Source organism: Rania fehmarnensis (assembly GCF_056494185.1).
In genome coordinates this window covers 6,648,835-6,764,177 of sequence record NZ_CM151398.1, presented here as the reverse complement: position 1 = coordinate 6,764,177, position 115,343 = coordinate 6,648,835, and the positions used below count along the sequence as shown (strand labels likewise).

Sequence of the window (115,343 nt, the reverse complement as noted above, 5' to 3'; positions counted from 1 at the left end):
GGGGCCAGGACCATTGGCATAAGCAACTTCCATCGGCGGTGGGCCGGGCATTGCTATGCTCATGGGGCCATGGTTTCCAAGTCCAGCCATCCCGCCGCCATCCATCGCAGGTGCGCCCCCGTATGCGGCACCCGTGTTGTATGGCGATCCGGTTTGCCCATGCACGTTGCTGGCACCACCGAGCAGTGCCAGCCCTGTGAAGAGCCAATGTTTCCAACCTTTGCGATTTCTCATCGATTCCTCTCCACCGGCACAGAGCGCAAGTCCGTTACACTCCGGAAACTCGTTACAAACGTGCTTATCGGCACGTGCAGGCGGAAAAGTTTGCCCGAAGAGGACGAAACGTCCTATTACTGGCAGAGAATTCCGATTATTCCGCAAAAAGGACTGCCCGGTCCACCCAATTGCAATTGACGACATCACCCACCGATTGATACGGTGCCCCGCCCGAGCCGGCGGATTTCTGAAACAACCGACCTTTGCTAGCAATTGTAGAAATGATGGTGAACTCCAAAATCGTCATGGTGCTAGTCTTGCTTGGTTGTCTGCCAGGTCACTCGCTCGTGACCACTGAAGAGTTGGTAGCCGCACCCCAACCAGCCACTGCAGACGATCTGGCTTCGCCACAAATGATTGCCTGGCTCAAGCAACTCATCCGCGAAAATCTGCCGGACACATACGAAGACGCCAAGAAATGGGATTTGAAGAAAGAAGTATGGGATGGCGTGGACATCTCGCGCGATGGTTTGAAGATCAAGACCAAACGCAAGCACAAAGAAGTCAACCACGGCACTTGGACTCGCTATCGACTGCAAACGGTCGATCCAGATAAGAACTTGTTAATACAGTTTCACCAGTTGGAAGTCGGCGCCGATGGCAAGGTGCATTTCTCCGTGACCATTCAATTGCTGCTGGACGTTTTCGGGCGACTCAGTCAGTGGGTGCGCGACGTACAAATGATCAGCCTCAGCGCCAACGCTGATGCCGTCTGCAAATTGACAGTTCAAGGTGAAGTGGCCTTTCAGTTGAATGCGCTAAAATTCCCACCCGACGTGCGGATTAAACCCCATGTTGATGCGGCTCGAGTCGAGATCGTCCAGTTCCGCGTGCGGCGCATCAGTCAGCTTGGTGGTCCCTTGGCTGAACAACTGGGTAACGGATTGCGCGCTGCCCTAGAAGCCAAGCTGGAAGACAGCAACGAGCGTTTGCCGGAAAAAATGAATCGACAGCTCGAAAAACACAAAGATCGCATGCAGTTCTCTACTCAGGAATGGCTGCAGTCCAAACTGCCTCTGCCCGGTGCAAGTTGAACGCTACGGTCTGGGCTAGAACATAACTGGTAGTGTCTGGGGCCACGAAATAGGCTACGATGTATCTACCTCAGTTATCGCGATCAAGCCCCTCAACTATCCGACAGTGTCGAGATTGCTGGCCGCAGGTCGGTTTGGCAGTCTTTGCAGGTCGGGCCGAACTCTTACCATGCGCAACGAATATGAAGGACTCGTAGACTACATTTCCTTGCATCGCCAGCTTCTAGCTCAGCAGTTCATTGCAGAGAATTTGCCGGATGGTGGCAGCGACATCAACGCCAACGTGCCGGAGGAGGACGTTGCCCGGAGATTCGTCGAGATTGGATTTGTTCGTTGGCGTATCGATCACACTTCGCGGCGGCCGAAGCGTGTATCGGAGATGGAGCAAAAGGGGACATCGCTGACTGCAGGAACTGCTCGGGAAATTTGGCAGTCGCTCGCACCAGATGTACGGGACCAGATAAAAACCATGTGCCAGACAAACTCATCTGACGGAACTGATGACAATGTACAGTTGGCAAGAACTCGTCGGCGTACGAAGCGAAAAAACGCGGGTGAGTCGGCTACCGTTGAGCATAAGCGGGCTGAATCCGAATTCAACGCAGCGATCCTCGACTCGCTTACCGCTCAAGTAGCCGTCATTGACCAGGATGGGTACATTCTATCGGCCAATCGAGCCTGGCTGGAGTTTCGCTTGGCCAGGGCTACGGCCGGAATGCCGCCGCGCGGTATGGTGGGCGAGAATTATCTCAGCGTCTGCGAATCTTATATGCAGGAGGGCTGTCAACAGGGCCATGAGGCAGCGGTCGGAGTACGCACGGTGCTGGCTCGCCAAGCCGATAAATTTCATCTTCAGTATAAGCTGTCCCCAGCCCAACCCAGTAGCAATTCGTCGCGTTGGTTCATGTTGAGCGTGACACCGCTGGCGGGTAGTCCCACTGGTGCAGTCGTAACGCATGTCGACATCACCGCGCAAGTGCAGGCTGAACTGGCGCTGAGAGTCGAACGCGATCGATTCCATCGCATGGTTTCAGTGGCACCCGGAGTCATACACAGTTACTCCACTAGCGAGGATGGATCGCGATCGTTTGTGTATGCCAGTCCGGCTATCAGCGAGATCTATGGATACAGCGCAGAACAACTGCGCCAGCGCGGTGAACTGGCCAATCAGTCGGTACATCCCGACGACCGCGCGCGCGTGGAAGCGGAAGTTGAACATGCCAAGCGAACCATGTCGGAATGGCATAGCGAGTTTCGCGTATGCCATCCAACGAAAGGAGTCATCTGGGTCGAAGGACGTTCAACGCCCGCGCGCGAAAGTGATGGAAGCCTCGTATGGCACGGCTTCCTGACCGATATTACGGCCCGCATGAAGACCCAGGAATCAATGCGCCGCAGCGAAGAACATCTGCGTTTGGCGATGGGCACCGCGCCGATGGGGACTTGGGAACTCGATTTAGATACGTATGAGTTGAGTTGGTCCGACAACCTGTGGGCCATCATGGGACAATCATCGCCAGCCGAACCCATGAAGTTGGAAGTGTTTAGTAACCATTTGCATCCGGATGATCGCCAGCGTGTTTTAGATGAGATAGCCAAAGCGATCGAATCCGGCCGAGCTCTCCGCTGTGAGTATCGTGTGATGCGCCCCGATGGAACCATGCGCTGGTCGCTGTCCCATGGTCGCGTGGTCGAAGATCTGCAAATCAAAGGCAAGCATCGCTTCGTAGGCGTCGATCTGGACATTACGGCTCGCAAGCAACTCGAAGAACAGTTTCATCAATCTCAGAAGATGGAAGCCATCGGCCGCCTGGCTGGTGGGGTCGCACACGATTTCAATAACTTGCTGACTGTTATCAACGGTTACTGCTACGTTCTGCTGGCTGGACTGTCCAGTGACGATGAAAAGCGTCAACATGTCGTGGCCATTCGCGACGCCGGTGAACGCGCCGCCCGCTTGACCGGGCAGCTGCTGGCCTTTAGCCGCAAGACCATTGCTTCGCCTCAGTTGATCGACATCAATTCCTTGCTGACCAACTTCGAAGAGTTGCTCAGTCGACTGGTGGGCGAAGACATTATTTTGGCGCTGGATCTTTCGCCAGATCGTTTACTGCTGCAAGCCGACCCTGCTCAAATTGAACAGGTGATTGTAAACCTGGCGGTCAACGCGCGCGATGCCATGGGCACAGGCGGTCGGCTGATCATCCGCACCAATGTGGTTACGCTGACAACGGCCACCAGCGAACAAGGTTGTCGGCTTGGCCCTGGTAACTACGCAGAATTGAGCGTAACGGATACCGGTTGCGGTATGTCGTCGGAAGTGCAAGCCAAGATCTTCGAGCCGTTCTTTACGACCAAGCCGGTTGGCAAGGGGACCGGACTGGGCCTATCCGTGGTTCATGGCGTCATTACTCAGAGCGGTGGTCATGTATCGGTGCAGAGCCAAGTGCATGTCGGAACCACTTTCCGAATCCTGCTGCCACTGGTCGACAGCGATCGAGCCACAGAACTGGATGGTCCCTGGGCTGGTTCGTCTAAGGGTAGTGAAACAGTTCTCCTGGTCGAAGACGAAGACAGTGTACGGCGCATCGCCCGAGTTTCGCTCGAGAGCCAAGGGTATCGAGTGCTGCCAGCTAGCTCCGCGGCCGAAGGTATCGAACTGTTCATGGCCCATGATAAAGAGATTCACTTACTCGTCTCCGACTTGGTTATGCCAGGCATGAGTGGCGGACAACTGGCACAGGAGCTGCGCAAGCTGCGGCCTGACTTGAAGGTCCTGTTTATCAGTGGTTACACCGAGGAGCTGTTCATTCAGCAGGGTGTCATGACCACCATGGCCGCCTTTCTGGCTAAGCCTTTCAAACCCTCTACACTCGCGCGTAAAGTACGAACCATCCTCGACCAGGTCGAAGTCAAATAAAGATCACCTTTGGAGTGCGGTGCCACCTGGCACCGCTTTGATGTAAGGAAAGTCTTCAGCCGCAGCCTGAGTCACCCTGAAAGCTTGGAGTCACGCAGTGCGAGCAAGCCTTTGGAGTGCGGTGACATCTGGCACCGCTTTGATGTAAGCGAAGTCTTCAGCCGCAGCCTGAGTTACTCTGAAAGTCTGGAGTCACGCAGTGCGAGCAGGCTGCGGTGCAGTCAACGCTTACATCAAAGCTACGGCTGCGCCGCAGCACTCCAAAGAGTGCCATCTGGCACCGCTTTGATGTAAGCGAAGTCTTCAGCCGCAGCCTGAGTTACTCTGAAAGTTTGGAGTCACGCAGTGCGAGCAGGCTATGGGACAGTCAGCGCTTACATCAAAGCTACGGCTGCGCCGCAGCACTCCAAAGAGTGCCATCTGGCACCGCTTTGATGTAAGTAAAGTCTTCAGCCGCAGCCTGAGTTACCCTGGAAGTTTGGAGTCACGCAGTGCGAGCAGGCTGCGGTACAGTCAACGCTGACATCAAAGCTACGGCTGCGCCGTAGCACTCCCAAGAGTCACTTCAATTTAAATCAACTGCCGTGGCGCTGTATTCAAACGGGGTCACTTCTTCAAAGCTCTCCTCGGCGCCGAAGTCGTAATTGGCCGCCAGGCTTTTGAGCTTGGCTAGCGCGTTGTGTTCGATTTGACGAATACGTTCCTTGGAGAGCTTGAGCGTATCGGCCAGTCGCTGCAAAGTCATGACTTCTTTGTCTTCGCCCAGGCAGTAGCGCGAGCGAATGACGATTTGTTCGCGCTTGGTCAGTTGATTGAACAACGCTAGCAACTGACGTCGCCAGGTCAGCCAGTGCGAACGGTCGCCGGTTACTTCCGCCAGACCTTTGACCGTGTTCAAGATCGACAAGGCTGTCGAGTGAGTGAACTGTCGGCGCTGGCTCTTTCGCTCTTGGATGTGCAGAAAACACTCGCGCCGAATTACCGTGGTGGCGTAGGTGCAAAATCGATAGCCACGACTGGGATCAAATCTATCCAACGCTCGCATCATGCCGATGATGCCATCGCTAACCAATTCGTCGTAGTGATATGGCGATACGGGTAACTTGCGGACAATCGAAACCACCAACCGCATGTTGGACTGGATGACCAGTGAGCGATGCCAGAACGCGGCCCGCACCAAACCTTCGGCTCGCGCGACAGCCCATTGATCGACATGACGCGCACTCAAAATCTGGTGCGCCAGAAATTTGAAATAGTGCAGACGCTTTACTGCCGAAGCCTCTTCTCCTTTACGCAACAAACGTCGCGTGCACAACTTGGCGAACAACAAATCTTCCAGGCCCGGTTGCATCTCCTCGTCAAGCTCTCCCACCGGTTCCAAGAGCGTCGATCCGCAAATCAGCGCTTCGGCGTTGGGTAAGTCGAACAGATCCAGGTGGATAAAGTCAGCGCTGGCTTTCAGCAGTTCTTGGCGGCGAACCTCCAGTTTCTGTGGGCTGAGCACCACTGGGGCGGCCATCTGACAATACGATAAGAATTCGTGCTCTAAATCTGGGTCAGCGAAGGTCCTCAAAGGACGTTTGCCGCCGCGCATGTCCAATACCTTGGCAGGGCGACCGGGCTTTCTGGCTTGGACGCTTTGAAGATGATCGAATGCGTCTTCATCTCGCAGCTCAGAATCTTGCAGCTCAGGCAACTCGCAATCCATTAACCACTGCTGATTGTCCAGTACCCTCGGCAGGGTTTGGGCTGTAGACATCGTTGGATCACTATAGCCAGACGTAGCCGAGCACAACCCCTCATTCTCATCGCACGCCACTTCGTTATCCAGCGTTTCAACATCAGCCATGGTCGTGGTCATCATCGTTCCTTCCCAGCTAAAACAGTGTTGCGTGGGAGCCGTTAATAAGCGGGTTTGAAATTCGGTCAACTAGTTCGACAGACAATCTGAAATCGGCCAAATCGCTCAATCCGTCCACTCTTTGTACCGTCTCTTGTGCCCGCAGGCAACTAGGAATTTCACAAAAATGTTTTGGTTATAGGCAAATGGACTGAGTTTTTTCTCGATGCACCTCTACAATAAAACCGTTCAAAGCGTGCAGTGCTTCGCAAGGCCGCTTGAACGAAAAGGTCGATTTGGTGCCGACGATCTTTCCTTTGACCAACGGTGGATGTTGTGGATGAATTGTTGACGACACGTCAGGTGGCTTCGGAATTGCAGGTCAGCGAGTCCTCGATAAAACGCTGGTGCGATTTGGGGCTGATTGCAACTCAACGTACCGCGGGCGGTCATCGCCGGATTGCGCGCGGCGCCCTAAAAAGCTTTGTTTCCACCTCTTATAAGGCTTTGGCTCGAACGGATGTCGATTCGACGCAGGTCGTGGCTGAAGCTGTGGAGACCTATCGCATTAGTTCGCGAGAAGACATCATCGTGCGGTTCCAGCAAGCCTTGGTGGTCGGTGATGAAGCGGCCTGCCGAGAATTGGTCGATCACTGGGTCGCCAGGTTCCCCGGGGCCGCTCAACTGGGTGACCTGCTGATTTCCAGTGCCATGGAGACCGTGGGTCGACTGTGGGAGTGCGGACGAGCAGAAATTTATCAGGAGCGTCGCAGTTGCGAGATCTGTACGCAGCTCCTGGCGGATCTTCGCAACCGCGTCGTCGATGTCCCCACCGGCGCGCCGCGAGCTATCGGCGGTACAATCTCGGGAGACCATTACACGCTGGCCAACTCGTTGGTCGAACTGGTCTTGCGCGAGGCCGGTTGGCATGCGACCAGCTTGGGCAGCGACTTGCCGCTGCAGACCTTGCTGGCGGCTGTGCATCGTGAAAAGCCCCGCATGCTCTGGCTGAGCATTTCGCATATTAGTGATGCCGAGGCCTTTGTGACTGAATACAACAAATTCTATTCGCAGCTACCGACAAAGTTAGTAGTGGCCGTCGGTGGACGCGCCTTGGTCGACGAGTTGCGACGCCGTATCGGCTACACCGTTCACTGCGACAACCTGGAACGACTGTCCGCCTTGGCTCAAGTAGTGGTAAACGTTCCATGAAGCCATCCGCCCACAATCCCAGTGACAGTCAAACCAGTGCGACTGGACGGGAAACAATCTCAAGCTCCGGCGGCGAAGGTTGGACTCTCCACCAAGCTCAAGCGAATGTTGATCAGTGGATCACGTCGATTGGCGTCCGCTACTTCTCGCCACTAACCAACCTGGCTCAGCTAGTGGAAGAAGTTGGAGAGGTCGCCCGCATCCTATCCCGCAGCCATGGCGACCAATCGTCCAAGCCAAATGAAGAACTAAAGCCACTGGCAGATGAATTGGCCGATGTACTATTCGTCGTCATTTGCCTGGCCAATCAGAGCGGCATCGATTTGCAAGCTGCCCTGGAAGCCAACTTGGCAAAGAAAACTCAACGTGACGCCACCCGTCACTTAACTAATTCGAAACTGACACAATAATCAGCTGGGTACTTCAATTTGACCAGCACATTGCACTAGAGAGGCTCTGGAAATTCATGCAGTTAACCATCATGCGTCGCATCAAGTTTTGCGCTGGCCACCGTTTGTACCAGCACGGAGGCAAGTGCGAACATTTCCATGGACATAACTACGTCGCCGACTTCTTCGTCACCGGGGATAAAGTGGATGCGGTCGGCCGAGTGCTGGACTTCGCTGATCTAAAAGCTCGCGTCAAGGGCTGGATCGATGAACATTGGGATCACAGTTTTTTGATTTATGAAAAAGATACCAACGCCCGCGCCGCCCTGGAAATGGTTCAGCCCAAGCGATTGTTCATCCTGCCGTATAACCCAACAGCCGAAAACATGGCCCGTTATCTCCTAGAAGAAATGTGCCCACAAGCCCTCGAGGGCAGTGGAGCTCGAGCCGTTCGCGTGCGCCTCTGGGAGACCGATGAATCGTATGCCGAGTGCGAACTGTAACTACCTTGGCCCCGATGTGGCCCCGATGTCAGTTTTTCCTGCTCCTACTGTTTCGAGTAGGAGTAGGAGTAGGAGTAGGAGCAGGAGTAGGAGTAGGAGTAGGCTTTGCTCCTCAACCCTCAACCCTCAACCCTCAACCCTCAACCCTCAATCCTCAATCCTCAATCCTCAATCCTCAATCCCCAATCCCCAATCCCCAATCCCCAATCATCAATCATCAATCATCAATCATCAATCATCAATCATCAATTCTTACGCTGCGCGACGCTGAGGCTGGATGGCTGGTGTGGTAGAGATCGGTAGCGTAGTTGTGTTGAGGCAGTGCTGCGGCGAAGAAGCCAAGAGCAATTGGCCACTGGGGCCAAAGAACTTGATCTCATCCTCTTCCATGAACCACACGACGTGATAGCCCGTGCATTGGTACTTGCGTCCGCAAAACAAACCATTGCGAATCAACAACGTCTCTCGCATTTCAGCGACGTCGGTGGCACCGAGTTTCTCGAGCTCAATCGCAATGGCGGCGCGAATTCGTTCCAACATAGGCTAGCGTGATCCTTCACGTCGACTAAGGATGCTGGGGCTGTTGGCCAGCAAATCATTGTGCCCCGTTACCGTTTTCCTTCCATCGTCTACCGTCGCCCATTCCATTTACAAGCACTTTTCTAACCGATATAGACTTCCTAGTTTGTCTATGTTAACTATTGCGACTCTTGCGGGGTTCCAAATAGTTTTGCTGAGGCCAGGGCCGATCACCCTTTCGCCCGATCGACCCTGTGGCGCCCCATGGAGCGCGGGGATGGCTAGAGTCTTGCTTGTCGACTTCCACGCGAAGTCGCTCAATCGAAAAGGATTTGATATGGAAGAGATATCCAGTGAAACCCTGCTTCAGCTTAGCAATGACGAGCTGGCTGAAGTCCTAGAAGAGTTAACCGGTGTCGAGCTGAGCGAGCAGCAAGTCAGCGCGTTAAGAACGGTTATCGAGGCGGCCGGTAGCCTGGAAGCTGCTTGGGAATTGCTCAACGATCTCGGTCCATCCGCCGAAGCAGCTTGAGGGGAAAGCTGCCTATCGGAGAAATTTTCCAACGTTTCAGAGTGAAGTATTTAGCTAATCTGCTAGGGCGAGATTGGCCCAGTCTCAGGTTGGAAAGCTCTGTCGCAATAGAAACACGGCTCTTTTGGGACCGCTCGAGAGCCCAAGGGAGCCTTGGCAGACACACTTAGCCGATCAATTGGCTGAGAGCATCCAGCGCACGCTTGGCTTCGTTAACACCGCCCATCTCGTCGGCCAGCTTCTTGATGCGGACGAGCATTTCCACGGAAACACCGCCAGCTTTCGAAGTGCCTTTGCGCGTAACCTTAACAGCCGACTTTGGTGGACGACCACGGCGCGCTGGCTTGCCGCCACGAGAACGGTCTTGCGACAGCACTGTGCTAACCATGGCTGGCGAGACTTTAATGCTGTGGCCGGTCTGTATGATCTTTGCAATTTCTGTCGGTCCAGCGTTGGGATTTTCTGCGCTAGTCGTCCTAATCAAATCCGACTTAGACACACCCTCTGCTTTCTTCTTGGCCATTGAAACCTCCACTTGTTGAAACAAAACTTAAAATCGAGCCCTCATTTAGCTCATACTACACTGTCCCTAATTTGCGACGTATGTCAATGGATTGAAGCATACCTGAGCATGTTTCTAAAGATATTTCTCAAGGGCACATCATCAAGTATTTTCAAATCGTTTCAACGTAGCAATCATTATTCCCGCACAGAGATCAAAGCAGTTAATGAACACTTGTACGGCAGTTGGGTACATTGCATCACCAGCCCACTACCTGTATGGTGGTAATGCCACTTGAAAGCTCGACTCGGTGGTCTTGAAAGAGGCTCGACCGGCTTTTGATATCAACACGGCAGTATTGGTTTGCCCCTTGTTGAGGTTCATCAACACCGTATTGGTTAGGCACAATTGCCCATCGCCTGCAGGTAACTTGAGCTCAAAGTAGCACCACACAGCTGTAGGCTCGACTTCAGTGCCCACCCATATGACCGCAGATTTCTTTGATGGTTCTGGGCGGTGTATCGCATGTGGCTCGCGACTTGGCACCTCACCGCGCGAAAGAAAAAAGTGCTCGGCTACGTAAACGCCTAACAAGCGTTGATCATCTTCAGATATTTCTAGAGCATTCTCCAGCGTGAGGTCGTGCGATTGTGATTCAAGCTGGCTGCCCGTGAGGCTTGAGTTACGATTGTGCAAGTCAGCTAGCAGTTGCTGAAAATCAACGGCGTTGAGCTTCAAGGCCACTTCAAATTTTTCAGATTGGTCATTGAATTCCATTTCAGCGGAGCTGATATGAAAAGAGTGAGCCCACAGAGGCGTTGCACATTGCAATAGGAGTGTACAGCTCAGCAAGAGGCCGAGCTGGCATATTCGAAATGGTCTCATATTACGTTATCCGCCGAGCCTGCAGTTGGTGTTATATCAATCAAGCTGGGCGTTGAGCGCCCAGCTGGGTTGGCAGTACTTCAACGTTAAGCCAACGTTGAGCCCAGCCCGACGCTACGGAGCTGGTTGTGGCTGAGGTGCTGGCTGCGATTCGGTGGCCTTCTTGGCTTCCTCTTCGGCTTTCTTGCGTTCGGCTTCATCACGCTCGCGCTGTTCCTTCATTGGATTGGACGGCGGCGAGTGCCGATCTTTAAAGAGTTTGAAACGGCTGGGTTCAAGCTTTGGCGGAAAATAGTTATTGTCCCGGTTGGCGTCAGCCGTTTCACGTTGAGGGTCCAGTTCAATACCCTGCAACTGTTTGGCGGATATGAAACCTTTCGTGCAAGTCTGCGAGTTTTCTCGCCACATCTCGGCGGGCAATTTGACAATTTCGTTCGTACCATCGGTGAACGTTAAACGCACGATAATCGGCATGACCAAGCCACCGTGGTTACGAAAGTTGACGAGATAAAAATTCTCCTGGGCAGTCAACAGTTTCTTTTCCTCTGCGCTAAGTTCATTTAGAAATCGTTGGTAGGCTTCGCGTGTTTCAGGCCGCACCTTAAATTTCTCGAAGGTGTTGTAGAAGTCTTTCAAGTCGGGGTAGTCATCCAGACGTTTGCGCAGCTCGGCGTTACGCGACTCCGACAGCGTGGGTGTCTTTTGTCTGTCAGCAGCCAGCCTGCGCTCCTCGGCTTCGTCGGGATCGCCTTTGTCCGGTTGCAGCCAACGCACGCTCTCGATGCCGATATCGCAATGGTCAGTCGTATAGAACCAACCGCGCCAGAACCAATCGAGGTCCACACCTGAAGCGTCTTCCATGGTGCGGAAGAAGTCTGCCGGCATCGGACGTTTGAATTGCCACCTGCGCGCGTACTCCTTGAAAGCGAAATCGAACAATTCACGTCCAAGAATCGTCTCGCGCAGAATATTCAAAGCAGTCGCCGGTTTGCCGTAGGCATTATCGCCAAACTGCAAAATGGATTCGCTGTTGGTCATGATCGGCACCTGACCCCCGCTGAGCATATAGGGCACGATGGCCGCGGGTTCACCGCGCATCGACGGGTACTTCTCTTCCCATTCTTGCTCTGCCAGATACTGCAAGAAGGTATTGATACCTTCATCCATCCAGGTCCATTGTCGCTCGTCGCTATTGACGATCATCGGGAAATAGTTGTGGCCGACTTCGTGAATGATGACCGATATCAGCGCGTATTTCGTGTGCTCCCCATACGTCTTGTCATCATTAGGCCGCGGGCCGTTGAAACAGATCATGGGATATTCCATGCCATAGACCGGCCCATTGACGCTAATGGCAACGGGGTACGGGTAGTCGAATGTATAGCGACTATACACGTTCAGGGTGTGAATGATCGCGTGCGTCGAATACTTGCTCCATAGCGGCTCAGCCTCGTTGGGATAGTAGCTCATCGCCAGGACGCGATTTCCATTGACATCGTGACCTTGTGCGTCCCAAATAAATTTGCGACTGGCAGCGAAGGCAAAATCGCGAACGTTTTGCGCATGGAAGACCCACGTCTTGGTACCTTCATCCTGGGTCTTCTCGTTTTCGGCTGCTTCCTCTGGCGTGACAACGAACATGGGCGTGCGCGACATGCGAGCTTGTTCCAGGCGCTGTTGTTGAACAGCACTCAGAACTTCACCTGCATTCTGTAGCGAGCCGGTAGCGGCCACGATATGGTCCGAGGGTGCCGTTATACGCACCAGGTAATCGCCCAGCTCCAGTGTGAATTCGCCTTTGCCTAAAAACTGCTTGTGTTGCCAGCCAGTCGCATCGCAGTAGGCTGCCATCCGGGGGAACCACTGCGCAATTTCATAGATGCAGTTTTTGTCTTTCTCGAAGTATTCAAAACCAGTTCGACCCGGCAACAGTTTGGAATCGTTGATCTTGTAGTTCCAGCCGATGTTGAAACGCATGGCTTGATGCGCTCCCAGCGGTGTAGGCAAATCGATGCGCATCATCGTCTTGACAATCGTATGCGGCAGCGGCTGACCGTGTGCATCTGTGATCTCAGTGATTTTGACGCCACCATCAAACTCGCGTTTGACTTGCAGCACTCGCAATTGGTCCAAGGATAACTGCGAACCGATCGAGAAAGTCTCAACCGCTTCGGCATCCGATGTGGGGCTGAAGATATTGGCGTCCAGCTGCAACCAGAGATATCTCAACGCCTGAGGCGAATTGTTGTGATAGGTGATCTGCTCGCGACCGGTGATCGTGCGCTGCTTGTCATCCAGCGTGACGTCGATTACATAGTCGGCTGATTGTTGCCAATAATCAGGTCCAGGTTCTCCCGCTGCGTTCCGATAACCGTTAGGTGTCGGCAGCGTTTCATCCAGCTGACGAAATTTGTCCTCCTGACCATATTTACGATTGGTAACATGTTGGGCCTCCACCATCGCCTGTAGCGCAACCAACCACATACCTAAACCAACAACAAACCATCTGCAATACTGCGTAGTATTAGCGTTTGACCGAGCTGCAATCACAGGGCGAACCTTTGCAAGAGAACACGAGCGGAATTAGGAATGGGTCTGCAGTCGCTTCGAGAAAGCCAAAGTCTCCTTTCGCTCCGCGAAAGGCAAAATCCTTTTGCGGAGCAAAAGGGGACGCTGGGGAGCTCTTTATTAGAATTACCTGGCCGGATATGTTCAACCTAAGTCGCCCGGGCTACCCAGGGATGGCGTAACGGAAAACGCTACTCAGGTTGTGAAGATTACCTTTAAAGGGCCAATAAGGGGTTAGCTGGATGTCGGATTTTTCTTTTGGTTATTGCACCAACGTTCACGCTGGCATCACCCTGGATCAAGCCAAGCATAATCTTGAATCGATTGCCGCCCGTGTGCGCCGCAGTGTCTCCCCAGAAGGCAGGTTACCCGTCGGTTTGTGGCTGGCCGAAGATGCGTCACTCCAGTTGGAGCCGGCTGATCAGACTGCTCAATTCCGTCAATGGCTGGCTGGCCAAGGCTTGAAAGCCTACACCTTCAATGGATTTCCTCAAGGTGATTTTCACCAACCTGTCGTCAAGCATGCCGTCTATCAGCCCACGTGGTTAGACACCGCACGTCTTCATTACACTCAGCGCTTGGCCAGCATCTTGGTCGGCTTGCTGGACGATGGGCAGACGGGGTCCATATCTACGTTGCCCCTCGGTTGGCCCCATCGACCGTGGAGTGATGAGGATTTTCGATTGGCGGGTAAACATCTGCGTTTGATGGCGGAACATCTCGATCGCCTGGCTCAAACGACTGGTCATGAAATTGTTTTAGCCATCGAACCCGAACCGGGGTGCGTGCTGGATACGGCGCCTAAAATCACGAATTTCTTATCGCGATATGTGTTTGAGGAGGCCCGACCGTTTATTCGCCGCTTCATCGGTGTTTGCCATGACATATGTCACAGCGCCGTCATGTTTGAATCTCAGGCGGACGCTCTGGCTACCTACCTGCAGGCCGGCGTACGCCTGGGCAAGGTGCAAGTTTCTTCGGCGATCGAAGTTCCCTGGGATCGATATGCGGACGAGCGAGCCGGTCAAGTGTTGACACACAAACAATTGAAGGACTTTAACGAGCCCAAGTACCTGCATCAAACGACTCGGCAAGTTGAACACAGCGCTGAATCGCTGCAGATGGTCGAAGATCTGGGATTGGCGCTTGAGGATTGGCTCTCGCCCAGCGCGTGGCCGGATCAGGCTTGGCGCATTCACTTTCATGTGCCCATCTACGTCGAACGTTTCGGAAAGCTATTAGCAACCCAAGGTGATATTCGCGAAGTGGTCAAACTGATCCAACAACACCAATCAGCTACGATTGAAGGGACGCCGTGGTTTACCGGTGACTACGAAGTCGAGACCTACGCTTGGGGCGTCTTGCCCGATGAACTGCGCGTGTCCGATTTGGCGGAAGGTATTTGTAACGAGCTCGTCTACTTTGATTCTGTGCTGCGCGCTGAGCGCTTGCCGGTGTGAAACTGCTAGTATTACGAGCAGCTGCTGGTGAGCGGCCCTGGAGAGCCGCTCTACGAAGAGCTGCTCTACGAAGAGCTGCTCTAAGGCAAAGCCTAGATAATTTTCAACCAAACTTCAGAGGAATACAACTTTGAATTCGCCCAGTGAACGTGATCCGAAGACGCTTCGTTCTTATCGCTGGTTTGGCCCAGATGATCTACGCAGCTTTGGTCATCGTTCGCGCTTGAAGGGTATGGGCTTTGATGATATCGACTACAAAGATCGTCCGATTATTGGTCTTCTGAATACTTGGAGCGATTTGAATACATGTCACTCGCATTTTCGTGAGCGAGCTCAAGAGATCCGGCGCGGCGTACTGCAAGCCGGTGGATTTCCAGTCGAAGTACCGGTGATGAGCTTGGGCGAAATGTTGATGAAGCCCACGACTATGCTCTATCGCAACTTGTTGGCCATGGAAACAGAAGAAGTGCTCCGCTGTCATCCGATCGATGCAGCAGTCTTGATGGGCGGTTGCGACAAGACGGTACCGGCCATGATCATGGGCGCCATCTCGGCGGGTATTCCGGCGATCTTCTTGCCTGCGGGACCTATGTTGAAAGCCCGATGGAAAACGGAAACTCTGGGTAGTGGATCCGACGCATGGAAGTATTGGGCTGAACGCTGCGCGGGCAATCTTTGTGATTCGGATTGGACAGACATCGAGAACTGCATCGCCCGTTCGGCTGGCACTTGCATGACGATGGGAACGGCGTCGACGATGGCTTGCATTGCCGAAACGCTGGGCATGACGTTGCCCGGTGCCAGTACGATTCCCGCAGTCGTAGCCGAACATTCACGCCTGGCAGTGGCTACCGGACGCATGGCCGTGGAGATTGCCTGGCAGCAACGCCGGCCAAGTGAACTCATCAATGCTCAATCCATCGACAACGCGATCACGACGCTGTTGGCCATTGGCGGTTCGACCAATGCGATTGTGCATATCTTGGCCATGGCTCGTCGCGCAGGCGTACCATTGACGTTGGATCGCTTTGACGAGATCTCGCAGCACGTGCCTGTGTTGGCTGATCTCCGACCCAGTGGCCGCTTTCTGATGGAAGACTTTCATCATGCCGGCGGATTGCGCGCTCTGTTGGTTCGACTGAGCGATCGCCTGAACTTGAATGCCCGAACCATAAGTGGCGTTACTTTGGGCGAGCAAATCGCTGGCGCTGAGACGCTCGACGACAATGTGATTCGCACGCGTGACAACCCGCTGTGGCCAACCGGTGGCACATGCGTGCTTCGCGGCAACCTGGCTCCCGATGGCTGTGTGTTGAAAACTGTGGCAGCTGAGAAACGCTTGTTAAAACATCGCGGGGCTGCCCTGGTATTTGACAACTATGCGCAGTTGAAAGCTCAAATCAACTCACCGGAGTTGCCCGTGACGCCCGACAGCGTCTTGATCCTGCGCAGTGCCGGGCCGCTGGGCGCGCCCGGTTTTCCCGAATGGGGCATGTTGCCGATTCCCCAAAAACTATTGGCTGCCGGTGTACGCGACATGGTGCGTATCTCCGATGCGCGCATGAGCGGCACCAGTTACGGCACATGCATCTTGCACGTGTCACCAGAGAGCCATCTGGGCGGCCCGCTGGCACTGGTTCAAACCGGCGACTTGATTGAATTGGATGTCGAAGCCCGAAGCTTGACGTGGTTGGTAAGTGACGAAGAGGCCAACCGCCGCCGCGCTGCCTATCAACCACCCGTCCCACGTTGGACTCGCGGCTACCATCAACTGTTCAGCCAACACGTAACCCAAGCCAACGAAGGTTGCGACTTCGATTTTCTAGAAGGCAAGTCGGAAGAACAAGAGCCCGATATTTTTTAGATTTGGCGCGCATCCCAGTTCTTTTTTTAAACGCAGAGGCCGCAGAGCCCGCGGAGAAGACGCGGAGGATAAGACGGGTATTCTCTGCGATTCTCCGTTTCTCTGCGTTTATAAAATCCTACGTGTCACCGATCGCTTGATGGGGACAGCCGCTCTACTGCTTATGTAAAATCGCGGACCAGGCTGCGGCAGAGGAAGGCGATGTTTTTGGCGTAACGTGGTGCTAGCCGTTTGGGTTCGCATAGTGATCGATATAGCCACTCACAACCAATACGCTGCCATATTCGTGGTGCTCGTCGCGCAGTGCCCGCCAGGAAATCGAACGACGCGCCCAACTGAATGCTCAGCGGCACATTCAACTGTTGATAATGTTGGTGAATCCAACGCTCGCCTTTGGGTTGGCCGAAAGCGACAAGCAATATGTCTGGACGTGCTTCACGAATCGTAGCCATCAGATTGGCTTCTTCTTCGGCACTCAAATCGCGGAACGGTGGAGCGGCACAGCCGGCGATTTGTAACGCGGGGAACATCGTCTGCAGTTTGCTGGCAGCCTTCTGCGCAACACCTGGAGCAGCGCCAAGAAAGTAAATGCGATAGCCGCGCTGAGCAGAAAGTCTGGCTAATTCGATGATCATATCCGAACCCGCTACGCGCTCCGGCAGTCGCTGTAGGGAGAGAGCGCTGCGCCAGACGATCGGATTGCCATCGGCGATAACTAAGTCGGCTTCGTTGTTGATCGCGGCCAGATCAGGATTCTCCGCGGTCAACATCAAATAGTTGACATTGGCCGTGATGAAATACTGCGGCGTGCGCGCGGTGATGATGCGATGGGCGCGATCGATAACTTGTGGCATGTCGACCAATGCAAAGTCGACGCCCCAGACGTGAGTCCTCTCAACATCCGGCAGCGGTTGTGCGACTACGAAGGCGGCGGGCACGCTTGGGGCGACCGGCACGCTCGGGATGACTGGCAAGAAGACCGGACTGGTTGGCGGCGCAACTGGAATGGGACCGGTGGTCGGTCCCACTACAAATGTGCTAGCCGTGCCATCCATGGTTCCCAGCGGCGTGATCGAAATGTTCGGCAAGGGGGAGGTGTTGGTGTCTGAGGCGTTCACGTGCGCAAACTTTCGCGTAAAGACCGAGCGGGGCATATACGCAAATCTAGGTCACTACTACACTCGGTGAGCCCAATAGGGTTGGCGGTGGGGCCAATGTTGACTAGCCTGTAACGAGTGAAGCGGTTGTAAGGATTGGTTTTGACTGTGAAATCCCCAAAAGCAGTAGTCATCGTGACCGAAGGTGTCGGAGCAGGCATGCTCGGTTGCTACGGTTCAGCCACTTCCACAACTCCGGCGCTGAATAATTTGGCGGCCGGCTCACTGGTACTGGATCAGTGCTTTATCGATTCATTCGAACTGCCCGAGCAAATACGGAGCTTGTGGTCCGGACGCCACAGCCGACAAGAACACAGCCAACAAGAATACAGCCAGTCCGAAGCCCCGCCGCAGTGGAACATCTGGAGTCATTGGGCAGCCGCCGGCCTCACCTGCCAGCTACTGACCGATTCGCCCGCAGTGGCCGAACTGGCCCAAGCCTGGGGCTGCGCGAAAGTTACATTGGTCGAAGTGCTTGAGCCTGAAGAACCTGCGCAGCTGACCGAAGACTGCGCCCTGGTGCAGGTGTTTGCCGCGGCCATTGAACTACTGTCGGGCGAAGATGCGGCACCCGATGTATTGTGGATTCATTCACGAGCGCTACGCTTGCCATGGGATGCACCGCTAGAGCTGCGCGAAGTGATGACCGATCCCGAAGATCCTCTGCCACCATCGGAAGTCCAAGTGCCTCATATTCAAATCGATGAAGATGTCGATCCGGATCTCATCGTGGGTTGGGGACAAGTGGCAGCCGCTCAACTAGCTGTGCTCGACGAAGCCATCGATGGTCTGGAGCAAGCGATCCTGGATCGAGATGATGCCGATGACTGGTCATGGATGTTCTGTTCGCTGGGAGGTATTCCATTGGGTGAACACCAGGCACTAGGTTACGCCCAGCAGTTAGGCTTCGGCGAAGAGATTGCCGCAGCGGCGATGGTGCGACCAGCACATGCGATTCCGATTGGTTCACGGCGCAGTGAGCTTTGTCAATTGCCCGATCTGCCCATGACTCTGCTAGCTGCGATGGAACTGGCACCGGTTGATGTGAACGTATGGGGACGCAGCCTGCTCAGTTCGTCTCCGCCTGGAGTGACGACCAACTGGCCACCGGCGCTCAGTTGGGCTTGGGGCGCAGCAAGTGACACGCTTTGGTTGCGAACGCCGGCCTGGTGCCTCATTCACCGTCACCGCGAGGCCATCGAGCTGTATGTCAAACCCGACGATCGCTGTGAAGTAAACGACGTAGCCGGTCGCAGCGTCGACATTGTTGAGCAGTTGCTGGGCCTGCTACCACAAGTCCAAGCTGCCACGCAAGCCGGTAGTCGCGATACTCTACCCGATGTACCCGAAGAGTTAGCCAGCCTGTTTCGGTGAACATAAGCTATAAGCTATAAGCTATAAGGTGTAAGCCTGGAGCCTGAAGCCTGAAGCCTGAAGCCTGACATCAGTCTAGCCAATCTTGGTCGGCCAGTCTTTCGGGCACGTACACTTCAGTGACGTACGAAATATCCTTGCTCAGCAGGGCTTCGACTTCTAGTTTGAAGTTATTCTTGAGCATGATTTCGATTTCGCGCTGCCAGCTCTTCTTGTTTTCGAACCAAGGATATCGCGCGATTTGCTTGGCCCGTTTGCGATCGTTGTCGCTCAGTTCGATACTGACACCCATATCCAGTTCGCAGCGTTCCAGGTCGATGCTGCGGAGGCCGATAAACTTGGCATCGGGCACAGCCATGCGTTGTGATTCAAAGGCCAGGTTGATCGAGCCTTGTTTGATAACGCTATAGATGTAGTATCCCCAGGGGTCATTATCCATCAAGCAATACACGGGCAGTTTCAGTTCATTGTTCAAGCGATAGAGCAAGCGACGTACGCCGCGGGGCGGCTGGCCACCACCGTGGGTGAGCACGCAATTGTGCTTTTCCCAGAAGCGGTCTTCGTTGAAGCGTTGCCAGACAGTATTCTTTTCGACATGCAGTACGAAATCGGCTTTACACTTCTTGGGATCGAGCGAAACTCGGTCGGGTTCGACGATCGAGGGGATACTGTAACCACCGCTGCCCATGCGGGCGCAATCGATATCGAAGCCCATATCGTTGACGATGATATTGCCGACCATCTCGCCTTTCTTGTCGGCGTATAGATGTAGCTCTTCGCGCAAACTATTCAGATAGACTTCGAAGTCTTCGATGATCGGGTCGCTTTCGGACTGATCATTAAAGGTATTCTCTTTGGTGCCGGCGATGGTGTGTTTGAGTTTGTAGTAGAGACCGCGGATGCTGGTGGTCTTGCCTTGCTGTATCAAATCATGACAACCGCTGGCAACGAGCAGCGTTTGCATATACGCCTTAGCTTGCGACAGATTGAACAGTTGCCGTCGATTGGTATTCTTGCCCATCTCCAGAAAGCGTTTGGTCTTGTTGAATTTGACGTTTGACAGAGCTTTAGTGGGGATGTCCAGCGGCACATCTTTTTTCTTCTCGGCCGAGACGGCAATGTTGGTGGCCAGATCGTTCAGGCGGCGCACCGTCTCAATGTCTTTACCTTCCAATTTGACACGGGGGGCTTTCTCGGGAGCGGGACGTTTCTTGGCCATTGGCTGTATCCGTTATTGAATAAGTTTAACGCAGAGGTTGCCCAGAATCGCTCGAGGGTCACGTTACCGGGCGACACTCGAGCGTCTGCGATTTCGGGTTAAACAACTTACTTGCTGGGTGGTGCTTTGGGCGGCGGTTGAGGTGGTTCGATGATCAACACATCTTCGCCCAGGTCGAGTGGTTCATCTTCAACTGGCTTGCCATGCTTGTCGAGTTTGACGTCGGCTTCACGCGTGCGCACGACAGCCAGTTCCTGCAAATTCTTCAGTACCTGGTTTTGATCGACGCCGTTAATTTCACTGACCGATTTGGCGACCTCGTGTAGATAACGCATGAAGGTATTGCGACGCTCGCCTTCATCGCGCACTTTTTGTCGCCGCCGCAAGTACATGGCCAGTTTACGACCGACCGCTTGCAGACCGAGTCGCAGTTCTTTTTCAATCTCGGGATAATTAGCCACCGCTTCTTTGGATTCGCTGGTGAAGGGCACCCAGACGCTGGCGACGTGGACCATGATCGACACTGGTCCTGAGGGCATATTGCCGCGTGATTGGCTCAAGCCATACGATCGCCAATTGGTACCCAGCACCGCTTGTGTAATTGCGCAGGCACCTTGTTGGAACTGTAGCGGTACGCGATTGGCGAAGCGCATGATCTGCATGCTCTGACCTTCCGAGATGCTGATTTCATGCAAGGCCGAATGCAAGGCCTCGCGTTCGCTCTTGCTCAACTTACTGGGCGAGCGGCGGGTGGGCATCTTGGTCTCTTTGAGAATCTTGTCAGCCGTTTCTCCGCCGATGCCGGGGAACGAGTCGATCAAGAATTTGCGAACTGTTCGAGCGTCGCTGCCGGCCAACAGTTCATCCAGCGCTTCCTTCGAAACCTTTTGTGTTTGCGGTGCGCCACCGTAGGCCAAGGCGACTTCGATTACAAACGGATTGCCCCGGTAAACCGCTGGAGGTCGCGACGCCGAGGCATAGAACTCACCGGGCACAACGTGGCTGATGCCCTTGAGCAGTAGCTGCGTGCCGATGGGCACGATGCAATCGGTGCTGGGTGGGCGAATGCGAGTTTCTTGGATGGCTTTGTACAGACGATCGGCTTCGGCGTGTCCAACTTTGCCAGCCTTGGCGCGCGGACTGAGCTTGGCGGTTTGACAAATCTTGCGAGCTACTGCGGGGGTTACGCAGGAGAACTCACTAGACATAAATCCGCTGAGGGTCGCGGTGCGATTCTCGGTCAGCATCGTCACCAGCCGCCCGAGTTCAACGCCGTACGGATGCGGCTTGATCTCTTTGGCTTCCTTGGGCAGGTCATACGTACTGCGTTCGTAGGTGCTGGCGTTGCCTTCGGGATCTTTGTAGTGGAAGGTCACGTGCGGATTGGCGATCGCCGTTTGTTCCAGATACTCATCGACGCTACCGCGACCGCGTTTGTAGATCGCGCCCAGTTCGATCGTCACCCGCGTGCCGCTGGTCAGCTCTTCGGCCACGTGGCCTTCCGGGGCTGGGTATTCAAAGTGCCAGCTGATCTCTTGTTGGCGAATGTAGTCAAAGCCTTTTTTGCCCGAAGGGATATCGATTCCCTCACCCTTGCCATTGACGATCTCGGGGCGATTCTTCTTGGTATCGACCTGCAGTTCGAAATAGTGCAGTGGCTTATTGGGACCGGTTTTGGAGATGATCTTCATCGGCTTGCCGGTGGTGAGCATGCCGTTCATGCCGGCCGCGCTGATGCCGATGCCTTGCTGGCCGCGGCTCATGCGGAGGCGGTGGAATTTACTGCCGTACAGCAGTTTGCCGAAGATCAGCGGGATCTGTTTCTTGACGATTCCCGGGCCGTTGTCCTGGACCGAAACGCGGAAGCGTCCGGCCTCGGTGCATTCCAGTTCGACCCAGATCTCGGGCACGATGCCGGCTTCTTCGCAGGCATCCAGCGAGTTGTCGACGGCCTCTTTGACCGTCGTCAGCAGGGCTTTGCGCGGGTTATCGAAGCCGAGCAAATGCTTGTTCTTGGCGAAGAATTCGCTGACGGAGATGTCGCGCTGCTTGGTCGCCATGCTTTCGGCAGTGGAGCGACGAGCACCTTCGCGTTTGCGTTGGACGGGTTCTAGCTCTGGAGCGTCCGATGCAATGTCCATAACCAACCTTCTCTCAATCCGTTCGTTACCGTTGCCTGTAGGCAGGACGTTGGGCCACCCTGCCGCATGCGCAATATATCCGCTCCGCATATCTTTCCCAGACTGGTCCAGGGGGAATCTGGGTTGTTTGGGAGAACTTTTCCCAATGAACCCAAAAGACCTGTTGAGCCTGCGAAGTTACTTTTTACGATGTGGGAAGCTCTGTTGTCCACTGCAGTGTTTGTAGTGCGGCGTTATGCAAAGCTCCGAAGATTGGACGACAGTGGCATAGGCTTGCGAGCCTACAATGCCTCGGAAGGTAGAGGGCCGCGCCGAACCAGTCGCACAAGGATGCGTGGCTGGCCAGCAGGCGTCACCTCTGACCCGACTGTGTGATAGCGACTTGACGTTGAAATTTTGCTTATGTGGCCCGCGGTGCACCAATCGCCCGCGGGTTGCCCAGCTCAGATCCAAGGAAGGAAGGGAGTAGTGCCCATGCGCACAAGAACGATTCTCAACACGATTGCAATGGGAGTACTGGTGGGCTGTGCCCTGGCCGGTGCGACCAGCGCGCAAGAACCGGGCGTGCCATACAACAGCTATGGTGGCCACGACTTGTTTTACAACTATTACACCCAAGGTTATGCCAACGGTGCCAATGCCGCGGCTTACGTAGCACCCGTGCCCGTGCCGCCCAACGTGGGACATACCTACCACACCTATCAACCACTGTACCCTGATGAGATGCTGTATTGGCACAAGCATCGCTACCACAACTACTATGACCAAGGTGCCGGTCTGAACCGCACCAAGGCCTTGTATTATGCACCTCCGGTACGTACCGGAGTCAACTATGTGTGGCGCAAGATTCAGCTGCCACGCTAGTTGCCAATTTTAACAATACGGCTTGCCAGTCAAGTCGGCATTAAGTTTAGAGGATTGACTCATGCTGAAGCATTTGCTTGGTATCACCGCCCTATGTTTCGTTGGACTGTTCAGTCAAGTTGCTCAAGCGCAAGTTCCGTATGCGATCGGTGATTCCTGGGCTCACAACAATTCGATGAGTCGTCCCTGGCACGGAAATTATTATTACTTGCCGTACGGCCAACCCACCGCGCTGGTTGTACCGCCGACTTCGACCATGCAGCAGACGTACTCCTGGGGCGTCTCGCGGAACACGATGATGCCGATTTATCATCAATTTGGCCGTTCCGCACCCTTAAGTGCACCTGGTGGTCGATTCTTCGCCACTCCACGCTGGCCGAGCCACACCGACCAGTTCGGAGTCTATCCTGTGCGCGGGCCTTGGTAACTTTGCACAAGTAAAACAGCATCGCTCTAGAGACGAAGCTCGGTGAGAAATCACCGGGCTTTTTTTGTTGACAGAATGCCTCCGCTTGATCTCACTGTTTAATGTGTGAATCATCTATTCATGGCAATCGTTACGACCTGTCCATTTTAAACGTTGGCACACTCTTCGCGAAAACCGCAATCGTGCAAACTGGAGGAATGGAATGATCATGCAGAATAGCAACCTCAGGTATTTCAGGGTTATATCGCGGGTCGACGGCTTTGAACTGGGCAAGTGTTTTGGCCAGTACTATGTCCGACATCCGCGGGGACTAATCGATTGGCTGGACAACAGTTCCGATGAGTCGCTGTTGCCATTGCTAGATGAGATTCCCCAAGACGTTGTATGCAGAATTCGCGAAGTCTTGGTCAGTCAACGTCATCGCAGCCATCACACATAACTGTTCGGCAAACATGGAGCGGCAAGTATGAGCAACTTTGAACAACACGCCTGGTTGTTTCCGGGGCAAGGCGCGCAAGAAATTGGTATGGGCCGCGCATTGCTCGACAAATTCGCTCCCGCACGCCAAGTCTTACAAGCGGCGGAAGATTACTGCGGTCACTCGCTGGGAACCATTATCCAACGTGGACCTGAATCCACTCTGACTCAAACCGATGTATTGCAACCGGCGCTGGTGGCCATCTCGATTGGCTATGTTGAACTATTGAAACATAGCGGCGTTGAACCGGTGGCTGTGGCTGGCCACAGCTTGGGTGAGATCAGCGCGTTATACGCAGCTGATGTGATCTCGCTACCAGACGCACTGCGTTTAGGTGCTGAACGCGGGCGTTTGATGAGCCAGTCGGCCGAAGGCGGTATGCTAGCTGTTAAAGATCTGCCACCTGAGAAGATTGAACAGTTGTTGCCGCAAGTCCATGGCACTCTGGTGTTGGCTAACTTCAATGCCGCCTCGCAGACCGTCGTCTCAGGCGAACACGCGGCCCTGGATGCTCTGATACCGCTAGTCAGTGCTGCAGGCGGTAGCAGCGTGCGACTAAACGTCAGCGGCGCGTGGCACAGTCCACTGGTGAAAGAAGCGGCTGACAAGTTTCAAGCGGTCCTGGAAACGGTTGACTTTCAAGCTCCCAGCGTTCCATTCATCCTGGGCGCGACCGGACAAGTCGCGGAGTCAGCCGATGAAATTCGCGACACGATGATGCGGCAAATCGTTTCGCCTGTGCGCTGGACCACTGTTACTCAAACTCTCTTGTCCCTAGGCTGCAATCGCTTCCTGGAAGTCGGGCCCGGGAAAGTGTTGCGTGGTTTACTGCGCAAGAATGTTGACTCCAAGCTCTCCTACTCAGTAGCAGGCGTCGACAATTCGAAATCGGTTAACGAACTGCTGGCCACTGTCGCGCAGGAGTCGTAAATCGATGCAAGCCTGGATATTTCCTGGACAAGGTTCGCAGAGCTTCGGCATGGCCAGAGGCCTGCTGAAAGACTTCGCCACTGCCCGCGAAATTCTCGAGATGGCCGAGCAACTCAGTGGCTTGCCACTGAATCGCATCCGCCAGTTTGGGCCAGTAACCGAGATGCGCCGGCCCGAAGTGTTGGAACCTCTGTTGGCCAGCATTAACATCGGCTACGCCCGGTACTTGCTGGACAACGGCGTGACGCCGGACGCCGTGGCCGGTTACAGTGCGGGCGAAGTTGCCGCCATGTACATCGCTGGTGCCCTTTCGCTGGAAGACGCCATGCAAGCGGCTGTCATCCGTGGCCGCCTGTTGTCCTTGGGTGTCAGCGAACATTGCAAGATGGTGGCCGTGACGCATTTGACAGGCGAGCAAATCATGGATGCGATCGCCAAGTCTGACATGAGTGGCCACGTCGATATCGCTGGCTGGAACTCCGATGATCAGTTGACGATCGTAGGCGATGCCGATAGCGTACGCTACATGGAACGCGTGCTCATTCGACTGGGCGGCGACATCTCCAGTTTAGAAGTCTCCGGTCCCTGGCATTCACCCAGCATTCAGTGGCTGGCCGACCGCGTCTTTGCGGAACTGGGTTCCATCGAATTTCAAACGCCTCAGTATCCAATTTTCACCAGTCTCTCTGGTTGCAAACAGACCGAGCCGGGCATCCTGCGTCGCCATCTGGCACAACAGATCGCCGCGCCGGTTTTATGGAAACACGCGCTGCAAGAGCTCAAGAGTCTTGGCATTACACGTTTTTGTGAGCTAGGCTCCGGCAGGGTACTTTTTGGTTTGGTGCGGCGCAACTTTGCGGGGCATGACGATTATGAGGTGGCATCTGCGGAAAGCCACTCGGCCGGAATTGCTCCCTGGGTGAAACGTCTGCAGTCGGAGCGAATCGTCTAACAGTCGTCTCACTTTCGAGCTTAGCACTGCTCATCAATACATATCTCTTCGCTACATCAATAATCACCAGCTCACTAGGAGCCGACCTGTGAGGGACTTGGAAAATCGCGTTGCCGTTGTCACCGGTTCGTCGCGTGGCCTGGGCAAGGTCATGGCCGAAGAACTAGCCGCGCGCGGGGCAACCGTTGTTATCAATCACGTTTCCAATAAAAGCGCACAGCTAGCCGAAGAAACGTTGGCTCGCGTGCGCGAACTCGGTAGCGATGGGCAAATCATTCAAGCAGATGTAAGCGACGCCATCGCTGTCCAGAAGATGTTCATGAAAGTCTTCAAGGACTATAAACGCGTTGACATTCTCATCAACAATGCTGGCCTGACGCGTGATGATTACTTCTTGATGATGCGACAAGATGCCTGGGACAAGTTGATGGATGTGCACTTGGACGGCGTTTATCATTGCACCAAGGCTTGTATCCGTCAGATGTGCGCAGCCAAACATGGAGTGATTGTCAACATCGGCTCTGGCTCGGCGCTAGTGGCTATGCCAGGTCAGGTCAATTACAGCGCGACCAAAGCGGGCCTGCTGGGCTTCACGCGCTCGCTGGCTCGCGAAGTGGCCGACAAAGGCGTGCGCGTGTTGCACGTGGCTCCCGGCTTTTTCAAATCCTATATGACCGACACCCTTTCGCCAGAATTTGTGAGCGAGACGTTTCGCATGACGCCGCTCCAACGTTGGGGCCACGCCGAAGAACTGGCTCGCACCGTCGCTTACCTGGTCTCGGATGACGCCGCTTACATGACCGGCCAATCCATCGTGATCGATGGCGGTCGCGGGGCTGTAGAAGCCGACCTCGGCTTCGTACTGAACTAGTCACACACGCAACTCACCCGTAGCGGAAGCCGTCAAGGCTTTCGATGCAGCACCAACACATCGAAACTCTTGACGAGTTCCGCTACTAATACACGACGTCAATCAAACGAAACTCTTGACGAGTTCCGCTACCAGTAAAACGAGATTTTTTGGAGCCGATGCATGTCCAGCCTATTCACTACGGAAAAAAAGATTATTGCCATCGATGGATTAACTCTGCGCAAGATCATGCCGCACGGTTATCCCTTCCAAATGTTTGACAAAGTGAAGTCGTTCGATACGGAAACCGGTCGTATTATCGGCTTGAAGAACGTGGCCCAGAACGATCCATTTATTCAAGGGCACTTCCCGGGTAATCCCATTTTTCCTGGCGTCCTGATCATCGAAGCTTTGGCTCAAACGGCCGGTTGTGGTTGGATGATTTGGGAATTGCTCGAAAAAGGCATTGCACCCGAGGACTTTGGTAGCCACGTTCACGAAGTAACGAGCATGGCTACGATTCTGGCTGAGAGCAAGATCAAACACACCAGCCCAGTTTTTCCTGGTGATCAAATCGAGCTGGAATCGACGTTTGAAATCAGGCGGGGCGATATGGCCCGTTGCAAAGTATGTGCAACGGTCGAAGGTCGCGAAGTGTCCAAGGGGCAGTTGACGATGGCCAAGATTCCATGGCAAACACCTGGTCAAGCTGCACCGGAGTTGCCAGCATGAGCGGAGCTCAGCCGACTGACAAACCCAAAGTCGCTCTGGTCACCGGTGGCTCGCGTGGCATCGGTCGCGCCACCTCGGTCGAAATGGCTCGTCGCGGTTACTTCGTCGTCGTCAATTACGTCTCGCACGCTGAGTCGGCTGAAGCTACGTTAGCTGAGATCAGGCAGCAAGGTGGCGACGGTGCCCTGATGCAATGTGATGTTAGCGACTATGCGGCCGTGCAAAGTAGTGTGCTGAAAATTCAAAAAGAGCATGGCCCCATCGAAGCCCTGATCAACAATGCAGGTATCACGCGCGATGGCATGTTCATGATGATGACCGAAAAAGGCTGGTCACGCGTCATGGAGATCAATCTGGATGCGGTCTTCAATTGCTGCAAAGCTGTCAGCCGTTCGATGGTTTCCAAACGCAAAGGCGTCATCATCAATATCGGCTCAGGCTCGGGTATCTCGCCGCGTGCCGGACAGGTTAACTACAGCACATCCAAAGCGGCAGTCATTGGCATGACCCGGTCGCTCGCCCGCGAACTAGCTCCCTACAACGTGCGGGCACTGGTGGTTGCACCTGGGTTTACACGCACCGAAATGGCCGATGCGATTTCGCCCTCGGCCGCGGCCGAATCCTTGAGACTTATTCCGATGGCTCGATGGGGTCAGCCCGAAGAGATAGCCAAAGTTGTCGGCTATATGTGCTCCGACGACGCCGCGTATATCACTGGCGTAACCATCGTAGTTGATGGTGGTCGCGCTGGTGCTGAACAAGACTATGGACTGCTCACTAAGTAAACGCTCATGTTTGCAACGAAGACTACAATCGCTCTGGATTCTTACGCCGTCCGCGCTCTGCTGCCACATCGCGATGTGATGGCGCTGATTGATGGCGTTCGAGAATACAACTTCGCGGCGCGTTCGATATGCGCTTTCAAACGTATCGCCCAGAATGAGTTCGCTGTACAGGGATGTTTTCCCGGCCATCCGATGTTCCCTGGCTCATTGGTTATCGAAGCTTTGGCTCAGACCAGTGGTTTGATGATGAACATCGAACGCCTGGAAAAAGAAGGGGTTGTAGTCGATCGCTTAGAAGAACGCGACTACCTGGCCTCCCTGCCGGAAATACCGTTAAGCGTGTTAGCCGAGAGTACGATTCGTCAACGATCTGTCACCTTACCTGGCGATACGCTGTATCTGGAATCTAAGATTGCCATGCAGCGAGCCGAGTTCCGCTATTTCAAAGTTGAAGCTCGAACCGATGATCGATTGATCGCCACGGGTACCATCTTGCTGTCTTATCCAAATTACATGTGATGTTGGCCGTCCATTCTCGCCCGTGCGAACAGGAGTTGGTCAACATTTGGCCGATTCTCGTATAGCGCACAGAGAACGAAAATGGTACGCACCTGGTTAGGATCGCTGGCGGCAGTTGGTTGTGCACTCTGCTCATTAGCCGCTATTGCTCAAACGCCTGAACTGACCGTAGTGGCCCGCAGTCCCAAGGACTTGCAGGTCGTGCTGAGCAGTTTAGGGCAGCGCGGTGAAGGCCTGGGTCTATCGGGACCAGTCGCCTTCCTGAAGGGCTACGAACAACATCTCGACAGTACCAAACCACTGACCGCTGCCTGCGCGTTCAGTACGCAAGTGCCCATGTTTGCCGTTGAGCTGACCAGCATCGACGCGAGCCAACTCTGGTCCGCTTTGGCCGAAGACGGCATGACACTTAACTCGCAGACTGGCGAACTAGTTAACGCCAGTGGCAGCTTGCGATTCTTCGTCGAGCAATCAGGAAACAAACTGCGCATCGCCGACAATGCCGAATACTTGAAGAGCATTCGCTTGCCCGCTGCACCGACTTTCACCGGTGCACCAACGGAGAGCTCGGTAATAATGCATGTTGATTGGCGCAATCTGCGTCCGGAACTGCGCAAGTCGCTCAGCAGTCAAGTGCTTGGTCTGTTGTTGCCTCAATCGCAAACTTTCAGTGCAGGCTTCTCACTGGCCAACCTACCGGAACTGCTCAGCGTGGCTGCTTCGGAACGCATCGCATCCTGGTTTACTCGTTCGGAGAGCATGGACCTGCGCTTCCAGATAGACAATCAAAGCCGAGTTCAATTGGCGGTCGATGTGCTCAATCGCTCCTTCAGTGGAATTCGGCCTGTCCAAACTCCATTCGCTGATGCGAACATCGATAGGTCACTGGCACAAGGTCAATGGAATCTGCCGATCGAATTTGAATTTCGTAACTTCGTTCAAGCGTGGGCTGCACCCTTTAGCGGCGATGTGAAGAATCTCTTCAGTGGCGATTTGATCGACGGTACTCAAGGCCGCGGAGTGCTGCAGGACGGCTCCCGAGTTTTGGCTCGTCATGCTTTGGAATTGACTTCCCTGCAGAACCTCCAAGGCACCTTTGCGGCTCAGGAGCGTGATGGCCGCCCTGTGCTGGCTGCCGGATTGCGCATCGCCAATCCTGTGAAGTTGGATACTGACTTGCAGAAACTGCTGAAGGCCGCCATCGATGACGGCGCGCCGGCCAAGATCCAGCTCAATCAACCGACCAGCTACGACGCCAACCTGCATCGCATCGAACTGCCGATTGCTGCCGAGCTGAAGGAAGTTCGTGACCTGTTTGGAGAAGTTGCCATCATCAACATCGCCACCACCCAGCACGTTGTACTGGTCGGAGTTGGCGCGGGCAGCGACGAGTTAATGGCTCAGTTGATTGCTCCTGGCACCACGCCCACTGGCAATTTATTATCCGCTGCAGTAGCCAGTCAGAGTCCGCTAGGGACACAATTGGGATTAACGCCCGCTACGATCAGCGTGGCCCCGATTGCGCAAGGCTTCCGACTCTTCGCTACCTTGCCAGAGGTTCCCTCGCAGTCCGGACGCTTGACCCGCACGGCTCAGTAACTGAAAAAGAGACCTGACCCAGACCTGACCCCGTTTCACGCTGTCACCTCCCCCGGCGAAGCTGGGGGAGGTCGCAGACGAGGCGATAGCCGAAGTCTGCGGGAGGGGGCACCGCGCTAGTCAAGACTCCTGTGGTACTAACCAACTGCACTGCCCAGACCCCTCCCGAATCTCGCTACGGCTCGATTCGACCTCCCCAAGGCGAAGCCTTGGAGAGGTGACTGGTCACCTCCCCCGGCGAAGCTGGGGGAGGTCGCAGACGAGGCGATAGCCGAAGTCTGCGGGAGGGGGCACCGCGCTAGTCAAGACTCCTGTGGTACTAACCAACTGCACTACCAAGACCCCTCCCGAATCTCGCTACGGCTCGATTCGACCTCCCCAAGGCGAAGCCTTGGAGAGGTGACTGGTCACCTCCCCCGGCGAAGCTGGGGGAGGTCGCAGACGAGGCGATAGCCGAAGTCTGCGGGAGGGGGCACCGCGCTAGGCAAGACTCCTGTGGTACTAACCAACTGCACAGCCCAGACCCCTCCCGAATCTCGCTACGGCTCGATTCGACCTCCCCAAGGCAGAGCCTTGGAGAGGTGACCGTCACTGCTTCAGCTTCAGAGTTTTGTTCGCTTCGATGGGGCCTTCGACGACTTGAACGACGTTGCCGGGCCAGGTGATCGTTAGCTTGTCGACACTCTTGGCATCGCCCAGTCCGAAGTACAGCGGCAGACTGCTTTGCGACAAATAGCCCGACTGTCCATCGAGCACTTGAGTCAGATGCCGCTGGCCAATGGTCAGTTCGACTTTGGAGCCCAAAGCATCGCGATTGCAAGCGGTACCTTCGAGTTCGATTTGCAAATAGTTCAACTGATTGGGCTGTTCACTCAAGTTGCTGATCAGAATCATGGGTGACGAATTGAAGTCGTTGGTAACGATATCCAAGTCGCCATCGGCATCTAAGTCGAAGATGGCCGAGGAACGCGAACCAAGCGCGCCCCACACCTCGATGTTGCCAGTATGGCCTTGAGCCAGTTTGTGCTCGCGATCTTCGCCTTGGCAATCGAGTTGGAACCAGGGGCCCGCTGGACCGCCGCGGCGTGGTTCGACGCCCAGAATAAATTCGGCATCGCGAAATTTCTGCCCAGCTTCATTCAGGCGTAGCGAGTTGACATGGTATCGAAAGGGATAGTTCATACTTGAGGTAATGAACACGTCTTGAAAGCCGTCGGCGTTGAGGTCGGCAACGCTCAGTCCCCACGGCCAATAGTTCTCGGCATTAAACGCGTCGGCAACTTCATCAAAACCAGGGCTGGACTTTGCTAGGAATAGTGCACTACCCAAGACGTTCTGGCCGGTTTCGCGACTGCGCAGATAGGAAATAGGCACTGCATCCTCGGCTGCGCGGCGACGTTCGCGGTCCGGTCCCAAGATGCCATTGCCCAGTTCCCACATGTCGGCATGCATGCTGGTTACCATCAAGTCCATGCGACCGTCCCCGTTGGCATCGAACGACTTCAAACCCATGCCACCCCACACGGGTACAGGAAACCAGGTCCGACTGACGTCTTCGAACTTCTTGCCTTCGACGTTGCGATAGAGCGTATCGTTGCCTTGCATATTGGCGACGTAAATGTCTAGCCAGCCGTCGTTGTCAATGTCGATCGGTGTGGCATCGCCCGTCCAACCGAATTCCTTAAATTCCAAATCATCGGTCACGTTGCGAAACGTACCATTTCCCTCGTTGTGATAGATCAGGCTGCGCTCGCGCAGCGGCGGGAAGAGATGCCCGGCAAAAGCTTCCTTTTCACCAATGTAATAGGGATATTCTTTCTTGGCTTTGTCGCCCGAATATCCGATGACTGCCGTGGTGAACTTGCCAACGTTCGTTAGCAGCAAATCGAGCTTTCCATCGCGGTCGTAATCAAAGAAGTCGGCTCCCGATGAATGACCGTCATACTTGAGTCCCGATTGTTCCGTGAAGTCCTGAAAGTTGCCTTGGCCATCGTTCAGCAAGAGGGCATTGCCATGCCGAGTGGCGGTGATAAACAAATCGGGATCGCCATCGTTGTCAATGTCAGCAAACGAAGCAGTCACATTGGCACGTCCATCAAAGGCCACTCCAGCTCTTTCCGTGATGTTCTCAAAGCGACCACCACCTAAGTTACGCCACAATTCGTTTGGGCCACGCTGATTGATAAAGTATATATCCGTTAAATCATCGCCATCGACATCTGCCACCGCTAGCCCGTTGCCGTGATCGTAATGATTGCTGCGAAAGTCCTTACACGAATCGGCGACCGGATGATGCTTGAAGGTAATGCCACTGTCTGGTTGGCGATCTTCAAACTGAAAATCATGAAAGGTCTTGAGGGTATCGGCCTGGGCTAATTGTTCATCGCGACGACCTTTGAGCCATTGAGGATCAAACACGTCCGCTGGTGCTCCGACAATCATGGGATCGGGAGGATTCATAACCGGTTCGGAGAGCAATGTCAGTAGATCGCCGGTCAGTTTTTCCATCTCGGCTGGTTCAAGGCTCTCGTACAGCCCGCGCACTTGCCGCGTGGCATCAATCAATACGAAACGCGAACTGTGTGTGATCAAGCCAGCTTCGTTCTGCGCACTCTGAACTGGAAACATGAAGCCTTCCTTGCTCAGCGTCCACAGTTTTTCGCGCGAGCCGGTCAAGAATTTCCAACGCTCAGGGTTGGCGGCATGCTGAGTGGCGTATTCGAGCATGCGCTCGGGTGAATCGCGAGCGGGATCCACCGTGATCGATACGAAGCGCACTCGTTGACTATGTGGCCAGGCCTCGATGTGTGTTTGCAGTTTGGCTAACTCCGCGGTTTGTCGCGGACATGTTGCCTGGCAATGCGTGAACATAAAGTTGGCGATCCACACGCGACCGGTCAGCTCTTCGCTGGCAAAGGGCTGACCCGCTTGATCGGTCAAATCGAAGTGCGGAGCAGAAAACAGGACAGGCAGTTTCTGTGGCACTCCGGTCTCGGTGGGAGAATCCGTCTTGGCTGGAGTTGATTCCGCGAGTTTTGGAGGTGCTTTTTTTGCATCTGCATTTGCATCCACAGGTGCAGCTGGACGGCAACCAAATAACGCGCACAGTGCGAGAGGAATCAGGAGTTTATTCATGATTAGAGAGGGGCTCACTGCAGTTTCTGGATCCAGGCTTGAAAGCTCTGTTGGTCTTCGACAATTAGATGAATGGGCGGCTGAGTATTGGGCTCGTTACACATTTGCTCGCCGGTAAACACATAGCTCCCGCGAGGTGTCGGACCAACGTGCAGAGTGAACTCCAAGTTGGGTACCGCAATTTCTTTCAGCTTCAGCTGTGGCAGCGCCACTGTGTAGATGTAATCACTGCTCTTTAAAACCAGATCCACCGACAAGTGTTCGGGAATGTGGATATCGCCGCTGGGCTGAATCACGACCTGAGCCGTACCGAGCGATTCTTTGGCGTAAACGATTTTCCACTGATGCTCGTGTGCGGTTAGCTCTATGGACAACGGCTGGCTGAGCTTAAGGGGTGGCACTGCCGGCGCGCACGCAGTTAGCCCGGCCAGAAAGGCCAGCAGCAGAAGCGACAAGCGACGTGTCATCCAACACATTGAGGAGCACAATATGGACATGGGAGCCGTTTAGTGGAATGCATGCCAGCCTGGCCCACCGCCAATTCTACCCGCAGGCATGCATGCCAACTGAAACGCGATGTCACCTTACGAAAGACAAATGAACACGCAGCCTAAGATTAAGAAAAGTTCAGTTTGCGAATGGGTTGTTCAATAGGAGACATCGTCCCAGCGCGCTAAATGCTGATCGGCCCCTACAACTTTTAGAGCCAAGAGGCAGGCACGTTCAGCTGCGCGCATTTCACGTTGGTCCTCTGGTTCCCGATCATCGAGACCCGCCAGATGCAGGAGACCATGCACGATGTATAGGAGTAGCTCGTCTTGTGGCTGCCATCCGGCCGCCGGGGCGAGTCGAGTGGCCGTATCCAAGCTGGCAATGATCTCGCCTTCAACGCTGCTGGACTCCTCATCGACTTCGAAGACAAAGCTGATGACATCGGTCGGCCAGTCATGCTGGAGATGTTCGCGATTGAGCTGATGGATCGTAGCATCGTCGACGATGGCGATACTGACCTCTAACTTTGCCAACTCAAATTCTTGGGCCACCCACAGCGCCGCTTGCTGGTAGCGACGACTGTCGTCTCGGCAGTCAACCTGACAATTGATCTCGAGTGTGATCGATGGCTTCATGGTTTGGCGAATTTGTCGACCGTTGTCAACATGGTTGGGGTGCTCGGATTAACCAGGTCAATATATTGGCTGAAAAGGCATAGCAAATTCGCAGCCGGAGTTGGCAGGATGTTACCTGTTCTTAGCGGTTCGCCACTTGCAAAACTTTCGCAAATCAAACCGCCCATTGCTTGAATGTGCTACTGCGATTCGTTATACCAAAGCGACGAAAGTTCTCTTTTGCGATCTCGCGGGCAGCCGGCGTGTCCTTTTCAGTTGCCGACCGACGAGGTCAGTCTATCGCAATTCTTTATTTAGGGAATCGAGCGTATGAGTCGTAGGAACCGCGACCGGGGTTTTACGCTGGTTGAGCTGTTAGTGGTGATTGCCATCATCGGCATCTTGGTTGGTTTGTTGTTGCCAGCTGTCCAAGCCGCTCGCGAAGCCGCTCGACGCATGCAGTGCTCCAACAACCTCAAGCAGTTTGGCTTGGCTGTCCAAAATTATCACGATACTCACAAGTCCTTTCCATCGGGCTACATCGCCGACATCATTCCCCCAGCCGTACCCAATACGGCTTCGATGATGTCGCTGACCAATCAATCGCACTGGTCTTGGGGAGCATTGATTCTGCCGTTTATCGAACAAACGGCCCTGCACAATACGCTCGGTGTCGGCCAGCGCACGCTGTGGCAGAACTTGCAAACGCCGGTCGGTTTGGCGGCCCTGAGAACATCGCTGCCAACCTATGTTTGTCCCTCGTGCCCAGGTCCGCTGTTGAATAACTTCGATCAAAACCTGGCCGATAATCCAGCCGATCCTAACGCATCCTGGTACAACCGCCACGTAACCAGCGACGGTTCGGATCGCATCGCCATTGCCAAATCGAACTACGTCATGGTCGCGTGCACTAGCGTTAGCACCACGCCACCGGTGTGGCCTCAATATGGTCCCGCCACCGGCATGGGCTGGCTCAATTCCAAATGCCGCATGGCCGACGTGACCGATGGTACTAGCAACACCGCCATCATCGGTGAACGATCTTTCCGCTTCCACAACTTGAATGTAGGTGCGGGCAATGCGCTGGGTTTCAGTTCAGTCACTTGCACGCCCGGCACCAGTGCGGGTATCAAAGCCGCCGGCATGTGCGTGTTGGGCTTGGCCTACAACGGCATCAACTTCAGCTCGACCAATCGCGTCCATCAACCCCGCGGTTTTCACAGCAACCATGTCGGCGGCGCTCAGTTTGTCTTCACCGATGGCTCAGTGCACTTCATTAGCCAGAACATCGATTACAACTTCAGCACGATTCCCGGCGCACTAACCAACGGTGCTTGGATCGATAGCACCTACGAACGCCTCTTAGGCAAGGCCGATGGTCAACCGCTGGGTGACCTCGGTTTCTAAGAATTGTACGTAGCCGAACAGCCGTAGCCGAACAGTCGTAGCCGAACTCGCCAGAGTTTGGAAAGCGAATGGAATATCATCCAAACTCTGGCGAGTTCGGCTACGGAATATGGAATATCATCCAAACTCTGGCGAGTTCGGCTACGGAATATGGAATATCATCCAAACTCTGGCGAGTTCGGCTACGGAATATGGAATATCATCCAAACTCTGGCGAGTTCGGCTACGGAATACACAAGTAGATTTCTAAATAAACGGGATGAGTATGACTGGATTGAGAATGCTGGGTGTGTTGGCAGGTTTGTTGGCTCTAGCGTCGGGTTGCACACCGAGTGACCAACCGCCCTTGGGTCGTGTATACGGCAAAGTGACGTTGGATGGTCAACCGTTGGCTGGCGTGATCGTCAACTATCAACCCGAAAGCGGACGCGTCGCGACGGCCGAAACCGATCCTCAAGGCAACTACGACTTGATCTACATCTATGGCACGATGGGCTCCAAGGTGGGACCCAATACGGTCACATTCCGGTGGCCTGATGGCGTCGAAGGCAAGCAGCCGTTACCCAAGAAGTACACCGGCAACGCTGGCGAAAAAGTCGAAGTCAAAAGCGGCAAGAATAAAATGGATTGGGAGTTGAAGTCCAAATAAGCCGAGGGCGTTAGAAAAAATCAGCACGCTGGCCAGGCAACTGATATAGTACTGAGCAACTGATTGCCGACGGAGTGGCGCTGGAATGTCGCCTACCACCCCGATATATGTAGTAGCCATGCCCATCGATCCAACGCAGCCACGGGTTAGACTTCGCGCTCGACAACTCACTTACGAACATTGCGAGCCGCGGCGGTTGTTGGCGGCGATCGAGATATCCCCTCGCGAACAACTGCTCCTGGAACTGGTCAATCGAGCTCGAGCCAATCCGACAGCCGAGGTGGCGTTGTATGGCATCGATCTGAATAAAGACTTGGCACCCAATACGATCAGCGGCACGCCCAAGCAACCGCTGGCCCTTAATGCGTTACTCTCTAGCGCGGCCAGGGCATATTCAGACGACATGGCTGCGCGCAACTTCACCGATCACGTTAATCCCGAGGGGCAGGGCTTTGACCAGCGATTTGCCGCACTGGGTTATGGCGGCCCAGGCTATGAGAATGTGGGCTGGGCAGGTTCGACTGGACCTATCGATGCAAATGCTTACGTCTATGAGAATCACAAGAACCTGATACTTAGCACCACTCATCGTGTAAACATCATGCGTGACAATGTGGATGAAGCGGGAACTGGCGCAGCTACGGGAGTCCACACACATCAAGGCGTCAATTACAACGCGAGTAAAGTTGCCCAACTATTCGGCGTGTCGCAGAACCAGGTCTTCATCACAGGTGTCGCGTTCAGCGATGCGGTCACTGCAGATGCTTTCTACACGATCAATGAAGGCTTGGGTGGTATCACCGTCACGGCTCGCGCCAGCAACGGCACCAGCTTTGAAACTCAGACCGGCAGCAGCGGCGGATATTCGTTGGCAGTACCCTCCGGCACATACGATGTAACATTCTCCGGTGGTTCGCTCAGCCAGCCTATCACCTATTACCAGGTGCCAGTTGGTTCCAGCAACGTCAAAGTGGACTTGAATACATCGCGCGTGGCGACGTTGGAATGGTCGACGTCGATTACCAACGTTAGTGAGAACCTAGGAGTCTTGAATGTAACTTTGGGCCGCTCGGGATACACGGCAGGTTTATTGTCGATGTTGCTCACCAGCAGTAACACGTCTGCAGCCACAGTTCCCTCAGTGGTTGGATTCGGACCCGGCCAAACGTCGGTTACTGTACCCATCACGATTCAAAGCAACGCGGTGATCAACGGAGACCAGACCGTCACGCTTACGGCTCAAGGCACCGGTGCCAGTACTGCGGTGCTGCAACTCGTAGTGACCGATGATGACCAGGTGCAATTAACGCTCGAGCCCAGCAGTACCACGCAGAGTGAGAGTGGCAGTGGAGTAACGGTCAGCGTCAGGCGTAGCGGTGCTACCACTGCGCCGCTGGTAGTGACGCTCAGCAGTGGTGATGCGACCGCGGCGACAGTGCCCTCCAGCGTCACCATTCCCGCCAACGCAGCCGCCGTTGACTTCTTGGTATCGGCGGTTGACGACAACGTTTTGGATGGCAGTCAGCTGGTGCGCGTCTCAGCGGCCAGTGGCTCGAGTTCGGCTGCCAGTTTCTTGATGACGATCCTGGACAACGAAGTTGGATCGGAGTGGACTAACGATTTGAACTCGGTCGATGTCAACAACGACGGCAACGTAACTGCGCTGGATGCATTGCTGATCATCAACCAAATCAACGCCGGATCCGCGGGCCCTTTGCGTGATAGAGTTCTCTCTGCCCCCGGCTTCTACGACGTCAACGGCGATGAAGACTTAACCGCTCTGGATGTGCTGCTGGTTATTAACAAGGTCAATCGCAATTTGCAAATTACCGGCGGCGGTTGATTGCGCTTGATAGCCAGGTATGTTTCTTTGATCGAAGCGTTTGATTGTAGCAAACTCAGAGTCCAGGCCTGAAGGGCCGGTAGAACGTTAGCCGGTCGCCGTAAGGCACCGGCGTGCTGAGGCGCCAAGATGGCATCGGCTTGCTTGTGTCAATCAAACACATGTTCAGGGTCATATTCAACCTCATGATTCTGTAGAAGCATGAGATACTCTTGTTCAAAAGTTCCCTTAGTGTGATGCTCCTGCTGAGTGGCAATGTAGTTGTAGACTGTATCCTTGCAAGACACACTGACTGAGAAGGCACCATAGCCATCTTGCCAGTGAAATTTACCTAAAACCCACTGTTGCTCATTCATGTGCTTGCTGACATTGGCTTTCATTCGTCCAATAAAATCGCTCACGACCAACTTGGCAGGAATTCGCGAGAGTATATGCAGATGATCGAGGTAGCCGTTAACAATGATCGGGTAGCCTCCCAAGTTTTTGCATACCACGCTGGTGTATGCATGCACATCGGGTGCAATTTCATTAGTCAAGAGTTTGAAGCGGCACTTGGTGCTAAAGACGACATGATAAAGCAACTGTTGATGAGTGCTCATCTATCTGTATCCTAGAATCGCATTGGACCACTGACCACCATGCAACTGCCGGTGCCTTACGGCGACCGGCAGAGGTTCTGTCGGCCCTTCAGGCCTGGACTCCTAGTAGTGAGAGTTTACCCGCTTCGATCCGAGGCTGCCGTATTGCACTTGATAGTCAGCTAAGTTTCTTTGATCGGAGCGTTTGATTGTAGCAAACTCAGAGACCAGGCCTGAAGGGCCGGCAGAACGTTAGCCGGTCGCCGTCAGGCACCGGCGTGGGCTCGACGTCTTCTCCATACCTGACGGGTGCCTATGGCAGCGAGCAGGATCAGGCCGAGTGACGATGGCTCTGGGACAGGCGTTACAGAGAGGCTGAATCGGCCACTTAGCTTCCCGCCGCTATACCCATATTGAAAACCGGAAACCGTGATCTTTTTGTCGGCAATGATGAACGCCTGGTTGCCGATTGTAGCTGGTTTCAAATTGGTATTGGGATCGCCATAATCCTGCACCAATTTGCCAGGGCCGACGTAATTAAAGGACGTCACCGGTGCGTCTTGGGCATTGTATACAGTCAGATCTCCCGCATACCCACCGACGGATGGATTAAATGTGGATACCGAATCGCTGAAGAAGAGATTCATTCCCGCAGTTCCCCCGGGGCCGAAGATCGTCGTCGTCTCAAAACTGTAGTCAGTGGTATTTGTCAACACAGTAAAGGAGATCGCACGGTCAAGTGCCGTGTCAGGTCGGACGCCGAGGCCTTCCCACACATAGAGATGGTCGCCAAAGTCACCATCATTCGTCGAATAGCGTGAGTTAGAGCCCGAATCGATAGAGCCATCACTTTCAGAAGTGTATATTTGCACACCCGTCATATACACCGTAAAGTCGCCCAGCAACATGGGGCTGAGCGCGCCGCCGGTAAGGCTTAGCCACAGCAATACTGCCAGTCCAAATGTCGTTCTCATGGGATTCAGTAATCCTTCACTAACGGTTCGTTCACCAGTAAACCACCGGTCAAAGCGGAAGCTGCTTTCGAAATGCTTGACGCATTCCGCTACGGTTTTGAAATGCTTGTTCAGCCGGCCATTCGCTTGTCTGTCTCAACTTCCTGCTGGTCGGTGTATTCTTCATGAACGCGATCGCCATAGCTTCGAGCGTAGTATTTATAAGCGCCATATCGATATTCGTAGCTGCCGTAGTCGTAGTAGTGTGACAAGCGTTCAACTTGATTGACCACCACACCGACAATGTTGGCACTAACGCTGTTCAAAGCTTCGACGGCTTTTTGCGAGGACAAGATGACACCTTTGCGGATCTTCATCACTAACAACACTCCGTCACACAACCCGGCTAACGCCAAGGCGTCGGCCACGGGCAGAATGGGTGGCGAGTCGATGAGGACCATGTCGTAGTCATCTTTCAAGCTTTTCAAGAACTCGGCGAAACCTAGCGATTCCAGAAACTCGCTGGGATTGGTCATCGCTTTGCCGGCGCTGACCACACTTAAATTGGTTTGTAGTTCGGTAGTACGAATCAACGCGTTGGTGTCGATATCTGCACGAGTCAGATCTTTCAGACCCGGCTGAATGGTCAGGTCAAGATACGCATGGCAACGCGGGCGGCGCAGGTCGGCGTCGACCACAACTGTGCGAGCACCGGCTTGTGCAAAGCAGGCGGCCAGGTTCAGGACCGTCGTCGACTTGCCATCACCAGCTGAGGGGCTGGTGATCAGAAAGCAGTTCCCACCTTCTTTGGACGCGTAATGCGCCAGGGCTGCTTTGCAGGTGCGATACGCTTCGGTCGTTTGCGAACGCGGATTGCTGATGGCCACAATACGGCCGGAGCTACCGGCATAAAATTGCGATGTGGAGTGTTTGGCGATCCGACCAATAACCGTCAAACCCAGGATTTCTCGAATCTCTTGCGGGCTGCGGTAAGATAAGTCCGAGGCATCCAGTAGCAACACAATCCCCACGCCAATGATCAATCCCAAGGCGATAAACGGTCCCATCGCTTTGGTGAGTACCGGCGCAATCTGTTCGCCGGGCAAGGCGCTGTCGATGACTCGAACTTTCGTCGGTGTGTGATGACTGGCTAACAAGGTCAAGCTGGATAGGCCGTTGAGTATTTCCTTGATGTGTGAATCTTTTTCTTTGATCTGCGTGGCTAGATGATTCAGCTCCTGAATGTCGCGTTCGACTTCCTTGACTTTCTTGTCGCCGACCGCAATATCCCTGTTGTAGACATCGAGCAAACTCTTAAGCCGCTGGGCTTCCCGTTGCAGGGTGGCCATGTATATGGTGACGACCTCCTGTTGAAACGCGGTCATCGCAGATTTTGACGCGTTGGGCAGGGGCCGAGCCTGGCTGGTGCTGGCGTCATTCAAACGTTTGCGTTGGTCCCTCAAGCTAGCCAGCAAACTGGTTTGGGAAGCAACTTCATTCAGTGCACTGGCCAGCGTGGGGTGCTTTTCGCCAACCGTTTTGCGGATGCGTTGAGTCCGCAGCTGCAATTCGTGCAACGATGTTTCAATACTGACGATGCGATGCGTTAGCTCGCTGATAAGTTGAGTATTCGTCTGTGGCTGTGGCTGTTCAAAATTGGGAGGGCTGATCGACAAGCTGCGCATGGCTTCGGCCGCCAGGGCTCGCAGCAGTCCAGCCGCTTCGGCTCCAGTACCGTTTTGTATGTCGCGAATGCCCGCGATTTTGTCAGCGACTTGTCGATACTCTCGGTCACGCAAAATACGTTGATTCTTGAGCTCTGCCAACCTTTGCGAATACGGATTAATGAAGCGGCCAGTGACCGCGTCGGGTGAAATGGCTAGTCGATTGACGATCGACGCATAGCGGTCTTCGGCTTGCGTTTTTTCACTGGAAAGTTGTTGTTGTAGCAGGCCCACTAGTTCGGTCGAGGACTTGCCGATCGCCTGCGAATCTTCGCTGAGTATATCTTGGTAAGCGGTCACCACGCTTTCTAGAATGTGCGGGAGATCCATGGGCACAGGACCTTGAGCGACTAGTTCAATGGTGTCCACAGATTTGTCAACAGACATAGCTGATACCATGTCTTTCAGGACAAGAACCGGCTCCGACTCACCTTGAAACGTTGTAAGTTTTGCCAGCCCGCCATCTTCAACAGCTTTGGTCAAGACAACTTCGCTTTGAAGCAAGTTGATGTGCTTGTGCGCAGTGAGCGGTTGCTCTTTAAGATCACCGCCAACAATGTGGGGTGCCGCCTGATTCCAAATCATGAGCGTGAGTTTGGAGGCATAGAGCCTGGGCTGCTTGACGTACTTGAGATACCCCAAGGCGCAGGCGGCCGTGAGGATAAAAAGCAGAAATAGTTTGCGGCGCAGAATCGCGCCCAGCCAATCGAATCCGGGTTGTTTGACGACTGTGCATAGGGCGCTATGCGAGGGGACAGTCTGGTTATCCATGTCGGCTCCATTGCCTGTGTTGGTACTTAGTCCATTAAGTTACCGAGCGGGGGAATCGCTCGCCTGTTACGATGGTTGTCAGTTTGGCGTGATCAGCCCATTGCACGCCCGCGGAGGCCGCAAAGTCATCCCAACTTCGCCCATTTACTTAGAAATCGCATTGTGAGTCAACGTCAATTTGCCACATGGCACTCTGTGGAATAGGCTTCCAGCCTGTGACTTCTGTGGCATAGGCTTCCAGCCTGTGTGATGGGAGGGGCAAGCGGTCACCTCTCCATGCGCAGCATGGGGAGGTCGGAGCCAGCGTTAGCTAGGCTCCGGGAGGGGTGAGTGCATGAACAGTAGCCGAAGTCGCCAGACTTTGGACGCCTCACCGATCAATTTCCAATCTCTGCCGTGATCGGCTACGTAAAGACCCCTCCCGAATCTTGCTAAAGCTCGATTCGACCTCCCCAGGGCGAAGCCCTGGAGAGGTGACATGCGCGGCGCATCTGCCTGTGCGTTCTTGCCGCAGTTTCTGGTAATGGACCACCGTGAGCCCTAAGTCGCTACTTACGCCCAAGCGTCAACCACAAAGAAAGCGAAAATTTCTTAAGCATTTATTCAGTTTTATAATATTTAAAATGTCCTTGAATATCGTCCAACGAGAGTATAATCTCTGCGCATCAACGTGAATTGCACCTCTGGTAGCGGAATGTGTCCAGCATTTCGATATCGCCCTGTCGCCCCTGGTTAAGCTGAACGACGAAAGCCTTGACGGCTTCCGCTACGGATGGCGAGTAGAGATTGGGCTCACACAGAGCTCGAAAGAGATTGCAAATGTTGATGGTGTTGATCCAAGTCGTAGCCGCATTGCTGCTGATGGAGTTCATGGCGGTCGGTCTCGCTTGGCCTTGGCAGAAAGTCGCGCATGACAACTGCATTCGGCTCGATGGAACTCGTTCGACCAATCGCAGCATCTTAGAAAAGCAAGCCTACAACCAACTCCGCCGCGAACTGCTCTTCGTTTTGGCGTTGATATCAACATCGGGCACGATTCTGTACTACGCCTCCGATCAAACGTTGGAGCCTTCGCGTGCCTACGCGATTTGGGCAGGCGTATGCTTGGCCACCCTCGTGTGGCGATTGCAACAGAGCTATCGCAACTGCGCCAAGGGCATCATCACTCGTCGCAATGAACACACCCGTTACGATATGGGTCGCTGTGAAGTAGATGTCGTTTCTAATGACCAAAACGCACAGCGACTACCTCGGGCCGCGCGAGCATAAGTGACATAGGCGTCACCTCTCCATGCGCAGCATGGGGAGGTCGGAGCCAGCGCTAGCTAGGCTCCGGGAGGGGTGAGTCCTTCAGCCCTTAAGTCAAACGTAACGCCGGCCCCCTCCCGCAGACTTCGGCTGAACGCCTCGTCTGCGACCTCCCCCAGCTTCGCCGGGAGAGGTGACATGCATAGGCTTCCAGCCTGTGTCTTTTGTGGCATAGGCTTCCAGCCTGTGTGCCCTGGTGGCATTTGCTGAACACAGGCTGGAAGCCTATGCCACAGGTGACTACCGCCGGCTGGCGGCGGATTCGATGTCTTGCATAAGCTTGGCAACTTGAGGGCGGTTGCCGTGGAGATTGTTTAAGATGCGGACCTCGTTGCGAGCTTCGTTGTAACGCTCGGCGCCTAGCAATAACAGCGCGAACTCATATCGCACTTGAAAGTCGTCGGGCTTGTAACGCAGAGCTGTACGGAAAGCTTTGATGCTGGCATCGAGCTGACCAAGCGCAGTGTAGATGCGAGCCGCCGAGGCGTGACCATTGAAGACCTGCTTCGATGGTCGCGTCGGCAACCAATCATCCAAGCCTTGGGCTGCCCGCTGCAATACTTCGTTCTTAATAACGGTATTGGTTATCGACCGCGAAGCTTGCCACTGTACTTGGGGATCATCGGGCAAGATCGCCGCCAGGGTAGCGCGCAGGCTAGATTCGTCAGCCGCCGCCTGGTCACCAAGGGCAGTTTTCAGAATGTCCGTTAGCTTATCCGAAGCGAAGACCAACGAGTCATGCCAAATCTTGTAGGCTTCGGGCACCTCGCCTTGTTCGAAGTGCAGCTCGCCTAGTGCAAAAGCAATCTGCGGTTGAGTTGGGTGCAAGCGATGGGCGCGCACCAAGTATTCAGAACGCGTCAGCCCGCTGGTCACCAGATCGTGATACTCGTACAGCCAAATCGGCGTCTCGTAAACTAGCGGACACAATTGACGAGCACCAATGGCTAGCTCCAGAGCCCGGCATCTCCAAGCCTGTTGATCAGCCTCCACATTGGTGCGCCGAGCAGCGGCGATGCACATGCGGGCTAATTCCAAACGCAACTCGACACTCGAAGGATTGAACCGCACGCTATTGATGATCGCAGTCCGCGCCAGGTCGTATTGATCATCGGCAATCGCTTGCCGCCCTTGCGCCCGGAAAAAATCTCCTTGAGCCTTGGCGCTGGCTACTTTGACGGCATTGGCACTCAGGACACATAAGCCTGCGGCCAAGGCAAAGCCGAGGGTCAAACGGACCCAACCGACCGATGACCGCGACTCTCTTGCGCCAGCGCTCAAAGCCAGTCCTAACAGCATCGCTGCCAGCGCACCATTGGCAGGTATGCGCAAACCAAAGTCTCCCAAGCTGTGCAGGAGCACGGCCAACAATCCCACCACTGCCCCGGCCACAATCGGATTACGCCGGGCGGTTCGCAAGCTCGCTGGCAACCAAGTAGCGATGAAGACGATCATCATGGCTACGACCAGTCCGCCATACTCGCTGGCCACATCCAGAAACTCGTTGTCGGCGCGGGCAGCTTGACTTCGAATGCTGTTCCAGTCTCGACCGCCGCCGGTGAACATCGTTTCCCAATAACGAAACGTCTCTCCACCGCTACCCCACCAGGGAAACTGCAGCCAGGTATCGCGCGCGGCCTGCCAAAAGTACCAACGACCATCTTCGGTATAAGCATCGGCTTCGGAGAGCGTAGCCAAACGTGACTCGAGCAGGTCAAAGCCGACCCAGTAGAACAGCCCAACGATCAGCAGAGCAATTCCGAAGTAGGCGATGAACGATGCCAGGTTGGTGGTGCCAGGGCGATAGCGGATAGCCAACACGACTAAGATGCTAATGGCACCAGCAACTAAACCGCCCCGCGAAAGGCTGAGGAACACGCCGGTTATCTGCAATGCTAAACAAGCCAAGATGCCCAGCGTTATTGGATCATGCTGCACGCGCGACCAGGCGAAATACGGCCGCTCGCGCCTTTCAAGGAATAAGCCGAGCGTCAAGCCCAACAGACCATTGGCATAAAACGGGTAATGATTCTTGTTGATGAACGGACCATAGCCCGAGGCATTTTCGAAGTACCAGTACATGCGTTTGAATGCACCCGCTGGTCCTTGGCCAATGGCAAACACCGCCAACATGGCCCCCGTGATGGCCGCCACAATCGAGAGCCGGTAGAGCACAGCCCGTGGATCCTCAAAGCTGCTGGCCACTGCGATCAGCCCAGCCAGCAAGGCGATGTGCATCAAGAACCGATGGCTGCCATCGGGATTGAGGGAACTGGCCGTAGCCAGCCAGGCGGCCGGTGGCGTTATGGCTTGATCCACAGCGCAGACCAACGTCTCTGGTGGCGCAGTATTGAGCGAGCTAATCAGCGAGACTTTAGTTTCATCTTGCGTGAGCGGCGTATCGTAGAGCGGCAGCGCCACCAAGGCCACGATACCCAGTAGCGACAGCACGGGCCAGAGCGTTGAAGCTAAGAGTCGCCCGGCCAGCTCAGGACTCATCGCCAGCCGCGCAGCCCAGAGCACAACCGAGAGGAAAATGGCCACCGAGATCCACATCTCGAAGTATGGATGAATACATCCGAAAGGCCACACAGCCAAAGCCACCATGGCCGCCAAGAGAGCTTCTTGCGCGTATGCTAATCCAGTTTCAATTTTCATGGCTGTAGTATCGTTGAAGAGGGGGCGCCCGTCACCTCCCCAGGGCCTGTCACCTCTCCAAGGCTTTGCCTTGGGGAGGTCGAATCGAGGCTTGGCGAGATTCGGGAGGGGTCTTGGAAGTATAGGTGGTTAGTACCGCAGGAGTCTTGCCTAGCGCAGTGCCCCCTCCCGCCGACGACGGCTGAACGCCGCGTCGGCGACCTCCCCCAGCTGCGCCGGGGGAGGTGACAGACACCTCTCCAAGGCTTTGCCTTGGGGAGGTCGAATCCCCCAAGATCTATGTCCGTTGTTCATGGCGATGCCGGGCACGTAGCCGATCTCGACAGATTAGATGCACATTCTCACAGGCTGGAAGCCTATGCCACATTTCACAAGGGAATTCACCTCCCCCCAAAACGAAAAAAGGCAAGTCACAAGTGACTTGCCTTCTTCGTGTTTTTGTTGAAGCGACTAACGGCTAATAAACTTAGCCACCAGTGCGGCACTTCAGAGGACGAGCACGAGCGGTGAATTCCCACTCCTTAACGTCTTGAGCATCAGCAACCACAACCGCAGTTGCAGCAGGCTGAGCATCGCTGAAGTAGTTAGCTTGCATATCAACTGCACCGGCTGGGGTAACAGTAGCAGCGGTCAGCAAGCCAGCGCCGAGCACAACGGCTGCGGCCATAAATTTCAAAGTTTGCTTCATGTCGTACTCCATGAATAATCTCGGACTTTTCAGAATCTAGCCTAGTTTAACGATTCGGCGGAAGAAAGCAAGGCCTCCAGCCATTTTTTCACGTTTGCGGAAGAAACCCAATCCCGATGCTGCGGCCAAAGCCAACAGACCAGTGCTTGGTTCAGGTACAGCCGATACATTGGCGGCCAGTGCGTAACCGATTGGGTCGGTGAAGCGGGTCAGAGCCAAATCGCCGAAGTCTTGTACCGACGAGCCATTGCCCAGGTTGGTGTAAGCAACACCCCAACCATTGGTGCCGTAATCCAGATCCGCAGCCACCGACAACCAGTATTTGGTTCCCGAGGTAACAGCAAAATTAGGAATGGCCGCAGTGTACGAGAAGTAAGCTGCATTGGCACCACCCAGGCTGGTTTCGCTGGCCGAACCCACGTTGTAGGTCGCAATCACAGCCCCAGGCGCGTTGGCGTTGTCCGCATAGAACGATACCTTGAAGTTCGGTGCTAGCGGTGTAGTGCTCAAATCTTCGTAAGCACCAATCCACTGGACGTTGTTGGCTACGCCAGTCGTCGAGAAGGTGAAGTCATCATAAATGATGGCAAATGACGTCAAGTTAGGAGCCGTGGCTCCCAAGTCATTTTGCGAGATACCGATCGTACCATCATTAGGCGGCGTACCGTACGTGACTGGTGTGAACGCACCCGGAATCTGCGTGATAAACTCGGCCTGGGCCGAGAGGCCACAAAACAGCACTGCGAGGGACACAAGTGTTCGAATGACCATCTACTACTCTCCTATCGACGACTCAAGAAAATTTGATCGAGATCTATGGCTAGATACACACATACCCGTGACAGACTAAACGGATCGCCCGGCTTACGCAAGCATCCCAAACCAATTATTCCCGAAATAGTTTGCATTCCGCAAAGTCGAGTTCGTCATACAAAATACTGTACAAAACGCGCGCTGGGTGTTTCATCCACCCCCTATGTAGACCGCTCTCGTGAGCGACTAAGTAGAGCGGCCCGCAGGGCGGGTCGTAGGGCGGGTCTCCAGGCCCGCCCACCATCGTCCACCCCACTCCCAGTAACAGCCCCTAAGGGCCCCAACTAAGCCGTAGGCGTTACCCTCGGTTCTTGGACTAATGTGGCATAGGCTTCCAGCCTGTGGGCGTTGGAGTGCGGTGCCAACTGGCACTCTCTTTGGAGTGCGGTGCCACCTGGCACCGCTTTGATGTAAGCGTTGACTATGCCGCAGCCTGAGTCACTCTGAACGCCCGTATCACTTAGTTGGAGCAGGCTGCGCTTGGGAGTTTTGGTAAAACACAGGCTGGAAGCCTATGCCACAGAGTCACTCTGAACGCCCGTATCACTTAGTTCGAGCAGGCTGCGCTTTGGAGTGTGGTAAAACACAGGCTGGAAGCCTATGCCACATCACTCAAAGCGCAGACCAATGGTTTGCAGATACTTGGTTAGAGGGTGCTGAGCGGCTGGGGACAGCCGCTCTACACAAGTCGCTCAGCGTTCCAGCAATTTGGCGATCTGTTCAGCGGGAACATAATACGCTTCGCCGCTACTGTTGCCGCTGGCAATGCCGATGACGCTGCCGTCGGCTTTTAGGAGTGGGCCGCCGGACATGCCGGGATCTGAGGCCGGCGAGCAGATCCAATATTTGACCTTGGGACTCTGCGGTTCACGCGCAGCCACCTGTTCCCGCAACACCGAAGCCACCCGCAACACAGGAGTCTCTTGAGCAGTCCAGCGAATTTGCCAGGCATCAAACGGTGCCGCTGAGACTGCATCGGCTTCGGTAGCAGCATCAACCAGCTGTAATGGTCGGACAGGTAATTCTTTACTGATCACGCGCAGCACGGCCACATCATGCACCTTGTCCTGCGCGGCCAACCAGACCATGCGATGCACGCGGCCCTGTGTTATCGCTTTGGAACCGGAGGTTGGCTTGACAGGTAGCGTCGCCTGGTCGGTCGAGCTGAGTTGCTGGAAGAAGCTGGTTACTTCAATGGTCTGCCCTACACTGGACACGCGATCGCCATTGATCACGTGGGCAGCAGTCACCACATCGAAGCCATCTTCGCGTACGCGAGCAATAAAACCCGTGCCCCCAACCTCCGCGTTCGGCAGGGCAACTTGGACCACGGTCTCATTGATCAATGAGACCAAATCGGTTGGTATCTGCTGGGTTGGCGGCTGTTCGATTGGTTTGGCCGGATCAGGAACCGGGGCTAGCGCCCTCGGCTTAGGAACCGGGGCTAACGGCCTCGGCTTAGTGGCAACTTCTTCCGCGCAGCGAAAATCATCTTGCGAAGTCGGCACATGAGTCTGGACCGTGGGCGCCGCAGCTTTAGATCGCGACTCGCGCAGATCGCGCAAGGCCAACCAAGCGATCTGCCCTACGATCAAAGTCGCAATCAGAATTGAGCCTACGAGTTTAGCCATTAAATTCCATCCTAGATATCACAACAAGTGTATCGCCCGAGCGGCTCACCGTCACCTCCCCCCCACGTAGCAGCGGCTGTCCCCAGCCGCTGAGCACCCTCTAACCCAATCCTCTACCGACCGTTAGTCCCGGGAGGGCGAACGTCCTCGTGAGCCCAACACCGCTCAGAACAACGGACAACGTCCCGGGACTCTTCGTGTCCTTCGTGGTGCCTATTCCTTACCTGGCCTGTCGCTTTACGCGATATTCAATCTCCGGCGCCAACCACGCGAGCGCCCTGTCTTCCCCTTCACCGCTAACCGAACGATTAAGTCGATTAATCACCAACAGCGCATCGCGGGCGCTCAAGAACGCATCGCCGCTGACATCGAAGAACGCATCGCGAGCATTCTGCATATCCGACATGCGACCGATATGACCCAAATTAATTTGATTGATAATTAATAAAGCATCGATGGCACTAACCGCGCGGTCGTTATTAACATCCAAGGCATCACTGGGGTTGGTCCACTCCGAGCCGGTCTCGTCATCCATAACGGTTACAACCAAGGTCGCATTAATCGCTGCTGTGGCCGCAGCGGTGATGGTGGCCACCTGGCTACCATCCAGCACCGAATCATTGATCACCGTCACATTAAATTGCATGGAGGTATTGCCGGCCGGAATAACCACCGAGGCAGGCACAGTGATGGCCGTCGTATCGCTGCTGGTTAGATGAACGGTCATCGGAAAGCGCGTAGCAAGTTCGCGTGAGAGCGTCACACTGATCGTCGAACTATTCTCTGAAACAATCTGAGTGGTCGTCGCCAGGCTCAGCTTCATCAGATCGTCATCGGTCACATTCAGCTGCACGGCAGCGACCGACGCGGCGGGCGCTGAGGCGGTGATGCTGGTCGTGGCATCGCCATCGGCGCGGGTGTTATTCAGGATGGCAATGTCAAAGCTCACGCTGGTTGCCCCGGCCGGAAAGGTGACCGTGGCCGGCACCGTAGCTACCGTGGTAGATGAACTTTGTAGTGAAACAGTCAAGGCCTCGGCAGTAAAGCCCGAGCGCGAGAGCGTCGCCGTGATCGAACCTGAGTTTTCTGGCACCGTCGCATTGGGCACGGTGATACTCAGCACAGCGGTGCGTGAGGTATTCAGATCGACTTTTTGATTCAGCTCTTGCACCGTCACGCTCGGGTAAGCGATCGGCTGAGCCAGTCCGCCACCGGAGAAGGTCACGGTGTAAATGCCTGCGGATACCGGCAGAGCGTAGCCTCCGCTGGAGCCGGTTTGCGTTTGATAGCTCGTGCCATCGCTGGCCTTGGCGGTGACGGTGATACCGCCCAAGCCTTCGCCGACTGAGTAGAAGCGGTCGGCTTGCACGTTATCGTTATACGCCACGCCGGTGATGAAGACGGAGTTTTGGGAGATACCAAAATCTTCGGTCACCATGCTGGCGTTATAGTTTGTGCCGCGTGAAGTGAAGACGCCCACGACGACGCCGGTCCCCAGTTCGTCGAAGGACTCTTTGAGAATATTGGTGCGATGGCCGGCGCTCTTGAACAAACCTTCGTTGTTCTGGAGTAAGTAATCCACGGCGTTGATTGGAACGGTTGAACCTTTCCACGCGATATTCTCGCCCCAGCCGCGGCCCGTATAGCCAGCCGCATCCAGCCGCGCTTCAGTGCCGATACCACCGGGATCCGTATGTGAGAAGAAGTCGCGCGTAATCATATCGGCCGAGTAGAGCCGCGCCGCATTGGCCAGTGCTTGGTTAGGGGCCAGCGGTTGTTTGGCTGAGGTGGTGATTGTACCAGGCGGCAGATCTTTATTCAGATCGATCCCAAACCGCGCCGCTTCAGCCGCCGGGTTAGCCCGCGCGCGGTTAACCAACTCGAGCAGCAATTGTTCTTGCGCGGAGATCTCGATCCCCGCGAGCAATCGACGCGTCTCAAAACATTCGATCGCTAAGATGCGACGTGCCAACCGGGCCAGCGGCTTCATCAACGGATCCTCCGAAGGTTCATCTCATGTAGAGCGGCTGTCCCCAGCCGCTCAGCACCCTCTAACCCAATCCTCGACCGACCAACTGACCCGGGAGGGCAAAGGTCCTCCGGAGCCAGCAGCGGGGGCCCGAAGCGGCTACCACGAAGGACACGAAGAGCACGAAGGACTTCCATCTTCGTGCTCTTCGTGTCCTTCGTGGTGTGAATCTGCTTTTGGACTGTAGTATTGGGCTCGTCTGAGCATTCGTCCCCCACCACACTAGACGCAATCCGCACCTCGCTCGTAACCCAATGGCCGCCCAAAGCTCAAAATATCACTCAAAAATTCTCCTCCGCATCCTCAGCGTTTCAACCACCCACCATAAGCCAGCGCGCAGCCTTCGGCCACCACTGCCCCCAACACCGTAAACCCCACATCTTCCCATTCGAAGAAACGCCTTGGAAGCCAAAACTGCAGCACTTCAGCACCCAACAAGACCGGGCGAATTGGACGTGTCCACGCACTTAGCAATCTTTGGCGTTGAGGCTGAAACTCAGAGTTGCCGGTTTGTTGCAAGGGCGGCAGGCAAACAAGCAGAGTCAGTAAAGAAGGTGCAAAAGTTGCCAACCTTATCAAACAACACCAAGCGAGTTGTAGGAATGGCAGTTCGTCTGCTCGAGGTCAACGGTTTAGCAAGAATTAGAGAGCAACTGTGTGCTCACGGTCGGGCATTGACCAGGAATCCTCGCTGAATCGTTCTGGCTCGAAAACTTGCTGCATAGAAGCGCACAAGTGAAGAGATCAGTCATCTGGCGAATATGCGGTCAATACGCTCCCTCTTGGAGAACAGCAGTTTTGATAGTTCTCCAGAGAATATACAAGTCCAGCGTACATGACCAGTTCTGGATATAAAAGCGAGTAAAACGCACGCGTTCTTCATACTCAAGGTCATTTCGCCCTGAGATTTGCCACAGGCCGGTGATCCCCGGCCGAACAGTAACGTATAAGTCGTAAACAGGGCCATACTTTTGATGTTCATCTTCCAATATGGGTCGAGGCCCGACTAAGCTCATCTCGCCCATAAGCACATTAAATAGTTGCGGTAGCTCATCTAAGCTGGTCTTCCGTAGGAACCTACCGACCATAGTGATTCGAGGATCGTGCTTGAGTTTATGGTCACGTTCATAAGCGACTTTCTCTTCAGGGTGCAGCTTAAAATGCCGATCCAGCACATCTTGGCCATTGATAAGCATGCTTCGAAACTTCCATGCATGAAAACGCTCGCCTCCGAGACCGACTCGCCGTGATCCAAAGAAGATTGGTCCGCTGGAAGTCATTCTTACAACGACAGCCAACACTGCAAAGACGGGAAGCAAGATGGGCATCGCAATTAGGACGAGCGACACATCCATCAGGCGTTTTGCTAACTTAGCCCCGGGAGCAGTAACCGCGTTGTAGCAATGAAGTTCGAGATGCCCATGCTGCTCACTGAGTCGACTTCTTTCGGTAGGATGGCACCGGAGTTCTGTAGGAAAAACCACGTGAGGAATGCCATGGTACGCTTGGAAGTTCAACTTATTTCCCGAGCATGGGTTCGTTAAGAGGAGACGACAAGCTCGCGTCTGCTTCAATAAAAACTCTATCTGAGAAACGTGGCCAAGGTAAAGCCCGTCACCCTCATCAAGCCACTGAACGGGTCCCTCGTGAGCAATGCCTACTGGTCTTAATCCTTCATGGCGACTCTTTTGAAGCCGCTGATATGCTTGAATCGCCAGTTCTCCATCGCCGACGATCACAACAGGTTGGGTCCACCAATCACAACCTGCCAGAACTGCCCTGGCAAGCGAGCGGCCGAGAACGAGTGTTAGTGGGAGTGCTATCCCAAAGTAGAGGATTCCGAACATCGACCAAACCGCAGTGCTTGTAGCACTCATGGCAAAACCAAGGGCGACTGCAGACACGACTATCAAACTTGTGCGTAAAATCCTTCGGAATTCAAGCGAATACGGCAGGCCGCAAGCGGGATAAAGACCGTGCACATGTTGTATTAATAGGGTAAAGCCAATTAACCCAACGACGGAGCTCATGTGTAATGAGACGCTATCCCAATCAAGAAATGCGCCGAGCAAATAAAGCATGAACACGCTGGTAAAAACGGCAGCTGCATCCATCACAACTAGAGGAGCCCCTGTAACCCAGTCATGGGACGACTGGATCCTACCCAGCTGAACAGCAGTTGACGCACTGACAAATGGCTGCGACGCGTCTAACGTAGAATCAGTAAATGCCGAAGTCGAGCTTGGCGATACTTTAGGTGAAACAACCATTTTTGCTTCCTTGTGTTACGAAAGAACAAACGCCGCGCACGTTGTACGCTATCTTGTGTATAGCCAAAGCGATATTGGCTATGGAACAGTGTGCTCTACGCTTAATACGCTGAAGCGGCTTTAAATAACGCGCAGCGTGCCCAATCCAGATTTATCGACATCACCTAGCGAGGCTAACGACTACTCTGGTAACTGGGCAATTGCAACCAAATTGTTTCCCCAAGGCTTTTTTGGGAAAAGTCGAGCTAAGCACCTAACACCCAACATTTCGACAAACTCTATTGGAATGCGGATGGCATCTTTCATCTTCCCAACCTTCCAATTTAGTTCATTAAACTGATACGATTGCTTGTGGTTATACTCTGCGAAGACGCGTATGCAATTCAATCCATGGTGCGACACGAGTTTCGCAATGCTCTCGCCATTGAACGCATGAAGGTGTCGAGGAGGGTCGCAGCAAATCCAGGGAGTTCGTAAGAATGTACCTATGGATGAAAAAGTCTGGGTTAAACTCTTTGTCGTCTTTCGAATGTAGGTAAGCGCCCAGGGGATTCTAATATAGAACTCCTTACAACCTTGATTCGGAGTCGCCAGAATCAGGATTCCGCCAGGCTTTAATGCCCGTTTGTACGCAGCAAACAGTTCATCGAGGTTCGGGCAGTGCTCGATAACGTGAGTGCAAAAAATCATATCAAATTTTTTCCCGAAATCATGGGATACTGGGTCTGATGGAATTATCTCGAATGCATTTTCGAAATTCCTCCGAGCGTAGTCACAGGCTTGATGATCAATATCTACTAACGTCGTGCGGCATCCAAGCACCGAGAACCCGTTCGCATAATATCCGAGTCCGCCCCCCCAGTCCAACACGTCGTAGGGCGGAGCAAGCCCGGTGAGATTAAGACAATCTGACACGACTTTTTGCACGCATTTGTTGACCTTTTCAACGCGAGTGGAATGCCTCTCGTTCGGCATGGCGAACAAAAAACCGTCGTAAAAGTCCATTAACTCTTGATTGGTAGGAATTGGGAGACTGCAAACGTGCGTGCAGGCGCGACAGCGGTATATCGAGTAATTATCGTTTCTTTCGATAACAAGGCTCAGTTCCCCTTTACACACTGGACATACAGTAGCTTTAGAGCGAGCATCTCCTAAACTATTAAAAACTAATTGCGTCATTCTAGCACTTTCTGCGGATCACAACTCACAATCGCGAGCCGTGGACAAAGGTTTTGGCTTAAACCATTTAATTCATAAATTCCGAACCGAGGCTGCGGATGTTCGCTTTTCACGGTCCACGGAAACAGTGCAACAAACAAAGGCTTGAGCCACGCTTGAGCTACCCGACTTCTTTGAGTCCGATGGTCAATTCTTTGGAAATCTCTTCGCAAGTGACCAGTTCTACGCCAACGGACTTGAGAAATCCAACCGCACTTGTATCTCCGCCATATGCGTGCTGCGTATAAAAATCAGAACCAAAATCAATGCAACGAATATCTGGGCGCATTATCTTCAGTGTGGCGAGTGCCGTACAACAGGTCCCGACAACTATTCCCGCTGGTATTTCCGCTGCAAGCATTTCAACACTCTTTCCTTCGCCCCAGAGTTCGAATTTAGGCAAAGCCGCGCGTTGTTGTGGCAAAGGAGGGTAGTTTGGATGCTGCTTAATAAACAATTTAGAATGAGGTATCTGCGATAGCCACTGTGCAAACGAATGGCCAAACTCTTCCGCGTACGCAAGGGGCATCCACTGCCATAACGCGGTTTCGACGTAAAGAATAGTATCAGCCGACGCCGGAACGCGTGGCTCAACCCGTGGAAGGCTAATGAAAACGATAGGTTTCCCACTGGCCACCAGGTATTTCTCAGTAAAGGAAATTACTGTGCAAACTGATTTGTCGTCCACACCGCTTAAGTGTCCCTTTGGACGCCCCCATTTTAGTCCTAGAATTCTCGAGAATAACCACTTGGACTGATTTCTCCACCAGGCCCGATTTTCAAGTGTAATGTTCTGAAAATTCATCAACCCCTCGACTACCACCGATAACGAGTAGTGTGTATTTAAGGGTTTTGGTTGAAAAAAGTGATTGCAGAGAACGTTGTCATTATTTACTAATAGTACATTTTGCAGCAACCCGAGCGCAAGACACTTCCTAATCACCTTTGCAGCTTTAAAGTAGAACGGAACGAACCTTAGTTGCCCAAGTGGTGTTAGCGACGCCTTTGCGGGATATTTCAACAACACTCCACAGTTATCTAACCACGACTGCGAAATCGGACGAAGGGTTATAACGCAGACGTCGGATAGCGGTATGCCATGCTGCAGGAAATATTCGCAGGCAAGTGTGGCAGACAAATTGTTGTTAAGAATCGCAACATGTCTTATTCTGTCCATTGAGCGCCTTTCAGATGTTCTTCCATTACTCATTCGGCGCTAGTAATCCATTCACAACAGCCCGAATCCTTCCCGTTTTTAAATACGGCAGATATTGGATTAAGACTCTTCACGGCTGCATAGAGGACGGAGGAACTAATGCCGCGATCTCAGTGCGATTCGCATTCGAAAGGCGAAGGCTATCCATATCGCCATTGCTACAAAAGCAATAACAAACTTGGGGGAGTACACTTCATTGAAATTGCCCCTCGCGTAAATAGACCCTACCCAAAGCCACAGGTAACTGGCCAAAAGCCCCAGCCCTAGGCTATTCTCGACTACGGACGCGCGTAACAACGCACAGCAGAATGCCATCATGAGGCCAAATAGGATACATGGAAATACTGCATATACTCTTCCCAACGCTAGTACAGATGTGCTCGGAAGACCTGCGGCTAAATTGACATCATTGTCATTGTAGTCGTCGACAAGATTTGTATCACATATTTCACTTATTAATAAATCCATCTCGCCGATCAGCAAGCCTGGTTTAAGTGAATGCATGTTTGAGTAATAATCACATGTCCAGTAAGCGCCCCCTTGGAGGTGCAGAAAACGTATCTTCAAAGCTTCCAGGGGCCCTTGGGCATTTCGAGCGATGCCTCTCCCAGCGACACTCGAAACTCCTAAGCATAGAATTAGAACAAATGCTGATATAATGGCATAGATCTCTCGTGATGACGCTAATGGCAATGCGTTCTCTTTTCGAAAGCATATGTTAATTCCGATTACAAGCGAAACTGGCACAAGAAAGCCGTGAAACTTCTGACCTGCGACTGCAAGCAAAAGTAAATAAAGCGACAAGATGGGCCAAAAGAACAACCACGAGCGCTTCGCGCGAGAGTGGATGTACCAAATTGTGAAGACTACTGGCAGTGCGACAAACAACTTCCCAAAGACAGTGGACAACTGCGGAATTTTTGCATAATCTTCCCAGTAATTGTATCTATTAACGGCTTCACTCCAAATGGCTTGCTGACGCGTGAGCAAAGCGTTGGCGAGAAACCCGAGTAAGCCAGTCGAAACAAAGAGCAGGGTTAATCGGTTTACCAGCGCGTTGAGGGAGTGCGCACACAGCTTGACGTCAACTCGGGCAAACCATTTGCTGAAGAGGATAACGGAAGCGAGGGTGACTGCGTTGTAGAGGATGCAACGATATCCGGCGTTTATATGATAGGACCTCAGCCCTGATTCGCTTACGTATATAGAATTATAGTCTAGGTATACAACAGATGACGTTATCGTTAGCGAGGTGTATGCTAGTAGGATGCAGAATGCGAATTGTGATCTGACAATTCGGAATCCGATCGTGAGCAAGATGGCGTAAGTTAACACCATCGTCAGTCCGCATGCAAAAAGATCCATTATCAATTCAACTTAACGACTGCGTCCAGTGTGGACAAATGTTCCGGCGTCATTTAAGAGACGGGCAACGGACGACGATGAGTTTCAACTCGCCCCAATGATAGGCTGATAACACTCGCCTGGGTCGCCAGAGCCAAACAGGTAGAAATGAGCAGTCCAACACCTCCGAAATACATGCATATCGGGACTACTGAGATCAAATAGGTTGCCACAGAGAATAGACTAGACAGCAATAAGATTTTAGTGTTTTTGACGGAGATCAGAATATTAGAAGCAAATGTTGCCCATATGTCGGAGAGCATGCACAGAAATAGAGCCACCGCATAGGGTAAGTTAAAGTGGTACGCTGCAGGCAGCAATTCCGCAGTGAGTAGACTGGCTGCGCAGAAAACAAGCACGAGAAGAGCTGCTAACGCGATGCAATAGCGCATCGCGCGCTTGAGCGTAGCGGTGCCCTCCTGGAATCGATTTGACGCGAAAAGATGACTTACTTCTGGACGCATTGCCTCGAAGATCGAGCGTACAATCATTCCGTTTATCAATATAACAAATGAGTAGAAGGTGTATCTTGCGACCTCCGTCCGATCAGTAAGGTAAGCGTCGCCAAACCACCTGCCGCACTGGACTAATATCCACGCGGCAACCACATATACAGCGGTCGGCCAAGCATAGTCCAAGCTCGCCTTCGCAAGTTTGAAGCTAAAGTGCCCGGACCAAAACTCAACGTACGTTGCCCATAGCCCGAATATCGCCCCACCAAGAGCACTCGCTAGAAAAGCGAGAGTCGTCGTCTCAACAATCGGCAGGTCGAGGTTTTCGAGCACAGCGATCGAACAAATGAGCACAATCCCCTCAATGAGGGTTTGCCCCAAAAAGGCTCCTGCGCGTCCCATTGTTCTCAGAAGATTAGCTGTAAATTCGGATAAAACCTTGAAGATGACGGTGACTAGGATCAGCGCCTGCAAAGCAGGGCTAGCCAGCGAAAGAGGATCCGTTATCCCCGTAATGCGAAGTACCATACCGAGTAACAATGCGGCACTCCCCGCCATCAGTACTCCAGAGGTCATGCTACTATAAAGGTAACTAGCTCTTTCTTCCCGATCCAAGTAGTCAAAATAAAGTCGACTTGGTGAAGTGTGAGTCCTCATTGAGAAGAGATGCGGAGCTAAGGCTAAGAAACTTGTGAGCAAGCCGAAACGTATAAATTCCTCTTGTGAAGCGGTTATAACTATAAGAGGGAGTAGAAGGTAGGCAGAACCACGTTGAAACGCGAAACCAACCACGTAGATCATTGCGCGAAATAACTGTACGGAAGTACTCACATTAAATTTCCCAGCCGTAAGCGTGAAGGCACTAGATCTAATGAATTGTCCCCTCATGGAAAATCAACCACTCTGAGGCATAGCGTAACAACCCGATGAAAATTGCCTTCAGTGTCTACGACAACCCCACGCTTGCAACACCGGCACTGCGCATCAACTCCCGCATCTGGGGAATCGTTGCATTAGGGCCAGTGTCACCGTTTTGCTTTCTCTGTCTGGCCATGTTGCGCTCTGCAAATTCCACTGTTTTGCTATTGTCCTTTCCAAACGTGAAGAACACCGACAACTTATCCGTACGTCCCATGGCCTTACGCATTAGCATATTTATACGATACTTCAGTTCGTTGCTGCGGATCATCTTTCCCATTAGTCTCTCCAGCAGCGATTTCCTGTCACCATGATGTAGAATTCTCACATCGAAGACGACAATGTCGCCCGCACGTGTTTCCAACTGATTGATTGGACCAGTAAATTGCCCCGTCTTTTGCGAACCTTCGCAAACGGTTAACCCTTGACTGTTTCCCGTATGCGACTGAAGATAGATACCGACTTTGTATACACAGAAGTCATCGGTGAGCACTTCGTTACCGCCAAAATACGCCTCTGTATCTGTGTGCCAATTGCCGAGGACATTCATGTGAATATCACTGTGAAAAGTGTATACAATGTCTTCGAATCCGGCAGCATCTCTAACTGAATTGAGAATGCCGGGGTGGTTACTCACCCAGCGAAGTTCCGGAACTTTTGAAAACGCATCCGACTGAGTCTTGCCAAACTCTGCAAATCGACCTGCTTGCTTAAAATAGTTGGATACCGTAGTGCGTAGTTTGTCAATCTCTTCTTGCGTCAGGATTGATCGATAAAGCACAAACCCTTTGGTCATAAGTTCTGAATGAGCATCGATTGCAGTTGACATGATGTTCAACATCCCAGGTTATTTTCTGCGAAAGAAATTACTGTAAGGAATTCTAGGTACAAAGTCACTATTCAACAGGCACACTCCGTGCGCGAAGAATAAGTTCACACAGCTCCCGCACCGCGCCCCTACCTCCAGCAGTCGAAAGGACTACGTCACAGAAGTCAAGAACTGTGGTCGCCGCGTCGGAGGGACAAGCAGATAATCCAGCAATTCTCATCGCCGGCAAATCGAAGATATCGTCACCCACCACTGCAACCTCGTGTCGCTCAACTCCATACTCCGTGATTAACTCGTCAAGCATTTCTGCTTTGTCTTGGACCGCAATTCTTACGGGAAAGCCCAATTTCTTTGCTCTTGCAAGCGCAATTTGAGAGTCCTCTCGAGTTACTATCACTACGGTCACCCCTGAATCAAGTAGTAGTTTCAGGCCGACTGCATCGCGTGTGTGAAATCGCTTGAGCGATTCTCCTCTGCTGTCATAATACATCGCACCATCTGTTAAGGTTCCGTCGACGTCAACCATTAACAGACGAACTTCATTCAACTTAGTCGCGAGCTGCCTGTCCTTGCGTTTGCGAAGCATGGATTCGACTTCAACCCAATCGTGTTCGTCATCGATTTCTGCAAGAGTTTCAGGAGGCATGGGATAAGTCATAATCCGCCCCCCAAGCCTGCATTTGGATTTCACCAGAATGCTTCGCGATGTGATGTAAAAGGCCCCATTCTCAACCAGAGTACCCATCCAATCCTGGCGCCGTGGCCGATATGCAGGATCGTAGTTCAACGGGGTTCCATCGACAGCCCAAAAAAAACGTTTTTGGATAACCCCAGAAACCAACGAATCGAATCCGCCGGACAGATAGCCACTCAAACCACCCTGAAGATCGGCAGCCGTCAGAAGCGGTGAAGTAGCCTGTATAGTTACAAGGTGGTCGAATTCTACTTTCGATGCAAAGTGCAGCATAACTTCCTCGCTACTGGCAGTATCAGAAGCGAACTCAGGCGGTCGGTCGATGATTTCAACAGAGGGTACTGTGTCCTGAACACATCTAGCAATTTCGGGACTGTCCGTTGAAACAAAAACCTTGTCTATTTCTGGAACTTTGAGTGCTTCATGGAGAGTCCAAGCGCATAATGGCTTTCCTGCGATTAACTTGATGTTTTTTCCTGGGATCCCCTTGGACCCACCGCGTAGCGGTATGAGTGCGACGATCTTATTCATCACTTACTTTTCGCTTTAGCTTACGACGCTGTTCCCACTCAATCGGTAGAATCTCTGCTCGCTTGTGGGTCAGAGCGAGCGAAACGTTTCGCAAATCACGCGCAAGACGTCGCATGCCGTCAGGTTCGAGACTAGCCGCGTGATCCGTGCCCTTCCATGTGCGATCGAGGGTGAAGTGTCGCTCGAACACGGTTGCTCCCAGCGCTAAAGCCGCGATGTCCGCAGCAAACCCTAAGTGATGTCCTGAAAAACCAATTGCCTTAACTCTATCTGAAAATTTCTCCTTCAACCGCGAAATCTCAAGAAGGCATATATCTTCGAAGGGTACAGGATAGCCAGACGTACAAGCGTACACCACTAAATCATTGGCTCGCCCTCGCTTGTCGTAATAGTCTACTATGGAGTCTTCTTCCGAGTGATTCGACATACCCAAAGAAACATGAATTTCCCCTTTGTAATTATCGCAAAGGAACCCGGCCAGTTCGAAATCAACGTTGCATGCCGACGGAATCTTCAGCAAGCTTGGCTCAAGTGCAGCGATTTCGCGAGCCGCAGTCAAGTCCCACACAGAAGTGGAGTAGATCACACCTAGCTCCTCACACCACTGTTTGAGTTGGCGATGTTGATCTGTGGAAAACTCAAGAAACTCCCTATGCTCTCCGTAAGTGCTTCCATAGCTATTGACAGGGTTGGGATGTGGTCTGTTGTATTCTTCCTCGCTTAGTAACTCTTTGTTGGTGCGCTTCTGAAATTTTATGACTTCGACGCGGCAAAATATCGCCGCCATCTTGATCAGCTCATAAGCTATACTCATCTCACCTTTGTGATTACAACCGACCTCAGCAATTAGCACTTCTTCACCTGCAAGTATAAGTAATTAAATTCTACGTCTAAAAATGTCGACTTTTGCTTTCACAACGCTCAGGCCGCCGTTTCGCCCACTACCGCAGGCTCCCCACAAGCTCCATCGCCTTTTAGTGCTGTATCATCGTTTGCTGTAGATTGACTGGCATTTTGGTTGTTCCAAACCACTGAGCGCGATGCCCAACTTCGGTGGCAGAACCGCGACTTCCAATAATACTTTTGGGAACTAAGTAATGTTACCGCTGAACGAGGAAGCCAAACTCCCATCAACCCCAACCGTATACCAGTCCATTTGGCCGCGAGATACAGGAATGTGTAAGGAATCAAATGAGGCCGAGTAGTCAGAATGCGGCTTAGTAATTCTCGAGCAAAATGAGCTCCTCTAGATTCGACTGGACCAGCCAAACGCACAATCCAATAGTTCTCACCACGGATGTAGCCATTGTCGAAGTTTCTCTTGAACTCTTCCCAAAGAGTATAATCGTGCGAATGTTTCACGACGGCATCGGACGTATATCTGATTGCGTAACCGCGAGACAGCATTTTCGCAACTGCAATATAGTCCTCGTTTGTTAAAGTCGGAGCAAAACCGCCAATGCTGTCGAGTGCCGAGTTGGAATATGCTGAGCAAGAGTCAGAGCAAAAAAAGGTGAAGACACCGTGCTTTTCGGTATCTTGAATAGTTCTCGTTACACTCTCGGCTGGATACAAGAATTCTCGCGGAAATGAAGCAAACACCGATGCGCCATCATGTGGAATTTGCCGCGCATAGGTCACAGCTGCTGTGCCATCAATTACAGGTTGAACCAAGCTTTTCAAGAAGCCTTTGATGGGTATCACGTCTTGCGTGAGGTAGACGGCAATCTCGAACTCGCCCAAGTACTTTCTGGCAAATTCACGAGTTGCGCCGTGATTGAAGTCGGCTCTGGGTATAACGACTGTACGAACACCCGCGTAACCTTGCGCTCGTTCGACGGTGTCATCGCTTGAGGACGAATCGACAACCAGAACCGTATGCTCCTGTTCTTCCTCCGTCAGTGCTATCAGCAAGCGGTCAATTTCAGACCCAGCATTTAAAGTCGGAATAATTATAAGTACTTTCATCGCAGTAACCCCTCCAGGTATCTTGCGTAGCTTGAGCTACCATGCCTAGTTATCGCAGCCTCTACACCCGCTTTATCAATCCAGCCATTTCGAAAGCTGATTTCTTCCAGACAAGCAATTTTTAGTCCCTGCCGTTCCTCTACGACCTCGACGAACTGCCCTGCTCTAAGCAGAGACTGATGCGTGCCCGTATCGAGCCATGCAGTTCCCCTGCCCAACATTTCTACGTAAAGCTCGGAATGGCGTAGGTACCGGAGATTCAAATCTGTGATTTCCAGTTCCCCCCGCTTAGACGGCTTGAGCTGTCGCGTGTGCTCCACGACTTTGTGGTCGTAGAAATAAAGACCCGGGACAGCAAACTTAGACTTAGGATTCTCGGGCTTCTCCTCGATCGATACAACTTTTCCGGATTCGGAAAATTCAACTACGCCGTAAGCCTGCGGGTCATTAACCTGGTAGGCGAATACAGTACCGCCTACCGTGCGACTTGACGCAGCTCGCAATGAGTCGGCCAGGCTATGCCCATAAAAAAGGTTATCTCCCAAAATTAAAGCAGAGGAATGCCCTTGCAGGAAACCACAATCTTCGGCAATTAGGAACGCTTGCGCCAACCCATCTGGCGAAGGCTGTGAAGCGTACTGAAAAGTGACACCGAAATGCTCGCCTGTACCCAGCAACTGTCGAAAGTTCGGCAGGTCTGAAGGTGTAGAGATCACCAGAATCTCTCGTATTCCCGCCAACATTAAGATTGAAAGTGGGTAATAGATCATCGGTTTGTCATACACAGGCATCAGCTGTTTGGACACCGAGAACGTCAATGGGAACAGCCGACTGCCCGTACCGCCAGCCAACACAATCCCCCGCCTCGCTAAACTCTCGCCCATTACTTCACCTTCATACCTTCCCGATACGTTCAAGTCGATAGTCTCCGGAGAGAATTCCCCGCCACCAATGCTCGTTCTCAAGATACCATTCGACGGTGGTCTTTATTGCGAGTTTGAAATCGTGACGGGGCACCCACTCCAGTTCACGAGCCGCCTTGCTCGCATCGACTGCATAACGCAGATCATGTCCGGGCCTATCCTTCACAAACTCAATCTGTGAGCTATAGAGTGCGCCGTCGCTCTTTGGTCGCAATTCGTCCAGAAGCTGGCAAATCGTGTTGACTAAGTCTATGTTTCGCAGCTCATTGTTGCCGCCAAAATTATATGTCTCTCCTGGAACCCCGCGTCGTGCGGCGGAGATCAGCCCTTCGCAGTGGTCTGCGACATATAGCCAATCCCTGATGTTTTCCCCACGACCGTAGACTGGCAGTGATTTCCCTAAAATGGCATTAAGAACAATTACTGGTATGAGCTTTTCTGGGAACTGAAAAGGACCGTAATTATTCGAACAATTTGTTACGACCACGGGTAGTCCAAACGTATGGAACCAGGCTTTCGCCAGCAAATCCGAACTGGCTTTGGACGCCGAATAGGGTGACCGAGGGGAGTAAGGAGTCGATTCCGTGAAATACCCTTGTGGTCCTAACGAGCCATACACTTCGTCTGTAGAAACATGTATAAACCTGAACTCGTCACGACTAGCTGCGTCGAGCTGTTCGTAGTGGTAACGGCTGGCCTTAAGCAGATTGTGCGTTCCCAAGATGTTTGTCGTCACAAATGCATCTGGACCGTCTATTGACCGATCCACATGACTTTCCGCCGCCAAATGAAAGATAGTATCGGGCAAGATGCAGCTGACGGCGGAATGAATAGCGGCGTATTCCGCGATGTTTGCGTGCACAAAGTTGTATCGCGGTGAGTCTGCGATATCCCGAAGCGACTCGCTGTTTCCAGCGTAAGTCAATGCATCGATGTTCCAGATTTCGCAATTCGTGTTCTTCATCAACAGTCGGATCAAGTTGCTTCCGATAAATCCACAACCGCCAGTAACAAGTATTCGCTTCATCTAACGGACCTCGTGAACCCAAGTCTTAAGCGAATCCGCAATAGCCTCTGTCGCGGGTCGCAGGTAAATTCCGTGCGATTGCAATTTTTCAGAAGAAAGAACGCAATTACTTCGTGGAGCACGTGCAGCGATTGTCATGAACTCCCGTTCGTTCGCAAAGAATGAATAGTCTCGTTTGCACACGCCACTCGCCAAAATTAATTGTACAACCTCGCGTGTAGTAACCGAACCGGGGTTTGTAATGTTATAGATTCCATATGGTATTTTCCGGTTCCAGGTTTCCAAGCACGCGGATACAAACTCATCCAAATGGGAAATGGAGTTTGTCGCTTCTAGCAATTTGTTATACCTCATTAGTTTCGAAAGGTAATTGCGAGAGCTGTCTATGTTGTTAAACGGAATTCTCAGTCGCCAGATGTATAACTGTTCACACCCATGCAACAGTTCCTCACCTAAGGCTTTTGATCCAGAGTAAAATGAGCAGTTGTTCTGACGGAAGCTAAAATTCGGAGCGTCTTCCTCGGTGAAGCCGATTCCGTCTTCGCGTGCTCCGGTAAAGATGCAGCCCGACGAGACATGCCCCCAAGGTATGCCAGCACACGCGCACGCAGTCGCGATCCTGCCAGGAAGTATCGTGTTGCCAAGCAGGCAATCAAGCTTGTGATCCTCGCAAGCGTCAACGTTGGGCTTGCCAGTGTATCCAGCCGAATTGATGACGAATGTAGCTTTGCAATCTCGAATTTTCTGCAGGAGTATCTGTGGATCGTAATAGTCGGTTTCCGAGCGCGACAGCGAAAGGAATTTGACGTTCCTTTTGCGAAGCTCCTTCTCGAATGCATTCCCTACGTAGCCCTTACCACCGAGAAGTAGAATCATTTTATTTTGCTGTAAAAACTGAAGCTTGCCAAAGGCCCGTTGGGACCATGGTGTTGCCGACTCTCGATTGGTGCAACCGCACAATTCAGGTCGGTTTTGACGATCTGTTTGAGACTAATACACGACACGTTGTAACTACCTCACCGTTTTCTGAGGAGTATTCAGCTCGATGGGTAGAATGTATTTTTACTGTAATTAGGTAGGTGACGATTCTCTTGCTGGTTCGACACTCTTAGCTTCGCCGGCAGCATAGTAATTACGATAAGCTTTGACGTAGCCATATTGTGAGTTGCCGTAATAATTGTATGAGCTGTATCCATAGGCTTGACGCATGCTGTCGCGGCCATTGACAATGATCCCGTCGGGAACCCGGCCGACCTCTTTAAGAATTGCAGCTGCCCTCTCGACCAATCCACGATTGTTTTTCTGAATTCGTACGGTCATTAGGCAGCCATCTACATGCTCGGAGATAATCACAGGGTCTGCCACCGCGAGTAGTGGCGGTGCATCTATCAGAATAAGATCAAATTCACTCCGACTCTTAGCGATGAATTCCAGGAATGCACGTGATTCAAGTAATTCTGCCGGCTCACCCGAAGTCGCACCACAGGGACAAATAAACAAATTGGACTGGGGACTTGCGAAAACAATCTCTTCAAACTGAGCGTTGCCCAGTAGATAATCCGTAATCCCACAACTCGGTTTCAATCCAAATGTCTTAGCTACAGTGGGACGTCTCAAGTCGCCATCGACGAGCAGAACTTTTTTACCGGTCTGTGCAAGCGTAACCGCCAGATTGTCAATCGTAGTTGACTTTCCATCTGCCGGGCTCGGACTGGTAATCATCCATACCTGCTTGTTTTCTTTTTTGGCAAGGTAAAGCACCGAAGTTCTCAGCACCCGAAATGTCTCTGCGGCACTTCCGCGAGGCGCATGGAAAGTGATTAGCGAAGGGGCGACCGACGATGTCGCGTGCGTAATTTTCCCAAGCTTCTCCAACTCAAGCCGCGGCACGTGCGCTAATATATTTGTCCCGATGACCGCTTCCACGTCTTTTGGATCTCTAAACGTTCTGTCCGTATACTCGGCTAACACTGCGAGCCCTACTCCAAGCATGCCACCGGCTAGGATTCCAATCGCCAAAAGAATTAGTGTGTCAGGCCAAACTGGCTCTTCAGCGGCGAAAGGGTATACAATTAAGTCAGTTGAAAATCCTGAATAATTGTTAGTAAGGTTAATCTCTTGCAGTCGCTCAAACACCTCGTCATAACGCTGTCGCGCGCGATCCAAATTTGCTTTGAGAGAGTTACTCAATAAGAACGATGTCTCTCCCTCTTTCGCCAATCGTGCTTCGGCCTCTGAAAGTTCGAGCAGTTTTTTTTCACGGGCCTTCAATTCGGTGATGTCAGATTCTAAGACGCGGACATAGGCAGTCAGCATCTCACTTGGCGATGCATGCATTCCGCGCGTGTCGGCAGCTTCTGCCGTTTTGCTGCGCATGTCGCCGATATATTTTTGCATAGATTCGATCTCGCGAACTGCTCCTAAATACGCCGGATGCTTGGTTCCAAAAGTCGATAAAAGCTTGTCACGCCGACTGATCAGCGCTAGCAGCTTTTGATACTCCGCGAGGGTTGAGGCATGATTGGTTGCTCTGGCCAAATTCTCGTCAGCCGTTTCAAGACCGCGGTTGGTCGAGATTTCCACAAACGCTAACAGTCTCTGAACTTCTTTCTCGTCCATCAGCGACAGCACCTGGACGTCTGTCAAATCCTTGAGATTCTTACCTTTGGCATACTCTCTTATGACAGCGTAGCGCGATTCGGCCTGGGCCAAAGTCCTCCGGATCTCAGACAATTCGCTTTCAATGTTTTTCAAACGAAGCCGATGGACATCTTCGAGCGTTTCATGTCCATTGGAGGCTGTTGTGAGGAGTCCTGGTATGTTAGCTACATACTCACGGTAATCCTTTTCTGCCGTTCGCAATGAATTCTCATTCTCGATAAGCGACTTCGCTATAAGGTCGGCAGCTTCAGTTCCAATGTTTCGCGATTTTTCATCAATATACGACTTATAGCAATCATAAATGGCTTGTAGTACATCGGCAGCATGCTGTGGGTCCGGGTCAAGGTAAGACGCCTTTATAATACTTGCGTTTCTTGCCAGGCCGTCGCCTCCCCGAGTGATTTTTAGGTTCTCCTGAATGTCCTCCAGTAGCTCTGGAAGTCCTGCCGACTTTCTTGCCTCCTCAACAATCCGCTGACTACCCAACAACTCCATATGTGTTGACAGAATTTCTTCTTGTACTGTCGTCGAATCATCGACGCCGCTTGAGCCTGTGCGAGTCAACTCAGATGACCGCTGGCCGACGAGTACGGACAACTCAGCTTCGTAAATCGGGGTTTGCTGGAAATAAAATACCACCGCAGCGGTCACCCCAACGAGCAGACCAAGCATAATATGCAGGTAGCGACGCCGCAAAATCCCGAGTATATCTATCTCGATTCCCAACTCGTCTTTTTCATTCTTTTTCAAATCAGCCATGGAATAACCGCCAGATCGATGTGGAATATCAAAATGAATTTGCGGAAGCTGAGCTTGCGCTACAAGGCAAGACGGCGCATAATGCCGCAGGTTGAGGTGGCGAGCGGTGTCTTTCGTCGCTTGGCCGAACCGCGGGATGCGGGGGTGGACAAGGGGACAACGGCAGCGCGGGGCCACTGGGGGTCGCTGAGACGCTTCAGTGCGGTTAGCGACTGGAGATGGCGAGCGTCTTGCTCGCGGAGCGTCGAGCTTGATGCGGGATCAAGCTGGACGGGGCGGACTGGGCTGGTGAGCGGTTGGCTTGGCAGACCGCAAAGGCCGAGTGCGCGAGTGTAAGTTCGATGAGTTGGCTGAGATACCAAGCCGGCCCAGGCAGCGAACGAAGCTGCGGGCGCGCGGGTTGCATATTGAGTCATTACTTAAGCAGTCATCCAAAGGGTCAGGACAAGTGAGGGGCTCACCTGACAGGTCTGATTGGTTGAGGGGGCACTAATCAGGTCGAGCGAAACGGATGTTTGGCTGCGAGGCGTTGGGGTTCAACTGAGTGATCTCGGGCGGGCACAGTGTTGCAGGGGTGCTCAGTGAACTTGTTTTGATTGTTTTAGCAGAGTTGTGTGGGGAAGGGAAATGATTGGTGATGAATTGTGTAGCTTGCGCGGGTGCTGGGCCCCCTCCCGCAGACGAAGGCTGGTGGAGGTGACGGTGGTTGGCGGCTTCTAGCTGGTCAGTCGTGCTTCCACTGACGCGAGGTCAGTGGAGAGCGGCGGTGACACTTCGTTCCTGTGGGTGACACTTGGTGTTTTGCCAAATGAGACCTTTAGGCTACGAGGGTGGTGAGCCTGCAAGTGACGTTAATAGTTGCGGATGTTTGCGGGCTACAAACTATCCGAGTGTGTGCTCCTGTGCACACGGACGACGATGTCGTAAAGGGGGGATTTATGTCCGTTACACCCGCAGGGGCTTGCGTGTGCCGATTCATCTTAACCTCCGTATGCAAAAAAAAAATAGTCACTACGGGGCCGAAAACCGCCAACACCCGAGTAACTCTTTTGAGCTGCCGACAAGGTACTCCTGCACTCAATTGAAGACGCTCTAACGGCAACTCTGTACCCACTGTTAGTTCACAAATCTCCAAAAAATACCTAAAGATTTCAAGCCACGCTCTCGCATGGGTGATTTCTTTCCCTCTTGCGAGTTTCGCCACACCATAGAGCGTGGATAGCTAGCTATTCTTGGCGGCTTAGGGGGGAGTGCAATGCTGGCGCTGGCTTTGGGGGCGCGGTGGGTGGTGAGGGGTGAGGCTGTGGGGTGGTTGCCCTTAGGGTGGGAGCGAAGATTGGCACCACGAAGGACACGAAGAGCACGAAGGAATCTATCTTCGTGCTCTTCGTGTTCTTCGTGGTGGCTGAAATAGGACTGCAGTCGCCCCTCCCGAATCTCGCAAAGCCTCGATTCGACCTCCCCATGCTGCGCATGGAGAGGTGACCCCTCCCGAATCTCGCTAAGGCTCGGTTCGACCTCCCCATGCTGCGCATGGAGAGGTGACTGCTGCCGAATCTCGCTAAGGCTCGATTCGACCTCCCCATGCTGCGCATGGAGAGGTGACTGAGCGGCTGGGGACAGCCGCTCTACACCATTAAAAGAAAAAGCTCCCGGAGGTGAACGAGTCCCAGGGGGGCGGAGGACTTCTGCTTAACTTCCGGGAGCAATGTGCGTTTTAAAATGGCTGATCAAACTTCCTGTTTGACCAAGCCACATTGGTGATGAACCGTTGAGGAAGATGTACTTAACTCGGCATCCATGCACAAGGGCAGTTTTCATCTTTTCTGCTGAGTACCAATTCAACCTAAATTGAATCGACCTCCATGCTAGCTTCGCCTTCAACAATCCGTCGCACGCATCCGCTCACCAAGGTCCTTGGTCTGCGTTTGCGATGGGCCAACAATACGATTTCTAACCAAACCACGTCAAGGCAAGTTTTTTTGTTTTGGAGATTTGTGAGGAGGGGGAGAGTTTTTAAACGCAGAGACGCGGAGGGCGCAGAGAAGAGCGGGACTAACATTATGCTAGCGCTTCAATTACGCTAGGGCGAAGGCGGATTGGGGTCTAAAGTCTGGCGACTTCGGCTACGGGTTCTTTCGTGATACGGTCCAAAGTCTGGCGACTTCGGCTACGGGTTCTTTCGTGATACGGTCCAAAGTCTGGCGACTTCGGCTACGGGATTTTTCGTGATGCGTCCAAAGTCTGGCGACTTCGGCTACGGGATTTTGGCTTCGGGGATTTCTGTTTATGAGTTTCTTGCGTTCGCTTTGGCCCGCTGGCGCTCTGCTGGTGGGCTGCTTGGTTCATGCTTCAACTGTGCTGGCCCAGACGGGGACGGCGCCTGAAGTTGGTATTCAGTCGCGCGTGGCCGCCTGCGTGCTGCTGAAAGGTGGGCATGTGGTGATCAGCCCCGATCGGCAACTCGACGTCGGAGATGTGCTGGTCCGCGATGGCAAAATCATCGAAGTGGCCGCGGAGATCAAACCGCCAATCGATGCCGAGACCATCGATTGCAAAGGCAAATATCTGTACGCCGCCTTCATCGATCCACTGGTCGAAATCGCTGTGCCGCAAGTGACGCGGACCGATGACCATTGGAACGCTGATATCACGCCGCAACGCTCGGCCACCAGCGCTATTCCGACCGATGACAAACTGGCCGCGCAATATCGTAAAGCTGGCTTCGGTACGATTCTGATCGCCCCTAATGACAAGATCATCAAGGGCACCAGCGCGGTTATCACGACCGCCAAACTACCCGCCGCTCAAACGACGCTGCGAGCGACCGCTTTTCAACATATGGCGCTCGTCAAAGAACGCGGCGAACGCGGCAACTATCCGACTAGCCCAATGGGTGTCGTGGCGTTGACTCGACAAACACTCAGCGACGCTCAGTGGTATCAACAAGCCCAACAAGCGTTTCGCGCCGATCCCTCACTACCGGCACCGGATAAAAATGCAGCTCTGGAAAGCCTGGGCCAATTGATTCGCGGCGATCAAGTGGCGATGTTCGATTCGGGCAACGAACTGTACTCGATGCGCGCCGATCGCATGGCCCGCGAATTCAATTTGCGAGCCGTCATCCGTGGATCGGGCCGCGAGTATCGACGCCTCAATGAAATCGGCCAGACCGGCCGCACGTTTATCGTGCCCGTCGATTTTCCCAAGCCACCCGAAGTCGGTTCGCTGGACGCTGTCTCCAATGTCTCGTTGCAAGCTCTGATGCATTGGCACCTGGCTCCCGAAAATCCTGGTCGCATGGAAGCAGCCAATGTGCCTTTCGTGCTGACCGCAGCGGGATTGGCCAACACCGCCGACTTGCTGGAGTCGGTTCGCAAAGCGATCACGCGCGGCTTGAGTGCACCAACTGCGCTGGGTGCACTAACGACGCGGACCGCGCGACTGCTGGAGATCGATCACCTGGTCGGTTCGCTCGAACGCGGCAAGCTAGCTAACATTTTGATCACCTCTGGAGAGTTGTGGGACAAGAAGACCACCATCGAAGAAACTTGGGTGCAAGGCGAGCGCTATCGCTATCAAGAGAAATCGACCATCGATGCTAGCGGCAAGTGGAAGTTGACGTTAAGCGGCCAAAGTCTGGCGACTTCGGCTACGGGGGACCAAAGTCTGGCGACTTCAGCTACGGGGGACCAAAGTCTGGCGACTTCAGCTACGGGGTTGCCGGCTGAGTTGGAAATGAAGCTCGAGAATATGACCGATAAACCTAAGGGCATGATCGGTCTGCCTGGACAACTCGAGCCGGCCAAGAAACCCGAGCCCGCTGCACCAACTAAAGGTGAAGCCGAAGCAGAGAAGCCCAAAGATGACGCAGAAGCGAAACCGCCTCAAGTCCAGCCTGAAAAGCCGCTGGAACTGAAGAAGCCGGATAGCGATAACCCGCCCAACGACGACACCGCTGTGCCGCCGCCAAGTGAGCCAGCCAAACCGGCTGACGGTAAGCCAGTTGATTCGAAGCCGGAAGATAAACCCGCTGAATCAAAGCCGGAAGATAAGTCGGCGGCTGATAAGAAGGCTGATAGCAAAACAGAGGAGCCAGCTAAGAAGGCTGCGGAACTCAAGCCGCTGTCGGCCAGCGACTATCGCGTCGAAGCCAGCTTCGATGCCAAGAAGATTGTCGACGGTCAAAAGGGTCAAGCTCGATTGTCGCTGACGCTGCTGAATGACACGCTGGTTGGTCGCATCTTATGGCCCGATGGCACCATTACGCAGGTCACCTGCGTGAAGGTCACCTCTCCAGGGCTTCGCCCTGGGGAGGTCGAATCGAGCCCTAGCGAGATTCGGGAGGGGTCTGGTGGTAAAGAAGGCGGTAAGGAAGAAGTCGCCCCTCCCGGTGCTACGCTGCGCGTGCACCGACCTCCCCAGGCGAAGCCTGGAGAGGTCACCTCTCCGGGGCTTCGCCCTGGGGAGGTCGAATCGAGCCCCAGCGAGATTCGGGAGGGGTCTGGTGGTAAGGAAGGCGGTAAGGAGGAAGACGCCCCTCCCGGTGCTACGCTGCGCGTGCACCGACCTCCCCATGCTGCGCATGGAGAGGTGACAGAGGCGGCGGTGACAGTTAACTATCCGCTGGGGGCGTTTGGGATGAAGGCTCAGCCGGAGCAGCCCGAATGGTTGCTGATTCAAGATGCGACCGTGTGGACATCGGACGAAGCCGGCATCTTGGAAGAGACCGATGTGCTGGTCCATCGTGGCTTGATTCACGAAGTGGGCAAAGATCTGAAAGCACCTGAAGGCGCGACGGTGATCGATGCTAAAGGCAAACATCTTGCGCCGGGGATCATCGATTGCCATTCGCATATGGCGACCGATGGCGGCGTGAATGAATCGGGCCAGGCCGTGACGGCCGAAGTGCGGATCGGCGACTTCATCGATCCCAATGATATGAATATCTATCATCAATTGGCCGGCGGAGTGACCGTCGCTAACGTCTTACACGGTTCGGCCAATCCGATTGGTGGTCAGAACCAGGTAATCAAACTGCGTTGGGGCGCGACCGACGAAGAGATGAAGATGCGCCAAGCGCCGCCGGGCATCAAGTTCGCGCTGGGCGAAAACGTCAAGCAAAGCAACTGGGGCGAGCGATCTTCCGGTCGCTATCCACAAACACGTATGGGCGTCGAGCAGATCTTCCGCGATCGCTTCGAAGCAGCCAAGCTGTATAAAGCGGCCCGCGCTGCAGCTGGCACTGAGAAAGCCTTGCCGGTGCGACGCGATTATGAGCTGGATGCCATCGTCGAAATTCTCGACAAGCAACGTTGGATCCATTGCCACAGCTATCGACAAGACGAAATCTTGGCGTTCCTGCGAGTGTTGGAAGATTACGATGTCACGATCGGCTCGCTGCAACACATTCTGGAAGGTTATAAAGTGGCCGAAGCCATGGCCCGGCACGGCGCGATGGGCTCGACCTTCTCCGACTGGTGGGCTTACAAGATGGAAGTGATCGATGCGATTCCTTTTAACGGCGCATTGATGCACCGCGCGGGCATTGTGGTCTCGTTCAATTCCGACGACGACGAACTGGCTCGACATCTCAATCACGAAGCGGCCAAGGCGATCAAATACGGCGGCCTGGCACCCGCGGAAGCTCTGAAGTTCGTGACGCTCAATCCCGCCAAACAACTGCGCATCGAGCAGTATGTGGGTTCGATCAAGCCTGGCAAACAAGCCGACCTGGTGCTCTGGAACGGTTCGCCGCTGTCGACGCTCAGCCGCTGCGAGCAAACTTGGATCGACGGCCGCAAGTATTTTGATCGCGAAGTCGATGTCAAGCTGCGCGAAGAAGCCGAGACGCTGCGTCGCCAGTTGATTTCGAAAGTGCTCGAGTCGGGCGAAAAGATGGGCGGCGACGGTCGCGATCGCCGTGATCCATCGCTATGGTTTGTCCGCTACGACGAGTTCTGCCATCACTCCGGTCATAATCACGACGAAGAACATGAGTAGCCGAAGTCGCCAGACTTTGGAGGCGTGATGGTGATTCATCCAATCTCTGGCGAGATCGGCTACGGAACTCGTAGCCGAAGTCGCCAGACTTTGGTGGCGTTAACGCTTGATCATCCAATCTCTGGCGAGATCAGCTACGGAACTCGTAGCCGAAGTCGCCAGACTTTGGAGGCATTAACGCTCGATCATCCAATCTCTGGCGAGATCAGCTACGGAACTCGTAGCCGAAGTCGCCAGACTTTGGAGGCGTGATGGTGATTCATCCAATCTCTGGCGAGATCGGCTACGGGGACACATACTTTACATATCAACTAATAGACTTTACACATCAAGTAATTTCATGAACACACGCAAATGTTGGTTGCCGGTTTTGGGGGTGATTGTGGGGTTGGTTTCAGGGGGGCTGGCACATGACCAGATTCCTGGGGCGCCGCAGACCAAGCCGATTGTGATTACCAATGCCACGATTCACACCGTCAGTGGCCAGACGCTGAAGAGTGCTGGGATCGTGCTGAAAGAGGGCAAGATCGCGGAGATCGGCGAGAGCATCGCGATTCCGACCGACGCGGTGCGGATTGATGCCGCCGGTGGGCACGTGTATCCCGGGCTGATCGATCCGCTGTCCAATATCGGTCTGAGCGAAATTGATTCGGTGCGAGCCACGATCGATTCGCGCGAGATCGGCAATCTGAATCCCAATGTGCGAGCCGCGGCGGCCTTTAATCCCGATAGCGAGCTAATTCCCGTGGCTCGAGCCAATGGAGTGCTGCTGGGTGTCAGTGCGCCGGACGGTGGTTTGATCTGCGGCCGATCGGCGTTGATGATGATGGACGGTTGGACTTGGGAAGATATGACACTCAAGGCCGACGTTGGCATGCATGTCACTTGGCCGCGCGTGTCTAGTGGTGAAGGTGGTCGCGAGGGTGGACGCGGTGGTCCCGGCGCACCAGCCGGCGGTGGTGAAGATGAGCTGAAGCAGTTCCATGAACTGCTCGACCAGACCGAGCGATACCAGGCCGCCATGTCGTCGCCTCAACCGCCCAAGTTCGATGCGCGCCTGGCAGCGCTAGTGCCGGTGATCGAAGGCAAGCTGCCGATCATTGTCAGTGCTACGCGCGCCCCGCAGATTCGCTCGGCGGTCGCGTTTGCTAAGGCTCGCAAGTTGCGTTTGGTGATCTACGGCGGCTATGAAGCGCTGGAGTGCCAAGAGATCTTGTTGGCTGAGAAGATACCAGTGATCGTCGCTGGTGTTTATCGGATACCTGCGCGTCGCGACTTGCCGTATGACGATGCGTATACCTTTCCGGCTCGACTGCATGCGGCTGGAATTCCGTTTTGCATTGCCACGGCTGGTCGATTTGGTGGCAGCACTCTGCGGAACTTGCCGTATCATGCCGCGTCCGCTGCGGCGTTTGGTCTCGACCCCGAGGTGGCGGTGCGTTCGATAACTTTATCGACCGCCGAGATTTTAGGCGCAGCCGACCGCGTGGGATCGCTGGCCGTGGGCCTGGATGCAACTTTGTTTATCGCTGATGGCGATATCTTGGAGACACCTACGCAAGTCACGCATGCTTACATTCAAGGACGCAAGGTGGACTTGAACAGCCGCCATACTCAGCTTTATCGTAAGTACAGTGCGAAGTATGAATGAGTCGGCTGTGTCTCCTTTCGCTCCGCGAAAGGAAATTGTCGGCTTTCGCTCCGCGAAAGCTATTGCGATCAATGGAGATCGTGCAGTGAGTCTATGGTCCGAAGTACGAGGTGGGCAGATGGATGTTGAGCGTGCGCCTTTCGCGGAGCGAAAGGAGACATTATGACGATGCGTGATTTGCGGCGGAATTATGAGTTGCAGGCTCTGGAGAGGAGCGACCTGGCGGATGATCCGATCAATCAGTTTCAGCGTTGGTTCAGCGAAGCGACGGCGACGGAGCATCCGGATTGGTTGGAGCTGAACGCGATGACTCTGGCCACGTATGATCCGCAGAGTCAACAAGTCACGTCGCGCATCGTGTTGCTGAAACACTTGGACGAGCGCGGCTTTATGTTCTTCACCAATTACGCGTCGCACAAAGGCACGCAGCTAGCCGAACATCCGCAAGCGAGCCTCGTGTTCTACTGGCCGCACATGGAGCGCCAGGTGCGCATCGTGGGCCAGGTATCCAAGACCGATCGACGCACCAGCGAGCAATACTTTCATGCTCGCCCACGCTCGAGCCAACTAGGCGCCGCTGCCAGCCAACAATCGCGCGAGATCGACAGCCGTGAAGTGCTGGAGCGCGAAGTGGCGCGGTTAGATGTTCTGTATCTAGATCAAGTGATCCCCTGCCCCGAACATTGGGGCGGCATGCTGCTGACCCCAACGGAAATCGAGTTCTGGCAAGGCCGGCTCGATCGCTTGCACGATAGGTTTGTCTATCGGCAAGACGGACCGAAGTGGAAGGTATCAAGGCTGTCGCCCTAGGGGGGCACCTCTCCAAGGCTTCGCCTTGGGGAGGTCGAATCGAGCCGTGCGAGATTCGGGAGGGGTCTGGGAAGTACAGGTGATTAGTACCGCAGGAGTCTTGCCTGGCGCACTGCCCCCTCCCGCCGACGACGGCTGAACGCCGCGTCGGCGACCTCCCCCGCTGCGCGGGGGAGGTGACGGTCACCTCTCCAAGGCTTCGCCTTGGGGAGGTCGAATCGAGGCTTTGCGAGATTCGGGAGGGGTCTTGGCAGTGGAGTTGTTTAGTACCGCAGGAGTCTTGCTTGGTGCTGTGCCCCCTCCCGCCGACGACGGCTGAACGCCGCGTCGGCGACCTCCCCCAGCTGCGCCGGGGGAGGTGACCGTCACCTCTCCAAGGCTTCGCCTTGGGGAGGTCGAATCGAGGCTTTGCGAGATTCGGGAGGGGTCTTGGCAGTGGAGTTGGTTAGTACTGCAGGAGTCTTGCCTGGTGCTGTGCCCCCTCCCGCCGACGAAGGCTGAACGCCGCGTCGGCGACCTCCCCCAGCTGCGGAGAGTGCTGATTTAATTCCAATTTGCTCTGGCATGGGTATTATGGTTGAAGAGGCCGACGTTCCAACTCGGTGCAATCATTATGCTAACGAACCATCGCGATTTTTTGTTTGAGATTCGTGCGTCGGATCTGGCGATCTATAAGCGTGTGCTGCCGCTCAAGTCGCCCCTTTTAGATGCGTTGGAGATAGTCCCCTGGGAAAGTTTCCGGCCTGAGCTGGAGAAGTATTATTGTCGTGAGGGAGGTAGGCCCACCCTGCCAGTAATCCTCCTCCTGAAGGTGTTGTACCTGCAATATCTCTATCATCTATCAGACAGCAAAGTCCTAGAAAGAGCCAGTTCGGATTTATTGTTCCGCTGGTTTCTGCAAGTGCCGATTACTTGTAAGTTGCCGGACGGAAGTACTTTGAGTCGCTTTCGGGGTCGCATCGGAGAAGAGGGGATGCAGAAAGTTTTCGACCGACTGATCAGCTTCGCGCGCAGCAAGGGCCTTGTCAGCGATCGGTTGCGACTTAAAGATGCCACACACGTCTATGCCAATATTGCTGTGCCCACCACGTTGAAACTGCTGGCGCAGCTGCGAGAAAAGATGCTCGCTGCTATCGAGCCCATTGATGCTGAGGTCGCTCAAGGATTCCGTATCCGAGCCGATCGAAGCCGCGTCGAAACCGAGAAAGAATCCGAGGAGATTCGCCTTGATGCTCGTCTGGATTTAGTCGGCGACATCCTGACGTGGATGCTCGAGCAGCCCGATCCATCCCAAGAGAGTGATTGCCAAGAGTCTTGGAAACGATTCATCGAAGTACGTGCGCTCGCTCAAAAGATCGTGAGCGATTGCTTGAACCCAGGTCAGGGTGATCGCACGCTGAGCGTGGTTGATAGCGATGCCCGCCGCGGAATGCATGGCGAGTTTTACGACGGCTATTTGGTCGATGTGTTGATGGACGCCGATAGCCAGCTGATCACTCAACTTGAGGTGCTTCCGGCAAACGGTGCTGAGGCCCAAGACGCGGTTCATCTGATTGAACGCGAACAGCAAGCTCATGGCAACAAGATCGAACAGCTATCCCTTGACGGCGCGGGATTTAACGGGCCAATGCTGCGCGCGTTGGAAGGCCCTGGCGGGATGGAAGTTGATGTGATCACACCGCCGCGTGACTTCGGCAACGATGAAGGCTTTGCTTCGACGGCGTTTGCATTGACCTCAGACGGCGAGCATGTGACATGTCCAGCTGGCCACACATCCAATAAAGGATTTCAAGATGCCACGAAGCCTAACCGCACGACGTTCGACTTTCCGGCTAAGAAATGTTGGGGCTGTCCGTTGCTCGCGCAGTGCAACCCCAAGATGAAAGAGACCAGCCGTCGAGGTCGACGAGTGAATAAGAATGAGTATGAAGAAGAATACAAACGTGCTCGTCAGAAGTCCAAGACAGAGCAATACCAACAAGTCCGGCGTGAGCATCCGGCCATCGAACGGAAGTTAGGGGAAGTGGCTCGGCACGGGCGCGGTCGTTGTGCAAGATACTGCGGTCTGGCAAAAGTGAAGATCCAACAACTGATGACATGCTTCACAGTGAACGTCAAACGACTGGCAAAACTGCTTGCCGTGGAGCGCTGCGCACCGACTGTCGCAATCGGGTGAAAAAAGCCGTTCAAATCGCCGCTTTGGGCAGTCTGGGCTAAATTTCGCCTCGAGACGAACCAGGATTCGTAAATAACAACCTCCCCAGCGCGTTGAGTCAGCAAAAAAACAACCGCCCCACATCAATAAGAGACTACGCTTTGCTATTATCGCATCGCTCTCCTGCGCCGGGGGAGGTGACGCTGTTAATCCTTACCGGGGTGTTGGATTTGTTCCCAGTATTCTTCGAAGGCGCCGTCGTGTTGGAAGTCGGGGCTGTTGTCTTGGTCGTGGCATTGGGTGCAACGCTCTTTGGCTTCCGATAATGGTAAACGCATCTTTTCACGTAATGCGATTAACATGGCCTCGTCAGCCGCAGTGTCGCCGCTTTCGGCGGCTACGTGGGCCGATCCGGCTCCGTGGCAGTTCTCGCAGCCGTTGCCAGTTAACAGCGGGGTCTTCTCGAGCGATTCAAAGCCCGACGAATATGGATAATAACGCTGAGGATTCCAACCAGTGACGTGGCAACTCAAACACTCGGGATCAAAGTGACGTGGGATCATGCTGCGACTATTAGGCGGATGAACTAGCGATTCAGTCGCCGTGAAGTGCTCGCTGTTCTTCCACACATCAAAAGCTTTCGTATGGCAATCACCACATGATTGACTACCCACAAACTTGAGGTCATCTTCCAGACCTTGCACCGGCACGCGCAGGCCATCGAAGCCTTTGTCCTCGAGCTGCTTTTGATAGTCACCAAAGAGCTTCATCATGCGCGGTGAATCAGCGAACTGCGAGCTAAGAGCCACGCGTTGATAACGCACTGGCTCCGATTGGTCGGGATACAGCGCGACCAAACTGGAGAACATACCCTTGGCACCAACTTGCACTAACTTCGCCTGGCTGCCTTCGAGCTGCTCGAGCTGAAAGTCGGGCTCGGGGTAGTCGCCGGCACTGACGATCAAATCGATGCCAGGTACCTCGGCGCCATATGACCGCGACTCGGATAACTTGGCATGCGATAGCAGCACAATGTAATCACACTTCTTAGCCTTCAGCTCAGCCACAACTTTGCGCAAGGCTTCCACCGCTGGCGTGATCGTGATGTCCGATGAACCTTCCAGTTGCGGTGCAAAGCTGTCGCCGAGCACTGCAGTGACACCAATCTTGCGATTGCCAGCCTCGATGATGCGCATCTTGGGCATGTACTCTTCGACCAAGATGTAGGTGTTGGCCGAAATGAAAGGCGTTTGCACCGTGTCATCGGATGCCGATAAGGCCAATAGCTCTTGGCTGGATAGCTTCAAATCATCGACGCCAAACGTGACCGCGCGATAATCCATATCCTTGAGAGCTTTAACAGTCGTTTGCAGTTTGATCTCCGCTTGAATACCCGTGCGACGTTCGAAGTTGCCAACGTCCAGCGGTACAACGTCCCAACCGCGATCGCGCAGTTGCGTTAGCAGCGTATCGCGACGATTCAAGCCACCCTTTTGATTCTCCAGACCCGTGCAACCGCAGGGCTCAATGTATCCATGCTGCTGACCAGTGATAAACAACAGCGCCGCCGGCTTGGGCCACTCAGGTGCAATCGCTTGCTGCTTGTCGTCAAAGTTCGGAGCGGTCTGCGCGGACTTTTCAACGTTTGTGGTTGTCGCGGCCAGCGAAGCGACCGTCGATGGCTTGGCAGGCTCAGCTTCATCAGCGGATGAGATTTCCAGCGTGCCCGTCGAAGCGCTCGGTGGTGGCGCTAGAGGTTGAACTTGCAGAGCAGGTTTGGCGCTGGCCAGCGGTGGTGTAGGAGTAGTCGTGGGTTCGCTGGGGGTCTCCGGTGGCACACCGAGCGAGACATAACCATCGTCGGTCACTTCGATCTTGCCCTGCGGCTGTTTGGCAGCTGGGGTAGCGCCAGCGGCGGGCGACTTTGGCGTAGACTGGGCGGTCGTGTCGAGCGGCTTGAGGGGACGTTCAGGTTCACAACCTTGGCTGACCAGCAGCGCGGCGCTCAGCCAGCACAACTGGGTCAGGGCTGATGGACGTCTGCCACCACACAACGATCCTCGCATTCGTACGTTCCTTCGATAGGTTTTTCTGGACGCATTCTGCTTCGCGGGTTCATTTTAAAAACGCAGAGACGCGGAGGACGCAGAGAAAACATCTCCGCAAACTCTGCGTCTGTGCAGCTCAGTCCATGAATCCAAGCGAAAACGATAGGCCAAAACGGCAATCCTGGCCACAGCAAAATTCGTGCGTGCCTTGGCTGGTCAGTTGACGATGACGCGCAAGTTCAGCTTGACTTCGGGAATGTCCGGGTGATTGGTCTTGAAGATCACTTTACCAAAGTTCTTGCTGTTGGTGCCAGGGAACATGACCTCACCGGCATCTTTGGGGACCTTCAGCGTGATGGGATAGATGACTTTGGTCAGCTGCTGCTTGGGCTCGTCGATCGTAACCTGCATCGTTCCAGGTTCGCTTCCGCCCACTTCGACTTTGAAGTTGTTGCGATGGTCGCCTTGGATAAATAGGTAAACTCGGCGAGTTACTTCGGTGCCACTGGCGATCGTGCCAAAGTCCAGCACAGCCTTTTCGACTTCGAAGTTGGGACTGGGCAAGAAGCCGATATCGCCGACGATCGCGCCGTTGACGGGCAAGTCCACGTTGGACACATTTTCGATATTGGTATCGACGATCAATCGCGAGTCGATGGGGCCCAGCGGCATGCCGTTTTTAACCATCAAGTCGATGCGGGCGGCACCTTTGGCGCGCTCATGATGTTTGAAGAGGTTCAAGTCGACTTCGATCGGCGTGACCTTGATATCGACCATCTTGGCCGTCTTTTCATCGCCCCACGTAACGCTTTTGACTTCCAGCGGTACTTCACCGTAGCCAAACACAAACGCCGATCGCGATGTGCCTTGACCGACAGGGATATCACCAAAGTTAATTTGCGGAGGCTCGATCAAAATCGTGCGGGCCACAATGCCTTTGACCGACAGCAACACCGCGCGGTGATCGGGATCATTGGTGCGAATGGTGGCGGTCTGGCTGAATTCATCCAACACCCCGGTGGCTTTCCATTCGAGAGTGACTTCGGTCTCTTCACCCGGATCGAGTGACGAGTCGGCCAGTTTGCCGATGGTGCAGCGACAGCTAGAACCCGAAACGGTCAACTCCATCGGCGCGTCGCCGATGTTCTTGAACAGAAAGCTATGCGTTTTGGTACTGCCTTGTTGCATCGTACCAAAGTCGTGCATGGTGCCGCCAGGAATCTGCACCTTGGGCGCTTTGCCGCGTGGGGCACTCGACGCGGCCGCTTCTGGTTCGACCGGCGTCACCGCGACCGCTTCGGCTGGAGTTGCCTCTGTACCCACTTTGCTCAAGTTCATCAGGGCGTCGATATCGCCGAAGCGTTCATCTGCCTGTCCGTACTCGAAGGTGTGCTGCAAATAGCCACCACCCAGCCCCAGTAAAGAAGCCAGCACGATTGCCACGATTAAGCGAGCCATTTTGTCTCCTTTCGCTCCGCGAAAGGCAACTGCGCCGCCGCCTAAGTCGGAGTTCAAGTAAGGAAGATTTGATTTACGAGTGCAGTTACAGTTTTCTGTGCGTCAACGCCAGGCTTTGTCTCAAAACACGTAGCAGCGTTTCTCCGAAACGCTGTTTATCTGCGTCCACGTAGCAGCGTTTCTCCGAAACGCTGTTTATCTGCGTCTCGGAGAGACGCAGCTACGTTTCTCCGAAACGCTGACTATCTGTGTCTCGGAGAGACACAGCTACGTGGTTCCGAAACGCTGTTTATCTGCGTCTCGGAGAGACGCAGCTACGTGTGGAGTGACGCAGCTACGTGGTTCCGTCGCCAGCTGGTTTCGGGACATCCGTGTTAGTACGAGCCAAGTTACACAATGGTTCAGCCTTCGCCCATGGGGAGCTGGAGACGGGGCGGACAATCGCTGAGTCTGGAAAAGTTTGCGATAAGGGGCGCGGCAACCAGACTTGCTGGGCCGCTAACTGGCGATTGACGTGTGGCGTAGCCTGGCTGAGGGTCACAGCCTGATCGGCGGCTTGTTGACTCTGCTGGCGGAAGCTGGCGGCCGAGTCGGGGTTGGGGTGAATGTTCGCCAGCAGGCCAAGGGTCACGGCGCGCTGAGCCCAAATGGCGACGCTGCTGGGATAACAGTCGCTGGCCGCGGCATAGTAGCCGGCGGCGGCTTCGATTTGCACCAGCGCCTCAGGCCGGTCGAGCGAATAGACAGCTGCAGCCAAGGCCAGCGCATTTTCTCCACGCAGATTCCAACTGAGATACGAATTTTCATCGGCGCCAATCATTTCGTCGGAAGCTTGCTCCACGCTGGCAGCGAGTTCGCGGTAGCGGTCTAACTGTCCGTCGCTGGCGGCTTGCTGGGCCGATGAGGCCAGCACTTGGACTAGTAGGGTGCGGGCACTGGTCGAGAATGTATCACTGGCCACAGCCAAGCGCGCCGCTTCTTCGGCGCGGCGGGCATCACCTTGCCGCCAGGCTGCCGCGGCGACTTGTTCTTGACTCCAACTGGAGTTAACTGGCACCCAAGTTCCAAAGTAGAACAGACCCATCGCCACTGCACATGTTACGAGCTGCGCTAACGACCACTGCTTGGTTGAGGATTGCTTGGTGGAGGACTGTTCAGTGGCGGATTGTTCGCTAGAAGTGGGTGAAGGCAAGGCGATGGCTAGCCAGGCTGCCCACGGCAGAGCGATCCCGCTGGCTTGCCAACTACCGGTGGCTAGTAAGCAGACGACCATTACCGATGCTGCCGCGAAGGCACCAAGCTTGAGTGTCCGCTGGCTGACCGATAGCGGTTGCAGGGCCCACAAACAAGCCAGGCTGACTACTAGCCCCAACAGCGCGGCTTCCAGATCCAACATTTGACCGACCAGCAACTGCATGATCGAGGTCAATACAAAAGCGAGCCCCGCTCCTAACCAAAACCAGTTGGTGGTCGTAGTCTCACGCGCAGGGTTGTAGCTGGTTGAATCGTCTGCGTGTTCCATGGTGCGCAGAGCTTGTAACGATGAGAGCGCAATCCGCAGCAGCGCGAGCAGGGTGACGATCAATACCAACACCGAGCAGCACGCCGCCAGGTCAAAGATCCAGTTGTGTGGATCGGCAACGACTTCGCTGGCCTCGGGCACTTTGTAGCGCGGATAAAAGGTTTGAAAACTTCCCAGGCCCACGCCGGTTAATGGATAGCTAATAATCATGCGCGTAGCCGCTTGCCAATACTGCAAACGAAACGCCACGCTCATCGGTGCTTCGCTCAAGATTTGCGCATCGCTGGCCAACAAACCCACCAAGCCTGCGAGCATCAATAAAGCTACCACCGCCGCGGCTATGCCATAGGTTTCTAACTTGCGTCCTAAGAACATGCCGTGGCTGCGCCGCATTGAGAAATACAACGAGGGCAGTCCGACGACTATTACGGACAAATAAGCTGTGCGGCTCTTGGTCAACAGCCAGGCCACGATGATCAAGGCCAAGATGAACCAGATCAGCCATGGTTTCCACTGTTGAGCGGCAACCTTTGCAATGGTGCCCTTACTAAGAATGAACATCAACAGAGCCAATATCGTAGCGCTCAAGGGCACTGCCAGCGAATTGGTTAACGCAAAAGTACCGGTGGGCTCAAAGCTACCTAGCAAACGACTCTCATACTGCGTTCGCAATTCACTACCGGGAGGCGCATCGATGTTGGCTCGCTGCAATTCTGCATCAGGGTTGCTGAGGTAAGCGGCGCGAGACTCGGGCATACTGACAAAATACTGATGCAGCGCGTAGGTGGCTTGGAAGGCAGCGCACATAACTAACAGGCAGGCAAGAGAGCGCGACTGGGCTCGACCGTCGGCCACTTGCCGAACGAGCAGGGCAAACATCAACAGTCCGATCACATGCCAAAACCCGTTCAAGGCCGCGCGGCCATCAGCGTTTTGAAGTGCAAACAAAGTGCTAACCACCAGGCCCAGCACGCCCACACCGAGCACGACCAGGTCAAGCGCGCGGCGTGGCAAAAACACAAGGCCACACAGAGAGGCCAATCCGCCGGTTATCAGAATCAATAGTACTTGCGGTAGTGTTTCACCTGCATACACACTGACCGAATCGGCAGGGATGAACAGCGTGGTTACGATGACTGCGGCGATCAAACCGCCGAACCAGTTGCGGGCTCGACTCAGCCAGGAAGTCGCCTCGACTTTGGCAGTGGCTGATTTGGATCGCGCTGTGGATCGTGTTGTGGATTGCGTCACGGTTTGCGTCCTACCGACTCGAGGACGCCGACCAAACCCAGCACGCAGGCTGTACTGACCACCACCAGCAGCGCACCGACAATATCCACGCGCGGCAAGAGCAGTGCACCAATGGAACAGGTGGCCGTGGCCAGGTAGATCGTCAACACGGCTTGCTTTTTGGTCATCCCCAAATCGACCAGGCGATGTGAGAAGTGACGCTTGTCGCCTTCGAACGGACTGCGACCTTCACTGAGCCGAATGTAGATAACGCTGAGCATATCGTAGAGCGGAACAGCTAAGACACACAAAGGAGCCAACACCGCATGCGGACTAGCGCCTTTGGTACCAGCATAGGTGGCTAACAACGTCGCAATGGCAATCCAGTAGCCGACAAAATAACTGCCCGCATCACCCATAAAGATCTTGGCCGGCGGCCAGTTGTGTTTCAAGAATCCTAGCAAGCCACCTACTAAGACCAACAACATGGCGGCCACAAATAGTTGCGGACCACGCGCCGCGGTATCAATGTTGGTCAACAGCATGATGGCCAACATCGAAGTTGAGATCACCGCCACCCCGCCACTCAACCCATCCATATTGTCAAGCATATTGAAGGAGTTGATCAGGGCCACAATCCAGAACACGGACAACAATCCAGTCAACCACGGCGCGTCAATAAAAGCAGTGAAACGCAAATCTATAAAATAAACACAGAATGCAGCCACTGCGAATTCAACCGCGATACGGACTTGCCATGGCAAGCCGCGGCGATCATCGGCCAGCCCCAACAGCATCAGCACTGTGCCACCACCCAAGATTCCCCACAGCGCCGGCATCTTGGCCAGCAGACCATCCAAGTGCTGGCTCAATTGTTCCGGCAACCAATCGCTCAGACCACTGTTGTGCTTGGTTAACCAGACGGCCAAAGAACCGATCGCAAAAGTGAGAGCGACTCCAGCCCAAATGCCCAGTCCACCACCCAACGGAATCGGCGTCGAGTGCACTTTACGGGCACCCGGTTTATCGAGCAGACCTAGACGTTCTGCTGCTCGTCGCACCAGTCCCACAGCGATGACGCTAATGGCCAAAGCCGGCAGCACAGTTACCAAGAGCAAGGTCATCAACGAAAAGCTGGACACAACAAGTTAATCTTTCATCTGCGGAAGCGCTCGTAGCCGAAGTCGCCAGACTTTGGGTTCTTGTAGCCGAAGTCGCCAGACTTTGGAGGCGTTATCGTGGTTCATCCAATCTCTGGCGAGATCGGCTACGGTTATCGTGGTTCATCCAATCTCTGGCGAGATCGGCTACGGTTAGCGTGGTTCATCCAATCTCTGGCGAGATCGGCTACGGTTAGCGTGGTTCATCCAATCTCTGGCGAGATCGGCTACGGTTATCGTGGTTCATCCAATCTCTGGCGAGATCAGCTACGGTTTTAATCGTTGGCGTACTTCGATCAGGAATGCATGATAATCGGACCGCAAGTAATCTGGATAGGTCCAAGGTCGTCCGTGCCAGGCGCGTTGGTCGTAGTACAGACATTCTTCAGCATAGATGCCATCGCGCAAATAGATACGATGGCGTCGATCTTTGGTACTGGCCAGGACAACTTTCATGGGTGTGACGTAGCCGGGATCGATATTCAGCGGTCGCTCTTCGGGATACTGGCCGGCGGCCGAGAACTCGATCTCCCACGCGTTGCTGGCCAGCTTGGTATCGGCCAGTCCCGCGGGGTCGTATTCACCGCGGATGGCCAGCAGCTGCTTCTTGAGGCCTGGGCCCATCAAGCGCTCGTAGTAGGCGGTTTCGGTAAAGTCGAAGATGGGGCTGGCTAGTTGGATCGCTCCCCAACTGGACTGGATGCGAGCGGTGATCCAGTCGAGAGCTTCGGGATAGCGGCTGAAGACAGCCGCGATCAGAATCGTTGGCGGATGTGGATGCGGCGTGCCCACGCTGATTGGCTCAGTAAGCTTTGGCAAACACGGCGCGTTTTCCACTGGGCTTACCGGTCACGAAACACGGACCGCCGGTATCATCGCCGCCGACAGGAATACAACGAATCGTGACTTTCAATTCGTTGAGCAAGTCGGCCACTTCAGCTTCGGACGAGAAGTGGCACATGGCAAAGCCGCCATGGATCTCGGGCTGGTCCGCATTCTTGGATGTAAAGTACGCGCGGAAATCATCGACCGTGTTGATGGTCACTGTATTATCGGCTCGTAACTTGGCAGCGCGATCGAACAGGTTCTGTTGCATCTCGCCGAGCATATTGGCTACGCTGCCGACAAACTCGCTGCGACTGAGGCTGGTCTGCTGACCCGTATCGCGCCTGGCGACAAAGACGGCATCTTTGGCGATATCTTTGGGACCAACTTCGACGCGCAGCGGCACGCCGCGTTTAACGTGGTACCACTTCTTTTCGCCGCCGCGCATGTCGCGATCATCGATCGACACTTCCAGACGCAGATCACCAAAGCTCTGCGCGGCTAACTCTTTGCGCAGGCTTTGGCAGTAATTGAGTACTTCCGTGCGCTGAGCATCGTCGCGATAGATCGGTAGAATGACCACATGCGATGGAGCGAGTTTCGGTGGCAAGACCAAACCGTCATCATCGGCGTGCGTCATAATCAGCGCGCCGATCAAACGCGTGCTCACGCCCCACGAAGTGGTCCAAGCGTAAGCCATCTGCCCGTTTTGATCTTGGAACTTGATCTCTTGAGCTTTGGAAAAGTTCTGTCCCAGAAAGTGACTGGTGCCCGCTTGGAGTGCTTTGCGATCTTGCATCATGGCTTCGATCGACAGTGTCATATCGGCGCCAGGAAAACGTTCGCCGGGAGTCTTCTCACCTTTGATTACTGGCACAGCCATATAGTTTTCAGCAAAGTCGGCGTAGACTTCCAGCATCTTGCGAGTCTCTTCGAGCGCTTCCTCGGCGGTGGCATGCACCGTATGACCTTCTTGCCATAAGAACTCAGCCGTGCGCAAGAAGAGGCGCGTGCGCATCTCCCAACGCACCACGTTGGCCCATTGATTGATGAGGATGGGCAAGTCGCGATACGATTGGACCCATTTGGCGTACATGGCACCGATGATCGTTTCGCTGGTTGGACGCACGATCAACGGTTCTTCCAGCGGACCGGCTGGACGCAAGCCGCCGTTGGGATCCGGTTCCAAACGATGATGCGTGACCACGGCACATTCTTTGGCAAAGCCTTCAACGTGCTGCGCTTCTTTCTCCAGAAAGCTCATGGGGATGAACAAGGGAAAGTAGGCGTTTTGATGGCCGGTATCTTTGAACATGCGATCGAGCACGCGTTGCATGTTTTCCCACAGTGAATAACCCCAAGGTTTGATCACCATGCAACCGCGCACCGGCGAGTTCTCGGCCAGGTCTGCGCCCTTGATAACCTGCTGGTACCACTCGGGATAATCCTGACTGCGAGTGGGTTCGATAGCGGTCTTGGCAGGTTTATTGTTCATCCATTACTTCCTTCGACTAACGTTCAATCTTCTTCAGCTAGATTCCTTCATTCGCGCCCAGAGGCCGCCTCAGGGTTGGCATTGGCCTGGAGCGCAGCCAACTCCTCGCGTTTGCGTCGCGAATGTTTCCATTCTTGGCGAACCAAAAGCAACGTAGCCAGGATGGCTGGGGCGATGTAATAGACCAAGCGAAAGACCAGCAAGCCGGCGGTCACCGCAACTTTGGTCGAATCGCCATCATTGGCATGTTTGGCTAGCAGTTCCAGGATCACCAGCTCCAGCACACCAAAGCCGCCCGGTACGTGCAACATGACCACGACAATCATGGCCGCCAAATAACTCACCAGCACAGTCGAGTAGTTAACAGTGCCCGGCGGCAAAAGCACATACAGCACGAGCGAGGCCAAAGCAAAATCGGTAGCCGATACGCCCAGTTGGAGCAGGGACAAGCGAAACGGCGGAAACGCGAATTCTTGGTTCCCGATGCGAATGGGCCGACGAATAAACAATGTGGCCGCCAGGTACATGCCGACCACACCCAAAAAGAAGTAACCGTACCAATGCGGATCGAAGTGCAATAGTTCGCGGTATTCTTCAGGCAAGCGCACGGGCAAGACCACAAAGGCGATCCCGGCCAGCAGGAACATGCCCAGCCAGAAGGTGACCGATAGAATGGAGACCAGGGCAATGATCTCGATCAGCCGAAATCCCCAGCTGGCATACAGTCGAAAACGAATAGCTGTGCCGCCGATCATCCATCCCAGAACGTTGCTCAGCGCGTAGCCAATAATCGCGCCGACCATTACTTTTCGCAGCGGCAATTCCTTTTTCAGGTACCGCACCGCGATCAAATCGTAGCCGGTCAGCACGACGAAATTGATGGCGGTAAAGCCCACAGCCAACCAGATTTGATGGGCCGGAATCGTGCCAATGCCGTCCAAAACCTGTTGCCAGGTAATGTCCGAGAGTTTTTTCCGCACCAAGATGACTGAGACAATCATCAGGGCCAGAACGGCAGTGTACTTGGCAATCTCACCAGCAGGCCCCCAACTGGGTGACTCGCTCTTGGTTGCCAAGGGTTCTACCTTTTTGCTATCTATATCCATGTGCGGCCGGTTGAGTAACGATAGTGGTCAAGCCCGACAGTCGAGCAAGCCACGAGGCGGGTTGATGAGGATTGTAGTTGCTTTTCTCTCTGGGCGGGAGTCACCTCTCCAAGGCTTCGCCTTGGGGAGGTCGAATCGAGCCGTGCGAGATTCGGGAGGGGTCTGGGAAGTGGAGGTGGTTAACACCGCAGGCGTCTTGCCTGGTGCCGTGCCCCCTCCCGCCGACGACGGCTGAACGCCTCGTCGGCGACCTCCCCCGCTGCGCGGGGAAGGTGACCGCCACCTCTCCAAGGCGAAGCCTTGGGGAGGTCGAATCGAGGCTTTGCGAGATTCGGGAGGGGTCTGGGAAGTGGAGGTGGTTAACACCGCAGGCGTCTTGCCTGGTGCTGTGCCCCCTCCCGCCGACGACGGCTGAACGCCGCGTCGGCGACCTCCCCCGCTGCGCGGGGGAGGTGACGTCACCTCTCCAAGGCTTCGCCTTGGGGAGGTCGAATCGAGGCTTTGCGAGATTCGGGAGGGGTCTGGGAAGTGGAGGTGGTTAACACCGCAGGCGTCTTGCCTGGTGCTGTGCCCCCTCCCGCCGACGACGGCTGAACGCCTCGTCGGCGACCTCCCCCGCTGCGCGGGGGAGGTGACGCTACAATTACTTCACATAAGGAGTAACGAAATGACTAAACAACTAGTGGAACTAGCACGTGAATTGCGGCAGCGACAAACCAAAGCTGAATCGCTACTCTGGAATGTTCTTCGTGCTTACCGTTTATGTAATAAGAAATTTCGACGGCAACATCCCATCGACCCATTCATCGCCGACTTCGCTTGTTGTGAATTGATGCTGATCGTGGAAATCGATGGCGGATACCACGACTACATGTACGAAGATGACGTCGGACGCCAAGCCTACCTCGAAAAACTCGGATGGCGCGTTGTGCGGTTTTCCAACGAAGATGTCATAAGCGATGTTGAGGCCGTTTCAATCGCGATCGCGAAAGTATTGGGCTTGGAACCAACTTTTAAACCACGCCTTAAAGTTCGTTCGGGCATGCGTTCACCTAACGCAAGAAAGCCACGCTAGTACCGCGGGAGTCTTGCCTAGCGCAGTGCCCCCTCCCGCCGACGACGGCTGAACGCCGCGTCGGCGACCTCCCCCGCTGCGCGGGGGAGGTGACGGTCACCTCTCCAAGGCTTCGCCTTGGGGAGGTCGAATCGAGGCTTTGCGAGATTCGGGAGGGGTCTGGGCGACGGTGGAAACACCGTGTGCCAATGCGGTATTAACTTCGGAACACATTTAAAATGCCTCGTGATGTCGACAATACTGATATGGCTCCTGATGCTCTGCGGCATTTAACCGACGAGCAAACGGAGAGACTATCGGCTGTGCTGGACGACTATCTGGCTCGTTTGGAAGCTGGTGATGCCCCCGATAGAGAGTCTCTACTGGCAAAGCATCCTGATATCCGCGAGTCTTTGGAGCTATACCTGGGCAAACTGGGCGAGCTTCACAACTTTGCGGCCGGTTTCTCGCCCCATTTGGCTGGTGCGGATGCCACAACTGATACTGATCATGGCCAGCGCGATGCGACTCAGGTTCCGCAGCTGATGCGAGATGCGGAGGCGCCCGCTGTTTCGACCAAAGTTCTGACGGGCGATTTCGGTGATGACAATCCAGTGGGCCGGAAGCTGGACGACTTTCAATTGCTGCGCGTCATCGGCCGCGGTGGGATGGGCATCGTCTACGAAGCTCAGCAGATCTCGCTCAAACGCCGAGTGGCGATCAAGCTGTTGCCGCTGATCTCGGTGCTCGACGCGCGGCAGATCACGCGTTTCAAGAATGAAGCTCAAGCGGCTGCCAGTTTGCAACATCCGCATATCGTGCCGGTCTATGCGGTAGGCAATTTTCGCGGCGTGCATTACTACGCCATGCGATACATCGATGGCCATCCGCTGGATGCCATCATCGCGGCCCTCCGCTCGCAAATACCGGTTCGAGGTGCCTCATCCGATGCGGTTAAAGAAGAAGTATCAGCGATTGACAAGACGCTCATCAGCGAAGGCCAATGGAGCTGGCCGCCGGCCTATCAGCGGGTCGTCAAGTTGGGAATCCAAGCCGCAGCAGCGTTAGCCGCAGCCCATGAAGAGGGCATCATCCATCGCGACATCAAGCCCTCGAACTTGATGGTTGACAAGCAGAACAAGCTGTGGATCACCGACTTTGGATTGGCTCGACGCATGACCGATCATTCGTTAACTGCGACTGGTGATGTGGTCGGTACGTTGCGCTATATGAGTCCTGAGCAAGCTCGCGGACAAGCGGCGCTGGTGGATGGTCGCTCGGACGTTTATTCGCTGGGTACAACGTTATATGAGTTGCTAACGCTCGAACCAGCCATCTCGGGCGATAACTCGCCGGCCATGCTGCGGGCCATTGAGACGACCAAGCCCACGCCGGTGCGTCAGCTGCGCCCAGACGTGCCGCGTGACTTGGCGACGGTCATCGAGAAGGCTATGTCCAAGGCGCGCGAGGATCGTTATCTCACCGCGCAAGAGTTGGCGGATGATCTGACGCGCATCCAGGAAGGTCGACCGACTCTGGCCAAGCCTCCAGGGTTAATGTTTCGCGGCGTCAAATGGATTCAACGCAATCAAGCTGCGGCGCGCCTGGCAGCGTCGATCAGCCTGGTGTCGTTGCTGTTTCTGGCGGTTGGATTGTGGATCGTGATCTCCAGTCGCATTGAAACGGCCAACAGTCGTCGCGACCAGGCTCAACAAACGAAATCGTTAGAGACCACCAAACAGCAAATACTGGAACTGGAAAAAGAGGCGGCGCTGATTCCCGGTACTCAAGCGCTGCGTACAAAGATGATCAATCAAGTACTGCGGCTGTACAGCGACTTCGCCATGCAGCAGCGCCAGGCGAACGGGACAAGTACCGAACTAGCCACGGCGCTGATCGAGATGGGACTGCTGAGCAACAAGCTAGGCAAGCACGATGATGCGGAAAAATGGCTGACCGACGCACAGCAATTGGCTCGCCAATTGGTGATCCTCAAACCGCGTGAGATCGCAGCTCGCCGAGAACTAGCGCGGGCCACCGATGGCTTGGCGCAAGTTGCGCAAGGCAAACAAGACTATGGCCCGGCCCGCACGCTTTCTGAAGAAGCGGTGCGCTTGCAGAATGAGCTGTGTGCCTTGCACCCAAACAACGGTGCATTAATGTTGGACCTGGCTCACTTCGCTAACAATCTGGCGCTGGTGCAGATAAAGCTGGGTGAAGACCAAGCGGCACGCACCAACTTGCAAAGCCTGGTCGAGCGACTCGAGCCCAACGTGGCCCAGTTGCCCAGCTTGGCCCAATTTACAAAGGGCGAGCGCTTACAAACGCAGCTCATCCTGGCTGCGGCTTACACGAACCTGGCGCATGTCGTTGGGGACCGAGGTCAGCGGGCTGAGTATCATGCGCGGGCGCTCGAATACAACTTGGAAGTAGCACGGCAAACCGAAAACATAGTTTTGCAGAGCGAACTGGCTGTCAACTACAGCAACTTAGGCAAGGCGCTGTCGGATGATGGCCAGATCGAACAAGCCGCCAAAGAGTATGCGGCTGCCGTTGAGATCAGCCAACTGCTCGTGAAAGTGGATCCCAGTAACGAGTTCTTCGTCGGTACGCTCGCCGAAGGTTTGAATAACTTGGGGATGGCTGAATTGAAACTCAGTCGACAGGGCAGTGGGCGGCGACCAGCAGAACTGGATAAGTCGCTCATGCATTTGAGCCTCGCTATCGAGCAAGAAGAATCGCTCATGCAGCGGCACCCCAACGATGCACAGCTCCGTCACGAATTGGGTGGCATGTACAACAACCTGGCCAAGGCACAAGAAGCCGCCGGTGCTGACGAGCAGGTGGAAGCTTCGTACCACCGCGCCATTGAGAACCAACAGCTGGCGATCCAGGCGGCTCCCGATGTACCCGATTATCGAAATTTTCAGGATACACACTTGCTGAATTACTGGCGTTGGCTGGTCGGCCATTCGCGATTTGATTCAGCTTTATCCATTATTGATCAGCAGCGGAAATTGTGGCCAGCCGGGCATGCCAAGCAATTGGCGCTGGCTAAGAACCTGGCCGCCCAAGCCTTGGAATTGGCTCGCCGCGATGCCCCTGCAGGCATCACCGAGCAATTTGCTGCCTTGGCAAATGAAACGATTTCGCTGGCCCAAGAGGCAGGGGCTGGTGTACAATCGATCATTACTGAGGAACCCTTCTTATCTCTAGCGAACCTCAAGTCACTGACGGAACGAGCACGCCCATGAAAACTCATCTGACTAACCGGGCCAGTCGATTGAAGAACCAGGCTCGACGTTTATTATGCGAGCGGCTGGAACGTCGTTACGCAATGCACGCGATGCCCTGGGGATATGACTTCTTTGACGATTCCGATGCGGCCCAGGCGATTACAACGGCAGAAAATATTGCTACCAGCGATGACGTGGCTGGTTCATGCAGTTGGGGATCTAAAGGCCTGAAAGCCGAGGGTGAAGACTCTATCACCGGCAATATGATCCCCAACGGTGCGCGGATAGTACAGCCATCGCAGTTTCATGGTGTCGGTGATTTTGGTGGTTTTGGTGATCGTGCTTGGGGTGAGCGTGGTCCAGCCTTGAACGTCACAATCCGAGTCAATTGGAATTCAAGCTTTGACACCTCAGCCAAGATTGAATCCAGCAGTTCGGCTAAAGCCGAGTCAGGCAACCTGGCCGACCAGGCATCGTTAGGTGTTCACGACGAGTCACTAGTTAACCAGGTGTCGCTGTCGACGAGCGGCTCATCGATGGGCGTGACGGCCAATCACAGCTCCAGTGCTCAACCGTCGTTTCATGCACCAGCGTCCAATACCGCTGCTAGGCCATCGAGTGTGCTGATCAGCGAAGCGTTGCTTGGGTCTAACTTGACCAGTTCCGCGGGTCGGGCTGCGAGCGTTTCTTTTGTGCCTGACAACGTTGTTCTCAGCGAACGAGCCTCGCCCACTGCCACTCCCGACTTGAGCAATATCGGCGCAGCCATCGTAAAGCAGTCGCAGACGATCGATCGGGCTGCGAGCACGAATCTGTTCCATCAAGCGACCAGTAGTTACAACAGTGCTCGTACGCTGAGCGCTAACACTGCGCCGGTATCACAACTACCGCTGGATGTTCCAACTACTGAACAAACTAAAGTCGATACCAGCTCGGATGAATCGGCCGGAATTTCTGGCGCCTTGCAGTCGGTAATTGAGAACTTGGCGCAGGAGCGCGAAGTTCAACGCAACTCAGCAGCGCGACATGCCAGCGAAAGCGGCTGGGATGACGAACTGGCACACGATGCAATCGCACGTGCTCACCGCGATGTAATTCATGACGACGGATTGCTGGAACTAGCCACACTGCCGGAGCGTATGGCCAATACCGAATCGCTAGAACCATACGCAGCCATCGAAGGTACCCGTGCTGATCGACTGAGCATGACGCTGGTGCAAGTTGGATCGATTCACGAGTTTGAATTGGCCGGCGAGAATCTGGGTAACATCGACCTGATCGCTAATCCCGAGCAGATGTTAACAGAAACAACCGGGCACGCCGTGGCCGCTGTGGATCAATGGCATGCGGATCAGCCAACCAGTCTAGAAGCAGCCAATGAAACCATCGATAGCGATATCTCGGTCCTCAATCGTAGCACGCTGCCGCTGAGCTTTTTGGCTTTAGGCGGAATGTTGATCGCCAGCCGACGAAGGTTTAAACGCAAGGTCCCGGGAGGGCGAACGTCCTCGTGAGCCCAACACCGCCCCGAACAACGGAAACCGTCCCGGGGACCAACCGGCCGGGCACCATCCAACTCGGGTCCTTCCACCACCACCTTCCCCCGAGCCTAAGTCCGTTGTTCAATACGGTGTTTGGCTCAGCAGGAGCCTTCGCCCTCCCCTGCGTCACACCCACTAATCCATTTCACTAGCCTTTTCTTTTCTGCGCTGCTTCGAACATGGCTTCGGTGGCTTGATCTTCTTTCTTGATGGTTCCGTTCTGGGTTTCTTGAATAACGGTCAGCGGGTCGAACTGAATCCATGCGCTTGCCGTGGTGGCGAAGGTGGTGATGACATGGCCCAGGCGTACAGCCCAAATAACCACGCCGGTGCTGATGACGGTCCATTTGGCTGGTTCGGAGAAGGAGAAGCCGCTGGCTTGTTGCTCGATGGGAGTTGATGAGACGATCTCTTGATTGGTCAGCCAGGCTGATTCGTTCAAGCGCCGCGAGGCCATGCGCATGGCTTCGCTCTCACCGGCTCCGCGGCTTTGGTTTACCTGCAGCGAATTGAGACTCCACGATAGTTCTGCCAATTGCATATTGGCTGAGGCATCTCCAGCAGATTCAGCCTCATCGACTGATAACGCGGCTACGCCGGCTCGCTGCATCAGGCTATCCGACTTGCCAGCCTCTTCTATCGACCTGGCTTCAGCGGCTGACTGGGCTGTGTTGTCAGTGGGCACTGCGATGTTGGTCTGCGCTGTAGCCGTAGAGTCTTTGGCCGATGTACTCGATGAGTTACTGTTAACGCTATTGGATGAGGAGGTGTTGGACGATGGTTCGCTGCTCGAGTTGTTCGAGCTGCCGCCACTTGAACTGGTACCGCCACCAGTATCGATCACAGGTGGTAGCTTGACGGTGATGGAGATGGTGCGGGTAGTCGAATTCAAACTGCCGTCGCTGGAAACATACGTAAACGAGTCGTGTCCCACAAAACCGATATTTGGTTTATATGTATAGGAACCATTAGCATTCATAACGACCGTGCCATGCTGGGGACCTGTCGCAACGTGCGTGGTCAGAGCATCGCCTTCTGGATCGCTCAACCCGCCTTGCATCGTGGCAGCATGAACAGCCAGGGTCTCAACGTTGTTGATCGAATAGTTGTGATCGCTGGCGGTGGGGGCTTCGTTGACGTTTGAAACTGCAATGGTAAATGTAGCCGTAGAGGTCGAGCCGTCGATCGAAGTCGCCTGCACTGCAATGGTATGGCTGCGACTCTGCTCGTAGTCGAGCAGTGCGCCACTGGCGACAACGACGGCGCCCGAGTGGTCATCAATGGCAAATCGCCCGCCGGCGTCGTCCAATAGCGAGTAGGACACGGAATTGGATGTAGCATCGGCGTCGCTGGCCTGTATTGTCAGCCCCACTGCCGTACCAGCCGAAGCGTTCTCGGACACGGCGTTTACTTGGGGAGCGATATCGCTGGGTAGCGAGACGTCGAACTCATCCAAGTCGGTAAGAGTAATGGTGAAAGACCGATCTGCCACCGACCCATCCAGCGAACTGGCGCGGATCGTAATTGTATGCGTGGCCGATACCTCGCGGTTTAGCAGCAGGCCATTGGCCACGGTAACTTGCCCAGTTGTAGCATCAATGGCGAATCGCCCACCCGCGTCGTCTATTAGCGAATAGGTAACTTGATTGGTGGTGGCATCGCTATCATGCGCGGTCACGGTCAGGCCGACCACGGTTCCATTGGCTGCGTTTTCGCTGACGGAGTTCGCGGCCAGGTCGCTGTCCGTGGGTAGCGTGACATCATACTCATCGACATCGACAATATTGACCGAAAACGATTGCTCGCTGTAAGAACCATCGCTGGAGGTGGCTCGGACCGTGATTGTGCGAACGGGACCATCGGTTTCGCGATCGATTGCCCCAGCCACGCTGACCACGCCAGTTGCACTGTCAATGACAAACCTGCCCCCATCGTCGCTCACAAGGGAATAGGTGACGGTATTGTCGGTCGAATCCGCATCGAATGCCGCGGCGGTGAGTCCGATCGCAGTGCCGGGGGCTGCATTTTCGAGCACGGCATTAATCGAATTATTAGCGTCGACCACGGGCGAAACATCGAACTCGTTCGCATCATTTATGTTGATCGAGAAGTTGCTATCGGAAAAAGAGCCATCGGCCGAAACCGCGCGAATGGTTATTTGATGAGCTGCGTGGGTTTCGTAGTCCAACAGCGATCCGTCCGCGACGGTTACGACGCCCGAACTGCTATCGATCGAAAATCGTCCGCCAGCGTCATCGACCAGCCAGAAGCTAACCGCATTGCTGGTTGCATCGGCATCGATGGCAGCAGCTGTGATCCCGACAGTGGTGCCCGAGGCTGCATTTTCGTTTACGGAGTTTACGCTGTTGTTGATGTCACTGAGTACGCTGACATCAAATTCATCGACATCAAGGATATCGATTGCAAAAATCTGATCGCTGAAAGAGCCGTCTGCGGACGTAGCACGAATGGTAATGGTGCGAGTTGGCCCGTCAGCTTCGCGATCAATTGCCCCGTCAACGGTAACTGCACCGGTGGAACTATCGATGGCAAAACGCCCGCCATCATTGCTGATCAGCGAGTAAGTGATCGTGTTGTTGGTGCTGTCCGCATCATTGGCTGAAGCAGTGATGCCAACTGCAGTGCCAATGGTAGCGTTTTCGGCCACCGAATTAGAACTAGCATCGCTATCGGTGATGGCCGAAGTATTGAACTCATCGACATCGTTGATGTTGATCGTAAAGTTCGAATCGGCCGAAGAACCATCGGTCGATGTCGCTCGGACTGTGATCGTATGCGACTGGGCCGTTTCACGGTCGAGCAGGGAACCATCGAGCACCGTCACCACCCCCGCGGTGCTGTCAATTGCGAACCGACCACCGGCACTATCGACCAGCGAATAGACCACATTGCTGTTAGTGGCGTCATTATCACTGGCACTCGCTGTTACTCCCACAACAGTTCCATTGGTTGCGTTTTCATCGACGGCATTGATTGTGGCATCATTATCCACGGGCGAAGTTACATCGAATTCATCGACATCGGTGATGTCGATCGAGTAAGCCTGGTCGCTAAAAGAACCATCAGTCGAGGTAGCTCGAATAGTGATCGAGCGTGAAGCGCCATGGCTTTCGCGATCCAGCGCCCCGGCTACGGTAACTACACCGGTAGATCCGTCAATGGCGAATCGCCCGCCGTCGTTGTTGACCAGAGAGTAGGTAATCGTGTTGTTGGTGCTGTCCGCATCATTGGCTGAAGCCGTGATGCCAACTGCAGTACCGATGGTGGCGTTCTCAGCCACCGAATTAGCACTAGCATCGCTATCGGTGATGGCCGAAGTATTGAACTCATCGACATCGTTGATGTTGATAGTAAAGTTCGAATCGGCCGAAGAACCATCGGTCGATGTCGCTCGGACTGTGATCGTATGCGACTGGGCCGCTTCACGGTCGAGGAGCGAACCGTCGAGGACCGTCACCACCCCCGTGGTGCTATCAATCGTAAACCGGCCGCCGGCGTTATCCACTAACGAATAGGCCACTGAACTATTAGTCGCATCGCTATCACTTGCGCTGACTGTGATGCCCACGATCGTACCATTGGTTGCGTTTTCATCGACGGCATTAATAGTGGCATCATTGTCGATCGGCGAGGTTACATCGAATTCGTCGACATCGGAGATGTCGATCGAGTAAGCCTGGTCGCTAAACGAACCATCAGCCGAGGTGGCTCGAATAGTGATCGAGCGATTAGCGCCATGGCTTTCGCGATCCAGCGCTCCGGCTACGGTAACTACACCGGTAGAACCGTCAATTGCGAAACGTCCGCCATCATCGCTGACTAGCGCGTAAGTGATCGTATTGTTGGTGCTGTCTGCATCAGTGGCCGCCGCAGTAATACCAACCGCAGTACCGATCGTGGCGTTTTCGGCCACCGAATTAGCACTAGCATCGCTATCGGTGATGGCCGAAGTATTGAACTCATCGACATCGTTGATGTTGATAGTAAAGTTTGAATCAGCCACTGAACCATCGGCGGAGGTGGCTCGAATCGTGATCGTATGCGACGGAGCTTTTTCGCGATCAAGCAGGGAACCATCGAGCACCGTCACCACGCCCGTGGTGCTGTCGATAGTAAACCGACCCCCGGCACTGTCGACTAACGAATAGACCACATTGCTGTTAGTGGCGTCACTATCACTGGCACTCGCTGTTACTCCCACAACGGTACCATTGGTTGCGTTCTCGTTGACGGCATTGATAGTGGCATCATTGTCGATCGGCGAGGTTACGTCGAATTCATCCACATCGGAGATATCGATCGAGTAAGCCTGGTCGCTAAACGAACCATCAGCTGAGGTAGCTCGAATCGTGATCGAGCGTGACGCGCCATGGCTTTCGCGATCCAGCGCCCCGGCTACGGTAACCACACCGGTTGAGCCATCAACTGCGAAACGTCCGCCATCATTGCTGACCAGCGAATATGTGATCGTATTGTTGGTGCTATCCGCATCATTAGCCGCCGCCGTGATACCAACCGCAGTGCCGATGGTGGCGTTTTCGGCCACCGAATTAGCACTAGCATCGCTATCGGTGATGGCCGAAGTATTGAACTCATCGACATCGTTGATGTTGATAGTAAAGTTTGAATCAGCCACTGAACCATCGGCTGATGTCGCTCGAATCGTGATCGTATGCGACGGAGTTGTTTCACGGTCAAGCAGGGAACCATCGAGGACCGTTACGACACCCGTGACGCTATCAATCGCAAACCGACCGCCGGCACTATCGACCAGCGAATAGACCACATTGCTGTTAGTGGCGTCACTATCACTGGCGCTGGCCATGATGCCTACGACAGTACCATTGGCTGCGTTCTCGTCGACGGCATTAATAGTGGCATCATTGTCGATCGGCGAGGTTACATCGAATTCATCGACATCGGAGATATCGATCGAGTAAGCCTGGTCGCTAAACGAACCATCAGCCGAGGTGGCTCGAATAGTGATCGAGCGTGAAGCGCCATGGCTTTCGCGATCCAGCGCCGCGGCTACGGTAACTACACCGGTAGAACCGTCAATGGCGAAACGCCCGCCATCATTGTTGATCAGCGAGTAGGCAATTGTGTTGTTGGTACTGTCTGCATCATTGGCTGAAGCAGTGATGCCAACTGCAGTGCCAATGGTGGCGTTTTCAGCCACGGTGTTGGTACTGGCATCACTATCGGTCACAGCCGAAGTATTGAACTCATCGACATCGTTGATGTTGATAGTAAAGTTCGAATCGGCCGAAGAACCATCAGTCGATGTCGCTCGGACTGTGATCATATGCGACTGGGCCGCTTCACGGTCGAGCAGCGAACCATCGAGCACCGTCACCACCCCCGTGGTGCTATCGATAGTAAACCGACCGCCGGCACTATCGACTAACGAATAGGCCACTGAACTATTGGTCGCGTCACTATCACTCGCGCTGACTGTGATGCCCACGATCGTCCCATTGGCCGCGTTCTCGTCGACGGAGTTGATGGTGGCATTATTGTCAATCGGCGAGGTTACATCGAATTCATCGACATCGGTGATATCGATCGAGTAAGCCTGGTCGCTAAACGAACCATCAGCCGAGGTGGCTCGAATAGTGATCGAGCGTGAAACGCCATGGCTTTCGCGATCCAGCGCTCCGGCCACTGTAACTACACCAGTAGAACCGTCGACTGCGAAACGCCCGCCGTCATTGCTCACTAGCGTGTAAGTGATCGTGTTGTTGGTACTGTCCGCATCATTGGCTGAAGCAGTGATGCCAACTGCAGTGCCAATGGTGGCGTTTTCAGCCACGGTGTTGGCACTGGCGTCGCTATCGGTCACAGCCGAAGTATTGAATTCGTCTACGTCGTTGATGTTGATGGTAAAGTTCGAATCAGCCAATGAACCATCGGCTGAAGTGGCTCGGATAGTGATCGTATGCGACAGAGTCGTTTCGCGATCAAGCAGGGAACCATCGAGCACCGTCACCACGCCTGTGGTGCTTTCGATAGTAAACCGACCCCCGGCATTATCCACGAGCGAATAGACCACATTGTTATTGGTGGCGTCATTATCACTGGCGCTAGCTGTGACGCCCACGATCGTCCCATTGGCCGCGTTCTCGTCGACGGAGTTGATAGTGGCATCATTATCCACTGGCGAGGTTACATCGAATTCATCGACATCGGTGATATCGATCGAGTAAGCCTGGTCGCTAAACGAACCATCAGCCGAGGTGGCTCGAATAGTGATCGAGCGCGACGCGCCATGGCTTTCGCGATCCAGCGCCCCGGCTACGGTAACTACACCGGTAGATCCGTCGATGGCGAATCGCCCGCCGTCGTTGTTGACCAGCGAGTAAGTGATCGTGTTGTTGGTACTGTCCGCATCATTGGCTGAAGCAGTGATGCCGACTGCAGTGCCAATGGTGGCGTTCTCGGAAACGGAATTGGCACTGGCGTCGCTATCGGTCACAGCCGAAGAATTGAATTCGTCGACGTCATTGATGTTGATGGTAAAGTTCGAATCAGCCAATGAACCATCGGCTGAAGTGGCTCGGATAGTGATCGTATGCGACAGAGTCGTTTCGCGATCAAGCAGTGAACCATCGAGCACCGTCACCACGCCTGTGGTGCTTTCGATAGTAAACCGACCCCCGGCATTATCCACGAGCGAATAGACCACATTGTTATTGGTGGCGTCATTATCACTGGCGCTAGCTGTGACGCCCACGATCGTCCCATTGGCCGCGTTCTCGTCGACGGAGTTGATAGTGGCATCATTATCCACTGGCGAGGTTACATCGAATTCATCGACATCGGTGATATCGATCGAGTAAGCCTGGTCGCTAAACGAACCATCAGCCGAGGTGGCTCGAATAGTGATCGAGCGTGAAGCGCCATGGCTTTCGCGATCCAGCGCCCCGGCTACGGTAACTACACCGGTAGATCCGTCAATGGCGAATCGCCCGCCGTCGTTGTTGACCAGAGAGTAGGTAATCGTGTTGTTGGTGCTGTCCGCATCATTGGCTGAAGCCGTGATGCCAACTGCAGTACCGATGGTGGCGTTCTCAGCCACCGAATTAGCACTAGCATCGCTATCGGTGATGGCCGAAGTATTGAACTCATCGACATCGTTGATGTTGATAGTAAAGTTCGAATCGGCCGAAGAACCATCGGTCGATGTCGCTCGGACTGTGATCGTATGCGACTGGGCCGCTTCACGGTCGAGCAGGGAACCATCGAGCACCGTCACCACGCCTGTGGCACCATCGATCGCGAACCGACCGCCGGCACTATCGGCTAAAGAGTAGACCACATTGCTATTAGTCGCATCGCTATCACTTGCGCTGACTGTGATGCCCACGACATTACCATTGGTCACGTTCTCGTCGACGGCATTGATTGTAGCATTACTATCGATCGGCGAAGTCACATCGAATTCATCCATATCGGTGATATCGATCGAGTAAGCCTGGTCGCTAAACGAACCATCAGCCGAGGTGGCTCGAATAGTGATCGAACGCGATGGGCCATGGCTTTCGCGATCCAGCGCCCCGGCTACGGTAACTACACCGGTAGAACCGTCAATTGCGAAACGTCCGCCATCATCGCTGACTAGCGCGTAAGTGATCGTATTGTTGGTGCTGTCTGCATCAGTGGCCGCCGCAGTAATACCAACCGCAGTACCGATCGTGGCATTCTCCGCGACTGTGTTAATGGCTGCGTCGGCATCGCTGACAGGTCCGACGTCAAATTCGTCGATGTCGTTGACGTTAATCGAGAAGCTCTGGTCGAAGGTTGCCCCAACGGCGTCGGTTACGCGGACTGTAATCCAATGGCTGTTGACAGCTTCGTGATCCAGCAAATTACTATTGGCGACCGTGATTTCGCCTGTCGAACTGTTGATCGCAAAGCGTCCGCCCGCTGAATCAATGAGACTGTATGCCAAGGTTTCGCCACTATCGAGATCCTGACCTGTCACCGTGCCAGCTGACGATCCATTGGCGGCGTTCTCGTTGATACTCAGAGTACCGCTGGTGATAGCGTGGGGATTGTCGTTGGCACCTTGTAGGGTGACGGTGATTTGAGTGGTGCTAGTCAGCCCGCTGGAGTCGGTAATGCGATACGAAAAGACATCGCTGAGAGTAGTGCCGCTGGTGCGCAGGGCTTGGACAGCTGCATGGTTGTTGTCGACTGTATACGTATACGCTCCGTCGGCTGCGATCGAGATGGATCCATAACTGCCAGAGACAGCGGTGCCCACGTTGCCGGCTGGACTGCCTGCGATTCCCGCGGCCACGCCACTGACGGAACGCGTGTCGCTGGAGTCGACATCGGTATCGTTGGTCAACACGTTACCGCTGGGATTGGAACCGGCGGTACCATTGCCCAGGCCACCTGCTTCCACGGCAGTCGCTGTATCGACCACGGCCACGGGCGCGTCATTTACAGCCGTTACGGTGATCGAGGCGATCTCGGTAGCGGTACTAAACGCGGTCGTACCGCCATTGCTGGCCGTCGATACTTTGGTGCCCTGCGTGCCACTGGTGGTATCCCAGGCGCGGAACGTGATGTCACCACTGGTCGCGTTGGCACCGTCTGGTACAAATCGCAGGAGGTCACTGCTTCGCAAGAGCAAGGCCGATGTATTAGATACTACGCCCGCGTCGGTCCAGCTTGAACCACTATTGAGCGAATATTGCCAAATACCGTTACCGCTATTGAGTGTCGTAATAGCGATGCCTTCGACTGCTCCGTTATCGACATCCGTGATGCGGTTGCCTCCGGCGCTGGAGATGATCGAAGCCACCGTCTGGCCGGAGTTGCTAACTGCATCTTCGGTAATCGAATTGAAGGTCATCGAGCCAGAATTGTCCAGCACAGGCGCGTCGTTGATGCTGGTGACATTCAGCGAAACTGTATCGAAGCTGCTACTGAAAGCCGTGGAACCGCCGCGACTAGTCGTATTGGCCGTCGCACCAGCGCTGCCGCTGGTTTGATCCCAAGCCACATAGGTCAATTGCGAGTAACCGCCGTTTTGTCCGTCGGGCGTATAACGCAACAAATCCGTGGAGCGCAGCAGCAGCGAGTTGGCTGAACTGAGACCGGAGACTACTGTCCAGTTCGTGCCATCCAGACTGTAGGACAGTGTGCCACTAGTGAGATTCAGATTGGTCAGAGCCACACCTTGGACTGCTCCGCTATCCGGATCAGTGACGCTCGAGCTGAGCAGTGATGCAACCGTGGCAGTGACGGAGCCAGTGTCTTCGGTCATCGGCATGGTGGGTGCGTAGGGTGTCAACGTCGGCGCGTCGTTGATGGCTGTGATGTTTACGGTCACACTACCGGTGGCTTGCAGAGCTCCACCAGTGCCCTGCGAACCACTATTGTTATCATTGAATGTCCAGTTGATTTGCACGCTTGATGGTGGCGCATCGCTACTGTTACTGTAAGCGATTTGCTGCATCACTTGATTGACGCGCGAGTTGGTCGCATTGCCGTTGAAGGTTAGCACCAAACTACCTGCGCTATTGGACGTGACCGTGCCGACGGTCACGCCACCTATGACCAGGTTGCCTCCTTGAGTCAACGTGCCCAGCGAACCGGTGGCAGAGAACTGATCTTGCGAGTTAGCGCCGCTGCTGCGTACGAGCGTCAGCGTGGCTCCATTGAAATTAGCAGCTGTACTAAGTTCCGAATCGAAGACTTCGACGTTGGCATCCAGCACGGCAGCCGAACCGTTTTCGGTATAGCTGACCGAACCACCCAACGAATTGGACTGTGAACCAAACTGCGTATCTAGCGAGCCATCGCTCCGTAGCGCGATCAACCCGAAGTCGCGGTTGGCACCATTGGCATAGCCGGCCACCACGATGCGGCCGTCACCGCGAATCAGAACCTCTGATGCGCCAGTGCTGCCGCCGGCGCCCGTGGAAACGATGCCGCCGGTACCAAAAGTCGAATCGAGCGCTCCAGCCGCTGTATAGCGTACGATGGCGGTTTGACCCGCGCTGTTGGAACCTACCGCTACAATCTTGCCATCGCGTTGCACGGCAATATCTGTGGCGAAGTCCATGCTATTGCCCAGATCGGTTCGCACGTAGCCGGTCCCACCAGCGAACGACGTGTCGAGCGTGCCACTGGCTGTATAGCGAGCTACGATGAAATCGTGCGAGGTCGGCAGCGCACCAAATCCACCGTAACCGCCTAACAGAATCGTGCCATCGGATTGCACGACCAGTTCCGTTGCGTAGTCCGTGCCCGCAGTCACCGCAGTTGTAGTGATGCCTGCAGTACCAAAGCTGGTATCGAGCGCGCCGGTCGAAGTGTACTGCACCAGTGCGAAGTCGTTGTTGCTGCCGCCACCGACCAGGATTTTTCCGCTATTGAGAATCTTCACGGACTGAGCCATGTCCGCGCCGGCAGCGACGTCGGTCGTCAGCTTGCCATCGCCATCGAAGCTTGTATCGAGCGCCCCATTAGCGCTGAGTCGTACCACGGCAAATTGACTGCTGGAGGAGCCAGCGATCACAATCTTGCCGTCGCTTTGGACGGCAATCGATCGCGCGTCATCGCTGGAGTTGGTGCCGATATCGATGGTCACCTTGCCGGTGTTGTTAAAGGTCGTGTCCAGTGAGCCGTCAGTGTTGTAACGCACCACGGCAAAGTCTACCGACGAACCCACGACGGAGTTGCCCACCAGCAGGATCTTGCCATCCTCTTGCAGTGTGATGCCCCACGCTTCATCCAGGCTGGAACCAATCGCAGTAGTGACGATACCGCCAGTACCAAAGCTGGTATCCAGCGATCCATCCACGTTGTATCGCACCACTGCAAAATCATTGTTGGCACCATTGCTGGAGTAACCCGCGGCTAAGATTTTGCCGTCGCTCTGCAAGGCGGTGGCCCGAATCCAATCGTCACCAGAACCGATGTTGGTCGTCACGTAACCACTACCGGCTGAGAAAGTCGGACCATCATTGACGGCGCTAGTGGCAATCGCAAAAGTTTCTTGATAGCTGTTGCCGGCCGCGTCGGTGACTTGGACCGTGATGTTATAAGTCGACGAGGTATAACCTTCTAGCAGCGTGGTATCGGCGACCGTAATCTCGCCCGTGACGGAGTTAATCGCAAAGCGACCGCTTGCGGAATCGGTCAGCTCGTAGCGATCACTCGCCAGTACTTCGCTGGCATCCCACTCAATCACATAGGCTAAACTGCCGACGCCCAGATCGTTCCACAATCCATCGGCGTTGCGCATGGCCAGCCAATCTTCGCCGCCGAGATCGTTCGGTTCAGTTGAGTTCCAGTTGGCATACTGGCCGGATTGCAGCGTTCCACTGGTACCGCCGACCCAGAAGGTCGAACCGTCAGAGCTTCCGCTGGCCCAGCGCCAAGAGCCTTCGACGGTGGCATCGCTAGCGCCCAGCCACACGTCGTGGCCGCTACTGCGAGTCATTTCGTAGACTAGCGTGTTTTCATAGCTGGAGCCGATCGTTACCAGTTGGCCACCCACTCCGTTGACCGTAGCCGCCTGGGCGTTGGCACGAGCCTGCGTCCAGGTACTGGCCGCAGTCACATAGCGATAAAACTTACCGGTGGCGGCATCGTAGCTCAGCGAGGAGTCCTGGCTGAGAATAGCGCTTACTTCAGCCGGTATTTCGATCACGCGCACGTCGGCAATCATCGGTCCGCGATTGCCACCAGCCAGGTCGAGCGATTCGAATTGTAAGTTGGTGGAGGTAGACTGCGCAGTAAAGGTCATGCTGCGGCCGCTCCACAGCAGGTTGGTGGTTGACCATCCGGTCGGTTGTGCGATCGAGAAGTCTTCGGATGATCCAGCGGCACTGACGCGCAAGTCTTTGATCGCATCGCCACCAGACCAATTGCCCGAGAGGGCGAACACAATTTGGTATTGTCTGCCGGCTTCGGTCGACAGCGTTTGAGCGATGGCACCAGGCTCGGTGCCGTTCAAGTCAATACTGCGACCACCCAAAGGAGAAGATTGAAATCCAGTACCGTTCAGCTCCACACTGCCAGATACCACATTCCAGTTTCCGATCGACTGGCCAGCGGTGTACGTCAACCAGGTTCCGGGCGAGGGTGCTTCGCGAAAGAGTCCATCGGCCACGATATCGCGAGCCAGGTCGGGGTCAGTGGCGATGACTTGGCCCACGCGGGTGCCATTAGCAGCGCCTTCACTAACCGTCATGCCCGTGGTGACAGTGCTGGCGGTAAAGCCGCTGCCCACCGCCACGTTGGCGACGGTCAAATTGACTCCGCCCACCGCATCCACCACCGTATTACCCGAGACCAGTGAGCTCATGCGCCAATTGGCCACCAGTCCGGTCTCGACCGAACCGGGTACCTGTTGGTAGTTCAGCGAGATTTGTTCGTCGCTGATCGCGCGATCCCAGACACGCAGATCATAGAGCGTGCCGGAGAATCGCTGCGCCGGGTTGTAGTTAGCATTTACCGAGTCTTGATCTTGACCGAGAACGAGCGTTCCGCCACTTTGAATCGTCGTACCAGCTTTGAAGCCCGTGGTGGTGTGTACCAACTGGCCATCGATGTAGAAGCGCACGTCACCTGCCGTATTGTCCCACGAGATAGCCACGTGATGCATCTGGCCGTCGGTCAGTTGGGCAAAGGCAGCCGAGGTAGATGTCTGCGTGTTGTTGACCGCCAAGGACAAGACGCCACTTGCCGAAATTCGCACATAGACTTCGTTGTCATTGCCGGGAACGGCATAAGAAACTAATGGCGATTCGCTGCTGGCATTGGTCTGCATCGCATAAGTGATTTCGAGTGTCAGCGCGGTGCGACCTCCAAATACTGACCCGCCATCGGCGCTCATCAAGTAAGCGTTATTACCGCCATCGGTATTGAGTTGGATACCTGTGGAAAGATCCGTGGCCGAATGATCCTCTTCGCCTGCCACATCGTTTAGTGCGACCGAATAGGTTCTGTCATAAGTGGCGCCGCTGGCATCGGTAACGCGCACGGTCAGGTTGTGGCTGGAATGGTTCTCGTAGTCGAGCAGGTTGCCGTTAGCCACGACGATCTGCCCACTGTCACTGTTGATCGCAAAGGCACCAGAGGCGGTCTGAGAGACTATCGAATACGTGAGCGCTTGGGTCGTGTCGAGGACGTCATCTACATTCCACTCAACCACGACATAAGCCGTAGTGCCCGGCGTGTCGCGCCACATACCGTCTGTATGGAACAGCACGGCATAATCTTCTGCCGGGTCGCTATTTTGAGGTTCCGTGGGTGCCCAGTTGGCATAACTACCTGTTTGATTGCCAGTTGCCGTTCCCTGCCAAAAGGTGTCTGCATCGCCGGTGCCGTTGTTCCAACGCCACGTGCCCTCGAGCGTGGCGTCGCTGGCACCTAGCCACACGAACCCACCCGCGGTCGAGGCGATGCTGGTGATCAATTCGTTCTCGGCTGCGTTGTCAATCGTGACAAGCCTACCGGTTGTGCCTGAGAGGAACGAAGTTGTGGCCGCAGATTGGGCGGCTGCATAAGTGGTTTGAGTACTCGTCAGAATCTTGTAGAACTTGTCGGTCTCCGCGCTGTAGCGTAGCGAAGAATCGGTGGACAAAAGCTGAGTGATTCGAGCTTGGCGATCGACATCTATTCCACCAACCGATCCGACTTCTGTACCGGTGATACTGTTTTCATCCAGATTCAAGCTCAGCGTTGGGGTGCTACTGATAAAGCCTGAACCTACTGCGTTTTTGACTGTCAAATTGTTACCGCTGACGGCCTCGATAACTGTACCGCTGGTTGACAATTCATCAAAGCGCCAATTGGCGATCAGGCCGCTTTCGGTTGAGGCCAACGTGGTTCGATAGTTGTTCGCTATTTCGGTGCTGCTGCGCACGTCATTGAATATTCGGGCGTCGTACAGTGTGCCACTGAAATACTGGTTGCTGGCCAAGCCGCCGCCGACCAGGTCTTGTTCGCCGCCAAAGACAAAACGGCCGCCAGTGGCCAGAGTCTCGCCGGTCGCCAGGCCTGTGCCACTATCAACTAGCGCGCCGTCGATGTAGACATTCCACGCCCCGCCAACACTATTCCAAGCAACGGAGAGCGTATGTTTGTTGCCATCCAATAGCAATGTCTCGTAATTGACAGCCGATGACACGACAATTGCGCCGGTACCAAAGTCGAGTTCTAATCCACCTGTCACGGACTGGCTGGTCTGTACTGTGAACTCATCGCCGGAGGCGGTGTTGTACGACATGAAGACCGTTTCATACGGCACGTTATTGGCAGAGAACTGTATCTCAAAAGTCGATGCGGTTAATCCAGTGGTCAGACCAACATCGGCCATCAAGTATGTGTCGTTGCCACCATCACTGTTGAGAGTCAGCCCACCGCCGGAGGTCGAGGTTAATTGCGAGCCGCTGGGCGCTGAATTGCCGGTGCTGGCTGTGGCCATGACGGCAGCTGACAGTTCCGACGTGTTGCCGTTGGCACCTGGTGTCGTCGCGGTAACTGTAATCAGTTCGCCCGTGCCAACTGTACCACTGAATCCTGTCAGCGTGATGTTGGTGAAGGTGGCGTTGCCGCTGCCATCGGAATTAACTGTGGTGGATCCCAAGTACTTCTTGGCATCACGTCGATTTAAATCGCCGGTTGTGGGCGTGGCGTAGAAGTGCAGTATCAGTCCAGTCACACTAGCGCTAGTATTTATGGAGCCACTGACAGTGACTGACGTGCCGGCAGGGTTCACGGTCGCAGAACTGATGGCTGGATAGTTCTGCAGATTGTTCGCGCCGGAGTCGGAGTCGCCGGTATCATTCAGCGTCACTCCAGCGCTTCCCAGATTCACAGCTTGCCCCACGTTGCCATAGATCGAGTTGCCCATGATCGAGTTGCCGGTGCCTGCCGTGCTAAGCACATCCACGCCCGAAGTGTAGAGTGTTGAGCCCACTCCGCTGCCTGTGATCGTGTTGCCTTGACCAGCAGTTGTGCCACCCACGGTCGTATTGGTAGCACTATTCTCGATTAATATTCCGCTTTGCTGATTACCCGCGATTAGGCTGCCAGCAGCATTGATACCAACTGAGTTGCCATACAGGAGTGTCCCGCTACTGGCTCCGTCGATTTCTATGCCGGCTGCCGCATTTCCCATCACGACATTGCCCGCACCAATGCCCCCAATTGTCGTACTGTCGGCGCCGTTACTAATGAAGATGCCCGAGCCTCCGTTACCCATCAGTGTCGTACCATCACTGCCGACACCAATCCAGTTGTTTTGTATGAAGTTGTCATCAGAGGTTTCGCCATCGACTTGAACGCCGTCACCGGCATTAGCGGCAATGATATTTAGAAGTGCAGCCGTGGTACCGCCAATGTAATTGGCCGTCGCGCCGGATTCGATGCGAATACCGTCACCTGTATTGCCTCGAGCGCTAGTGCCACTGGCATTGGTGCCGATGTAGTTGCCGGCAATGGTATTGCCAGTTGTGCCTGCGCCGCTGATCACCACACCATTGGCATTGCTTGAAATCACGTTGCGTTCGGCGATATCGGTCGAGCCATCGCCATTGGTGCCCACGAGCGTATTGGTGGCAGCGCTTTGGATCACGATGCCACTTCCCGCATTGCTGATGGAAGTTGAACCATCGGCGCCCAGGCCAATGAGGTTGCCTTGGATGCGAACATTGTTGGCACCTTCGACAGATATTCCGCTGAGCGTATTGCCACTGATGATGTTTCGATCAGCAGTAGTCACACCACCGATCACTGCGTCGCTGCCCAGCACGCGTATACCGTTGCCTGAATTGTTCAGCCCAGCAGCGCCGCTGTCACCGCTGGTCGTCAATCGACCGATGTAGTTACCAGCCACGGTTACATTGTTGGCACCCGATTGGATCTCGATGCCATCGCCGGCAAAGTTGCGGATCAAGAAACCGCGAATGATGGTGTTGTCACCCGTGGACGAAATAGTCAAACCATCGCCCGTCAAGTCAGCGCCATCGATGATGATGGCGGGTTGATTGGCGTTGGCAGCGAAACTATCGTCGGTCGTAGCATTCAGCGTGACTTGTTCGGTAATCGTGGGCAGAATGCTGGAGAGGGCGATCGTATGCACACCCGTGCCCGAGATATTGAAGACGATGGTGTCGGCGCCCGCATTCGAGTTGGCATTCAAGATCGCTTGGCGCAGCGAACCAGCGCCGCTGTTGCTGGTGTTGGTAACGGTGTAAGTGGCTAGCACGCCATCCCACTGGTCGGCCTGGTCGGCTGAAACCAAAACGCCGGTTTCGATAACGCCGACTGAGTACTCGAGTTGCCAGTCGCCGCCCAACTCCTCCAGGCCAGTTAAATCGTTACTGGCCATGACATCTGCTTGTGTCAGTAGCGCCACCTGATCAACAAAGGCTTGTCCAGTTTCGCTGGTAGCCACATCGCAACCGTAGATCAGAATGTCGCCATCGGGCGTTAAGCTGATGCCCCAGCTAGCCAGTTGCTCGGCTGACTCGGGGAGGCTGGTACTATCGAGTGTGAATTGTCCCAGCTGAATTGCGCCATCGCTGCCGTGCGTCACGAAGTGAATCGCATCATAATGCAGGTTGCTACTGGCTAGGGCCTGGCTGATTTGTTCCATGCCATGGCTATGTGGATCAATCAAGACAACTTCGAAGTTGACATGCGCAGAGTCACTGGCATCGAATTGGGCCAGCAACTGCTCAAGATTGTCCAGCCCTGCATCGACGAAGGCAATTTCATTGCGAACAGTCAGACTTGAATCCGTGACATCGGAGTCGACCGGGGCAGATCCGTTATTCGAAGAACCGTTATCTGTGGTCAGCGGTGGATTGAACGTTGTGGGCAGGACTGGACTCTGGCCCAGTTCGTCGCGCAAGCTGGCATCGACTAGCTCTAAGATCGTATCGATTTCAGCTTGGGTTACTTCGTAAGTTACCTGAGAGCCATCCAGGCCTTCGATCATATCCAGAGGTAGAGCAGTTGCGCTGTAGAGCAGGCGATCTTCAAGTACGCAAGCTTCGATGGGGATCGGCAATGAGTGTTCTCTGGGTTGAGCCAGAGACTCGGCCAGTTGTCGCCAAACAGTGAGCAGATTCAGACGCATGAACATTCCCCTCTACCGACGTGGACAGGCCATACGCGCGGGGCTCGCCGCCGTAGGTTGCAGGAGTTTGCACCTGCTTCCGATCTGATTGCGCCAAATGGGGAAGAGGGGGTTCCGACCAGAAGTGCTCTCTTCGAGACTCGGGGTTAAGCGAGAGAGCAAGCGCATCAGGTCAGTGAACTCTACACCCTGCAAAATCTGCGCAACCGTCGGCGCTGCAAGTGGAGCAGTTGTTTTACGTAGCCCGCGGGATCTTTGTCAGCTATGTCGATTGCTCCGGTCTCTGGAGAAATGTTAAGGTCACCTCTCCAAGGCTTTGCCTTGGCGTAGCCGATCTCGCCAGAGATTGGACGTTGATTGGTAACGCGTCCAAAGTCTGGCGACTTCGGCTACGGCAGAAGTCTTGCCTAGCGCCCTGCCCCCTCCCGCAGACGAAGGCTGAACGCCTCGTCTGCGACCTCCCCCGCGACGCGGGGGAGGTGACAGTCACCTCTCCAAGGCTTTGCCTTGGGGAGGTCGAATCGAGCCGTAGCGAGATTCGGGAGGGGTCTGGGCGCACTAGCCGATCTCACCAGAGATTGGACGTTGATTGGTAACGCATCCAAAGTCTGGCGACTTCGGCTACGGCAGAAGTCTTGCCTAGCGCCCTGCCCCCCTCCCGCAGACGAAGGCTGAACGCCTCGTCTGCGACCTCCCCCGCGACGCGGGGGAGGTGACAGTCACCTTTTCAAGGCTTTGCCTTGGGGAGGTCGAATCGAGCCGTAGCGAGATTCGGGAGGGGTCTGGGCGCACTAGCCGATCTCGCCAGAGATTGGACGTTGATTGGTAACGCGTCCAAAGTCTGGCGACTTCGGCTACGGCAGGAGTCTTGCCTAGCGCCCTGCCCCCTCCCGCAGACGAAGGTTAAACGCCTCGTCTGCGACCTCCCCCGCGACGCGGGGGAGGTGACGTCGCCCCCTTCTCAGAGGGCAATTTTCGTCAGAGGCGCTCTGATCGTGATACTGGACGTGCAATTGTCGGCTGGCCCAGTACGCGGCTTGACACGTGGTGGGGTACGACAAGCTACGTTGACCGGGGCGAGGGTAGCCGGCGGGCTGCCGCTGCGGGACTGATTGGGGCCACAGGTACCGGCAATGCACAAGTTGAAAGATACAGAACGTTCGCGAGTCTGTTTGACCTACGACGGTAAAGTGGTCAAACAGTACCGAGGCCACCAGGCCAGACAGCGAATGGAAAACGAAGTGCGGATTCTCGAGCATTTGGCGCGAGTAGCGTGTCCCTTCGTGCCGCGCTTGTTGACGGTCAATCGCCGCGAACTGGAGATTGTGCTCACCGCCTGCGGTGTCGCTGCTACACACGTCAGTCCCCAGAAGCTCAATCAGCTTTTCCGTGAGCTGCGCGAGTACGGGGTTCAGCACGATGATGCCGAACTCCGCAATATCACCTACGATGCTCGCGCAGGCCACTTCTACATCGTCGATTTCGAACTGGCTCGCCTGGTGGATGAACTAGAACGCACTTTCGACAACTTAGACGCGTTGCTCAACTCTGAACTCAGCGACTGATCATGTGTTCCGTTTTCTAAGACGCTCGATAATCTCCAAGTCCATCGCCAGTTCGCCTTCGCTGCTAACTTGAGAATTCAAAAAGTTGATAACCAGTAAAGCGTCGATCGGAGACAGGAACCCATCACCGTTGGTGTCATAGTAGCGCGGCGGGTCGAATGGATTGGGTAGCGTATCGGGCAACTCGCGCGGACCTTCGGTATTCAGCGAATTAATCAGGAGCAGTGCATCCAGCGGAACTACGAACGAGCTGTCGTCCACATCCAGCGAGTTGCGAGGATTCTTCCAGGGCGTGAGTGATTCATCGTCGCGAACCTCTAGCGACACTTCAGCCGACTCATATCCACTGGACTGAATTTTGATCAGGGTGGTTTGGTCGGCATCTAGCAATTGGTCATTCACAATGGTGATCACGAAACCAACGCTCGACTGACCGGCTGGAATTGTGACACTAGCCGGTACGGTCGCCGCGCCCTGTTCGGTGCTGGATAGCTGCACAGTCAGGGCTGCCTGGATATCGCTATTGCCGCGCGTGATGGTGCCTGCAACCTGGCCAGCGTTCTCCAGAACACTGACACTGTCCAGCTGAACTGTCAGCGTTTCAAAATCGGAGACGCGCGTGCTGGTGCTGGCGCTCTCGTATCCGGTTGCCTGCA

76 protein-coding genes (2 of these 76 only partly in view) are annotated in these 115,343 nt (G+C 54.4%); 33 read left to right on the top strand and 43 right to left on the bottom strand.

What is annotated here, in order from left to right; translation table 11 throughout:
* On the bottom strand, positions 1-234 hold the start of the coding sequence (locus SH573x_RS23010) for a hypothetical protein (protein WP_479350183.1). 1,284 nt of this gene lie to the left of the window's left edge; the window shows 234 of its 1,518 coding nt (coding positions 1-234); it begins with the start codon at positions 232-234; its stop codon lies beyond the left edge, outside the window.
* 263 nt (positions 235-497) lie between these two features.
* Here SH573x_RS23010 and SH573x_RS23005 point away from each other — a divergent pair, with 263 nt between their 5' ends.
* Both SH573x_RS23005 and SH573x_RS23000 read left to right on the top strand, forming a co-directional pair.
* Positions 498-1,310, top strand: a complete 813-nt coding sequence (locus SH573x_RS23005; protein WP_479350181.1) for a hypothetical protein — start codon at positions 498-500, stop codon at positions 1,308-1,310.
* Between the two features lie 169 nt (positions 1,311-1,479).
* Positions 1,480-4,230 carry a PAS domain-containing protein gene (locus tag SH573x_RS23000; RefSeq protein WP_479350179.1) on the top strand — a complete coding sequence of 917 codons (2,751 nt, stop codon included), beginning with the start codon at positions 1,480-1,482 and terminating at the stop codon, positions 4,228-4,230.
* Positions 4,231-4,795: 565 nt separating this feature from the next.
* On the opposite strand, the gene SH573x_RS22995 is transcribed toward SH573x_RS23000, so the two are convergent.
* Entirely contained in the window at positions 4,796-6,094 is a 1,299-nt protein-coding gene (locus SH573x_RS22995; protein WP_479350178.1) for a sigma-70 family RNA polymerase sigma factor, read from the bottom strand.
* 312 nt (positions 6,095-6,406) lie between these two features.
* Here SH573x_RS22995 and SH573x_RS22990 point away from each other — a divergent pair, with 312 nt between their 5' ends.
* The 3 genes from SH573x_RS22990 to SH573x_RS22980 all read left to right on the top strand — a co-directional run bounded on the left by SH573x_RS22990 (position 6,407) and on the right by SH573x_RS22980 (position 8,174).
* A complete protein-coding gene (locus tag SH573x_RS22990) occupies positions 6,407-7,282 on the top strand; it encodes a MerR family transcriptional regulator (RefSeq protein ID WP_479350176.1) in 876 nt (291 codons plus the stop codon).
* The gene (locus tag SH573x_RS22985; protein ID WP_479350174.1) at positions 7,279-7,692 is read left to right on the top strand and encodes a nucleotide pyrophosphohydrolase; all 414 of its coding nucleotides are present in this window, start codon (positions 7,279-7,281) and stop codon (positions 7,690-7,692) included. Before SH573x_RS22990 ends, SH573x_RS22985 begins: the two co-directional genes overlap by 4 nt.
* 71 nt (positions 7,693-7,763) lie before the next feature.
* Positions 7,764-8,174: a 6-pyruvoyl trahydropterin synthase family protein gene (locus SH573x_RS22980; protein WP_479350172.1), complete on the top strand. Its 411-nt coding sequence runs from the start codon at positions 7,764-7,766 to the stop codon at positions 8,172-8,174.
* A gap of 252 nt (positions 8,175-8,426) precedes the next feature.
* Here SH573x_RS22980 and SH573x_RS22975 read toward each other — a convergent pair whose 3' ends face one another.
* The gene (locus SH573x_RS22975; protein ID WP_479350170.1) at positions 8,427-8,714 is read right to left on the bottom strand and encodes a hypothetical protein; all 288 of its coding nucleotides are present in this window, start codon (positions 8,712-8,714) and stop codon (positions 8,427-8,429) included.
* Between the two features lie 256 nt (positions 8,715-8,970).
* On the opposite strand from SH573x_RS22975, the gene SH573x_RS22970 reads away from it, so the two are divergent.
* Complete coding sequence (locus SH573x_RS22970; protein WP_479350169.1) at positions 8,971-9,225, top strand: hypothetical protein; 255 nt, start codon at positions 8,971-8,973, stop codon at positions 9,223-9,225.
* 166 nt (positions 9,226-9,391) lie between these two features.
* Here the strand turns inward: SH573x_RS22970 and SH573x_RS22965 are convergent, their stop codons facing one another.
* The 3 genes from SH573x_RS22965 to SH573x_RS22955 form a co-directional block, all read right to left on the bottom strand.
* Entirely contained in the window at positions 9,392-9,748 is a 357-nt protein-coding gene (locus SH573x_RS22965) for a hypothetical protein (protein WP_479350167.1), read from the bottom strand.
* 249 nt (positions 9,749-9,997) lie between these two features.
* Positions 9,998-10,612 (bottom strand): DUF6702 family protein, encoded by a 615-nt coding sequence (locus SH573x_RS22960; RefSeq protein WP_479350166.1) that lies wholly within the window; start codon positions 10,610-10,612, stop codon positions 9,998-10,000.
* A gap of 114 nt (positions 10,613-10,726) precedes the next feature.
* A complete protein-coding gene (locus SH573x_RS22955) occupies positions 10,727-13,096 on the bottom strand; it encodes a M1 family metallopeptidase (protein WP_479350165.1) in 2,370 nt (789 codons plus the stop codon).
* Between the two features lie 326 nt (positions 13,097-13,422).
* On the opposite strand from SH573x_RS22955, the gene eboE reads away from it, so the two are divergent.
* Both eboE and araD read left to right on the top strand, forming a co-directional pair.
* Entirely contained in the window at positions 13,423-14,640 is a 1,218-nt protein-coding gene (gene eboE, locus SH573x_RS22950; protein ID WP_479350164.1) for a metabolite traffic protein EboE, read from the top strand.
* Positions 14,641-14,770: 130 nt separating this feature from the next.
* Complete coding sequence (araD, locus tag SH573x_RS22945) at positions 14,771-16,504, top strand: L-arabinonate dehydratase (RefSeq protein WP_479350163.1); 1,734 nt, start codon at positions 14,771-14,773, stop codon at positions 16,502-16,504.
* 161 nt (positions 16,505-16,665) lie between these two features.
* On the opposite strand, the gene SH573x_RS22940 is transcribed toward araD, so the two are convergent.
* Entirely contained in the window at positions 16,666-17,622 is a 957-nt protein-coding gene (locus SH573x_RS22940; RefSeq protein WP_479350162.1) for a WecB/TagA/CpsF family glycosyltransferase, read from the bottom strand.
* A gap of 147 nt (positions 17,623-17,769) precedes the next feature.
* Here SH573x_RS22940 and SH573x_RS22935 point away from each other — a divergent pair, with 147 nt between their 5' ends.
* On the top strand, positions 17,770-19,035 hold the full coding sequence (locus SH573x_RS22935) for a hypothetical protein (RefSeq protein WP_479350161.1): 1,266 nt from the start codon (positions 17,770-17,772) through the stop codon (positions 19,033-19,035).
* Positions 19,036-19,105: 70 nt separating this feature from the next.
* On the opposite strand, the gene SH573x_RS22930 is transcribed toward SH573x_RS22935, so the two are convergent.
* The gene (locus SH573x_RS22930; RefSeq protein WP_479350160.1) at positions 19,106-20,254 is read right to left on the bottom strand and encodes a DNA topoisomerase IV subunit A; all 1,149 of its coding nucleotides are present in this window, start codon (positions 20,252-20,254) and stop codon (positions 19,106-19,108) included.
* A gap of 107 nt (positions 20,255-20,361) precedes the next feature.
* Entirely contained in the window at positions 20,362-22,395 is a 2,034-nt protein-coding gene (locus SH573x_RS22925; protein ID WP_479350159.1) for a DNA topoisomerase VI subunit B, read from the bottom strand.
* Positions 22,396-22,869: 474 nt separating this feature from the next.
* Between SH573x_RS22925 and SH573x_RS22920 the strand changes: the two genes are divergently transcribed.
* From SH573x_RS22920 to SH573x_RS22875, 10 genes are all read left to right on the top strand, one after another.
* A complete protein-coding gene (locus SH573x_RS22920; RefSeq protein ID WP_479350158.1) occupies positions 22,870-23,259 on the top strand; it encodes a hypothetical protein in 390 nt (129 codons plus the stop codon).
* A gap of 61 nt (positions 23,260-23,320) precedes the next feature.
* Positions 23,321-23,686 (top strand): hypothetical protein, encoded by a 366-nt coding sequence (locus SH573x_RS22915; RefSeq protein WP_479350157.1) that lies wholly within the window; start codon positions 23,321-23,323, stop codon positions 23,684-23,686.
* A gap of 202 nt (positions 23,687-23,888) precedes the next feature.
* Complete coding sequence (locus tag SH573x_RS22910; protein WP_479350156.1) at positions 23,889-24,125, top strand: hypothetical protein; 237 nt, start codon at positions 23,889-23,891, stop codon at positions 24,123-24,125.
* A 27-nt stretch (positions 24,126-24,152) separates the two neighbouring features.
* Positions 24,153-25,094, top strand: a complete 942-nt coding sequence (locus SH573x_RS22905) for an ACP S-malonyltransferase (protein ID WP_479350154.1) — start codon at positions 24,153-24,155, stop codon at positions 25,092-25,094.
* 4 nt (positions 25,095-25,098) lie between these two features.
* Entirely contained in the window at positions 25,099-26,046 is a 948-nt protein-coding gene (locus SH573x_RS22900; RefSeq protein ID WP_479350152.1) for an ACP S-malonyltransferase, read from the top strand.
* Positions 26,047-26,134: 88 nt separating this feature from the next.
* Positions 26,135-26,917 (top strand): 3-oxoacyl-ACP reductase family protein, encoded by a 783-nt coding sequence (locus tag SH573x_RS22895; RefSeq protein ID WP_479350151.1) that lies wholly within the window; start codon positions 26,135-26,137, stop codon positions 26,915-26,917.
* 162 nt (positions 26,918-27,079) lie between these two features.
* Positions 27,080-27,628 carry a 3-hydroxyacyl-ACP dehydratase FabZ gene (gene fabZ, locus SH573x_RS22890; protein ID WP_479350149.1) on the top strand — a complete coding sequence of 183 codons (549 nt, stop codon included), beginning with the start codon at positions 27,080-27,082 and terminating at the stop codon, positions 27,626-27,628.
* Positions 27,625-28,413 carry a 3-oxoacyl-ACP reductase FabG gene (fabG, locus tag SH573x_RS22885; RefSeq protein ID WP_479350147.1) on the top strand — a complete coding sequence of 263 codons (789 nt, stop codon included), beginning with the start codon at positions 27,625-27,627 and terminating at the stop codon, positions 28,411-28,413. Before fabZ ends, fabG begins: the two co-directional genes overlap by 4 nt.
* Positions 28,414-28,419: 6 nt before the next feature.
* Positions 28,420-28,932 (top strand): ApeP family dehydratase, encoded by a 513-nt coding sequence (locus tag SH573x_RS22880; RefSeq protein ID WP_479350146.1) that lies wholly within the window; start codon positions 28,420-28,422, stop codon positions 28,930-28,932.
* Positions 28,933-29,013: 81 nt separating this feature from the next.
* Positions 29,014-30,531, top strand: coding sequence for a hypothetical protein (locus SH573x_RS22875; protein WP_479350144.1), 1,518 nt, complete (start codon positions 29,014-29,016; stop codon positions 30,529-30,531).
* Positions 30,532-31,119: 588 nt separating this feature from the next.
* On the opposite strand, the gene SH573x_RS22870 is transcribed toward SH573x_RS22875, so the two are convergent.
* The 3 genes from SH573x_RS22870 to ybeY form a co-directional block, all read right to left on the bottom strand.
* Complete coding sequence (locus SH573x_RS22870; protein ID WP_479350143.1) at positions 31,120-33,516, bottom strand: FG-GAP-like repeat-containing protein; 2,397 nt, start codon at positions 33,514-33,516, stop codon at positions 31,120-31,122.
* A 164-nt stretch (positions 33,517-33,680) separates the two neighbouring features.
* A complete protein-coding gene (locus SH573x_RS22865; protein WP_479350141.1) occupies positions 33,681-34,133 on the bottom strand; it encodes a cupredoxin domain-containing protein in 453 nt (150 codons plus the stop codon).
* Between the two features lie 180 nt (positions 34,134-34,313).
* Positions 34,314-34,793 carry an rRNA maturation RNase YbeY gene (gene ybeY, locus SH573x_RS22860; protein WP_479350139.1) on the bottom strand — a complete coding sequence of 160 codons (480 nt, stop codon included), beginning with the start codon at positions 34,791-34,793 and terminating at the stop codon, positions 34,314-34,316.
* Positions 34,794-35,102: 309 nt separating this feature from the next.
* Here ybeY and SH573x_RS22855 point away from each other — a divergent pair, with 309 nt between their 5' ends.
* From SH573x_RS22855 to SH573x_RS22845, 3 genes are all read left to right on the top strand, one after another.
* Entirely contained in the window at positions 35,103-36,179 is a 1,077-nt protein-coding gene (locus tag SH573x_RS22855; protein ID WP_479350137.1) for a DUF1559 family PulG-like putative transporter, read from the top strand.
* A gap of 259 nt (positions 36,180-36,438) precedes the next feature.
* The gene (locus SH573x_RS22850) at positions 36,439-36,828 is read left to right on the top strand and encodes a transthyretin-like family protein (protein WP_479350135.1); all 390 of its coding nucleotides are present in this window, start codon (positions 36,439-36,441) and stop codon (positions 36,826-36,828) included.
* Positions 36,829-36,913: 85 nt separating this feature from the next.
* Complete coding sequence (locus SH573x_RS22845) at positions 36,914-38,671, top strand: dockerin type I domain-containing protein (protein ID WP_479350134.1); 1,758 nt, start codon at positions 36,914-36,916, stop codon at positions 38,669-38,671.
* A gap of 149 nt (positions 38,672-38,820) precedes the next feature.
* On the opposite strand, the gene tnpA is transcribed toward SH573x_RS22845, so the two are convergent.
* From tnpA to SH573x_RS22830, 3 genes are all read right to left on the bottom strand, one after another.
* Positions 38,821-39,270: an IS200/IS605 family transposase gene (gene tnpA, locus SH573x_RS22840; RefSeq protein WP_479350132.1), complete on the bottom strand. Its 450-nt coding sequence runs from the start codon at positions 39,268-39,270 to the stop codon at positions 38,821-38,823.
* 245 nt (positions 39,271-39,515) lie between these two features.
* Complete coding sequence (locus tag SH573x_RS22835; RefSeq protein ID WP_479350130.1) at positions 39,516-40,223, bottom strand: PEP-CTERM sorting domain-containing protein; 708 nt, start codon at positions 40,221-40,223, stop codon at positions 39,516-39,518.
* A gap of 110 nt (positions 40,224-40,333) precedes the next feature.
* Entirely contained in the window at positions 40,334-42,697 is a 2,364-nt protein-coding gene (locus tag SH573x_RS22830) for a polysaccharide biosynthesis tyrosine autokinase (protein ID WP_479350128.1), read from the bottom strand.
* Between the two features lie 819 nt (positions 42,698-43,516).
* Here SH573x_RS22830 and SH573x_RS22825 point away from each other — a divergent pair.
* On the top strand, positions 43,517-43,966 hold the full coding sequence (locus SH573x_RS22825) for a hypothetical protein (RefSeq protein WP_479350126.1): 450 nt from the start codon (positions 43,517-43,519) through the stop codon (positions 43,964-43,966).
* A gap of 279 nt (positions 43,967-44,245) precedes the next feature.
* Here SH573x_RS22825 and SH573x_RS22820 read toward each other — a convergent pair whose 3' ends face one another.
* The 19 genes from SH573x_RS22820 to SH573x_RS22730 all read right to left on the bottom strand — a co-directional run bounded on the left by SH573x_RS22820 (position 44,246) and on the right by SH573x_RS22730 (position 69,100).
* Positions 44,246-46,663 carry an O-antigen ligase family protein gene (locus tag SH573x_RS22820; RefSeq protein ID WP_479350125.1) on the bottom strand — a complete coding sequence of 806 codons (2,418 nt, stop codon included), beginning with the start codon at positions 46,661-46,663 and terminating at the stop codon, positions 44,246-44,248.
* A 466-nt stretch (positions 46,664-47,129) separates the two neighbouring features.
* Positions 47,130-47,351 carry a hypothetical protein gene (locus SH573x_RS22815; RefSeq protein WP_479350123.1) on the bottom strand — a complete coding sequence of 74 codons (222 nt, stop codon included), beginning with the start codon at positions 47,349-47,351 and terminating at the stop codon, positions 47,130-47,132.
* Between the two features lie 36 nt (positions 47,352-47,387).
* Positions 47,388-48,122 (bottom strand): PEP-CTERM sorting domain-containing protein, encoded by a 735-nt coding sequence (locus tag SH573x_RS22810; protein WP_479350121.1) that lies wholly within the window; start codon positions 48,120-48,122, stop codon positions 47,388-47,390.
* A gap of 734 nt (positions 48,123-48,856) precedes the next feature.
* On the bottom strand, positions 48,857-49,795 hold the full coding sequence (locus SH573x_RS22805; protein ID WP_479350119.1) for a S1 family peptidase: 939 nt from the start codon (positions 49,793-49,795) through the stop codon (positions 48,857-48,859).
* A 220-nt stretch (positions 49,796-50,015) separates the two neighbouring features.
* Positions 50,016-51,785: a dockerin type I domain-containing protein gene (locus SH573x_RS22800; RefSeq protein ID WP_479350117.1), complete on the bottom strand. Its 1,770-nt coding sequence runs from the start codon at positions 51,783-51,785 to the stop codon at positions 50,016-50,018.
* Between the two features lie 806 nt (positions 51,786-52,591).
* Positions 52,592-54,094, bottom strand: coding sequence for an exopolysaccharide biosynthesis polyprenyl glycosylphosphotransferase (locus tag SH573x_RS22795; protein WP_479350116.1), 1,503 nt, complete (start codon positions 54,092-54,094; stop codon positions 52,592-52,594).
* A gap of 180 nt (positions 54,095-54,274) precedes the next feature.
* Positions 54,275-55,273 carry a class I SAM-dependent methyltransferase gene (locus tag SH573x_RS22790; protein WP_479350115.1) on the bottom strand — a complete coding sequence of 333 codons (999 nt, stop codon included), beginning with the start codon at positions 55,271-55,273 and terminating at the stop codon, positions 54,275-54,277.
* Positions 55,274-55,433: 160 nt separating this feature from the next.
* Positions 55,434-56,489, bottom strand: a complete 1,056-nt coding sequence (locus tag SH573x_RS22785; RefSeq protein ID WP_479350113.1) for a hypothetical protein — start codon at positions 56,487-56,489, stop codon at positions 55,434-55,436.
* A 135-nt stretch (positions 56,490-56,624) separates the two neighbouring features.
* Entirely contained in the window at positions 56,625-56,996 is a 372-nt protein-coding gene (locus SH573x_RS22780) for a DUF6418 domain-containing protein (protein WP_479356796.1), read from the bottom strand.
* A gap of 950 nt (positions 56,997-57,946) precedes the next feature.
* The gene (locus SH573x_RS22775) at positions 57,947-58,960 is read right to left on the bottom strand and encodes a lipopolysaccharide biosynthesis protein (protein WP_479350112.1); all 1,014 of its coding nucleotides are present in this window, start codon (positions 58,958-58,960) and stop codon (positions 57,947-57,949) included.
* A 370-nt stretch (positions 58,961-59,330) separates the two neighbouring features.
* Complete coding sequence (locus tag SH573x_RS22770; RefSeq protein ID WP_479350111.1) at positions 59,331-60,131, bottom strand: phytanoyl-CoA dioxygenase family protein; 801 nt, start codon at positions 60,129-60,131, stop codon at positions 59,331-59,333.
* A 67-nt stretch (positions 60,132-60,198) separates the two neighbouring features.
* Complete coding sequence (locus SH573x_RS22765; RefSeq protein WP_479350110.1) at positions 60,199-61,356, bottom strand: HAD-IIIA family hydrolase; 1,158 nt, start codon at positions 61,354-61,356, stop codon at positions 60,199-60,201.
* The gene (locus SH573x_RS22760) at positions 61,349-62,209 is read right to left on the bottom strand and encodes an N-acetylneuraminate synthase family protein (RefSeq protein WP_479350108.1); all 861 of its coding nucleotides are present in this window, start codon (positions 62,207-62,209) and stop codon (positions 61,349-61,351) included. Before SH573x_RS22760 ends, SH573x_RS22765 begins: the two co-directional genes overlap by 8 nt.
* A gap of 68 nt (positions 62,210-62,277) precedes the next feature.
* Positions 62,278-63,324, bottom strand: coding sequence for a glycosyltransferase family 2 protein (locus tag SH573x_RS22755; RefSeq protein ID WP_479350107.1), 1,047 nt, complete (start codon positions 63,322-63,324; stop codon positions 62,278-62,280).
* Positions 63,321-64,208 carry a glucose-1-phosphate thymidylyltransferase RfbA gene (rfbA, locus tag SH573x_RS22750; RefSeq protein WP_479350105.1) on the bottom strand — a complete coding sequence of 296 codons (888 nt, stop codon included), beginning with the start codon at positions 64,206-64,208 and terminating at the stop codon, positions 63,321-63,323. The genes SH573x_RS22755 and rfbA overlap by 4 nt, the downstream gene beginning before the upstream one ends.
* A gap of 10 nt (positions 64,209-64,218) precedes the next feature.
* Positions 64,219-65,274, bottom strand: coding sequence for a dTDP-glucose 4,6-dehydratase (rfbB, locus tag SH573x_RS22745; protein WP_479350103.1), 1,056 nt, complete (start codon positions 65,272-65,274; stop codon positions 64,219-64,221).
* On the bottom strand, positions 65,275-66,150 hold the full coding sequence (locus SH573x_RS22740) for a sugar nucleotide-binding protein (protein WP_479350102.1): 876 nt from the start codon (positions 66,148-66,150) through the stop codon (positions 65,275-65,277).
* Between the two features lie 195 nt (positions 66,151-66,345).
* Positions 66,346-68,694 (bottom strand): GumC family protein, encoded by a 2,349-nt coding sequence (locus tag SH573x_RS22735; protein WP_479350101.1) that lies wholly within the window; start codon positions 68,692-68,694, stop codon positions 66,346-66,348.
* A 205-nt stretch (positions 68,695-68,899) separates the two neighbouring features.
* Complete coding sequence (locus SH573x_RS22730) at positions 68,900-69,100, bottom strand: hypothetical protein (RefSeq protein WP_479350100.1); 201 nt, start codon at positions 69,098-69,100, stop codon at positions 68,900-68,902.
* Between the two features lie 1,883 nt (positions 69,101-70,983).
* On the opposite strand from SH573x_RS22730, the gene SH573x_RS22725 reads away from it, so the two are divergent.
* The 5 genes from SH573x_RS22725 (at position 70,984) to SH573x_RS22705 (ending at position 79,334) form a co-directional block, all read left to right on the top strand.
* On the top strand, positions 70,984-74,697 hold the full coding sequence (locus tag SH573x_RS22725) for an amidohydrolase family protein (RefSeq protein WP_479350099.1): 3,714 nt from the start codon (positions 70,984-70,986) through the stop codon (positions 74,695-74,697).
* Positions 74,698-74,724: 27 nt separating this feature from the next.
* Positions 74,725-74,949, top strand: a complete 225-nt coding sequence (locus SH573x_RS22720) for a hypothetical protein (RefSeq protein ID WP_479350098.1) — start codon at positions 74,725-74,727, stop codon at positions 74,947-74,949.
* Between the two features lie 88 nt (positions 74,950-75,037).
* A complete protein-coding gene (locus tag SH573x_RS22715) occupies positions 75,038-76,348 on the top strand; it encodes an amidohydrolase family protein (protein WP_479350097.1) in 1,311 nt (436 codons plus the stop codon).
* Between the two features lie 162 nt (positions 76,349-76,510).
* The gene (gene pdxH, locus SH573x_RS22710; RefSeq protein WP_479350096.1) at positions 76,511-77,158 is read left to right on the top strand and encodes a pyridoxamine 5'-phosphate oxidase; all 648 of its coding nucleotides are present in this window, start codon (positions 76,511-76,513) and stop codon (positions 77,156-77,158) included.
* A 613-nt stretch (positions 77,159-77,771) separates the two neighbouring features.
* Positions 77,772-79,334, top strand: a complete 1,563-nt coding sequence (locus SH573x_RS22705; protein WP_479348734.1) for a transposase — start codon at positions 77,772-77,774, stop codon at positions 79,332-79,334.
* A gap of 185 nt (positions 79,335-79,519) precedes the next feature.
* On the opposite strand, the gene SH573x_RS22700 is transcribed toward SH573x_RS22705, so the two are convergent.
* The 4 genes from SH573x_RS22700 to SH573x_RS22685 all read right to left on the bottom strand — a co-directional run bounded on the left by SH573x_RS22700 (position 79,520) and on the right by SH573x_RS22685 (position 86,713).
* Entirely contained in the window at positions 79,520-81,379 is a 1,860-nt protein-coding gene (locus tag SH573x_RS22700; RefSeq protein WP_479350095.1) for a multiheme c-type cytochrome, read from the bottom strand.
* Between the two features lie 198 nt (positions 81,380-81,577).
* Positions 81,578-82,819, bottom strand: coding sequence for a DUF1573 domain-containing protein (locus SH573x_RS22695; protein ID WP_479350094.1), 1,242 nt, complete (start codon positions 82,817-82,819; stop codon positions 81,578-81,580).
* A 334-nt stretch (positions 82,820-83,153) separates the two neighbouring features.
* On the bottom strand, positions 83,154-85,592 hold the full coding sequence (locus SH573x_RS22690) for an O-antigen ligase family protein (protein WP_479350093.1): 2,439 nt from the start codon (positions 85,590-85,592) through the stop codon (positions 83,154-83,156).
* Positions 85,589-86,713 carry an MraY family glycosyltransferase gene (locus SH573x_RS22685; protein WP_479350092.1) on the bottom strand — a complete coding sequence of 375 codons (1,125 nt, stop codon included), beginning with the start codon at positions 86,711-86,713 and terminating at the stop codon, positions 85,589-85,591. The genes SH573x_RS22690 and SH573x_RS22685 overlap by 4 nt, the downstream gene beginning before the upstream one ends.
* Before the next feature lie 96 nt (positions 86,714-86,809).
* Between SH573x_RS22685 and SH573x_RS22680 the strand changes: the two genes are divergently transcribed.
* Positions 86,810-87,010, top strand: a complete 201-nt coding sequence (locus tag SH573x_RS22680) for a hypothetical protein (RefSeq protein WP_479350091.1) — start codon at positions 86,810-86,812, stop codon at positions 87,008-87,010.
* Here SH573x_RS22680 and SH573x_RS22675 read toward each other — a convergent pair.
* The 3 genes from SH573x_RS22675 to SH573x_RS22665 are packed head-to-tail and all read right to left on the bottom strand — an operon-like array spanning position 86,999 to position 90,127.
* Positions 86,999-87,550 (bottom strand): DUF4416 family protein, encoded by a 552-nt coding sequence (locus SH573x_RS22675; RefSeq protein WP_479350090.1) that lies wholly within the window; start codon positions 87,548-87,550, stop codon positions 86,999-87,001. The genes SH573x_RS22680 and SH573x_RS22675 overlap by 12 nt on opposite strands.
* On the bottom strand, positions 87,534-89,051 hold the full coding sequence (gene proS, locus SH573x_RS22670; RefSeq protein WP_479350089.1) for a proline--tRNA ligase: 1,518 nt from the start codon (positions 89,049-89,051) through the stop codon (positions 87,534-87,536). The genes SH573x_RS22675 and proS overlap by 17 nt, the downstream gene beginning before the upstream one ends.
* Positions 89,052-89,098: 47 nt before the next feature.
* Entirely contained in the window at positions 89,099-90,127 is a 1,029-nt protein-coding gene (locus SH573x_RS22665; RefSeq protein WP_479350088.1) for a lysylphosphatidylglycerol synthase transmembrane domain-containing protein, read from the bottom strand.
* 697 nt (positions 90,128-90,824) lie between these two features.
* Between SH573x_RS22665 and SH573x_RS22660 the strand changes: the two genes are divergently transcribed.
* The 3 genes from SH573x_RS22660 to SH573x_RS22650 all read left to right on the top strand — a co-directional run bounded on the left by SH573x_RS22660 (position 90,825) and on the right by SH573x_RS22650 (position 95,961).
* Positions 90,825-91,232, top strand: coding sequence for an endonuclease domain-containing protein (locus SH573x_RS22660; protein WP_479350087.1), 408 nt, complete (start codon positions 90,825-90,827; stop codon positions 91,230-91,232).
* 218 nt (positions 91,233-91,450) lie between these two features.
* On the top strand, positions 91,451-94,465 hold the full coding sequence (locus SH573x_RS22655) for a protein kinase domain-containing protein (protein WP_479350086.1): 3,015 nt from the start codon (positions 91,451-91,453) through the stop codon (positions 94,463-94,465).
* Complete coding sequence (locus tag SH573x_RS22650) at positions 94,462-95,961, top strand: hypothetical protein (protein WP_479350085.1); 1,500 nt, start codon at positions 94,462-94,464, stop codon at positions 95,959-95,961. The genes SH573x_RS22655 and SH573x_RS22650 overlap by 4 nt, the downstream gene beginning before the upstream one ends.
* A 175-nt stretch (positions 95,962-96,136) precedes the next feature.
* Here SH573x_RS22650 and SH573x_RS22645 read toward each other — a convergent pair whose 3' ends face one another.
* Positions 96,137-113,122, bottom strand: a complete 16,986-nt coding sequence (locus SH573x_RS22645; RefSeq protein ID WP_479350084.1) for a cadherin domain-containing protein — start codon at positions 113,120-113,122, stop codon at positions 96,137-96,139.
* A 1,133-nt stretch (positions 113,123-114,255) separates the two neighbouring features.
* Here SH573x_RS22645 and SH573x_RS22640 point away from each other — a divergent pair.
* The gene (locus SH573x_RS22640; protein ID WP_479350083.1) at positions 114,256-114,687 is read left to right on the top strand and encodes a BUD32 family EKC/KEOPS complex subunit; all 432 of its coding nucleotides are present in this window, start codon (positions 114,256-114,258) and stop codon (positions 114,685-114,687) included.
* On the opposite strand, the gene SH573x_RS22635 is transcribed toward SH573x_RS22640, so the two are convergent.
* On the bottom strand, positions 114,688-115,343 hold the end of the coding sequence (locus SH573x_RS22635) for a peptidoglycan DD-metalloendopeptidase family protein (protein ID WP_479350082.1). The gene runs 4,315 nt beyond the window's last position; only the last 656 of its 4,971 coding nucleotides appear in the window; its start codon lies off the right edge, out of view; its stop codon occupies positions 114,688-114,690. It lies immediately after the preceding gene.

Bases quoted from the DNA above. Each gene is read 5' to 3' on its own strand.
- SH573x_RS22735 (WP_479350101.1), bottom strand. From the start codon at position 68,694: ATGGCTGATTTGAAAAAGAATGAAAAAGACGAGTTGGGAATCGAGATA.
- SH573x_RS22655 (WP_479350086.1), top strand. From the start codon at position 91,451: ATGCCTCGTGATGTCGACAATACTGATATGGCTCCTGATGCTCTGCGG.
- SH573x_RS22875 (WP_479350144.1), top strand. From the start codon at position 29,014: ATGGTACGCACCTGGTTAGGATCGCTGGCGGCAGTTGGTTGTGCACTC.
- SH573x_RS22925 (WP_479350159.1), bottom strand. From the start codon at position 22,395: ATGGACATTGCATCGGACGCTCCAGAGCTAGAACCCGTCCAACGCAAA.
- rfbA (WP_479350105.1), bottom strand. From the start codon at position 64,208: ATGGGCGAGAGTTTAGCGAGGCGGGGGATTGTGTTGGCTGGCGGTACG.
- SH573x_RS22985 (WP_479350174.1), top strand. From the start codon at position 7,279: ATGAAGCCATCCGCCCACAATCCCAGTGACAGTCAAACCAGTGCGACT.
- SH573x_RS22645 (WP_479350084.1), bottom strand. From the start codon at position 113,122: ATGCGTCTGAATCTGCTCACTGTTTGGCGACAACTGGCCGAGTCTCTG.
- SH573x_RS22880 (WP_479350146.1), top strand. From the start codon at position 28,420: ATGTTTGCAACGAAGACTACAATCGCTCTGGATTCTTACGCCGTCCGC.
- SH573x_RS22810 (WP_479350121.1), bottom strand. From the start codon at position 48,122: ATGGTCATTCGAACACTTGTGTCCCTCGCAGTGCTGTTTTGTGGCCTC.
- SH573x_RS22825 (WP_479350126.1), top strand. From the start codon at position 43,517: ATGTTGATGGTGTTGATCCAAGTCGTAGCCGCATTGCTGCTGATGGAG.
- SH573x_RS22765 (WP_479350110.1), bottom strand. From the start codon at position 61,356: ATGAATAAGATCGTCGCACTCATACCGCTACGCGGTGGGTCCAAGGGG.
- SH573x_RS22770 (WP_479350111.1), bottom strand. From the start codon at position 60,131: ATGTCAACTGCAATCGATGCTCATTCAGAACTTATGACCAAAGGGTTT.
- tnpA (WP_479350132.1), bottom strand. From the start codon at position 39,270: ATGAGCACTCATCAACAGTTGCTTTATCATGTCGTCTTTAGCACCAAG.
- SH573x_RS22980 (WP_479350172.1), top strand. From the start codon at position 7,764: ATGCGTCGCATCAAGTTTTGCGCTGGCCACCGTTTGTACCAGCACGGA.
- SH573x_RS22640 (WP_479350083.1), top strand. From the start codon at position 114,256: ATGCACAAGTTGAAAGATACAGAACGTTCGCGAGTCTGTTTGACCTAC.
- fabZ (WP_479350149.1), top strand. From the start codon at position 27,080: ATGTCCAGCCTATTCACTACGGAAAAAAAGATTATTGCCATCGATGGA.
- SH573x_RS22970 (WP_479350169.1), top strand. From the start codon at position 8,971: ATGGCTAGAGTCTTGCTTGTCGACTTCCACGCGAAGTCGCTCAATCGA.
- SH573x_RS22785 (WP_479350113.1), bottom strand. From the start codon at position 56,489: ATGGACAGAATAAGACATGTTGCGATTCTTAACAACAATTTGTCTGCC.
- SH573x_RS22805 (WP_479350119.1), bottom strand. From the start codon at position 49,795: ATGGCTAAACTCGTAGGCTCAATTCTGATTGCGACTTTGATCGTAGGG.
- SH573x_RS22865 (WP_479350141.1), bottom strand. From the start codon at position 34,133: ATGACACGTCGCTTGTCGCTTCTGCTGCTGGCCTTTCTGGCCGGGCTA.
- pdxH (WP_479350096.1), top strand. From the start codon at position 76,511: ATGACGATGCGTGATTTGCGGCGGAATTATGAGTTGCAGGCTCTGGAG.
- SH573x_RS22650 (WP_479350085.1), top strand. From the start codon at position 94,462: ATGAAAACTCATCTGACTAACCGGGCCAGTCGATTGAAGAACCAGGCT.
- SH573x_RS22830 (WP_479350128.1), bottom strand. From the start codon at position 42,697: ATGGATAACCAGACTGTCCCCTCGCATAGCGCCCTATGCACAGTCGTC.
- SH573x_RS22815 (WP_479350123.1), bottom strand. From the start codon at position 47,351: ATGAAGCAAACTTTGAAATTTATGGCCGCAGCCGTTGTGCTCGGCGCT.
- SH573x_RS22900 (WP_479350152.1), top strand. From the start codon at position 25,099: ATGCAAGCCTGGATATTTCCTGGACAAGGTTCGCAGAGCTTCGGCATG.
- SH573x_RS22960 (WP_479350166.1), bottom strand. From the start codon at position 10,612: ATGAGACCATTTCGAATATGCCAGCTCGGCCTCTTGCTGAGCTGTACA.
- SH573x_RS23000 (WP_479350179.1), top strand. From the start codon at position 1,480: ATGCGCAACGAATATGAAGGACTCGTAGACTACATTTCCTTGCATCGC.
- SH573x_RS22845 (WP_479350134.1), top strand. From the start codon at position 36,914: ATGTCGCCTACCACCCCGATATATGTAGTAGCCATGCCCATCGATCCA.
- SH573x_RS22725 (WP_479350099.1), top strand. From the start codon at position 70,984: ATGAGTTTCTTGCGTTCGCTTTGGCCCGCTGGCGCTCTGCTGGTGGGC.
- SH573x_RS22920 (WP_479350158.1), top strand. From the start codon at position 22,870: ATGCGCACAAGAACGATTCTCAACACGATTGCAATGGGAGTACTGGTG.
- SH573x_RS23005 (WP_479350181.1), top strand. From the start codon at position 498: ATGATGGTGAACTCCAAAATCGTCATGGTGCTAGTCTTGCTTGGTTGT.
- SH573x_RS22905 (WP_479350154.1), top strand. From the start codon at position 24,153: ATGAGCAACTTTGAACAACACGCCTGGTTGTTTCCGGGGCAAGGCGCG.
- proS (WP_479350089.1), bottom strand. From the start codon at position 89,051: ATGAACAATAAACCTGCCAAGACCGCTATCGAACCCACTCGCAGTCAG.
- SH573x_RS22965 (WP_479350167.1), bottom strand. From the start codon at position 9,748: ATGGCCAAGAAGAAAGCAGAGGGTGTGTCTAAGTCGGATTTGATTAGG.
- SH573x_RS22975 (WP_479350170.1), bottom strand. From the start codon at position 8,714: ATGTTGGAACGAATTCGCGCCGCCATTGCGATTGAGCTCGAGAAACTC.
- eboE (WP_479350164.1), top strand. From the start codon at position 13,423: ATGTCGGATTTTTCTTTTGGTTATTGCACCAACGTTCACGCTGGCATC.
- SH573x_RS22800 (WP_479350117.1), bottom strand. From the start codon at position 51,785: ATGAAGCCGCTGGCCCGGTTGGCACGTCGCATCTTAGCGATCGAATGT.
- ybeY (WP_479350139.1), bottom strand. From the start codon at position 34,793: ATGAAGCCATCGATCACACTCGAGATCAATTGTCAGGTTGACTGCCGA.
- SH573x_RS22755 (WP_479350107.1), bottom strand. From the start codon at position 63,324: ATGAAAGTACTTATAATTATTCCGACTTTAAATGCTGGGTCTGAAATT.
- SH573x_RS22995 (WP_479350178.1), bottom strand. From the start codon at position 6,094: ATGATGACCACGACCATGGCTGATGTTGAAACGCTGGATAACGAAGTG.
- SH573x_RS22700 (WP_479350095.1), bottom strand. From the start codon at position 81,379: ATGCGAGGATCGTTGTGTGGTGGCAGACGTCCATCAGCCCTGACCCAG.
- SH573x_RS22855 (WP_479350137.1), top strand. From the start codon at position 35,103: ATGAGTCGTAGGAACCGCGACCGGGGTTTTACGCTGGTTGAGCTGTTA.
- SH573x_RS22730 (WP_479350100.1), bottom strand. From the start codon at position 69,100: ATGCAACCCGCGCGCCCGCAGCTTCGTTCGCTGCCTGGGCCGGCTTGG.
- SH573x_RS22695 (WP_479350094.1), bottom strand. From the start codon at position 82,819: ATGGCTCGCTTAATCGTGGCAATCGTGCTGGCTTCTTTACTGGGGCTG.
- SH573x_RS22740 (WP_479350102.1), bottom strand. From the start codon at position 66,150: ATGATTCTACTTCTCGGTGGTAAGGGCTACGTAGGGAATGCATTCGAG.
- SH573x_RS22850 (WP_479350135.1), top strand. From the start codon at position 36,439: ATGAGTATGACTGGATTGAGAATGCTGGGTGTGTTGGCAGGTTTGTTG.
- SH573x_RS22795 (WP_479350116.1), bottom strand. From the start codon at position 54,094: ATGGTTGTTTCACCTAAAGTATCGCCAAGCTCGACTTCGGCATTTACT.
- SH573x_RS22780 (WP_479356796.1), bottom strand. From the start codon at position 56,996: ATGGATTTATTAATAAGTGAAATATGTGATACAAATCTTGTCGACGAC.
- SH573x_RS22910 (WP_479350156.1), top strand. From the start codon at position 23,889: ATGATCATGCAGAATAGCAACCTCAGGTATTTCAGGGTTATATCGCGG.
- SH573x_RS22720 (WP_479350098.1), top strand. From the start codon at position 74,725: ATGGTGATTCATCCAATCTCTGGCGAGATCGGCTACGGAACTCGTAGC.
- SH573x_RS22820 (WP_479350125.1), bottom strand. From the start codon at position 46,663: ATGAAAATTGAAACTGGATTAGCATACGCGCAAGAAGCTCTCTTGGCG.
- SH573x_RS22955 (WP_479350165.1), bottom strand. From the start codon at position 13,096: ATGTGGTTGGTTGCGCTACAGGCGATGGTGGAGGCCCAACATGTTACC.
- SH573x_RS22705 (WP_479348734.1), top strand. From the start codon at position 77,772: ATGCTAACGAACCATCGCGATTTTTTGTTTGAGATTCGTGCGTCGGAT.
- fabG (WP_479350147.1), top strand. From the start codon at position 27,625: ATGAGCGGAGCTCAGCCGACTGACAAACCCAAAGTCGCTCTGGTCACC.
- SH573x_RS22835 (WP_479350130.1), bottom strand. From the start codon at position 40,223: ATGAGAACGACATTTGGACTGGCAGTATTGCTGTGGCTAAGCCTTACC.
- SH573x_RS22915 (WP_479350157.1), top strand. From the start codon at position 23,321: ATGCTGAAGCATTTGCTTGGTATCACCGCCCTATGTTTCGTTGGACTG.
- rfbB (WP_479350103.1), bottom strand. From the start codon at position 65,274: ATGAAGCGAATACTTGTTACTGGCGGTTGTGGATTTATCGGAAGCAAC.
- SH573x_RS22775 (WP_479350112.1), bottom strand. From the start codon at position 58,960: ATGACCTCTGGAGTACTGATGGCGGGGAGTGCCGCATTGTTACTCGGT.
- SH573x_RS22790 (WP_479350115.1), bottom strand. From the start codon at position 55,273: ATGACGCAATTAGTTTTTAATAGTTTAGGAGATGCTCGCTCTAAAGCT.
- SH573x_RS22930 (WP_479350160.1), bottom strand. From the start codon at position 20,254: ATGGCCAAGAAACGTCCCGCTCCCGAGAAAGCCCCCCGTGTCAAATTG.
- SH573x_RS22715 (WP_479350097.1), top strand. From the start codon at position 75,038: ATGAACACACGCAAATGTTGGTTGCCGGTTTTGGGGGTGATTGTGGGG.
- SH573x_RS22660 (WP_479350087.1), top strand. From the start codon at position 90,825: ATGACTAAACAACTAGTGGAACTAGCACGTGAATTGCGGCAGCGACAA.